Source organism: Noviherbaspirillum phoenicis (assembly GCF_047237965.1).
In the GTDB taxonomy this organism is placed as follows: Bacteria; Pseudomonadota; Gammaproteobacteria; order Burkholderiales; family Burkholderiaceae_D; genus Noviherbaspirillum_A.
The window spans coordinates 346,029-459,660 of sequence record NZ_JBDFLX010000003.1 but is presented as its reverse complement, the minus strand read 5'-3'; the positions used below and the strand labels follow the sequence as shown (position 1 = coordinate 459,660).

The following is a 113,632-nucleotide window of genomic DNA, read 5'->3' as shown; positions in this document are numbered from 1 at the left end:
GGCATTGCCTGCCAGCAGGGTCAGCATGGGCGCGGCCAGGCTCAGGACGATGCGCCGCGATGAGCGGGAAAGCGTAGGGGCGTGGGAGAGTTTCATGGACATTCCTTGGCTTGATGATGATGGAAGATGGTTGAACCCAGCGCCACGCACCATGCCTTTCCCCGTGATGAGGGAAAACATTGCTTCATCGATGTCTCCAGTGCGCTTCGCCTCAGATGCTAAGCATGCATATGATATGTACAAATATCTTTTTGCGAACAATAATAAGCACGCGTTTTATTCATGTCAATGAACTTGCGAGCACCGTTATGAAGAAGTCATCCACCGCGCCATTCGAACTGGCGGAACTGCCTGGCCACTACATCCGCCGCCTTCAGCAGATTGCCGTTGGCCTTTTCATGGAAGAGACGCAGGCATTGAATCTCACGCCGATCCAGTATGCCGCGCTGCATACCGCCTGGCGCGAGCCCGGGCTGGACCAGCGCACGCTCGCGGCGCGCATCGGCTTCGACCCATCCACCATCGGCGGCGTGATCGACCGTCTCGAAGCGCGTGGCCTGGTGGAGCGGCAGGTGTCCACCGTCGACCGGCGCGCGCGGCAGGTGGCAATTACCGCCGCTGGCATCGCCATGCTGGAAGCGGCGCAGCCTTCGGTGCTGTCCACGCAGGCCCGCCTGCTCAAGCCCCTGTCCGCCGCCGAGAAGAAGGAATTCATCCGCATGCTGCAGCTGCTGGTCGAGAAGAACAATGTGCACAGCCGGGCTCCGACCGAGTAGCCAGCCGTGCCTGGGGAAACGGGCCTGGAATCCTTTTCGTGCATCCTTGGCGCCCAGCCAAGGATTTGGGGCATAGTGAAAAGCGCTTCAAAACAGTCGTCTTGACCATTGCAGAAACGCTCAAATTCACCATTTGGTGTATCATAAAAAACCAAATGGAGGTTTTCGTGAAAAGCCAATCTGATCTGTCCGGTACGCGCCGTGGACCTGGCGCGGCTGCCAAAGCTCCCCGCAAGATGGGCACCCGGTCCCATGCCGGCATCGCGGCGCCCAGGCGGTCCGATCCGAAGATGTTCGTCGATATCCTGTTCGGCGCGCCGCTGTCGGGTATCGAGGCCGTGCGGTCGATCCGGGAAGGCTACCCGGCGCGCATCCTGAAATCGGCAAGCAGCTTTTTCGGCGTTCCCGATGCCCGCATCCAGAACATTGCCCATGTGCCCGCTTCGACCGCCAGCCGGCTGGAGAAGAATGAGGCAAAGATCGATGCGGCGGCCACCGAGCGGGTCTACCGGATGGGCACCGTCACGCGCATGGCGATCGAGGTTCTGGAGGATGAAGGCGCCGCCATCCAGTGGATGCGCCAGCCCAACCGGGCCCTGGGCGATATCGCGCCGCTGGAACTGATGGATACCGAGCCTGGCGCGGTGGCCGTGCGCCAGGTGCTCAACGCGATCGCGACAGGCGGCGTGGCTTGAGGCTGTGGCGCATCACTACCCGGAAATGGGCGCTGGACAAGCGCTGCGATGGCGCGCGCCTCTATGGCGGCCGCTGGAATCCGCCCGGCTATCCGGTGATGTATGCCGGCGCCACGATAGAAATCTGCGCGCTGGAAAAATTCGTCCACCTGACCGGTGCAGCGCATCCGCCGCTGGTGCTGGTATCGATCGATGTGCCGGATGACGAAGGTTTATGGCTGCGGCCCGGCCTCGGCGAACTCCCGGCCGACTGGGCGCAGTTGCCCGCACCGGGAAGCGCGCAGGAATTCGGACGCAAGTGGCTGGACGCCGCCGGGCAGCTGCTGCTCTTGCTGCCATCGGCCATCATCCCGGAGTCGACCAATGCCCTGATCAACCCGCGGCATCCGGCTTACGACGATGTAAAGCTGGACATCGTGCGTGACTTCAGCTTCGATGCCCGCATGATGACGTTTTCCGCTGCTGATTGAATGCTCGCATCGGTCGGCACTGGCCGAGCTGCTTCAGCAGATTCGCCCGGATGATCTCGATCCAGTAGCTGTCGCGGTCCTTGAAAAAGGCAAGATTGCGCATGCTGCCCGTTTCGGGCCGCTCCACATCCACGGCCGCGTCGGCGGACGCATCCCCGTCGAGGTCCTCGGCCAGCAGCGCGTAGCCGACGGCGGGCAGGCGGCATCAGCACATCATCCAGCAGCCGTCAGGCCGCTGACAGGTCTTTCGCGATGGCTAGAGGAGCCGCCCGGCCCGCAAGCTGTGCGCGCACTGTCCGCAGCAATGCCACGGTGGCGGTGCCGAGGATGCGAGCAGCGTAGGGTGTCGGACGGGGGAAATACTTCCACAATGCCGCCGGCAGCCAGCTTGCGTCCTGCGGCGCCAGGCACGCGGCAATCAGCAGCAACAGCAGCCATACCACCAGCGCATAGAGGACAAAGGGAAGGGCGTGGCGCACCCGGGGTGAACGGAACATGGCTAGGCCTTGCGCTGCCTGGCTTGCCCGCCGCCATTGCCCAGCTTGAACCGGCGGATGCCGCTCGCGACGCCCCAGACCGCTTCCCAGACACGTGCCCTGTCTTGTTCTGCCGGTGTGCTTGCCAGGATGGCTCTTCGCGCCGCGAGGTGCATGCGGTATGTCGCATAGGCCTTGCGCTGAAAGATGTCGCGTCGGTTCATTGCAGCCTCATTACTGTCGAAAATGGAAGGTGTGTTGCGCCAGGCAATACGAGGCCGTCATAAGGCGCTAGGCCTTGCCGCAAGCTGTTTACTTTCCTGGAACGCTCATGCCTGACAGGGTGTTGCAGAGAGCGTGCCAGCACGGCTGGACCCTGTCATGCCGCGGGGCGAGTGATGAACGTTGGCAGGGCCGGCCGCATGCAAGATGCAGCGCCGCATGCGGTCGGCTACGGTGCCTGCCAGAAGCATGACAGCGTACAGGCGGCCCGAATTGGCCGAATGCTCGCTGCAGCCATGACGACGGAAAGCGGCAAGGGCTTATCGAATGACGGTGCGCTGGCACGGAAGTGTTGCGCCCCAACCGACAGGCTGCAGGCGACTGTTTTTTGGCCGCAGACAGTGAGGACAGCAGGAAGCGCAAAGCAAAAATGACATCGGAAACCGTGTCATGCATGAAATGCAACGGGAGCCCTTACCTTTAACAGGTCGGCGGCGCTTCGACCTCCTGCATTGGCACGATTGGACACGCATGACTACCGGAAGCGAACGGGCGGGCAATCTTCGGCTCATCTTGCGTGAGCAGCCTTGCGCTGCGCTTCGTAACCGGATTTCCGTTTGACAAGCCGCGCCGATGCCATATGACAACCCGGCAGCATCACTCTTTATTTTCATTGCGTTGCTGTTTTGCTATTCAGTCCCGGAGATAAATGACGAAAGACGTAGCCTAAAGGGTCCTTTTGGACACCCTGACCATCAACTACCGGAAAAAAGAGTCATGAATTTTCTATCCAACCTGCGCATCGGCAGCCGCCTGGCGCTCGGCTTCGCGGCGGTGCTGGCGCTCGCCATCGTCATTACTGCCGTTGGCATCACGAACCTGAATGCCGTGGCCGACGCCGCCGAAATGATGATGGACCAGCCGGTGAAGAAAGAACGGCTTGCCAGCGACTGGCGCCGCAACATCGATATCGCCGTCACCCGCACTTCCGCCATCGCCAAGAGCACCGATACCACGCTTGCGCCATTCTTTGCGAAGAACGCCGAGGAGACCACCAAGAGCACTGCTGAAATCGTCAAGCAGCTGGAGCCCGCGCTGACGACGGAGCGCGAGAAGCAGGCCTATGCCAAGGCGATGGAGGTGCGCAAGACCTACCTGAGCAGCCGGGACGTAGTCATCAAGCTGAAAGTGGAGGGCAAGCTGGAGGAGTCCAAGGCTCTGCTTGAAGGCACCTATCTCCCAGCTGCTGAAACTTACCAGGCCACCGTCGCGGAGTTTCTCGCCATGCAGCGCTCGCTCCTCGATGAGCTCAGGAGCGAGATCAAGGACCTGCGTGAAAGGAGCCGCAACCGCGTCGCGCTGCTGGCGCTGCTGTGCGTTGCGCTGGGCGTCGTCATCGCCGCCTGGCTGACCCGTAGCATCACCCGCCCCATCCATGACGCTGTGGCGGCTGCCCGCCGTGTGGCCGATGGCGACCTGACCGGGCAGATCGACGTCAAGTCCACTGACGAGATCGGCCAACTGCAGCAGGCGCTGCGCGAGATGAACGCCAATCTGCTGCGCATCGTCGGCGAGATACGCACCGGTACCGAAGCGATCGCCACATCCTCTTCCGAAATCGCGACCGGCAACCAGGACCTGTCGGCGCGTACCGAGCAGCAGGCCTCGTCGCTGGAAGAGACCGCATCGTCGATGGAAGAACTGACGTCGACCGTAAGGCAAAACGCGGACAATGCACGCCAGGCCAACCAGCTGGCCATGACGGCAGTAGACGTGGCAGCCAAGGGCGGCGACATGGTGTCCCAGGTTGTTGACACCATGAGCGCCATCGACGCGTCGTCGAAAAAGATCGTCGACATCATTGCGGTGATCGACGGCATCGCTTTCCAGACCAATATCCTCGCATTGAACGCCGCCGTGGAAGCGGCCCGCGCCGGCGAGCAGGGACGCGGCTTCGCGGTCGTGGCCACGGAGGTGCGCAGCCTGGCGCAGCGTTCGGCCGCCGCCGCAAAGGAAATCAAGGACCTGATCGGCGACTCGGTCGCCAAGGTGGAAACCGGAAGCGCATTGGTCGACCAGGCTGGCCGGACGATGGAAGACGTCGTCTCCAGCATCCGGCGCGTGACCGACATCGTTGCCGAAATCAGCGCTGCCAGCAGCGAGCAGACCGCCGGCATCGAGCAGGTGAATCAGGCGATCACGCAGATGGACCAGGTCACGCAGCAGAATGCCGCGCTGGTGGAGGAGGCAGCGGCGGCGTCGCAGTCCATGCACGACCAGTCACGCCATTTGTCGCGCGCAGTCAGCGAGTTCCGCGTGACGAGCGCCGCTGCGCCGGCCAAGGCCCAGCCAGTGCTGCCGGCCAGGGCGGTGCAGGCCATACGCGGCGGAACGCCTGCGGGCAAAGACGTCGCGGCCCCGGCGGCACGCTCGGGCCAGAAGACGACGCCGGCAGCGTCGGGCGGGGACTGGGAAGAGTTCTGATGCCCACCAGCGGGCAGGCTGTCCGAGCTGCCTGGTGACCACCTGCGGCAGCGGCGCCGGCGGCCCTGCCGCGTTATGGTTTGGCGTGCATGTCCGGACCCTGCTGCGCCAGGGGCGGATACTTCTTCGCATTGGACACCAGCTTGTCGCGCACCGCCGCGTCCAGGTCGATGCCCAGCACGCTTGCCAGCCTGACCAGGTACATCATCACATCGGCCATTTCCTCTCCGATATGCCGGGCAGTATCCGGCTGCTGCATCGCCTCGGCGGCCTGCGCATCGGTCAGCCATTGGAAGATCTCCGCCAGTTCGCCGACCTCGCCCACCAGCGCCATCAGCAGGTTGCGTGGCGCGTGGTACTGCTCCCAGTCGCGGTCACGGGCGAACTGCAGTAGCGCCTCTTCCAGGCGCTGCGTCTCAAGTAATTTCATCATTTCCGCACTCGGTAATCCGCCGCCTGCGCCGGCCCAACCGGCGGGCAGCTGCCTCAGCGGCAGAACGTCTGCTCGAACCAGTTGCCCAGCATCAGGCGCTCGTAAGGAAGCGGCATGCTATCAGACCGGAGATAGGCGCTGTGCGGGCGGGCGCGGCCTCTGCTCAAGTCGCCGCAAATTGGGGCGAGTTCTGCGGCACCTGCGCCAGATGACCCTCCTTGACCCACAAGCGCGCGCCCGCTGCGCCGGTGCGTGCGTGGAGCGGCGCTCCGGCAGGAAGGCGCAGCCATGACCAGCGGCGGAAATGTTCGCCGCTCTCGCTGAACGCGCCATCGAGCACGAACAGCTCCATGCCACCTGCGGGTGCATGCACGATCTCCTGATTCGCCGCCCAGGTTTCGATCCGGACCGATTCCCGCGCGTCGCGGTGCAGCGTCTGCACCAGCACATGCGGTCTTGCCGGATCGGCAACCGGCGTCACCGAGCCTGCCGCCAGGCGCACCTGATGCGTATCGGACGGCGCGAACTGCCACAGCTTCACCAGGATGATGCAGCCGGCATTGCTGCCCGGGGTGTGCGAGGTATGCGGCGGGTTGCGCACGTACCATCCTTCCGGATAGTCGCCGTGCTCGTCCTGGAATACGCCTTCCAGCACCAGGAACTCTTCCCCGCCGCCATGGGTATGGGCCGAGAAATGGCTGCCCGGCGCATAACGCACGACGCTGGTTGCCCGCGCAACCTCGTCGCCGATACGGTCGAGCATCTTGCGCGCAACGCCCGGCATCGGGGACGCTACCCAGTCGGTGGCATCGGTATGCACTGCAGCGCGCTGGCTGAAATCGGCATGAAGTTCCATGGCATGAACGTTCAAATAATGGCGAGTCGGCCAGCATACACCTCTCCTATCCGGCCCGTGTCTGCGCCGCCATCGGGCGCAGGCATGCTGCGCCATAGCTTTGCCGATTCGGCACGGCAGCTGTCTAAACAATATGCTGGTGGCATGGCGGCGCCGCGCCTATATTAGAGCCTGTTATGAACCTCAGGACGGTGCCTGGAAGCCGCCATAACTGGTCATCTGCGGCGTTGCGGCTCCTCGCCGTAACTCGTTACTGCCTCGTCGCCGCGTCTTGCATCTGGCCAGTTCTGACAGCTCCCAGACACCTTCCGAGATCCATAACAGGCTCTAGGCACATCCGATCGCCGAGCGACCAGGCCCGCGCATCGTGCGGCTGCGTTGCAGAGCCGCAGGCACCCGGAGCCAGGGCTACGGATGCATCCAACCTTTCCAGGGAGTGTCATGACGCAACGCAGTTTGATCAGCAAGAGCGCAACCGAGCTTCGGCGGCTCATAGGCAGCAAACAGATATCGCCCGTCGAACTGCTCGACGCCTGCATTGCCCGGATCGAGGAAGTCAATCCGCATGTCAATGCCGTCACCGCCACCTGCTTCGAGCGGGCCAGGAAGGAAGCGGCCAACGCGGAGAAGGCGGTGCTGGCAGGACAAGCGCTCGGACTGCTGCATGGCCTGCCCATCGGCATCAAGGACCTCGAGGAGACCGAGGGGCTGCTGACGACTTACGGCTCGGCGATCTACCGCAGCAATATCCCGGCCCGGGACAACGCGCTGGTTGCCAGGCTGCGCGCCGCGGGCGCCATCGTGGTCGGCAAGACCAACGTGCCCGAGATGGGCGCCGGCGCGAACACCCGCAACACCGTCTGGGGCGCGACCGGCAATCCATTCGATGCCAGGCTCAATGCCGGCGGCTCGTCCGGCGGATCGGCCGCGGCGCTGGCCGTGGACATGCTCCCGCTGTGCAGCGGCTCCGACACCGGCGGCTCGCTGCGCATTCCCGCGGCCAAGTGCGGCGTCTATGGCTTCAGGCCGTCGCCGGGCCTGGTGCCCAGCCAGCGCAAGCTGCTCGGCTGGACCCCGATCTCGGTGGTCGGCCCGATGGGAAGGTCGATGGACGATGTGATCCTGCAGCTCAGGGCCACGGTCGGCCTCGATACCTCGGACCCGCTGAGCTATCCGGTATCGGCGGCGGACTTTGGCGCGCTTGCCGAGGCCGACCTGTCGACGCTGCGCGTGGCCTACACCGAGGACTTCGGCGTGTGCGAGGTCGATAACGACATTCGCAAGGTGTTCCGGGAAAAGATCGCCGCCATGCGGCCCTTTTTCAGGGAATGCGACGAACTCCGCTTCGACGCCGGCGACGCGCATCGCTGCTTCGACGTGATCCGGGCCGAGAGCTTCGTCGCCGGTTTCGAAGCAGCCTACCGGCGCGATCCGCAATCGCTGGGTCCCAACACACGGGCCAACTATGAACTGGGCGCCGCGATGGGCCTGGCCGATACCGCCTGGGCCCATGCGGAACAGACCCGCTTCTTCCGCCGCTTCCAGAGCCTGTATGAACAATACGACCTGATCCTGTCGCCCACCACGCCGGTCTCGCCGTTTGCCTGGAGCGAGCTGTACCTGAAGGAAGTCAATGGCGTGGCGCTGGAGAATTATTACCGCTGGCTGGCGTTGACCTATGTCGTCACGCTGGCCACCAATCCGGCCCTGGCAGTCCCCTGCGGCACCGACCACAAGGGCATGCCGTTCGGCTTGCAGGTCGTCGGCAGCTTCCGCGGCGACGCCCGCCTGCTGGCCTGCGCCCGTTCGCTCGAAAGCGCCTTTGCGTCGCGGCCGGAACTGGCCAGGCCCTTGCCTGATATCGAGAAACTGATGGCAAGCCGCGTCGACCTGACGTCGATCGCCGTCGATGCGCCCGGGGCGAACGGCTTTTCTGCTGCGTCGTTGTCCGCTGCCGGCAGCGCCCCGGCCGTATAAGCAGGGCTGCGGCACAGCGGCCGCAGCGGTGTGACCGTATTTCAAACTTGCCTGATGGAGCATCGTGATGAAGATTCGATCTGCCCGCCTCACCCGTATCGCCCGCGTCTCGTTTCTCTGCATCGCCGCCGCCGTTTGTGCAAGCGCCATCGCGCAGGACTATCCGACCAAGCCGATCACCCTGGTGGTGCCGTTCCCGCCGGGAGGCGCCACCGACACCATCGGCCGGCAGATCGGCAAGACCCTGGGCGACCGCCTGGGACAAACCGTGATCATCGAGAACAAGCCCGGCGCCGGCACCATGGTCGGCGCCGGTGCGGTGGCCCGGTCCGCGCCGGACGGCTATGCCCTGCTCATCAGTTCCGGCACCACCTTCACGGTGAATCCGGCCATCTACCCCAAGGTGCCGTATGACACCGTCAAGAGCTTCGAGCCGATCGGCCTGATCGGCCGCAGCCCAATGGTGATACTGGCCAATGCGGATGTGCCGATCAACAACTTCAAGGAACTGGTCGCCGCCGCCAAGGCAGCTCCCGACAAGTATGCCTATGGCTCCTACGGCAACGGCACGACCGCGCACTTCGCCGGCGAGATGGTGCAGCAGGCTGCCGGCATCAAGCTGCGCCACCTGCCTTACAAGGGCAGCGCGCCGGCAATGAACGACCTGATGGGCGGCCATATCCCGTTCACGGTCGATACCCTGACGGCAGCCTTGCCGCAATTGAAGTCCGGCAAGGTGAAGGCGATTGCGGTGACCACGGCGCAGCGCTCGCCGATGGCGCCGGATATTCCCAGCGTCGCGGAAAGCGGCTACACCGGCGTCAATGCCGACACCTGGATCGCCATCGTCGCGCCACGCGGCCTGCCGCCGGCGGTCAAGACCAAGCTGGTGAAAGCCCTGGCCGATTCCGTGGCCAGCGAGGAAACCCGCAGCAAGCTGTCGGCGATCGGCACCGAACCGGCCTATGGCACGCCGGATGAGCTTGCCAAACTGATTGCAACCGAAATGCCGGTGATGAAGGACATCGCGCAACGCGCCTCGATCAAGCTCGACTAGCGCTGGCCGATGCCAGGCGCATCGGCAACCCTTCATTCATCATGCACCCATTGCTCAGGAGACTACAGTGGAATTCGACTTCGTCATCGTTGGCGCCGGCATTGCCGGGGCGTCGCTTGCCTATGAGCTTGCCCCGCATGCACGCGTGGCCGTTCTGGAACAGGAATCCCAGCCCGGCTATCACTCCACCGGACGCTCCGCCGCGCTGTTTTCCGAGACCTACGGCACCCCGACCATCCGCGGCCTGACCTGCGCCAGCCGCACCTTTCTGACCAGCCCGCCGCCCGGCTTTGCCGAGCACCCGATACTGAGCGAGCGCGGCGTGATGCATGTGGCCATGCGCGGCCAGGAGCATGACTTGGCGGCCAGCATGGCGCTTGCCCGGCAAACCGCGGTCGGCGCGATCGAACTGGATGCCGCGCAAACGATCGCGCGCTGCCCCGTCCTGCGCGCGGACGCGGTGCTCGGCGCGGTCTATGAGCATGATGCGATGGATATCGACGTCCATGCGCTGCATAACGGCTATCTGAAAGGCATGCGCGCCCGCGGCGGGCAGCTTTTCAATGACGCCCGGCTGGCCTCCGCCAGCTTCGCCGACGGCGTGTGGACCATCAAGCTAGATGACGGCCGTACCGTGGCCGGCCGCATGCTGGTCAATGCCGCCGGCGCCTGGGCCGATGTGGTGGCAGCGCGCTGCGGCGTGCCGCCGGTCGGGCTGCAGCCCAAGCGGCGCACGGCCTTCACCTTCGATCCGCCCGCCGGCGTCAGCATTGCAGGCTGGCCCACGGTGATCGGCATCGACGAGTCCTACTACTTCAAGCCCGACGCCGGCCAGCTGCTCGGCTCGCCGGCCAATGCCGACCCGGTCGACCCGCACGATGTGCAGGCAGAGGAAATCGATGTGGCGACCGGCATCTTCCATATCGAGGAAGTGTCGACCATGCGGATCCGCCGGCCCACCCATGTATGGGCCGGACTGCGCTCCTTTGTCGGCGACGGCGACCTGGTGGTTGGCCATGATGAACTTGCGCCCGGCTTCTTCTGGGTAGCGGCGCAGGGCGGCTATGGCATCCAGAGCGCGCCGGCCGTGGCGCGGCTGGCGGCGTCTGCGCTGCTGGGTCAAGCGTTTCCGGAAGACCTGGCCCGGTTCGGCGTGCGCGCCGACGCCCTTGCGCCGGCACGGCTGCAACGCATGGCGCACCCAGCACCGGCCACCGATTTCGCCTGAGCGCAATTCAGCCAGGCACCAGTCAGCCCTGTACGCCATCGAACGGCGCGCAGGGCTCGTTCATCGTGATCACCGTGCCGCTGTAGGCGCGCCATGGTTTCAATTCATTCAAGCAAAGGATCGTCATGTCCAGCATCAAGCGCCATGCCAGCACGCTGCCCTTTCCATTCTCCCGCGCCGTTCAGGCGGGCAATCTGCTGTTCCTGTCCGGCCAGATACCGATGGATGCCGACGGCAAGATCGTGACCGGGGAGATTGGCGTCCAGGCGCAGGCAGTGATGGACCGAATCGGCGAAACGCTGCAGCTTGCAGGCGCCGAATTCAGCGACGTGGTGAAGGTGACCGTCTGGCTGGCGGACATGGGCAACCTGGAGCAATTCAATGCGGTTTACCGCCGCTATTTCAGCGACGGCTTTCCGGCACGCTCCGCGGTGCAGGCACGGCTGGCATTCGACGTCGGCGTCGAGGTGGAAATGCAGGCCTGGATCGGCGGCTAAACCGGTTCCAGGCTGACGCCGCGTTCAAGGAACTTGCGGTACTCGGCTTCTGGCACGAACAGGCCGCCCGTGGTCCATGCGATATGAGTGGCTGCCTGCATTACCGGCAACAGGCCGTGCCGCTTGAGATAAGCCTTTCCTTCGGCAGTCTCGCGCAGCATCGCAGGCCCGGAAAAGCCGGCGGCAGCCGATGGCTCGACCTGCAATCCGGCATGCTGACGGGCAAGGTACAGGTGACGGAACAGCGTGTCGTCCGCCACCGTGTAGACGCCGGACAGTTCGTCGCCGATCACATCGGCCGCCAGGTCGGAGGCACGCGGCACCGCCAGGCCGTCGGCTTCGGTGCGGTTGCTCAAACCAATGTCGTACACCGAGGGCGCCGTGTCGCGCCGGTCCAGCATGCGCAGCAGGAAGCAGGGCGACTGCACAGGCTCGGCAAAGAAGCAGTGGACATGCGGGCCGTACAGTTGCTTGAGGCCGAACGTGATGCCGCCCGGCGCGCCGCCGACGCCGCAGGGGAGGTAGACAAACAGCGGATGCTGCGCGTCGACCGTGATGCCCAGCGCTTCGATCTGCCGGCCCAGGTTGGGCGCGGCGGCGCTGTATCCAAGAAACAGCGACAGCGAGCGTTCGTCGTCGATGAAATGGATGAACTGGTCTTGCGCCGCCTGCCGGCGGCCGGCGGCCACCGCCTGCTCATAGTCGCCGGCATGCTCGACCACGCGCACGCCCCGCGCGCGCAGCCTGTCCTTCTTCCATGCCTTGGCGTCGGCCGACATGTGCACCGTGGCGCGAAAGCCCAGTGCCGAGGCCATCACGCCGATCGACAGGCCAAGGTTGCCGGTGGAACCGACCGCCACTTCATAACGGCTGAACAGGGCTTTGACGGCAGGGCTGGCAAGAACACGGTAATCGGCATCGAGCTGCAGCAGGCCATGCTCCAGCGCGAGGCGCTCGGCAAGCTCGAGCACTTCGTGAATGCCGCCGCGCGCCTTGATCGAGCCGGCGACAGGCAGGCCGTGATCGGCCTTGACCAGGAGTTTTCCGAAGTCGGCCGGCATGCCAAGCGCGGCCTGCAGCGCCGGCGCCGGCAGCAGTTCGGATTCGATACGGCCGCCCGCCGGCTGCAGTTCAGGGAAGAGCTCCGCCAGCAGCGGCGCGAAGCGGCCAAAGCGCGCCTCTGCCGCCAGCATGTGGGCCGGCCCGACGGCGGGCGTTTCACCGGTGCCGTGCGCCAGCGTCGTGTCCGTCAGCGCCGGATTGGTCCATAGGGTGGGCTGGCCGGAAGCGAGTTGCTGCAGGCGCTGCGTCTGGTCATTGCTGGGCTGCGCGAGGGTCATGAACATCCTTATGCTGCAAAAGTGAAAGGGGAAGCTGCCAGTCGGAAGATGGTAAAGCGGGCAGTGCCGTCTCACCAGCATATTGTTTCGACGGTTCATTTGCCGAATCGGCATGGCTTGGGCAAAATGCCTGCCATGGCCAACACACGAGTACTCCAGGAAACAGCCGTACGATACTTTCTCGAAGTGGTGCGCAGCGGCTCGATCAGCAAGGCCGCCGACAAGCTCAACGTGGCGTCCTCGGCGGTGAGCCGCCAGATCGCCAGGCTGGAGGAAGAGCTCGGCACGCCCCTGTTCGACCGCCATGCGCGCGGCACGGTGCCGAATGCCGCCGGCGAGCTGCTGGCCTCGTATGCCTTGCGCATGCAGCTCGAAACCGAGCGTATCGGCAACGAGCTGCTGGCCCTGAAGGGCCTGCGCCGGGGCGAGGTGAAAATCGCCTGCAACAGCGGCTTCGCCGTCAACTTCGTGCCGACGCTGGTCGAGTCATTCAGGCGGCAGCACGGCGGCATCCATTTCGGCCTGTCGGTCGGGCCGAGTTCCGAGGTGGCCAGTCGGCTGCTCGGCGGCGAAGCCGATATCGGCCTGCTGTTTACCCTCAGCGCCACCCGCGGGGTCAAGGTGCATCTTGCGCAGAGGGCCCCGATCTATGCGGTGATGAAGCCGTCCCATCCGCTGGCCGCATCGGAGCATGTCACGCTGGCCGATGTGGCTGCCTATCCGCTGGCGATGTCATCCAAGAAAATAGCAATGCGCCAGCTCATCGATGCCTGCTGCGCCCGCAAGCAGCTGGTGATCGATCCGGTTTTCTCCAGTGATTCGCTGGAAGCGACGATCAGCTTCGTGCTGGCCGAAGGCGGCATCGCCTTCTCGGCCGAGCTGCCGGTGCGCCACCTGCTGAAGGAGGGCCGGCTCAAGGCCATTCCGGTGCGCGAGCGCGACCTCGGTTCCTTCCAGCTGGAAGTGCAGACCCTGGCCGGGCGCATCCTGCCGCGGGCGGTGCAATCCTTCCTGGACAGCCTGGTTGCGGCCATACCCGGGCAGCCGCCGGGTCCATAGAACCAGGCGGGCTTTTCAGCCGAACCGTACCGAGGCCTTGCCCAGGCTGCCGAAGTCCACGGTGACATGGTCGCCATGCGCGATCGCGAAAGGCGGTATGCAGGCGCCCGTCGTCACGGTCTCTCCCTTGACTAGCGTCACGCCCAGTTGCGACAGTTCATTGACCAGCCAGGTCAGCGCGATGCGCGGGTCGCCAAGCACGTTGGCGCCGGAACCTTCCATCTCGGGCCTGCCGTCCACTCTGGCGACGACACGATGCGTCGCGAGGTCGATCGACCGCCAGTCCGCGCCGGCCGCTTCAGCCGCCACGAAGTAATGGGTGCAGGCGTTGTCGGCGATCAGCTGCGCCGCGCCGACGCGGGTGAAATCCTGATAGCGGGAATCCGGAATCTCGATCGCCGGATGCAGCGTGGCTACCGCGTCCAGCACTTCGGCCACCGTGTAGGCGGCGGCGCGCGGCGGAAGGTCACGCCCCATCCGGAACGCAAATTCCGCCTCGGCCACGCGCATGTGGTTCGGGCCGGACGGCACCATGCCCGCATTCGCAATCACCCGCTCGGCCAGCAGCCTTCCGGCGATCGGCCCATCGACATTGATGTGGGCCTGGCCGGCGCCGCTGGTTGCGGCAATCTTCCATCCATAGAGCGCGCTGCCGGAGCGGGCTTGCAGCCGTTCCTGGATGGCATAGCCTTCGGCGCGGGTGGCCGGCCGGATTTCAGGTGGCAGTTCCTCGATCAGGCTGCCCTGCATCCAGTGCTGGTAGAGAAGGTCCGATGCTGCTTGTGCGCGGTGTTGATCCATGTTGACGGTGTCGATTGGGAGTGGGTAAAGGCCGTTACAGGCAGGTTCGCTGTTTAAAAAGTGTCTATGCAGTGAGCCGGCGCATCATATAACAGGGAAACCGCCATTCGCTGTCTGCTTATCCGCCAATTTGCAGCATGCTCTTCGCTGGATCGGCGTCACTGCTCGCGCTGCCCGGTCCGGTAAGGATCGAGCGTGCCATTGACGACGGAGATGGAATATTGGTCGAGCTCCCCGGCCTTGCCCGACCACTGCCGCATGTCGAAGCGGCCGGCCCCGTCGAGCCGCTGGATCCGGATGTCGCGATGGGTCAGCGGAAGATGGGGCTGCAATACTTCCGGCGCCGTCGTGGTTTCCAGAAAATACACCGAGCCTTCGCCGACACGCTCCGCCCAGCCATTCTCGATCAGCAGCGCCGTGCCGTTGCTCACGCCGATGCCGCGCACGCTTTTCGTGCGGCCTTCGCTGACCAGCCGGGACATGAAGGTGATCAGGCGTCCCATCCGGTCGCGCGTGTCGAAATGGCTGTCGGTGATGATATTGCGCAGCGCCGGCAAGGCCAGGAAGTCATGGCTCAGGGTGATCGCCTGGTCAAACGGGTCTGCCATCGCGGCAGCGGAGCGGATCGGCCCGCGTTCCGCGGTGAAGGCATACTCGCCCAGTATCGCAAGGCCGGCACTGAAGCCGGCGATGGGAACGTTGCCGGCAGCCAGTTCATGAATGGCGCGTTCGAGCTGCGTGTTCTTCCAGTAGCGCACATAGTCATTCTGGTTGCCGCCGGCAATGAACAGCGCATCGGCCTGGCGCACCCGGGCAAGCACGAACGGATCGTTCGCCGCCTCCCGGCTCGGGATGACCAGGGTCTCCACCGAGGATGCGCCGCCGAGTCCATACAGGTAATCGTTATAGACATCGGTGCCGGCGGCGCGGATGACGACGAAGTTGCCGCCGCCGCTGCGCTCCATCATCCAGCGGAATGCGTCCGGCACCGACCTGCCGCCTCCCATCAGCACCAGCGACGGCACAGGCTGGCGGACAGGCTTCGCATCGGCCGGATCGCCGACGAGGAAATGCTGGAACGGCGCCGCCTGCGCATCCGTCGACTGCGCCACCGCCTGGCTGCCGGCGGCGAGGAGGATGGCGGCAAGCAGGCAGCGACAGGCGCTGCCCGTTATCCAGTTTGCAATGGTGCGTGGCGCCTTGCCTGCAAGGCCCGTCAACTCTTTCCATGCCATGTCTGTCCTTTCAAAACGGCTTCGCGCAAGCGGACCGCGCTGTCCGACGGGATGCCGCCATGGTGCCGTTCATTACAAAGCGGGATGCAGCCGCCAGTCAAGAGATGATCGGCCGGCGGCTTGTTCAAAGCCATGCGCCATCGCAAATTTTTCCTGGCTGCGCTAAGCCAGCACGTCCCGGCAGACCCTGAACCAGGCAGCGGCGGCATGCGACTGATGGCGTCCGTTCCACACCTGGGCCACTTCCCACGACAGTTCCGGCTCCACGACCCGCAGCAGTTCCAACGGCTCGCCCGCGATGCGCCTGATGAACGGTTCCGGCAAGAGCGCCACGCCCATGCCGGCGGACGCCATGGCAACCAGCCAGTCCCAGTGGCCGCTCTGCGCCGCGATTTTCGGCATGAAGCCGGCCTCGTCGAAGCTGGCAAGCAGGGCGCGGGTCAGCGCGAAGTCGTCCTTCAGCAGCACCAGCGGCACGTCGCGCAGGGACTTCAGCTTCAGCGTTGCCTGCCTGCTGCGAAACGTGCCCGGCATGGCCAGCGCCCAGATCGGGTAGCTGGCCACCGGCACCGTCGCCAGGTCCAGGCCGGGATCAGCGGGCAGCACCGTCATGCCGACTTCGAGTTCGCCCGACGCCACCTGCCGCTCGATCGCCTGGCCGGTATCCTCGATCAGGGCCAGCGTGATTTGCGGATGCCGCTTCCGGAACGCCTTCAGCACCGGCGTAAACAGCAGATTGATCATCGGCGGAATGCCTATCGTCAGCCGGCCCTGGCGCAGGGCCTGGGTATCCTGCACTTCCTGCTGCAGGCGGCGCATGGTGGTGAGCATTTCCTGTCCGCGCTCGAACACCACCCGGCCCGTGTCGGTGAGCGTCAGCCGGCGGCCCTCCCGCAGCAGCAGGGGCGTGCCGATTTCATCCTCCAGCTGGCGCACCATCTTGCTGATCGTGGACTGGGTGACATGCATTTTTTCGGCTGCCTGGGTGAAGCTGCTGATCCTGGCAGTCTCGATGAAGTAGCGGAGGGAACGGATATCCAAGACGATTTTCCAATGTATGCATAAAACGACTGAAGCCGGAGACTTTAATTCATGCGGGCCATGATTGCCAAATCCTAAAATGCCTGCAGTCAACCGCCCCGGAAACTCTGGAGAACCGCCGTGCATCAGGACCGTATCCGCCATCCCGCATTCATGAAAAAAGTGACGACGGCCGCGGAAGCCGCCCGGCTGTTCCGCAACGGCATGACCGTTGGCATGAGCGGCTTCACCCGCGCCGGCGACGCCAAGGCGATACCCATCGCGCTGGCGGAACGGGCCCGGCAGGAACCGCTGCGGCTGACCCTGCTCACCGGCGCTTCCCTGGGCAATGGCAGCGACGGGCTAATGGCCGATGCCGGTCTGCTGGCGCGGCGCATGCCGTTCCAGTCAGACGCCACGCTACGGCGCAGGATCAACGCGGGCGAGGTGATGTACATCGACCAGCACCTGTCCGAGACCGCCGAGCAGTTGCGGTCGCACAGCCTGGCGCCGGTCGACATCGCTGTCATCGAGGCGGTAGCCATTACCGAGGACGGCGCCATCGTCCCAACCATGGCGGTGGGGAATTCGGCCAGCTTCGTGCAGCAGGCGCGGTGCGTGATCATCGAGATCAACCTCAGCGCGCCACTGGCGCTGGAAGGGCTGCACGACATCTATCTGCCGCAAGGCCAGCCGGACCGGCTGCCGATTCCGCTGATCCGCCCGGAACAGCGCATCGGCACGGCCGCGATTGCCGTCGATCCGGCGCGGGTCGCCGCGATCGTGATTACCGACAGCCCCGACAGTCCTTCCACCGTGGAGCCGCCCGATGAAGAGACCGCCGCCATCGCCGGCCATATCGTCGGCTTCTTCGGGCAGGAAGTCGCCGCGGGCCGCATGGGCATGGACCTGATGCCGCTGCAGGCCGGCATCGGCAGCATTGCCAATGCGGTATTGCACGGGCTGATCGGTTCGCCCTTCCGCGACATGACGATGTATTCGGAAGTGCTGCAGGACAGCGCGATTGCCCTGCTCGACTCGGGTCAGCTGCGTTTTGCGTCGGCTTCCTCCATCACCCTGTCGGCCCCGGTGCATGAGCATTTCCTGCGCCATATCCGGGATTACCGGTCGCGCCTGGTGCTGCGGCCGCAGGAGATCAGCAACCATCCGGAGATCGTGCGGCGCCTTGGCCTGATCGCGCTCAACACCGCACTCGAATTCGACATCTACGGCAACGTCAACTCGACCCATGTCGCCGGCACCCGGATGATGAATGGCATCGGCGGCTCGGGCGACTTTGCACGCAACAGCCATCTGTCGCTGTTCGTCAGCAAATCGGTGGCCAAGGCGGGCGCCATTTCCAGCGTCGTGCCCATGGTCAGCCATGTGGACCATACCGAGCACGATGTCGATGTGCTGGTCACCGAATGGGGCCTGGCGGACCTGCGCGGCCTGGCGCCGCGAGAACGCGCACCGCTGATCATCGAGCGCTGCGCCCACCCGGACTACCGTGCGCCGCTGCGCGCCTACTTCGACGAAGCCGTTCGCCGCGGTGGCCATACGCCGCATCTGCTGGAACAGGCCTTTTCCTGGCATGCACGGTATGAGGCCAGCGGCGCCATGCTGCCCTCCTGAGCCGCTGCAAGACTGTTTTTTGCGCTGCCGCCGCGCGGCCGTGGCGCTCAAGCACACGCCTGCGCCGTCTGCTTGAGCGCCACGGCATCCGATCGTTTTCCCAAGAGGTATCGTGTACTACCGTTGCATTCGCCTTGTCTACAGCATCAGAAAGAACCCGGTCCATGATCGTTCGTGACAGGCCTTCCGGGCTCAGGCTGTTCGTGACCATGCGCGGCTCGGTGCTGTCGCAGATATGGAAGAGCCTCCTGGTCACCATGGTGCTGGCGGTGGCCGTCACTTTCACCCATGGCGCGCTGCTGCACCACAAGATCATCCTGACCACGATTCCATTTACGCTGATGGGGCTGCCGCTGGCGATCTTCCTCGGCTTTCGCAACAGTTCCGCTTACGACCGCTATTGGGAAGGGCGCAAGCTGTGGGGCGACCTGGTGCTGAGGAGCCGTAACTTTGCCCGGCAGTGCAACAGCCTCATTGGCCCCGGCACGCCCGGACCGGACGAGGCGGCCGACGCGCGCAGGCGCATGATCTACCGGGCCATCGCCTTCGCCCATGCATTGCGCCACCATCTGCGCGGCAGCGACGGCGCCGCCGACCTGGAGAGGCTGCTGGCAAGGGCCGAATGGACAGGCGCCGTGAAGGCCTCCAACCCGCCCAACTTCCTGATGGAGCGCATGGGTGAAGACCTGCGCCGTTGCCTGGAACAGGGCCGCATCGACAGCGTACTGATGGCCTCGCTCGATGGCACCCTGTGCGCGATGGTGGCTGCGGCCGCCGCCTGCGAGCGCATCAGGAATACGCCTATTCCGTTTTCCTACACGCTGCTGCTGCACCGGACCGCCTACCTCTATTGCTTCCTGCTGCCCTTTGGCCTGGTGGATGCCATCGGCTATATGACCCCGGTAGTGGTGACCATCGTTGCCTACACCTTCTTCGGCCTGGATGCGCTCGGCGACGAGATCGAGGAGCCGTTCGGCACCTCGGCCAATGACCTGCCGCTGGAAGCCATATGCCGCGGCATCGAAATCAGCCTGCGCGAATCGCTGGCGGAAGAGGAACTGCCGCCGCCATGCCGGCCCGTCAATTACCAGCTGAGTTGAGCTGATCGGGTGCGTCAAGGCATCAATGCATCAATGCACCATGTTCCTGTCGCGCAGCAGCTGGATGAACTGGTCCGCCGCGGGCGACAGCGCCGCGCCCTTTCTGGTGACGATGCCGAAGGTCTGGTAAGTCGAGGTCAGATCGATCGGCAGGATGCGAAGCATCTTGTGGCGGGCAAAGAAGTCGGCCACGTCGGTCGGCAGCAGCGCAACGATGTCGTTGCTGCGCTGGAGGATCGCAATGCTGACGAAGGTCGAGGCGGTGGATATCTGGTTGCCCGGCATGGTCATGCCGGCGGCGTCCATTTCCCGTTCCAGCAGCGTGTGCATCGGCATGTTGGAGGGATACACCAGCCAGCGATGATGGGCCAGGTGCTGCAGGCCCAGGTTGGCCTCGTCCATCTGCGGATGGTGATAGCCGACCACCACCGACACCGGCTCGTCGCGCAGCGGCTGGTACAGGTATTTGCCGACCTCGGCCGCCACGCTGGCGCGGCCGATCACCAGGTCGAGGCGGCCGTCGTCCAGCAGGCTCAGCATGCGGATGCTGGTGTCTTCCACCACTTCGATAGCCAGGTTGGGCTGGCGGGTATGCAGCCAGTTCAGGATTGGCACGACCACGTCCGGCACCGCGCCCATGATGGTGCCGATCGCCAGCCGTCCTCCCTTGCCGGTGCGGATGTCCGCGATGTCCTGGCACAGCGCGCCCAGGTCGGTAACCAGCAGCCGCGCATGGCGGATCACGCTGTGGCCGAACTGGTTAGGGATCATGCCGGTCTTGGAGCGCTCGAACAGCGGCGTGTCGAACATGTCTTCCAGCTCATGCAGCACCTTGCTGGCGGCTGACTGCGTGATGGACAGCGCACCGGCCGCCTTGTGCATGGATTTGTGCTCATCCAGGGCAATGAGCAACTGCAGCTGCTTCATGCGCAAGCGGGCCAGCAAGGTGTCTATCGTTTGCTTCATGATTCCTGAAAGTGATCACGTTATGGAAACTATTCAATATACAGGGGCAGAATGATCCAATAAAGTGGCGCCACAAAACAAGAGGGCGGCGCCAAGCCAGCCCTCAGGAGACAAGCCATGAGACTCATACAGTTCATCGACGCCCAGGGTGCGCGCCGCGTCGGCCTGCTTGCCGGCGACAGCGGCAGCGACGCCGGCAGGGTCGACATCGTGCGCAACGCCGCGTCGACCAGGCAGATCGCACTGGCTGCGATTGCCGCCGGCCATGGCCTGGAAGAGCAGGTGATGGTGCTGGGGCTACAAGGCAGCGCTTCCTATGAGGCCATCCTGGCCGAGTCCCGCATCCTGGTACCGCTCGATCACGAGGAAGACCCGGCCCATTGCCTGGTGAGCGGCACCGGCCTCACCCACCTCGGCAGCGCATCGCTGCGGGATGCGATGCACCAGGACCAGGTGCCGATGGAGTCGATGACGGACTCGATGCGGGTGTTCCGCTGGGGTCTCGAAGGCGGGCGCCCGGTGCCGGGCAAGGTCGGCGTGCAGTCGGAATGGTTCTACAAGGGCGATGGCAGCATCCTGGTGCATCCGGGGCGGGATATCCCGGTGCCGGCCTTTGCCGAGGATGCCGGCGAGGAGCCGGAGCTGACCGGTTTGTATGTGATCGGCCCGGACCGCAAGCCCTACCGGTTGGGCTATGCCATCGGCAACGAGTTCTCCGACCACATCATGGAGCGCCGCAGCTATCTCTACCTTGCCCATTCCAAGCTGCGCTATTGCGCCTTCGGCCCGGAACTGCGCGTCGGCGCGCTGCCCTCCGCGCTCTCGGGCTTTTCCCGCATCCTGCGCGATGGCGAGGTGTTCTGGGAAAAGCGCTTCCGCACCGGCCCGGACAACATGAGCTACACCATCGAGAACCTGGAATACCACCACTTCAAGTATGCCCAGTTCCTGCGGCCGGGCGACGTGCATGTCCACTTCTTCGGCTCGGCCACCGCATCGTTTTCGGATGGCGTGGCAACCCGCGAAGGCGACATCTTCGAGATCAGCCTGCCCGGCTTCGGCGCGCCGCTGCGCAACGGCATCGCGCGGGTGGATGCCAGCTACCTCCCTGGCGACACCCGGCAACTCTGATACCTGAAAACAAAGCGGCGCAGCCGCATGGAGACTAGCAATGGATTACCAGTTCGACTTCAGTTTTCTCGCCACCAGCTGGGGCGACATCCTGGCCGGCGTCTGGCTGACGATACGGATGTCGGTGCTGAGCATCGCGCTGGGCTTCGCCGCCGGCGCCGCATTCGCCGTTACCCGCGTCTATGGCCGGCCCTGGGCGCGCAGGACGGTTGCCTGGTATGTCGACCTGATACGCAATACGCCGCTGGTGATCCAGGCCTTCTGGCTGTTCTTCGGCCTTGCGGCCCTGCATATCCGGGTGCCGGCGCTGACCGCGGCCGTGTTCGCGCTAGTCATCAATGTGGCCGCCTATACGACGGAGATCATCCGCGCCGGCATCGAGTCCATCCCCAAGGGACAGCTGGAAGCGGCCGAATGCCTGGGCCTGAAGCGCTGGCGCGTTATCTGGCACGTGATCCTGCCGCAAGCTGTGGAAAAGATGTATCCGTCCCTGATCAGCCAGTTCGTGCTGATGATGCTGGCCACGTCCATCATGTCGCAGATCTCGGCCGAGGAACTGACCGCGATTGGCTACCGCATCCAGTCCGAGACCTTCCGCGGCTTTGAAATCTATATCGTCATCGCCGTGGTCTACCTGGTGCTGTCATGGCTGCTGCGGCTGATCATGGAGCAGGGCGCACGCCTCGCGTTTCCGCGCCGCCGCCGTCTTTCCGGTCAAGAATAAGGAGCCCACGCCATGCAAGGCATCACCATCGATCATCTGCTGTTCATCTTCAAGGGCGCGGGCTGGACCATCGTGCTCTCCGCGCTGGGTTTCATCGGCGGCGCGCTGCTGGGCCTGCCGGTGGCGCTGGCGCGCAGCAGCCGCAATCCATGGCTTGCCCGCGGCACCGGCTTCTTCGTGCAGCTGGTGCAGGGCATACCGCTGCCGGTGATCATGTTCGTGGTCTATTTCGGCATCAGCATCGCCGGCTTCGACCTGCCGGCGCTGGTGGCCGCGGGCCTGGCGCTGACTGCCTATGCCGGCGCCTACCTCGGCGAGATTTGGAAGGGCTGCATCCAGGCCGTGCCGCGCACGCAGTGGGAAGCGGCGCAATGCCTGGCGCTGACGCCGGCGCAGACCGCGTTCCACGTGATCCTGCCGCAGGCCGGCCGCATCGCGATTCCGCCCACCGTGGGCTTTCTGGTGCAGATCGTGAAGAACTCCTCGTACGCGGTGGTGATCGGCTTCTTCGACCTGACCTATTCCTCCCGGGTGGTCAACAACTCCACCTTCGAGCCCTTCATCGTGTTCACCATCGCCGCACTGATCTATTTCGCGATGTGCTATCCGCTCTCGCGCCTGGCGGCGCGGTTGGAAAGCAAGTACCAGAAGCGCTGAGCACGGCCTACAACAAGTATCAAGCAACAGGCAACAGGAGACTTAATTGAACAGCATCGTCAGATTCGACAAGGTTCGCAAATCCTTCGGCAGCAACGAGATCCTGAAGGGCGTGAGCTTCGAGGTGGGCAGCGGACAGGTGGTGGCCCTGATCGGGCGCAGCGGCTCGGGCAAGAGCACGGCACTGCGCTGCATCAATGGCCTGGAAACCATCAACGGCGGCGAGCTGCACGTCTGCGGCAGGCCCATGCACCAGCCGGGCCTGGACCTGCAGTCGCTCCGGAAGGACGTCGGCATCGTCTTCCAGAGCTACAACCTGTTTCCGCACCTGACGGTGGAACAGAACGTCACCCTTGCGCCGCGCAAGGTAAACGGCATCGGCGCGTCCGAAGCCCAGGCTATCGCCGCCGACGTGCTGAGCAAGGTCGGGCTGCAGGACAAGATGCATGCCTATCCGGACCAGCTGTCCGGCGGCCAGCAGCAGCGCGTGGCGATTGCCCGCTCCCTGGCGATGAAGCCCAAGCTGATGCTGTTCGACGAAGTGACTTCGGCGCTGGACCCGGAACTGACCGGCGAGGTGCTGAAGGTGATCGAGAACCTGGCGGCTGACGGCATGACCATGGTGCTGGTCACCCATGAAATGGCATTCGCCCGCAACGTGGCCGACCAGATCCTGTTCATGCATCACGGCATCGTATGGGAAAGCGGCAACGGCGAGATGCTGAAGCAACCGGCCACGGCCGAGCTGAACCAGTTCGTCTGCAGCGGTCTCTGACGAAAAATGAAAACATTGCAACGGTCGAGAGGCCAATAACGAGGAGTGAGAACATGAAGAACCGCCGTTTCGTACTGGGCAGCCTGCTGGCTGTCACCCTGCTGGGCAGCGCATCGATGAGCTTTGCCGACACCCTTGACACCATCAAGCAGCGCAAGAAGATCCTGGTTGCCGTCGATATCGGCGCGCCGCCGTTCGGCATGCTCGATGCCCAGGCCAGGCAGAGCGGCTCCGATATCGAGTCCGCGCAACTGCTGGCCAAGGACCTGGGCGTGGAGCTGGAAGTGGTGCCGGTGTCAGGCCCGAACCGCGTGCCTTTCCTGCTGACCAAGAAGGCCGACGTGGTGATGGCCTCGTTCTCGATTACCGACGAGCGCAAGAAGGTGATCGACTTCTCGGCCCCGTATGCGGTGCTGCAGGTGGTCGTGGGCGGTCCGTCCAAGCAGAAGCTGGCCAGCTTCGCCGACCTGTCCGGCAAGACCATCGCGGTTACCCGCGGCACCACCAGCGACCAGGAGCTGACGCGCGGCGTGAAGGACGTCGCGAACGTCAACATCGTGCGCTATGAAGATGACGCCACCACCAACACGGCGGTGGCCACCGGCCAGCAGGACTACATCGCCGCGGCGATGAGCGTGATCCCGCAGGTGAAGAAGGCCAACCCCTCGCGCGATGTCGAGGCAAAATTCTCGATGAAGGGCTTCCCGCTCGGCATCGGCCTGCGCAAGAACGAGCCCGAGCTGAAGGCCTACCTGGACGGCTGGGTGCGCACCAATGTGCAGAACGGCAAGCTCAACGATATCTACAAGAAGTACTTTGGCGTGTCCCTGCCGGGCGACATGCTGAACTGAACCAGACCACCAAGGAATACCCGACATGCCAGTCACAGATGAAACCATGACACCCGCCGCCAGTGCGCCGGCGCAGGCAATCCGCCTGCACAGGGACGATGACGTCGTCATCGCCCGCAACCAGTTGGTAGGAGGCGCCATGCTGGCGGGCGAGGGCGTGCGGGTATCCGGCCTGATCCCCGCCGGCCACAAGGTCGCGGTGCGCGCGATCGAGGCAGGCCAGCCGGTCAGGCGCTACGGCCAGATCATCGGCTTTGCCAGCCGCGCCATCCAGGCCGGCGAGCATGTGCATACCCATAATCTTGCGATGGGCGACTTCAGCCGCGACTACGCCTTCGCCGCGGATGCGAAACCCACCGAGGCCGCGGCCAGCCCGGCCACCTTCGATGGCATCGTGCGTGCCGACGGCCGGGTGGCTACCCGCAACTACATCGGCATCCTGACCTCGGTCAACTGCTCGGCAACCGTGGCGCGCGCCATTGCCGACCGCTTCCGCCGCGATATCTTCCCCGAAGCGCTGGCCGACTATCCCAATGTCGACGGGGTGGTGGCGCTGACCCATGGCGTGGGATGCGCTGTCGACCCGGAAGGCGAAGGCCTAGCGCTGCTGCAGCGCACCCTGGGCGGCTACGCGGCCCATCCCAACTTCGCCGGCGTGCTGGTGATCGGCCTGGGCTGCGAGACCAACCAGATCTCGCGGCTGATGGAGACGCAGGGGCTGGTGGAAGCCGATTTCCTGCGCACCTTCAACATCCAGGAAACCGGCGGCACCGCGAAGACGATCGCCCATGGCGTCGAACTGGTGCATGCGATGCTGGCCGAGGCCAACAAGGTGCAGCGCCAGCCGGTGCCGGCCAGCCATCTCGTCGTCGGACTGCAGTGCGGCGGATCGGACGGCTACTCCGGCATCTCGGCCAACCCGGCGCTGGGCGCGGCGGTGGACCTGCTGGTGGCGCATGGCGGCACGGCCATCCTGTCGGAGACGCCGGAGATCTATGGCGCCGAGCATCTGCTGACGCGGCGCGCAGTGAGCCCCGAGGTTGGACAGAAGCTGGTCGACCGCATCCGCTGGTGGGAGAGCTATTGCGAGCGCAACAACGCGGCAATGAACAACAATCCATCGGCCGGCAACAAGGCCGGCGGCCTCACCACCGTGCTGGAAAAGTCGCTGGGCGGCATTGCCAAGGCCGGCAATACCAACCTGGTGGATGTCTATGAATATGCGCAGCATGTGTCGGCCAGAGGGCTGGTCTTCATGGATACGCCAGGCTACGACCCGATCTCGGCCACCGGCCAGGTGGCAGGCGGCGCCAACCTGATCTGCTTCACCACCGGCCGCGGCTCCGCCTATGGCTGCGCGCCGGCGCCGTCGCTGAAGATCGCCACCAACAATGTGTTGTGGGACCGGCAGCAGGAAGACATGGACCTGAACTGCGGCACCATCCTCACCGGCGAGGCAAGCATTGCCGAGAAGGGGGAGGAGCTGTTCCGGCTGATGCTCGACACCGCGTCCGGCAAGCGCAGCTGCAGCGAGCTGCATGGTTATGGCCAGAACGAGTTCGTGCCCTGGCAGATCGGCGCGATTACCTGAGCACTGACCCGACTTTGCAACATCGACAAGGAAAGCACAGCATGAGCAATGCAACTGAACGGAACGTCTATCGCGGCGTATTCCCGGTGGCTCCCACCATCTTCAATGCGGACGGCAGCCTGGACCTGGACGGCCAGCGCCGTTGCCTGGACTTCATGATCGACGCCGGCTCCAACGGCATCTGCATCCTGGCCAACTTCTCGGAACAGTTCGTGCTGAGCGACGAGGAGCGCATGGTGCTGATGCATGTGGCGCTGGAGCATGTGGCCGGACGCGTGCCCGTCATCGTCACCACCAGCCACTTCAGTTCCCGCATCTGCGCCGAACGCAGCCGCGCCGCGCAGGATGCGGGCGCGGCGATGGTGATGGTGATGCCGCCCTACCACGGCGCCACCTTCCGCGTGGCCGAGCGCGGCATCCATGAATTCTTCCAGGTCGTGTCGGATGCCATCGATATCCCGGTCATGATCCAGGATGCGCCGGTGAGCGGCACCGTGCTGTCCGCGCCTTTCCTGGCGCGCATGGCGAAGGAAATCGGGAACGTATCCTACTTCAAGATCGAAGTGCCGCAGGCGGCCGCCAAGCTGCGCGAACTGATTTCGCTGGGCGGCGACACTATCGTCGGTCCGTGGGATGGCGAGGAAGCCATCACCCTGATGGCCGACCTCGACGCCGGCGCCACCGGCGCGATGACAGGCGGCGGCTTCCCGGATGGCATACGGCAGATCATGGATGCCTACGCCGCCGGCGACACGGAACTGTCTGCACAGAATTACGAGCGCTGGCTGCCATTGATTAACTATGAAAACCGGCAGGGCGGCCTGGCGTCGGCCAAGGTGCTGATGAAGGAGGGCGGCGTGATCAGCTCCGACGCTGTGCGGCATCCGCTGCCACAGATGCATCCGGCGACGAGGGAAGGGCTGCTCAGAGTCGCGCGCCGCCTGGACCCGCTGGTATTGCGCTGGGGACGCTAGACGGCTTCGGGCAGTCCCTCCCGCTCGAACGGGCGGGGCGGTGCAGTCCTGATTGCAGCGGAAGGCCATCCCCGCATGCGCCTCTCCAACGCGATTCTGATGTTGATCAGCACCGATCAAGTCGCCAGCGCATTCAGGTCGGGTCAGATCGGTTACGATAGCGGCCTGCCTCGTAACCAAGATTGCCAAAGTGACCCATTTCCCCGCTGAAAACGTCAACGTTGTTTCGTTTGACAACATGCCAACGCCCGACGCGCTGCATGCCACGCTGCCGCTGACCGACAAGGCCGGCGCCTCGGTGATGCGCGGCAGGCAGAATGTCCGCAATATCCTCGACCGGAAGGATCCGCGCCTTTTCGCGGTGGTCGGTCCCTGTTCCATCCATGACCCGAAAGCCGGCATGGAATACGCGCTGCGCCTCAAGGCGCTGCAGGAAAAGGTGTCGGACACGATGCTGCTGATCATGCGCGTCTACTTCGAAAAACCCCGCACGACCACGGGCTGGAAGGGCTACATCAACGACCCCGATATGGACGACTCCTTCCATATCGCCCGTGGCATGGAGAATGCGCGGCGTTTCCTGCTCGATGTCTGCGAACTCGGCCTGCCCACCGCCACCGAAGCGCTGGACCCGATCTCGCCGCAATATCTGGGCGACCTCATCACCTGGACGGCGGTTGGCGCGAGGACCACGGAATCGCAGACCCACAGGGAAATGTCGTCCGGCCTTTCCACGCCGGTCGGCTTCAAGAATGGCACCGACGGCGACATCGGCATTGCGATCAACGCGATCCTGTCGGCCTCGCATCCGCATTCCTTCCTGGGCATCAACGGCCAGGGCACCGTGGCCATCGTCCGCACCAGCGGCAATGCCTACGGCCATGTGGTGCTGCGCGGCGGCGACGGCCGACCGAACTACGACACGGTATCGGTAACGCTTGCCGAGCAGGCCCTGAAGAAGGCCGGTCTGCCCGCCAACATCGTCGTCGACTGCTCGCATGCGAACAGCTTCAAGAACGCGGAGCTGCAGCCGCTGGTGATGACCGACATCGTTCACCAGATCAGGCTGGGCAACCAGTCCATCGTCGGCGTGATGATCGAGTCCAACCTGGTCGGCGGCAAGCAGTCCATCCCGGCCGATCTCTCCAAGCTGGTCTATGGCTGCTCCGTCACCGACGCCTGCGTGGGCTGGGAGACGACGGAGAAGATGATACTGGAAGGCCACGAACTGCTGCGCGGCGTGCTCGAAACCCGCCGTCAGGCGCAGTCCTGAACCGGCAAGCGCAGCGGCATGAGCGCGCAGCGGAGACGCTGCATGTCTCCGCCGCGGAATGCCGGTCGCGGTATCGCGTTTCCTACTCCTTCACCGCACCCGTCATGCCCGACACGTAGTACTCGACGAAGAAGGAATACACCACTGCCACCGGCAGCGAGCCGAGCAGCGCGCCGGCCATCAGCGCGCCCCAGTGGTAGACATCGCCCTCGATCAGCTCGGTGACGACGCCGACCGGCACGGTCTTGATTTCCGACGAGGAAACGAAGGTCAGCGCATAGATGAACTCGTTCCATGACAGCGTAAATGCAAAGATGCCGGCGGAGATCAGCCCGGGCACGGCCAGCGGCAGGATGATCTTCACAAGGATCTGCCAGCGGGTAGCGCCATCGATCAGTGCGCACTCTTCCAGCTCATACGGAATCGAGCGGAAATAGCCCATCAGCAGCCAGGTGCAGAACGGGATCAGGAAGGTCGGATAAGTCAGGATCAGCGCCCAGCGGGTATCGAACAGGCCCAGCTTGAACACGATGGCGGCCAGCGGAATGAAGAGGATGGAAGGCGGTATCAGGTAGGCCAGGAAAATGCCAAGGCCGACTTGTTTGGCGCCCTGGAAGCGCAGCCGCTCGATCGCATAGGCGGCGAACACGCTCGCCGCCAGCGAGGTGAACGTGGCGACGGTCGATACCAACACAGTGTTCCACATCCATTCCGGATAGGGCGTGTTGAAGATCAGCTTCTTGAAATGCGCTAACGTGGGCGCCACGATCCAGAACGGATTACCGGACTGCGACAGCAGCTCCGCGTCCGGCTTGAAGGCAGTGATTGCCATCCAGTAGAACGGAAACAGCAGCACGAACACGAACAGCAGCAGGGGAATGTAGACGGTCACCCAGCGCCGCGGCAGCGACTGCAGATAATCCATGCCTTGCGTCTCTGCCTTGTTCGACCGGGCCGCCTTGCCCGTTTGGGTCACGGTGCTTGCAGTATGCGCGGTGCTCATTTATCACCTCCCTGTTGCCAGCCCCGGCGTTGCAGGCCGAAATACGAAAACATGATCGCCGCCAGCAGGAACGGAATCATCATGGTGGCCAGCGCCGCGCCTTCGCCGAGCGAGCCGCCCGGAATCGCGCGCTGGAATGACAGCGTGGCCATCAGGTGCGTGGCATTCAGCGGTCCGCCGCGGGTCAGCACGTAGATCAGCTGGAAATCGGTGAAGGTGAACAGCACCGAGAAGGTCATTACCACCGCGATGATCGGCGTCAGCAGCGGCAGGGTGATGAAGCGAAACTGCTGCCAGGGCGTGGCGCCGTCGATCGCCGCGGCTTCATACAGCGAGGGCGAAATGGTTTGCAGTCCGGCCAGCAGGGAAATCGCCACGAAGGGCACGCCGCGCCAGACATTGGCGGCAACGGTGGAAAGCCGCGCATTCCACGGGTCGCCAAGAAAGTCGATGTAGCGATGTATCAGCCCCATCTTGGTCAGAACCCAGCTGATCACCGAGAATTGCGCATCGTACAGCCACCAGAAAGCCAATGCCGACAGCGCGGTCGGCACGATCCACGGCAGCAGCACCACGGCGCGGAAGAAGGACTTGAACGGCAGGTTCTTGTTCAGCAGCAGCGCCAGCCACAGTCCGAGCGCGAACTTCAGCACGCTGGCCAGCACGGTGTAGAACACGGTGTTGAACAGCGACAGCTGTGCCAGCGAGTCGCCGATCAAATAAGCGTAATTGGCCAGCCCGATGAACTTGCCGCTGCCGCCGATCTTGGTATCGGTAAAACCCAGCCACACGCCCAGGCCCAGCGGATAGGTCAGGAAAACCAGCAGCAGCACGGCGGTCGGCAGCATGAACAGCAGGCCGAGCGAATTGCGGTTGTTGAAGAAGCGAGAAAGCATGATGTCGTCCCGTAGCGAAGCCGCGCGCGCTGCGCGGTGAAGCGCCCCCGGCGAGGCCGGGAGCGCGATGGTGACGTGGCTTACACCTTGTAGTAGCGCTCCGCGCGGGTCTGCGCGCGGGCGGCGGCTTCCTTGGGCGACTTCGAGCCGCTGGCCGCTTCCGCCACCATGTCCAGCACGATGTAGTCGGCCATGGCGGCGGCCGACGCCAGGCCCAGCGGGCCCGAGTAGCCGTTGTCGAGCATGATGCTGCCGCCGTCGCGATACACGGTGTGCTTCGGGTCCTCGGTCCAGATCGGGTTGGCCTCGTACGCCTTCAGCGGCTGGCTGACATAGCCGATGGCGGCTTTCATCCAGGGGTTGTACTGGTCTGCCTCCATCATGAACTGCATGTAGGCCTTGGCCGCATTCGGATACTTCGAATACTTGAACTGCATCATCTGGGTGATCTGCATCAGCTCGGTCGGCTTGCCCACCGGCCCGATCGGGAAGCGGGCATGCTGGATATCCTTGGACATTTCCTGCAGCTTCGGGTCCGGCGAATTCTTGGCCGCGTAATACACCGATATGCCGTTTGCGGTGAGACTGACCTGGCCGTCGAGGAACGCCTTGTTGTTGGACGGGTCCTGCCATGACAGCGTGCCCGGCACGAAGGTTTCATACAGTTGCTTGGCGTATTCCAGTGACGCAATCGTTTCAGGCGAATTGATCACCACATTGCCCTTGTCGTCCACCATCTTGCCGCCGTGCGACCACATCAGCCAGTGCGCCCAGTTGTTGCCGTCGCCGACCGCCTTGCCCAGCGCAAAGCCGCATGGCGTGTTCTTGGCCTTCAGCGCCTGGCACAGCTTCAGGAAGCCGGCGGTGTCCTTCGGGATCGCATCGAAGCCGGCTGCCTTCACGTGGCTTTCCCGGTACACCAGCGCATTGCCGACGATGCCCAGCGGCATGCCTATCCATTTGCCGTCGCGCATGCCGTAGCGCTTGCAGACGTCGTACCAGCCGCCGTACTTGCCGCCGAGGTAGTCGGCGAGGTCGGTCAGGTCGTTGAGCTTGTCCGGGTACTGGTGCGGGTCGTCGAACCAGCCGATGATGATGTCCGGCCCGCTGCCCACATTGGCCGCCACCGCCGCCTTCGGGCGCACGTCTTCCCAGCCTTCATTGTCGACCCGTACCTCGATGCCGGTCAGCTGCGTGAATTTCTTGGTGTTGGCAAGCCACATGTCCTCGTCGCCCTGCACGAAGCGCTTCCAGCGCAGCACCCGCAGCTTGGCGCCGCTTTCAGGCTTGTAGCGCAGGCCGGCCGGGGCCTGGGCCTGGGCGAAAGCCTGTGGCGCAATCGCTGAAGCCGCGGCCAGCGCTGCGCCGGTTGCCAGAAAATCCCGTCTTGTAAATCGTTTCATGTCTCCTGCTCCTCTTGGTTAGCGGATTGATCCGATACAAATACAGATATGCTTGCCGCGGTGCGCCGCGGTTCTTTCTTATTGCAGGGGGCGGGCCAGGGTGCTGCCGGTTTCCGCGTCGAACAGATGGGTATGCGCATGGTCCGGCATCAGGCGTATCGCTTCGCCGGGGCGGAAATCATGGCGCTCGCGGAAGATCGCGTTGATCTCGGTATCGCAGAAACGCGAATAGACCTCGGTATTGGCCCCGGTCGGCTCCACCACGGCAACGCTGCAGGCCAGCGCGCCGCCATTGCCCAGCGACAGATGTTCCGGCCGCACGCCATAAATGACCCTTTGCCCCTCCGTGCCGCCGGCGCGGGCCGGCGCCGGCATGCGCGAGCCGTCGGCGAATTCGACCAGCAGGTCGTCGCCCTGGCGCCGCAGCGTGCCGGGAATGAAGTTCATCGCCGGCGAGCCGATGAAGCCGGCCACGAACAGGTTGGCGGGGTGGTCGTACAGTTCGAGCGGGCGGCCGCGCTGCTCGACCCGGCCGTCGCGCATGACGACGATCTGGTCCGCCATGGTCATGGCCTCGATCTGGTCGTGGGTCACGTACACCGACGTGGTCTTCAGGCGCTGATGCAGCTCCTTGATCTCGGCGCGCATCTGCACCCGCAGCTTGGCGTCGAGATTGGACAGCGGCTCATCGAACAGGAATACCTGGGGGTTGCGCACGATCGCGCGGCCCATCGCGACCCGCTGGCGCTGGCCGCCGGAAAGCTGGCGCGGGTAGCGGTCGAGCAGATCGCGCAGCCCGAGAATATCCGCGGCCCGGGTCACACGCTCCGAAATCTCCTGCTTGCCGACCTTGGCCAGCATCAGCGAGAACGCCATATTGTCCCGCACTGTCATGTGCGGATAGAGCGCGTAGTTCTGGAACACCATCGCAATGTCCCGCTCCTTGGGCTGGACATTGTTGACCACGCGGCCGTCGATGGCGATCTCGCCATCGGTGATCTCCTCCAGGCCGGCCAGCATGCGCAGCAGCGTGGACTTGCCGCAGCCGCTGGGCCCGACCAGTACCGCGAACTGGCCATCCTCGATCTCGATGTCCACGCCGCGTATCACCTGCGTGCTGCCGAATGCCTTCTGTATTCCCCGTATCTGTACCGATGCCATGCCTGTCTCCTGCCTGGTTATGACGCGCTTAGTTTGTGTTGCTGCCGGCCCGGCCTTCCACCACCACGTAGGCTGGCCGTCCGCGCTGCATCCAGTCGACCAGGTTCTGCGCGGCCTTGCGCCGTAATTCCTTTTCCGCCACGGTGGAATAGAAGGCGGCATGCGGCGTGAGCAGCACACGCGGATGCTGCACGATGGCGGCGTCGTATTCGGGCGGCTCGACCGGCAGCACATCCAGCGCCGCGCCATCGAGCGTGCCGGCATCGAGCGCGGCGGTGAGATCGTCGAGCCGGATCAGCCCGCCGCGCGCGGTATTGACCAGCACGCTGCCGGGCTTCATCCGGCCCAGCAGGGAGGCGTCCACCATGTTGCGGGTTTCGTCGTTCAGCGGCACATGCAGCGACAGCGCATTGGACTGTTCGAACAGCTCTTCCCGGCTGACCCGCTCAACGTAGGCCGGGAAGTCGCCGTCGATGATGTAGGGGTCGCAGGCGATCACCCGCCTGAAGCTGTTGCGGCCGATATGGGCCATGCGCTTGCCGATACGGCCCAGGCCCAGTATGCCCAGCGTCATGTCGGAGACCCGCTCCATGCGGCCGGCGCTGCCGAAGTTCCATGTGGCGTTGCGGATGTCGCGGTCATACCAGGGCAGGTGTCGCAGCAATGCCAGCGTCATGGCCAGCGCATGGGTGGCCACTTCGCCAACGCCATAGTCCGGCGAGTTCGCTACCCAGACGCCATGCTCCCTGGCATCGGCGGTGTTGATGGTGTCGAAGCCGGCGCCGTAGCGGCTGACGATGCGGATCTGTGGGCAGGCCGCGAACACCTTGGCCGCGACCGGCGCGTATTGCACCAGCAGGCCGTCGCAGCCCTGCGCGGCATCGATCACATCGTCCTGCGTGCGGCATTGCGCGGTGACCACCTCGATGCCGGCGGCCTGGTACAGCGCCTGTTCCAGCGCGACGTCGGGAAAGTCGTAGTCGGTGATGAGTACCTTCATGTCGGCCCTTGTCTTCAGTGATTGTCCTTGGGGATGCCGGCGCCGCTCTTGCCGACCAGGAAGTCCATGTCGGCGCCGAGGTTGGCCTGCTGCACATGCTCGACATACAGCTTGGTCCAGCCGCGTGTGGCCGGCGCCGGTGGCGGCTGCCAGTCGGCGCGGCGGCGCGCCAGTTCCTCGTCCGACACATGCAGGTGCAGGCGACGCGCCTCCACGTCGAGTTCCACCATGTCGCCGTCGCGCACCAGCGCCAGCGGCCCGCCGGCCGCGGCCTCGGGCGCGACATGCAGCACCACGGTGCCGTAGGCGGTGCCGCTCATGCGCGCGTCCGATACCCTGACCATGTCGGTGATGCCCTTGCGCAGCACCTTGGGCGGCAGCGGCATGTTGCCGGCCTCGGCCATGCCGGGATAGCCGCGCGGCCCGCAGTTCTTCAGCACCAGCACGCAGTTCTCGTCCACGTCGAGGCTCTCGTCGTCGAGCCGCTTGTGCATGTGCTCGCTGTCCTCGAACACCACCGCGCGGCCGGTATGCTTGAGCAGCGCCGGCGTGGCTGCGGACGGCTTGATCACCGCGCCGTCCGGGCAGAGATTGCCGCGCAGGACGGCAATACCGGCCGCTTCCTTGAATGGCGCGTCGAACGAGCGGATCACTTCCCGGTTCCAGTTGGGCGCATCCTTGCTGTTGTCCCACAGCGTCCTGCCATTGGCGGTGAGCGTGTTGCGGTCGATCACGGATTCGAGTTCGCGGATCACTGCCGGCAGGCCGCCGGCGTAATAGAAATCTTCCATCAAATGGCGGCCAGACGGCTGCAGGTCGAGCAGGCAGGGAAGGCGGTGGCCCAGCTCATCCCAGTCAGCCAGCTTCAGCTCAATGCCGATGCGCCCGGCGATGGCCAGCAGATGGATCACCGCATTGGTGGAGCCGCCTATGGCCGCGTTGACCCGGATCGCATTCTCGAAGGCCTGGCGGGTCAGGATCTTCGACATCACCAGGTCTTCCTTGACCATGTCGACGATGCGCCGGCCCGACTGGCGCGCCAGCACATTGCGGCGCGCATCCACCGCCGGGATCGCCGCATTGCCCGGCAGGCTCATGCCCAGGGCCTCGACCATGCTGGCCATGGTGGAAGCCGTGCCCATGGTCATGCAGTGGCCGTGGGAGCGGTGCATGCAGCTCTCGGCATCGAAGAATTCTTCCTGCGTCATGCGCCCAGCGCGCACTTCCTCCGACATCTGCCACACGCCGGTGCCCGAGCCCAGTTCGCCGCCGCGGTAGCGGCCATTGAGCATCGGGCCGCCCGATACGCCGATGGTGGGCAGGTCGCACGAGGCCGCGCCCATCAGCAGCGCCGGCGTGGTCTTGTCGCAGCCCATCAGCAGCACGACGCCATCGAGCGGATTGCCGCGTATCGATTCCTCGACATCCATGCTGGCCAGATTGCGAAACAGCATGGCGGTCGGGCGCATCAGGGTTTCGCCGGTGGACATCACCGGAAACTCCAGCGGGAAGCCGCCCGCTTCCCAGACGCCGATCTTGACCTGCTCTGCCAGGGTGCGGAAATGGGAATTGCACGGCGTCAGCTCGGAATAGGTATTGCAGATGCCGATCACTGGCCGGCCGTCGAACTGGTCATGCGGAATGCCGCGGTTCTTCAGCCATGAACGGTAGATGAACCCGTCCCGGTCCTGCCTGCCGAACCAGGCCTGGCTGCGTCGCAGCGGCTTGTTTGCATCGCTCATCCTGTCTCCTGTTGTGCTTTTAGTGCGTTGGAGCGCGGCGCCATCCAGTGGCATCGGCCGCGCCGGCTGCGGGGTGCCCGCCTGCCTACATCGTCGGCCCGAGGATCCACGGCGCGAATTCATCTTCGCCGAAGCCGTGCTCCTCGCTCATCGTGCGGCTGCCCGAAGCCACCTCGATGATGCGGCGAAAGATTTGTGCGCCGGCTTCCTGCACCGACAGCGTGCCGTCGAGTATCGCGCCGCAGTTGATGTCCATGTCCTCGCTCATGCGGCGGTACATCATGCTGTTGGTGGCCAGCTTCAGCGATGGCGCCGGCTTGCAGCCGTAGACGGAGCCGCGCCCGGTGGTGAAGCAGATCACATTGGCGCCGCCGGCCACCTGGCCGGTGGCCGATACCGGGTCATAGCCCGGCGTGTCCATGAAGACCAGGCCATGGGCCGTGACAGGCTGCGCATATTCGACGACGTCGGCCAGGTTGCTGGCGCCGGCCTTGGCAACGGCACCCAAGGATTTTTCCAGGATGGTGGTGAGGCCGCCGGCCTTGTTGCCGGGCGACGGATTGTTGTTCATCTCGCCGCCCAGGCGCTGCGTATAGTCTTCCCACCAGCGAATGCGTGCCAGCAGCTTCTCACCTACCTCGGGCGACACGGCGCGCCGCGTCAACAGGTGTTCCGCGCCATAGATCTCGGGCGTCTCCGACAGGATGGCCGTGCCGCCATGCGCCACCAGCAGGTCCATCGCCGCGCCCAGCGCCGGGTTGGCGGTGATGCCGGAATAGCCGTCCGATCCGCCGCATTGCAGGCCCACCCGGATATGGCTTACAGGCACCGCCTCGCGGCGCACCGCGTTAGCCTTCGGCAGCAGCTCGCGCACCAGCGCAATGCCGCGTTCGATCGTGCTGCGTGTGCCGCCCAGTTCCTGGATCGTCATTGCACGCAGCCGGTCGGACTCGGCCAGGTTCTCCGCGCCCAGCAAGGCGCTGACCTGGTTCGATTCACAGCCCAGTCCGATGAACAGCACAGCGGCGAAGTTGGGATGGCGCAGATAGCCGGCCGTCACCCTGCGCAGCAAGTCCACTGCCTCGCCCTGCGAGGCCATGCCGCAGCCCGATTTGTGCGTGATGGCGACCACGCCATCCACATTGGGATAATCGCGCAGGGCATCGCCGCGAAAGGCCTCCGCGATCTGGCGGCACACGGTGGCTGAACAGTTGACGCTGCTGATGACGCCGATGTAGTTGCGGGTGGCGACCTGGCCATCGGCCCGCACGATGCCATTGAAGGTCAGCGTCTCGCTGGCCGGCTGCTGCGGCTTGGCGTCGGCGCAGAAGGCATGGTCTCGTTCGAACTCGCGCATGGCAAGGTTGTGCAGATGCACATGTTCGCCGGCCCGGATGTCGCGGGTGGCAAAGCCGATGATCTGGTTATAGCGCCGCACGGGCGAGCCCGCGGCGATATCGCGCGCCGCTGCCTTGTGCCCGGCCGGTATGCTGGCGCTGGCCGCGCCCGCCGCGCCGGGCAGTGCGGTGCCCGCGGCAATATCGCGGGTGGCAATCAGCACATCGTCGTCGGGGCCAAGCCGCAGAAACGCCGGCAGGGCATCCTGCCTGGTGATGTCGTCAGGCGAAATGTAAGTCTCTTGTGCCACGGTGTCTCCTGTTTCTATTTTCGAATCAGACCGTTTGCAGCGCGGGCGGCTCGTTCGGCCACCTCTGGATTGACGTGAAGTCTATTGCAGAAAACGTAATGGGTAAAGTGGTATTACCAATGTTTTTGGCCGGGCTGGGTGCAGCATTTGCCTTGACAAGCAGCGCGGCTGCGTGAAATTATTGGTCATCTGGTAAGACCAGATTGGATGCCAATAACGTCACTACACCAGTTCCGCCATGGCCTCTCGCGCCTGACGGGCTGCATAAAAATTCCATCAAGAATGGAGGAGACCCATGAAACGTAGAACCCTGGTGAAGTCGGTGCTCGCGCTGGCTGCCGCAATGAGCGTGGGCGCGGCCCATGCCGCCTGGCCTGAACGGCCGATCACCCTGCTGGTGCCATGGGCGGCCGGCGGCGGCACCGATGCAACAGCGCGCATCGTCGGCGCGCTGATGGAAAAGGAGCTTGGCCAGCCGGTCAACGTGGTGAACCGCGCGGGCGGCAATGGCGTGGTCGGCCATCATGCGATATCGAGCGCGCCCCCGGACGGCTATACGCTGGGCATGATCACGGTCGAGATCTCGATGATGCATCATCAGGGACTGACCCAGCTGACGCCGCGCAACTTCACGCCTCTGGCCTTGATGAACGTGGACCCGGCCGCCATCACCGTCAGTGCGACATCTCCCTACAAGACCATGGATGACCTGGTCAAGGCAATCAAGGCCAATCCGGGCAAGCTCAAGGCATCCGGCACCGGGCAGGGCGGCATCTGGCATCTGGCGCTGGCCGGCATGCTCAAGGACATGAAGATGGATCCAACGGCCGTGCCTTTCGTGCCATCCAACGGCGCCGCACCGGCGATGCTGGACCTGGCGGCGGGCGGCATCGATATCGCGCCGGTGGCGCTGCCGGAAGCCCGCTCGCTGATCGATGCCGGCAAGGCGCGGCCGCTGGCCATCATGGCCAACGCGCCGGCCGCCCTGTATCCGCAGGTGCCCACGCTGAAAAGCGCCACCGGCAGTGACTGGACCATGGGCGTATGGCGTGGCATTGCGGGACCCAAGGGCCTGCCGGCGGAAGTGCAGACGCGCATGGAAACGGTGCTGAAGAAGATCAATGACAGCAAGGAGTTTCGCGATTTCATGGCCAATCGCGGCTTCGGCGTGGCTTACGCGGACGGTCCCGCTTTCGGCAAGTTCATGGACAAGGGCGACGCCGACATGGGCCAGACCCTGCAGGCGCTGGGCATGGCGAAATAGCCGCGTCGCCAGCCGACGCGTCATCGGGCGTCATGCCGGCGGCATTGCAGGCCGGCGTGGCGCCGCGTTTCCCTCACCAAGCGGAGCCCGCATCCATGAAGATCAACGACGTGTTGTCAGGCGCGCTGCTGGGCGCCTTCGGTATCGCGGTCCTGGCAGGCGCGCAGGGTTTTCCCGACATTCCCGGTCAGAAGATCGGCCCCAGGGTATTTCCCGAGCTGGTTGCCGCCGGCCTGCTCATCTGCGCCGTCCTTCTGGTCAGGCGCGGCCTGGGCACGCTGGCCAGCGAGGGATGGGTGCGCCTGCCCGACTGGCTGGGCCATCGCCGCGCCACGCTGGGATTCCTGCTGATCCCGGTTTCGCTCGCTTTCTATGTCGCGATGTCGGAGCAGCTGGGCTTCATTCCGACCGCCATGGCCATCTTGCTGGCGATGTTCCTGGCCTTTGGCGTGAAGTGGCGCAGCGCGCTGCTGGTGGCTCTGCCAGGCACGCTCATCATCCATTTTCTGTTCTACAAGTTGCTGAAGGTGCCGCTGCCCTGGGGCCTGCTCAGCCCTTATGCCTGGTAAGGAAAGGAAAGCGCGATGCTCGCGAATCTGTATGCGGCCCTGGGCCAGGTAGCCGATCCCTATGTGCTGGGGGTAATCATGCTGGCTGCAATGTATGGCCTGTTCGTCGGCGCGGTGCCCGGTCTGAGCGCCACCATGGCGGTGGCGCTGCTGGTGCCGGTGACCTTCTTCATGCCACCGGTGCCGGCCATTGCCGCGATGGTCACCGCCACCGCGATGGCCATTTTCTCGGGCGACATTCCGGGCTGCCTGCTGCGCATACCGGGCACGCCGGCGTCGGCTGCCTATACCGATGAGTCGTTCGCCATGACCAGGAACGGGCAGGCCGAAGTGGCGCTCGGCGCCGGGCTGGTGTTCTCGGTGATCGGCGGCCTGTTTGGCACGCTGGTGCTGATCGTGGCCGCCCCTTCGCTGGCCGAGATGGCATTGAAGTTCTCTTCCTTCGAATACTTCTGGCTGGTGCTGCTTGGGCTCACCTGCGCGATCTTCATCGCCTCCGGCGACCCGGTAAAGGGCTTCGTCTCGCTGTTCCTCGGCCTGTTCATTGCCTGCGTCGGCATGGGCAATCCTTCCGGGCAGGCCCGCTATACCTTTGGCAACAGCAACCTGCTGGGCGGCTTGTCGCTGGTGCCGGTGATGGTAGGCATGTTCGCCGTGTCCGAAGTGCTGCGCTATGCGATCGCCTCGCACCAGCGCATGGAACTGGTGCAAAGCGCCATAGGCAACGTGTTCAAGGGCATGTGGAAGCTCACCGTCAGGTATCCGGCCTGCATCCTGCGCGGCAGCATACTGGGCACCGTCGTCGGCGCCTTGCCGGGCGCTGGCGCCGATATCGCCGCCTACATGTCCTATGCGATGAGCAAGAAGTTTTCCAGGGAACCCGAAAAGTTCGGCACGGGCCATGTCGAAGGCATCGTCGAGTCGGGCGCGGCCAACAATTCGTCGCTGGCCGGCGCCTGGATCCCGGCGCTGGTATTCGGCATACCGGGCGACTCGATTACCGCGATCGTGATCGGCGTGCTGTACATGAAGAACCTGAACCCCGGCCCGATGATCTTCATCAACAACCCGGTGTCGATGTACGCGATCTTCATCGTCTTCATTCTGGCCAACCTGCTGATGCTGCCGCTGGGCTGGCTCACCATCAAGGCCGCCAAGCGCATCCTGCTGGTGCCGCGCAACATCCTGATGCCGCTGATCCTGCTGTTCTGCATCGTCGGCGCCTACTCCATCAACAACAGCGCATTCGACGTTGGCGTCATGCTGGGCTTCGGCCTGCTGGCCTACCTGATGGAGGAAAACGGCTTCCCGATCGCGCCGACCATCCTCGGCGTGGTGCTGGGCGGGATGCTGGAAGAAAATCTCGTCAGCTCGATGATCAAGGCCGACGGCAATTTGCTGGCCTTCGTCAGCCGGCCCATTGCCGGCGCGCTGGCGCTGCTGACGCTGGCACTGTGGCTCTTTCCCATTGTCGTGCGACTGCTGCGCCGCTCGCGCGCGCAAGAGCGCTACGTCGAATCGCCGCACGCCTGATTGCCATTCCCGCTACAAGGCACACAACTCACGGAGACCACGATGGAACATGCCAACTACTATCATTTTGCCGGCCGCCACGCGGTCATCACCGGCGGCGCCGCCGGCATCGGGCTGGCCATTGCCAAACGCCTGGCCGCGGGAGGCGCTTCGCTGTCGCTGTGGGACCGCGATGCCGGGCAGCTCGAGGCGGCTCGCACCGGCCTCGGCGATGCGCGGGTGCAATGCGTGCTGGTCGATGTGAGCAGCGAAGCGGCAGTCAACCAGGCGCGCGATGCCACGCTGGCTGAGAGCGGCAAGGTGGACATCCTGGTCAACAGCGCCGGCATCACCGGCCCCAACGTGACGGTGTGCGACTATCCGGTCGCCGAGTGGGACCAGGTGATGCAGATCAACCTGCGCGGCCCTTTCCTGACCTGCCGGGCGCTGGCCCCCGTGATGCGGGCCAACGATTATGGCCGCATCGTCAATATCGCTTCCATCGCCGGCAAGGAAGGCAATCCGAATGCATCCGCCTACAGCGCGTCGAAGGCGGGCGTGATCGCCCTGACCAAGTCGCTCGGCAAGGAACTGGCGCAGACCGGCGTGCGGGTCAACTGCATCACGCCGGCGGCGGTGCGCACGGCCATGTTTGCCCAGATGACGCAGCAGCATATCGACTACATGCTGTCGAAGATACCGATGGCCCGCTTCGGCATGCCGGAGGAAATCGCCGCAATGGTGGCGTGGCTGGCGTCGGAGGACTGCTCCTTTTCGACCGGCGCCGTATTCGACATCTCCGGCGGCAGGGGGACCTACTGATGAGCGCCGTTCAACGTTACAGCGCCGACGCATTGCGCGGCTTCGCCACCGCGCTGCTCGAAAAGGCCGGCCTGGAAGGCACGCCCGCGGCCACTGTGGCTGCCACGCTGGTCGAAGGCGACCTGCTCGGCCACGACACCCACGGCCTGGCCTTGCTGGCGCCCTATGTGAAGTCGCTCGAAAGTGGCGGCATGGCCAAGACCGGCCTGCCCGAGGTGCTGTCCGACCGCGGCGCCGCGCTTGCCTGGGACGGCCGGCGGCTGCCCGGCCCGTGGCTGGTGCATAGCGGCATCGATGCCCTGATGCCGCGCGCGCGCCAGTATGGCAGCGCCACGCTGGTGATCCGCCGCAGCCATCACATCGCCTGCCTGGCGGCCTACCTGCTGCGCGCCGCCGAGGCCGGGTTCCTGATGGTGCTGGCCAGCTCCGATCCGGCGGTGCAGAGCGTGGCGCCCCACGGCGGCACGCGTGCCGTGTTCACCCCCAATCCGCTGGCCATCGGCATACCGACCTCGGACACGCCGTACCTCGTCGATATTTCCGCCTCGGTCACCACCAACGGCATGAGCGCCCGCATGCACAAGGCCGGCCGCCAGTTCGAGCATGCGTGGATGCTGGATGCGGCAGGCAACCCCAGCCATGATCCGGCGGTGCTGGCAGCGGATCCGCCGGGAACCATCCTGCCGCTGGGTGGCCTGGAAGCTGGGCACAAAGGCTTCGGCCTGGCCTTGATGGTGGAAGCCCTCACCGGCGGCTTGTCCGGCCACGGCCGCGCCGATCCGCCGGATGGCTGGGGCGCCACCGTGTTCATGTCGCTGTATGACCCGTCTGCGTTCGGCGGCAGCTCGGATTTTCTGCGCCAGATGGACTGGCTGGGCACGACCTGCCGCGACAATCCGCCGCGTCCCGGCGTCGATGCGGTACGCATGCCGGGCGACCGGGGCATGGCGCGACGGGCCGACCAGCTGGCGACCGGCGTGGCGCTGCATCCGACGATCGCGCCCATGCTCACCGATTGCGCCGCTGGCTACGGCATGGAATTTCCGGCGCCGCTGGCGGAGAGGTGAGGCGGATCGCCCGGCGTTTACTGCAGCGTATAATCCCGGCTTCGGCGCGCGGGTGTGCACCCGGCCGCAAGCCCATGCCGCAAGCCGTCAGAACGGAACCACCATGCCCATCCAAGCCATCGAACCACAACGCCTGTACCGCCAGATCAGCAACCAGTTGAGAGAACTCATTGTCGGTGGTGAATTTCCGCTCGGCTCGCGCCTGCCGTCCGAGCGCGACCTGGCGGTGCAGCTGGGCGTCTCCAGGCCTTCCCTGCGGGAAGCCCTGATTGCGCTGGAAGTGGAAGGGTATATCGAGGTTCGCATGGGTTCGGGCATCTATGTCTGCGAGCCGCCGGAGCAGCCAGCCGGGGGCTTCGACCTGTCAGGCGAGGAAGGCCCGCTGGAACTGATCCAGGCCCGTGCGCTGCTGGAAGGCGAGGTGGCCGCCACCGCAGCCAGGCTCGGCAAGAAGCGCCATTTCGATGCGATCGAGGAAGCCATCGACCAGATGGAAGTCGACGCGCAGGCCGGCATCAAGCCGATCGATGCCGACCGCCAGTTTCACATACGGATTGCCGAAGCGACCGGCAACAGCGTGCTGGTCGGCGTGGTGCGGCGCATGTTCGACTTGCGTCTCGGAGCGCTGTTCGACCAGCTGCACAGTCATTTCGAAACGCCCGACGTCTGGGCGCAAGCCATTGCCGAGCACCGGGAAGTGCTGGCGGCCCTGCGTGCCAAGGACGCGGAACGTGCGCGCGCGTCAATGCGGCACCACATGGATGTCGCCTACCGGCGCCTCAGTTCCAGCCTGACCCGTTCACCGAAGAAATCGGCGCAGAAGCCGGCAGACAAGCCGGCACAGAAGCGGGCCGCCGCTTCACAGTCCCCGGCGAGCCTGAAGCCAGCTCGCAGGGTAGGCTGACAGGCTGTCTCCGGGCTCCCGGCTTTCCGCTCACGCCTGATCCTGGCAGGGCACGGCACGCGCATGCCATCAACCGTAGCGACGCGCGGTCTCCCGCCCGGCCCGCTTGCCATCCAGGGCTGGCAAGCTTGACAACGCCGGGTGGAGGTGAAATTATTTGGTATAGTGGTAAGACCAGATTTCGCTGCCGCGAGTTTGCATCATCGCTTGTGGCATACGAACGGCACGCATCACGGCAACAAATGGCGTAACGACCATCGTGCTGCGGCAGATACCTAAAAACACAAGGAGACGACAATGATGCACTGGAAGAAGCTGCTGCTTGCAGCGGCAGTACTGGGGCTGGCTGGCAGCGCGCAGGCACAGACCAAACTGAAATGGGCCCATGTCTACGAGACGTCCGAGCCGTTTCACAAGTGGTCGGTCTGGGCCGCCAATGAGTTTGGCAAGCGCACCAACGGCAAGTACCAGATCGATGTCTATCCCGCTTCCCAGCTGGGCAAGGAGAGCGACATCAACCAGGGCCTGACGCTGGGCACGGTGGACATCATCATTTCCGGTTCCAGCTTCGCCAGCCGGGCCTACCAGCCGATCGGCGTCACCTACTACCCCTACACCTTCCGCGATGCCGACCACCTGGTTAAATACACCAAGAGCGATGTCTACAAGAGCCTGACAGGCGCCTACGCCGAAAAGACCGGCAACCAGATCGTCGCCACCACCTACTACGGCACACGGCATACCACCTCCAACAAGCCTATCAACAGCTGCGCCGACATGAAGGGCCTGAAGATACGCGTGCCTGACGTCGCCGCTTACCTGGCGATGCCGCGCGCCTGCGGCGCCAACACCGCGCCGATCGCATTCGCCGAGGTGTACCTGGCGCTGCAGAACGGCACCGTCGAGGCGCAGGAAAACCCGCTCACCACGATCGAAGCCAAGAAGTTCTACGAGGTGCAGAAGTACATCGTGCTGACCGGCCATATCGTCGACCATCTCAACACCGTGGTGTCGGGCAAGCAGTGGAAGGCGTTCACGGCGGACGAGCGGAAAATCTTCTCCGACCTGGCGCAGGAAGCCGCGCAGAAGGCCGGCGCCGACATCGTCGCGCGCGAAGCTGAACTGGTCGATATCTTCAAGAAGAAGGGCTTGACCGTCACCGACGTCAATCGTGACGACTTCCGCTCCACCGTTCTCAAGACAGTCAAGTTCGAAGACTTCGGCTATCGCAAGGCCGACTGGGACCGCATCCAGGAAATCAAATAGGTCGGACGACCTTAGACCGGGGCCCTGCGGTCCCGGCCCTGACATTCCCAAGCAGAGGCTGCCATGAATCAACTTGCCGCCGGCGGCGCCGACGAGGCCGCTCGCACTGAAGCATCACAAACCCATCCCCACGCCGTCAGCGCCGAAGAACTGGCGCGCAGCTTTGAAGAAGCCGACGTGCACCAGGTCGACCTGAGCGACACTGCTCCCGAGGACTGGTTCGCGCTGATCATGTTCTGGCTGATGGGCGGTCTGGTGTTCCTGCAATTCTTTACCCGGTATGCGCTCAACGACTCCTATGCATGGACCGAGGAGCTGGCAACGAACTGCCTGATCGCCGTGGTCTTCATCGGTGCGGCGATGTGCGTTCGCAAGAACCGGCATATCCAGGTCGACATCCTGTACCGCTTCCTGCCGGCAGGGCCGGCAAGGGTGCTGGCGACGCTGGTCGACATCACCCGCGTCGTGCTGCTGGGCGTCATCGTCTGGCTCGGCTGGCAATACATCGGCATGGTGGGCGACGAGCCCATGACCACGATCAACTGGCCCAAGAGCCTGGTCTACTGGCTTGCGCTGATCGGCTTCGCCATCATGCTGCTGCGCGCGGTGATGGTGGCCTATACAAACTGGCGCCAGGGCTATTCTGTGCTGGAGCGGCCGGAAGCGTACGACGGAACGGACGGTGCATGATGGGTATCCTGATCGGTTCCTTCCTGCTGCTGATGCTCCTGGGACTGCCGGTTGCGCTGGCCATGATCGCCGCGTCGCTGCTCTATATCCTGGTGACCGGCTCGGTGCCCAACGTGATCGTGGCGCAGCGCATGATTGCCGGCGTGGAAAGCTTCCCGCTGCTGGCCGTGCCGTTTTTCATCCTGGCCGGCAACCTGATGAACATTGCCGGCATCACCGGACGCATCTACAACTTCGCCGTCGCCCTAGTGGGCTGGATGAAGGGCGGGCTGGGCCAGGTCAACATCATCGGCTCGGTGATCTTCTCCGGGATGTCCGGCACCGCGATTGCCGATGCGGCCGGCCTCGGCACCATCGAGATCAAGGCCATGCGCGACCATGGCTACAGCGCCGAGTTCTCGGTAGGCGTGACGGCGGCCTCGGCCACGCTGGGCCCCATCATCCCGCCGTCGCTGCCCTTCGTGATCTACGGCATGATGGCCAACGTGTCGATCGGCTCGCTGTTCCTGGCCGGCGTGATTCCCGGCGTTGTCATGACGCTGATGATGATGTTCACCGTCGCCTTCATTGCCCGTCGCAACAACTGGGGCGGCGATGCACTGTTTTCGTGGACGAAGCTGGGCAGCGCCAGTGTCGAGATCATCATCGTGATGGCCTTCCCGCTGGTAACCTGGCTGCTGACCCGGGCCGGCGTGTCGGTCAATGTGGCGGTGGGCATCACGCTGGCTGCCTTGCTGCTGGCCGACTGGTACTTCGACTTCTCCGCGGTGATGGCGCTGATGGCGCCGGTCATCCTGATCGGCGGCATGACGCTGGGCTGGTTCACGCCGACGGAAGCGGCGATGGCGGCCGTGATCTGGGCGCTGTTCCTGGGGCTGGTGCGCTACCGCTCGATGACGCTGCGCAGCCTGGCGCGGGCAACGCTGGATACCATCGAAACGACGGCCAGCGTGCTGTTCATCGTGACTGCCGCGTCCATCTTCGCCTGGCTGTTGACGGTGAGCCAGGCGGCGCAATTGATGACGGACGCGATACTCAGCTTCACGCAGAACAAATGGGTATTCCTGCTGCTGGCCAATGTGCTGATCCTGATCGTGGGCTGCTTCATCGATACCATCGCCGCGATCACGATCCTCGTGCCCATCCTGCTGCCCATCGTGCTGAAGCTGGGCATCGATCCGCTGCATTTTGGCCTGATCATGACGCTGAACCTGATGATCGGGCTGCTGCATCCGCCGCTGGGCATGGTGCTGTTCGTGCTGGCGCGGGTTGCCAAACTCTCGGTGGAGCGCACCACGGTGGCCATCCTGCCGTGGCTGGTGCCGCTGTTTGCGGCGCTGATCGCCATCACCTATGTGCCCGAGATTACCTTGTGGCTGCCGCGCGTGATGGCGGCGGGAAAATAGCTTTTCGACTCCGACTGAAAGGGACTGGACATGACGCAACGACTGAGCAGCAAGACAGCCCTGGTGACCGCGGCCGGCCAGGGCATAGGCCGCGCCACCGCGCTGGCGTTTGCCCGGGAAGGCGCGCGGGTGATCGCCACCGACATCAACCCGGAACTGCTGGTCGACCTGGAAGGCTGCACGACCCGGCGGCTGGATGTGACGGACCCGGACGCCATCAACGCCCTTGCTGCCGAGCTGGGCAGCATCGATGTGCTGTTCAACTGCGCCGGCTATGTCGACAGCGGCACCATCCTCGACTGCGACGACCGTGCCTGGGATTTTTCCTTCGACCTGAATGTGCGCGCGATGTACCGCATGATGCGCGCCTTCCTGCCGGGCATGCTGGAGCGCGGCGGCGGCTCCATCATCAACATGGCGTCGGTCGCCAGCAGCATCAAGGGCGCGCCGAACCGGTTCGTGTACGGCGCCAGCAAGGCCGCCGTGATCGGCATGACCAAATCGGTCGCCGCCGATTTCGTGACCCGCAACCTGCGCTGCAATGCGATCTGCCCGGGAACGATAGAATCGCCTTCGCTGCGCGGCCGCATTGCGGCGCAGGCGCAGAGCAGCGGCCAGAGCGCCTCCGCGGTCGAGGCGGCTTTCGTGGCCCGGCAGCCGGTGGGGCGGCTGGGCCGGGCGGAGGAGGTGGCCGCGCTGGCGCTGTACCTGGCCTCGGACGAATCCGCATTCACCACTGGCGCCGTGCATGTCATCGACGGCGGCTGGTCCAACTGACATTGACAGGACATTCACAAGAAAAGGAGCAACAACATGAAACTGATGCGTTATGGCGCCAAGGGCAGCGAGAAGCCGGGCCTGCTGGATGATGAAGGTCAGGTGCGCGATCTGTCGCGCCTGACGCCGGACATCACCGCCGCGATGCTCACGCCCGATGGCTTGCGCAAGCTGGCCGAGGTGGACGTGAAGGCGCTGCCGGTGGTGGCCAATCCCGGGCGGATTGCGCCGCCGTATTCGGGCATGGGCAAGTTCATCTGCGTTGGCCTCAACTATGCCGACCATGCGGCCGAATCCGGCATGCCGGTGCCGGCCGAGCCGGTGCTGTTCACCAAGGCCATCAGCGCCCTGATGGGCTGCAACGATCCGGTGGTGCTGCCGCAAGGCTCGGTCAAGTCCGACTGGGAAGTGGAGCTGGGCATCGTGATCGGCGCGACGGCGCGCTATGTGTCGGAAGGCGATGCGATGAAGCATGTGGCGGGCTATTGCGTGGTCAACGATATCTCCGAGCGGGAATACCAGCTGGAACGCGGCGGCACCTGGGACAAGGGCAAGGGTTGCGACACCTTCGGCCCGGTCGGCCCGTGGCTCGTCACCGCCGACGAGGTGCCCGATCCGCAAAACCTCGACATGTGGCTGGAAGTCAATGGCCGGCGCTTCCAGAATGGCAGCACCCGCACCATGATCTTCGGCGTGGCGCAGCTGGTGAGCTATATCAGCCGCTTCATGACGCTGTATCCCGGCGACCTGATCAGCACCGGCACCCCGCCAGGCGTGGGCATGGGCTGCAAGCCTTCGCCGGTGTACCTGAAGCCGGGCGATACGATGCGCCTGTCCATCAGCGGCCTGGGCGAGCAGAGCCAGACGGTGCATGCCTGGAATCCGGAACTGATCGACAACTGATCGGCAGCCGATCGGCAGCCGATCGGCAGTTAAGCCTGAGCCTTGCGTGGCTCAGCCTGTTTGGCCGCCGGCTGCGCCCTGAGCAGCTGGCCGCGGCCTGATGGCGGTGTCATGCCTGGCCTGGCATGACACCGCTTTTTTTTGCCTGCATCAGGCGCGTCGACATCGGCGTCCTTCCACTTCACCGCAACGACGTCGCCGCGTCGTCGCTGCGTAACAGGCTTTCAAGCAAGCGGCCATGCGCCGATTTCGCCGGCCAAAGCATGCCCAGCGTGCGGCAGGGAGAGTTGCCCGGGACGGCAAGCGCGACCACGGTTTCGGGCAGCGGCGCGGCACGCGCCCAGTCTGGCACCAGCGACACGCCCAGGCCCAGGCCAACCAGCAGCACGATGCCGTCGAGCGCATCGAGTTCGAAGCGTTCACGCGGCTGTATCGCGTTCTGCTGGAGATACTGGTCTGCCAGCGAGCCGCCCCAGTTACGCCGGTCGTAGCGGATCAATGGCATGTCGCCGAGCAGCGCCAGCGGGTCGGCACTGGCCAGCGCCCGCGGCGCGAGCACGATCAGCCGCTCCTGCCGCAGCGCGCGCCAGGTAAACGACTTCGGCACGGCAAACGGCGGCGCCACGATCAGCGCAGCATCCAGCTTGTCCTGCAGCACCTGGTGGTACAGATCGCGCGATACGCCGGCCTCGATGTAGATGTCGATGCGGGGGTGCCGCTGCACCAGGCTGGCCAGCATCGCAGGCAGCAACCCCGTGACTGCCGTGGCGATCGCGCCCAGCCGCAGCCCGCCCACGAAATCCTCGCCCAGCGTGGCGGCCTGCAGTTCGCGCACTTCGTTCTGGAACCGCTTTGCCCGGCCCAGCAGCCGTATGCCGCCTTCGGTCAGGCGCACCGTGCGTCCCGAACGGACGATCAGCCGGGTGCCGAAATCACGCTCAAGCACGTGGATGCGCTGCGCCAATGCGGTGGGTGTGACGTTGAGCCTGCGGGCTGCTTCGGCCATCGATCCGCTTTCGGCAACCGCGACAAAGCTGTCGATGTAACTCGTTTCTATCTGCGTCTCCGGGAATGAATTATTTGTGTGGTTTGAAAGCACAAAAATGAAATTGTGCTTGGTTTTGGCGGACGCCACAATAGCCGGCACACAAAGCATCGCGGCAGCGCCGCTGCATCGACGGGCGCGGCTTCACGAACCAAATGAAGGGGAACGATGGATCTGGGACTGAAAGGCAGAACGGCGCTGGTGCTTGGCGCCGGCGGCGGATTGGGTGGAGCGATTGCACGGACCCTGGCAGGCGAGGGCGCTCGGGTGGCCATCGCCGATATCGATCCGCAGGCGTTGGCGGCGGTGGCCGCCGGGATCGCGGCAGCAGGAGGGCAGGCACTGGCTGTGCAGTGGGACCTGGCCGACCTGTCCGCGATCGACGCCCATATCGCCCGTATCGAATCCGAACTGGGCCCAGTCGATATTCTGGTCAACAATACCGGCGGCCCGCCGCCGACGCCGGCCTCAGGCCAGCCAGCCGAGCAGTGGAGCAGGCACTTCCAGAGCATGGTGCTGTCTGTCATCGCCATTACCGATCGGGTCCTGCCTGGCATGCGATCCAGAAAATTCGGCCGCATCATCACCAGCACTTCGTCCGGCGTGGTTGCGCCGATTCCCAACCTGGGCATGTCCAATGCCTTGCGCCTGTCGCTGGTGGGCTGGTCCAAGACCCTGGCGCGCGAGGTCGGGCAGGATGGCGTCACCGCCAACATCGTGCTGCCCGGACGCATTGCCACCGACCGTATCCGCTTCCTCGATGAACAGAAGGCCACGCGCGAGGGCCGGCCGGTGGAGGACGTCGCCGCCGAGAGCAGCGCCAGCATTCCGCTTGGCCGCTATGGCGAGCCGCAGGAATATGCCGATGTTGTGGCTTTCCTTGCCAGCGCTCGCGCTTCTTACCTCACCGGTTCGGTGATCCGTGTCGATGGCGGGCTGATTGCCAGCATCTGAACGCGGGCGCCGTACCCACTATTTCACCTATTTAACTTCAGGACTACTGATATGAGCATTGATGCGCTTCCCCTGGACGCCGAGATCGTCCGCGCCCTGTCCGGCGTGACCACGGCCACGCTGACAACCATCCTGCTGAAGAAAGGCCTGCGCAATGTCTGGCTGCGCGGCGCGATGCCGCTGGTACCCGGCCAGCCGCGGCTGGTGGGCCGCGCCTTCACGCTGCGCTTCGTGCCGGCGCGCGAAGACCTGGCCACGCCGGCCTCGTGGGGCGCGCCGATCTCCACCCGCGCCGCGATCGAGGCCATGCCGGAAGGCTGCATTGCCGTCGTCGGCGCAATGGGCGTGACCGACGCCGGCATCTTCGGCGATATCCTGTGCGCGCGCATGCAAAAGCGCGGCGTGACCGCGCTGGTGACCGATGGCGTGGTGCGCGACGTGGCCGGCGTGCTGGGCACCGACCTGCCGATCTGGTGCCAGGGCGCGGCCGCGCCTCCTTCGGTGGCGGGCCTGACCTTCGTCGGCTGGCAGGAGCCCATCGGCTGCGGCGGCGTTGCGGTATTCCCCAACGATGTGATAGTGGCAGACGCCGACGGCGCGGTGCTGATCCCGGCAGCTCTGGTCGATGAAGTCGTTGCCCTCGCTGTGGAGCAGGAACGCTTTGAAGGCTGGATCATGGACCAGGTTAACGCAGGCCAGCAGTTGCCCGGCCTTTATCCGCCGAATGAAGAGAACAAGGCGCGTTACGAAGCCTGGGCAAAAGACAAGCGCTGAAGCGCTTGCGCGCCGTGCCGGGCCAGCGTGCCGCCCGGCGGCTTGCCACTTATAACAAGATTGGAGACCTGGTAATGAAGAAATCCCGCTGCACCAAGCGCAGGAGCGTTCTTGTCACATTGGCCATTGCCGGCCTGGGCTGCCTGGGCCCGGTTGCATCGGCGAGCGACGCCTATCCATCCAGGCCGGTACGCTTGCTGGTGGGCTTTTCGGCTGGCGGCGCCGTCGACAACGTCGCCCGGCAGCTCGGGCAGGGCTTGTCGCAAAAGCTCGGCCAGTCCATCGTCATCGAAAACAAGCCCGGCGCCACCGGCACGATTGCCGCGGATGCGGCAGCCAAAGCGGCGCCCGATGGCTACACGCTCTTGCTTGGCACCCAGTCGACCATGCTGGTTGCGCCCAGCGTGTATCCCAACCTGACCTTCAAGCCGCTGCAGGACTTCGTGCCCATATCGCTGGTGGCGTCGGTGCCGCTGGTGCTGGTTGCCCATCCTTCTGTGCCGGTAAAGAACATCAAGGAATTCATCGACCTGGCGAGGTCCAAGAATGGCGGGCTGATGTATGCCTCGTCCGGCCAGGGCGGGCCGCAGCACGTCGCCAGCGAACTGCTTGCCCAGATGGCCGGGGTCAAGCTCGGCCATGTGCCCTACAAGGGCGAGGCGCTGGCCCTGAACGACGTGCTGGGCAACCAGGTGCCTGTGATGTTCGGCAATCTGCCCACGATGCTGCCGCATATCCGCAGCGGCAAGGTGCGGGCGATTGCGGTCAGCAGCCTTCAGCGCAGCGAGGCCGCGCCTGACATCCCGACCATTGCCGAATCCGGCCTGGCCGGATTCGAAGCGCTGACCTGGTTTGGCGTATTCGCGCCTGCTGCCACGCCCGTACCGGTCGTTGGCCGGCTGGAGGAAACCATCAAGCAGACCCTGGCCGATCCTGCCACCAGGACCAAGCTGCAGGCGCAGGGCCTCACCGTGGTTGGAAGCAGCCCCGATCAGTTCCGTGCCTACATGAAGACCGAGACCGTGAAATGGGCGAAGCTGGTGGAAAGCGCCCAGATCAAGCCGGAATGATGCGGCAGCCGCAAGCAGGGCGTCCCACGAACGGCGACGGCCTGCCGGGCCGTAAGCGGGCAACGGCAGGCAACACCGCCACGATGCCAGCCCCGGTGCCACGGCGCCTGCGTCGCCTGCTGTGCCTTGACGACTTCGAACGGGCGGCGTCCAGGCATTTGCCGCGGCCGGTGTTTGGCTACATGGTGGGTGCGGCCGAGACCGGCCAATCGCTGCGAGGCAACCGCGGGGCGTTCGCCAGGCATGCGTTTTTGCCGCGGGTGCTGGTCGATGTCTCGCAACGCAGCCAGGAAGTCACGCTGTTCGGTCGCAGCTACGCTTCCCCTTTCGGCCTGGCGCCGCTGGGGCTGAGCGCACTGTCGGCCTATCGCGGCGACCTCGTGATGGCGCTTGCCGCGGCGCAGGCCAATGTGCCGATGATCATGAGCGGCTCGTCATTGATCCCGCTCGAGCAGGTGGCGGCGCAGTGCCCGGATGCCTGGTTCCAGGCTTACCTGCCGGGCGATGAAGCCAACATCGTGGCCTTGATCGAGCGCGTGGAAAAGGCCGGCTTCTCAACCCTCGTGGTCACGGTCGATACGCAGGTGCCGCCCAACAATGAAAACTTCGTCCGCATGGGCTTTTCCGCGCCGCTGCGGCCGAGCCTGCGCCTGGTGTGGGACGGCCTGGTGCGGCCACGATGGCTGTTCGGCACCTTCCTGCGCACGCTGGCCCAGCACGGCATGCCGCATTTCGAGAACAACTATGCCAAGCGCGGCGCGCCCATCCTGTCGTCCTCCGTGCTCAGGGACTTCTCTGACCGCGGGCACCTGAACTGGCGGCATTTCGCATTGATCCGGCAGCTGTGGAAGGGAAGGCTCGTGATCAAGGGCATACTCAATGTGGATGACGCGCGCCTGGCCCGCGATGCCGGCGCGGACGGCATCATCGTATCGAACCATGGCGGCCGCCAGCTCGACGGCGCCGTGGCGCCCTTGCAGGTCCTGCCCGGCATAGCCGCAGCGTGCAGCGACCTGCCGGTAATGCTCGATGGCGGCGTGCGGCGCGGCACGGATGTGCTGAAAGCGCTGGCGCTCGGCGCCAGGATGGTCTTCGTCGGACGGCCATTCGGCTATGCCGCCGCCGTGGGCGGCCAGGCAGGCGTCCGGCATGCCATCGAACTGCTGTCCAAGGAAGTGTCGCGGGACATGGCAATGCTTGGCATCGTGCGGCTTGACGAACTCTCCGCGGACCAGCTGGTTGCATCGGTATGAATGTCGATGGAAACGGGCAGGCCGGCACCAGGCGGGGACCGGCCGCCGTTGCCGTTCGTATCGCTAGCGCTGCCGCTGGAGCGCCGTCTGGCGGCTGGCAAAGATGCCGCCAAGCGCCAGCAGGATAGCCAGCGCCCAGAATACCGGAAGGGTGCCGGTGACTGCGCCCAGCGCGCCGAACAGCAGAGGCAAGACGGTCTGGCTGGCATTGATCAGGGTCGAGCGCACGCCCACGGCCTCGCCGGTCCTTCCCTCGGGCGCCACGACATAAATGAGGCTCATGACCATGGGCATGGCGCACCCCAGGCCAAGTCCGAGCAGGAAGGCGAGCGCAAGCAGCGCCGGCACGGCGCTGAACAAGGGAAACAGCAGGTACACCAGTGAAGTGACTGCAAGCGCCGCTGCAAGGATGTGCCACGCCGACAGCATGCGGGCCACCCTGGGGATGGCCAGGCGGACCACGAAGGTGCCCGCGCCGAACGAACCCATGATGAGGCCGATGGTGCTTGCCGAAAGCCCGATGCGCGCGCCCTGGATTGGCACCATGAAGGTGAACAGGTCCCAGCCCATCGAGAGCAAGCCGCTGGTCACGAACACGGCGCGCAGCGGCACATGCCGCAGCAGGTCGATCACATGCCGCTTGGCAGCCGGCGTGCCGGCAGGGGCCGTCACCGGCCTGGCCTGATGAAAGCCAAGCAGCAGCGCCACCGGGACAACGGAAAATGCCGCCAGCAGCAGGAAGCAGGCGGTGAAGCCCTGGTAGTCGATCATGAAGCCGGCAATCATCGGGCCGGCCAGGGTCGACGTGGAAAAGCCGAGCGCCAGGAGCGAGAACGCGCTGGTGCGCGTTTCCGGCGTGCTGGCATGGCCGATCGCATTGTTGATCGATACATGGGCAAGCATGAAACCCGACCCCAGCAGGATGCTGGCCGCATACAGCGCGCCCAGCGCATCGCGGAGAGCCGGCAATGCCGCGCCCGTGATCATCAAGCCAAGGGCAATGCACATCGGCGGAAACACCCCGACCCGGTCGGTCCACCGACCGGCATGCACCGACAGCAGCATGGGCATGATGGCCAGCAGGCTCATCAGGAAGCCCACCTGCAAGGGCGTGGCATGGGATTGGATGGCGCAGAGCGCAAGCGCAACACGGTTACCGGTGAAGGTCACGTGCGTCAACACCATCATGATGACCAGGACGGGTGGATTCAAGGCAGAGGTACCGATGAAGAGGACCCGGTGAAGTATAGGAGATGGGAAGGCATAAGCTCAACGCCGCGTGCAGCCTGGTCGCGTCGGCGCAAGGCCGGGACAGGAAGCAGCGGCAAGCCATGCGTCGGCCCGCCGTTGATCCATATGCTTCGATAACGGGAAATTTGCCGGGCGTGGCTTTCGGATGGGGCGCGTCCGCTTGCCAGCGGGCTCATGCTGCCTGGTCGGCCTCGCGCACGCAGCCCGCAATGCCTTGCTAGGCCCATGCGGCCAGCCCCCGATCATCAGGGATGGCAAGCTGGTCTGTCCGGCCGCATGCCGCGCACCGCGGCAACCATAAGCCTTGCGCCGTCCCATGCATTCGCATAGTATCAACACGATTATCAATAATAATATCGAGAAAAATGGTCGCTCATGACCCGAGACGGATCTGTCGGGCGATCGACGCAATCACCACAAACGAGGAGACAACATGCAGTGTGATTTCAGGCGCAGGGCCTTCAACGGCGCTCTGGCGGCGCTGGCCATGACCACGACGTTCGGCATGGCATTGCCCGGCACCGCCGCGGCCGCGGGCTACCCCGACAAGCCCATCAAGCTGGTGGTGCCCTATCCGCCGGGCGGCGCGACCGACATCATCGGCCGGGTCATCGCGCAACGGATGAGCACGGCGCTGGGGCAGCAGGTCATTGTCGACAACCGCGGCGGCGCCGGCGGCAACATCGGCGCCGCCATGGTGGCCAAGGCTGCGCCGGACGGCTACACCCTGCTGATGGGCGCATTGACCTCGCATTCGATCATGCAGACGCTGGAGAGCAAGACGCTCAACTACAACCTGGAAAAGGACTTTGCGCCGATCAGCATGGTGGGCGCGGTGCCGCTGGTGTTCGTGGTCAATCCATCGGTCCCGGTCAACAACCTCGCTGAACTGATCGCCTATGCCAAGGCGAAGCCCGGCCAGCTGACCTATGCGTCGTCCGGCGCCGGTGCGCCGCAGCGCATGGCGGCCGAATTGTTCAAGCGTGCCGCCGGCGTGGACATGTTGCATGTGCCGTACAAGGGCAGCGGCCCGGCCATGAGCGACCTTGTCGGCGGCCAGGTGCTGACCATGGTGGAGACGGTGCCTGCCGCGCAGGGCTTCATCAAGGCGGGCAAGCTGCGCGCGCTGGCGGTGACGACGCCCGAGCGCATTTCCATGCTGCCCGAGGTGCCTACCGCCAGCGAAGCCGGCCTGCCCAACTTCGCGGTCAGCTCGATGTTTGGCGTGCTGGCGCCGGCAGGCACGCCCAAGGACATCGTCGAGCGGCTCAATGGCGAGATGATGAAGATCCTGCAGGTGCCTGAAGTCAAGGAGCAGTTGCTGCAGCAGGGCGCTTACGCGCTGTCCACCACGCCGCAGCAGACGACGGAACGCATCCGCAAGGAAATCGGCATGTGGGCTGCGGTGATCCAGGACGCGAAGATCACCGGAGACTGACGGGCATTGCCACTGCGCCGGCGTCGATGGCGCAGTGGCAGGGTGCAGCCTAGTCGGCGCCGTTCTGGCCAGGCTTGCGCGGGATGCTTTCCTTCGTCTCCTCGGCGCGCAGGAAGTCGAAGTCCACGCCCTTGTCGGCCTGGGTTACCGTCTTCAGGAACAACTGCTTGTAGCCGCGCCCGGCGGTGGGCGGGGCTACCGGCGCTGCCTGCATGCGTGCCGCCAGTTCTTCCTCCGATACCAGCAGGCTGATTTCGCGGTTCGCCACCGACAGGCGGATGCGGTCGCCATTCCTGACATGGGCCAGCGGCCCGCCGATCGCCGACTCCGGCGTCACATGCAGCACGATGGTGCCGGCCGCGGTGCCGCTCATGCGGCCGTCCGACACGCGCACCATGTCCTTGACGCCGGCGCGCGCCAGCTTTTTCGGTATCGGAAGATAGCCGGCCTCCGGCATCGCCGCGCCGGTGGGACCGATATGCTTCAGCACCAGCACGTCGTCCGCCGCCACGTCGAGCTCTTCGTCGTCGATGCGGTTTGCCAGGTCTTCCAGGTTCTCGAACACCACGGCCCGGCCTTCATGCTCCATCAGGGCCGGATTGGCGGCCGACTGCTTGATGATGGCGCCGCCCGGCGCGAGGTTGCCGCGCAATACCGCGATGCCGCCCTGCGGGTAGATCGGATCATTGAATGGCCGCACCACGCTTTGCGCAAACGCGGCGGGAGCGCGCTCCATTTCCTCGCCCAGGGTGCGGCCGGTGACGGTCAATGCATCCAGGTGCAGCAGGGGCTTCAATTCACGCAGCAGCGCATGCACGCCGCCAGCCTTGTGCAGGTCTTCCATGTAGTACTGGCCCGAAGGCTTGAGGTCGATCAGCACAGGCGTTTCGCGGCCGATCGCGTCGAGCTGCTCAAGGTCGATATCGATGCCCAGCCGGCCCGCCGCCGCGGTCAGGTGGATGATGCCGTTGGTCGAGCCGCCGATGGCCAGCAGCACCCGCAACGCGTTCTCGAAAGCCTTGCCGGTCATGATCTTGTCCGGCGTCAGGCCAGCCCGGGCCATGGCCACCGCGGTGGCGCCGGTCTCCTCGGCAATGCGGATGCGGTCAGCGGTGACGGCCGGCGGCGACGCGCCGCCCGGCACCATCATGCCCAGCGCCTCGGTGACGCAGGCCATGGTGCTGGCGGTGCCCATCACCGAGCAGGTGCCGACGCTGGCCACCAGCACATTGTTGACTTCCGAGATTTCCTGGTCATCGATTTCCTCGGCACGGTACTTGCCCCAATAGCGCCGGCAGTCGGTGCAGGCGCCCACCCGTTCGCCGCGGTGGGCGCCGGTCAGCATCGCGCCCGTGACGAGCTGGATGGCCGGCACGCCGGCCGAGGCCGCGCCCATCAGCTGCGCCGGCACGGTCTTGTCGCAGCCGCCGATCAGCACCACGGCGTCCATCGGCTGGGCCCGGATCATTTCCTCGGTATCCATCGACATCAGATTGCGCAGGTACATCGAGGTCGGCGCGGAAAAGCTTTCGTGGATGGAGATGGTCGGAAAGTCCATCGGCAGGCCGCCGGCCAGCATGATGCCGCGCTTGACCGCTTCGATCAGTTGCGGCGCATTGCCGTGGCAGGGGTTGTAGGCGCTGCCGGTGTTGGCGATGCCGATCACGGGGCGGTCGAGCGCATTGTCGGTATAGCCAGCGCCCTTGATGAAGGCCTTGCGCAAGAACAGCGAGAAGCCACTGTCGCCGTAGCTGGTAAGGCCCTTCCTGATTCCGGCGGCCTGTTCGTCCTTCTTCTCGCTTGACATGCTGATTTCCCCTTCAATAAGATTATCAATAATCGTCGGGCATAATAAGGCTGATGGGATAGGGCTGCAAGGCTTATCTCGGCCCCGCCGAAGCGGGCCAGTTCCGGCAAGGCGCCGTTTCTGAGAAGATAGGCGCCGTTTAGACACAGCGTCGGTTCGCCGACAAGGACAATTCCATGAGCGCCAGATCCTCCAAAATCCCGGCAGTCAAGGCCGTCGCCAAGGATGACGGCGAGGTGCGCAATGCAGACCTTGCAATGCGGCATATGAGCAGCGTGCTGGAAGAGGAAATCGTGCTGGGCGTGCTGCATCCGCGAGAACGTCTGGTGGAAGACGAGCTGATGGCGCGTTTCGGCTACAAGCGCCATGTAGTGCGGCAGGCACTGGCCCATATGGAAAAGCAGGGGCTGGTCCAGCGCAAGAAGAACAGCGGCGCGCAGGTGCGCGCGCTCACGCCCAAGGAAGTGACCGAGATCTATGCGCTGCGCGAGATTCTCGAAACAAGTTCGGCCAGGCTGATCACGCTGCCGGTGCCGCGGGCAAGACTGGCGCCGCTGGTAGCCATCCAGCGCATGCACGACGCCGCCGTCAGGGCAGGCGACCCGCGTGAGGTGTTCCGCGCCAACCTGGCATTCCATGCCGCACTGCATTCGCTGTCCGGCAACGACACCCTGATCGAGGCCATTGCGGAATACGCGCGTCGGACCTATCCGGTCAGGCTGTCGACGCTGGTGGCGCCCGAGTTTCTGGAGCAGGCGCGGCAGGACCATGTCGCCATCATCGAAGCCCTTCGCGTCGGCGACCAGGAGCGACTGCTGGCGCTGTGCGCGAGCCATCTGCGGCCATCGCGGGACACTTATCTGGCCAACCTGAAGCGGCTCGGACGACTAGCCGAGGATGCTGCCTGAAGCCCGCGGCATCGTTTAGCTTGGCCCGAGCAAAGCCGAGGTGAAGACACGGACATGGCGCATCGACTAATAGAACGTCGACTCAAGGCATGCGAAGCGGGATGAGAACGCCGTTGCGGCAAGCCTACTGCCCAGACAATGCTTCACGCAGCAGTTCGGCCTGCTCCTTGACACTCATCCTTTCCCAGGTGTCGCCAGGTATATCCATCGTCGAGCAGGTGCGCTCGCCGGCATCGCGCCATGCATCCGCGATTGCCTCGGCTTCAGTGGGGTGATTGTCTATGGAGCTGGCATTGGGCGCGACCCAGTTCCAGCCGGATTTCTTGGTGATGCTGTCAAACGCATAGCCCAGCGATTCCAACACTTCTTTCTTTTCGCTTGCGCCGGATGAAACCTTGCCGCTCTTGAAGGTAGAGCCGCCCTTGGAGTTCTTGAACATGGCGAAAAAGTGCCCTTTCGATGATTCCGTTTGAATGCAGTAGATGCGAGCGTTCCGGGAATAATCAACTCCGTCGGGAAGCGGGCAGCGTCTGACCGGCTTATGCATGCGTTCTTGCTCGCCGCTGCGCTTGTAAATGCACCGTGTGCCGGCGGAGAATGCCGGCATACCAAGCCAACGTTGCAAAAATGAATCCTTATCGCCTCGACCTGGTGTCCCTGTCCTTGTTTGCGTTGATCGCTCGAACCGGAAGCATTACCAGGGGCGCCGCGCTTTCGCATCTTGCAGTGGGCGCCGCCAGCAAGCGCATATCCGATCTGGAAGCCGCGATAGGCACCGCTCTTTTTGAACGACATTCGCGCGGAGTCACGTTAACCGTAGCCGGTCACGCACTGCATTCCCATGCGCAGCGCATCCTGAGCGAGGTCGACCTGCTGACGGCCGATCTCTCCGACTACGCATCCGGCCTTGTGGGCGTGGTCCGTCTCTGGGCCAATACCTCCGCCGTGACGCAGTTCCTGCCGCAGGATCTTGCCGCTTTCAGCGCCGCGAACCCCGGCATTCGCATCGAACTGGCGGAAGGAGACAGCAGGGAAATCGTCATGGCGGTGCTGGACGGCCGCGCGGATCTGGGCATCTTCGCCGACCGCACCCCGGCGCTGGGCTTGCATCAGGTGGAGTACCGAAAAGACCGCTTGAGCCTGATCGTCCCCGGAGGCCACGCGCTGTCCGGCAGGCGCTCGGTCTTTTTCGAGGAGGTGCTTGACTATGACTTCGTCAGCCTGCCAAAGGGCACGTCACTGGCAGACCGCTTGCAGGCTGAAACCGATGCGTTAGGCCGCAACCTCAAGCTGCGCATCCGCGTGCGCAGCTTCGATGCCATGTGCAAGATGGTCAGCGCCGGAATGGGCATCGCGGTGCTGCCTTCCGATGCCGTGCATGAACTGGTCAGTTCGCTCCACCTGCGCCAGATCAGGCTCAAGGATGCCTGGGCTCAGCGCCGGCTTCTGATCGGCCTTCGCGACACCAAGGCCGTCTCGCGCCATGCCCGCCTGCTGCTCGAGCATCTGGCGAGCGCGCCGGCCAGTTGACCGGTCGCCCCCGTATGCCCGGGTAAGCCAGCTTTCGCGGACCGTGAAAGCTGGCTTCTTTGCTTTGCGCTTCTGTCATCACCAGTCGAGCGCCAAAATAGGGCTATGCGCCAATAAGGGCGTGCCTGTTCGCCTTGGCGGCTGCTGGGTCTGATGCATTGTAGGCCGTCCTGCCCGCCGAGGCCGGGCATGTTCCGGCATTGAATTCGAACCATGGTTTCGCCAGAGCGGAAGGCCCCGGCGAAACAGCCCACAAGAGAAGCATGAAAACAATCCATAAGGAGACACCATGAAATCCCTTTCCTTCCGGCTGACGCGCGCCGGCGGACTTGTCCTGCTCGGAACGGCTTTCGCCAACGCCAGCGTGCATGCGCAGGATGGCACGTTCCCAAGCCAGACAGTCACGCTCATCGTATCGGCGGCAGCAGGCGGCACCACCGACATCGCAGCGCGGATGATTTCCGATCCCTTGTCGAAAGCCCTGGGAAAATCGGTGATTGTCGACAATCGTCCGGGCGGCTCAGGCGCCATCGCGGCCGCGGCGGTGAAGCGCGCCAAGCCGGACGGGCATACGCTGCTGGTCCAATATTCCGGTTACCAGGTCATTACGCCGCACCTGATGAAGGGTTCCTTTGACCCGATCAAGGATTTTGCGCCAGTGGCCAACCTGATCGTCGCGCCGCAGGTCGTCGTCGTCCGCCCGGACCTGCCGGTCAAGACCCTGGCCGAACTGAGCAGCTATGCCAAGGCGAATCCCGGAAAGCTCAATTACGCATCGTCCGGAAACGGTTCCCTCCAGCACGTCACAGGCGAGATGATCAAGCAACTTGCCGGCATCGACATTGCGCACGTTCCCTACAAGGGGACGGGTCCGGCCCTCACGGACCTGTTGGGCGGCAATGTCGACATGACCTTTACCACGGCGCCGCCGCTGCTTGGCCACATCAAGGCCGGAAAGCTCCGGGCGCTTGCGGTCACGGGCAGTACGGCACTGCCTAGCCTGCCCGACGTGCCGCCCACTTCGAAGGTCAAGGGATTCGAGAAACTGGATGCCAGTTCCTGGTTTGCCGTGTATGCGCCGGCGGGCACGCCCAAGCCCGTGATAGACAAGCTGTCTTCCGAGATCAGTAAAATCATGCAGACCGCCGAATTCAAGAGCAAGGCGGAAGCGCAGGGCGCTTATGCCGTGTACATGAATCCGCAGGAATTGGCCGACTACACCAGCAGGGAATTCCAGACCTGGGGCAAGTTTGTAGCCGACGCCAAAATCAGCGCCGAGTAAGGGCAGGAAAGCAGGAGAGTGCATGTGAGGTGACACAAGCGTACCCGCACGCCGGGACGCTCCGTCGAAGAAACAATCGCGGGCGTCACCTTTTCTCCTTGCCTGCTTATAAAAGGGACTTGCCTTGCGCGAGGATCTGGTCGCACACCTGCCTCGTCACCTTGGCCTTCAGGCCGCCGCCGCTCAGGTCCAGCTTCTTGCCGTCGCTGCTGCTCAGGATGCCCTTTTCACCGTCGTTGTAGCCTTTGTCGGAAGAAGGCTTCCCTGACAGCTTGCCCATCAGTCTGTCCTTGACCGACGAAGCGGCATTGCCATCCAGATAGTTGTTCTTGATGCAGAACTGCAGCACGCCCGCGACATTGCCGGTGCTGCCGGACATCATGGATTTGCCGGACAGCGCGCCGCCCAGGTCTGCCAGGCCGCCGCCGGACGATCCGGCAGACTGGCCCTGCTTGAGCAGGTCGCCAAGCTGCGCATGGGCTAAGGTGGCGGGCAGGATCGTCGCGGCCAGGACGGCGGCTGCCGCAGCGAGGTAATGACGTGCATTCATGTCGGCTCCTTCGGGGTAGATAGACTCCACCACTATATGCCTATCGACCGGCAGGTGAAGGACGCCGCTTGCGCAGCCAATGTATGGGTACCACACCCCGGCGATTGACATTTTGCATGCAGATCGCCGGCAATATGCATCGAGGAATCCCGGCTTGGTGCCGAGGCTTTGCTGAGCTATCGGCAAAATTGTTCATGCGCCGAGCAATGAGGATAACAACCGGGCATTTTTCGTGGCGTAGCCCTCGTAGTCATTGTTGAAGTAGGCCCAGACCCGTTTGGCACCGCTCTCCTGGATGCGGTTCGACCATACGCGCAATTCCGCCTCCGAGTAATCGTGCCGATACCATTGCTTGGGCCCGTGGAAGCGCAGGTAGATATCGTCGGCGGTCTTTACCAGTTGATCCGGCAAGCGGGGACCGCTGCAGGAACAGAAAATTGTGCCAGTCTCGCGGAACGGAGCATAGACCTCGTCGTTCCACCAGCTGGCATGGCGAAACTCCACTACGTTGCGCCTTGCATGATCGAGCTGACTCAGGATTTTTTTCAGGCCGGCGGCAGTGTAGCGAATGCTGGGCGGAAGCTGGAAAAGAAAGCATCCCATCCGGGGCCCCAGCAGATCGGCGATCAGCCCAAAGTCCTTCACCAGGGTCTTTGTTCCCTCGAAGCGCTTTATGTGGGTGATCAGTTCACACACTTTGACCGTGTAGACAAACTGCTTTCCCTCAGCCTGCCTGATCCAGGTTTTTACAGTCGCTTCGGTCGGCCACGAATAGAAGGATGCATTGATCTCCACTGTCTCGAAGTGGGAAGCGTAATGGGGAAACCATTCGCTGGTCGGTAATCCGTCCGGATAGAAGTCGCCACGCCAGCGCCAGTAAAACCATCCCGAGCAGCCAATGTGATATGCGGTTGCGTCGACTTCTTCGGCGGAAAGGTCCTGCATGATTTGCGGCCCGCCGGCTTTCTCCCTTTCAATGCGGAGCTTGTGCATTTTCTCGGCTCGGCCGACGTTCGCTGTGCGCTGCTTCGCACGCCGCTCTTCGCGCTTGCGCCGCCGTTCCTCTTTTGCGGCCGCAAGCGCCTCCGGGGTTGCCTTATCAGTGCTGGCTCGACGCATAAGTCCTCATGCTGATGATTGCAGGCGTCAGGATCCTGCCGTGTTCAGAAGTACTGCTGCCAGCTGGCTGACACATCCCATGGCGGTGGCAGCAGCCAGCGCCGCAGCAGGAATGTTCAGCCGGCTGTCATGGGAAAGCAGTACAGATACGCTCCATCTTTCGCTAACGCCGCAGTTCCGACATGATCTTTTCGGCAAGGAAGTCACATGGCGGCCGCTTCGACTTGGCGCTCCGCGCAAGAATCACTTCCAGCGCGGCGATCTCCGGCAGTCCCTGCGCCTGGCCAAGCAGGCTGAAGTGGGGAGGGACCGCACACCGTGCCAGCGGCGCCACCGCGAGGCCCGCTTCCACCATGCTAAGCAGTCCCATCAGGCTGGGGCTTTCGAAGGAGGTGCGGTAAGGGATGCCGGCCCGCTCCAGGCTGCGGATCGCATTCTCCCTCGCCACGCTGCCCGGCAGAAAAACGGCGATCGGCAACGGCCTTTCCCGCCAGATCTCGGGCGCGCTCGGCGCTGCCGCCCACACCATGGGCTCGAACCGGATGAATTCTCCCGACAGGCCCTTCACCCGCGTCGCGCAGACCAGGTCCACCGACCCATCCTTGACCATGGGCGCGAGCGCCACGCTAGGCAACCCTACAACCTGAATCTCGACCCTGGGATAGGTCGCGGAAAATTTCTTCAGGATCGAGGGCAGCAGGGAGGAGGCGTAGTCATCCGGCACGCCGATCACCACGCGGCCGGTAACGTCCGGGCGCACGACTGCCGCCCAGGCTTCATCGCGCAGCGCGAGCATGCGCCGCGCGAAGGACAGCAGCACCTCGCCATCCTGCGTGAGGCTCACGCCACGCGGCCTGCGCACGAAAAGCGGCTTGCCGAGCGCGGCTTCCAGCGTCCTGATCTGCATGCTCACTGCGGACTGCGAGCGATGGACAACTTCCGCGGCGCGGCTGATGTTGCCCGTATCCGCGACGGCCACGATCATCGTCATCACATCCAGATCGAGAGTTTTCATAGGTATCAGAAAAATTGATGGATGCGATCAATATTACGCGATTTTCTTGGAGGTCTGCATCATGCATAGTGCTGGAAAGGAGCTTATCCATGAATGCCAGAACCGACCCGTCAGTCCTTGCCGCAACCCAGCCGTTCTTCGCCAGGCTGCCGTCCGGCGCCGGCATGCCCTATGCAATCTGCGGCGCAGGGGAGCCGCTGGTTTTCGTTCATGGCTCGCTTTGCGATTACCGCTACTGGAACAGCCAGACCAGTGTCCTGTCCCGCACTTTCCTGTGTGTGTCCGTCAGCCTCAGCCATTACTGGCCGGGCAACGATGCCACCATCAACAGCGAGTTCGGATGGCAATCCCACGTGTCGGAGCTTGCCGAGTTCATCGATGCGATGGGTATCGGGCCAGTCCACCTGGCGGGGCACTCACGTGGCGGCTGCGTTGCTTTCCAGCTGGCGCGCGCTTATCCGCATCTCGTCAAAACCCTGACGCTGGCTGATCCGGGCGGGCCGCTGCAGGTCGAAGGAACGTCGCAAGCCACACTGCCGCCTGCAACCCAGGCATTGCGCGCCAGGGTTGCCGCGCTGATCGACGCCGGCGATATCGACGCCGGGCTCGAGATGTTCGTCGACTCGGTCAGCATGCCAGGCTACTGGCGCAAAAGCCCTTCCAGTTTCCGTACGATGGCCATCGATAATGCCCTCACCCTGCCCAAGCAGTTTCGCGATGCGCTGCCGGCCTATTCCCGCGCCGGCGCAGCCGAGGTGCAATGCCGCACACTGCTGGTCCAAGGCGAAAAGAGTCCGCGCATGTATCGCAACAATGTGGACAGCCTGGCCAACTGGATTGAGCATGCGGACAAGCAGACCGTAGCCGGTGCTTCGCATGGCATGACTGTGACGCATCCCGCGGCGTTCAACCGGCTGGTGCATGCCTTCCTCCTGGAAGGGTCTGACTGACCAACCCGCAGGGCAGGCTGGCATGGCCTTCCAGGTCATCGTGCCCGGTGCCGATCCAACGGAAACATAGGCAGTTAACCACCATGACGTCTCACGCGCCGCTTTCTCTCCCTGCCCGTTGCGCAATTGCGGCTCTCGCCGTGCTCGGCATGTCGGGGGGCTGGCTGATCCTGCTATCGGGAGGATTTCAGCACCAGGTGCATCGGTACGGCCGCGCAACCACATCGGTGACCGGCACGCCGGCATGGCTCATGGCGGGCATCCTGTTTACCCTCGGCGTGCTCGGCGCACTTTCGCTACTGAGGGCACTTGGTGTTTCCCTGGTCTGGCAAATCCTGGCCTGCGCTGCCATCGTTGTGCCGCCGGTGCTGTTCTTCCTCTCCATGTAGTCTGGTCCTGTGCATGTTGCAGCAGGTCGTTGCCCAGGTCATCTCAAGTGGATTGACTGTGGTCCCGACAAGATCGTGCTGTGCCTGAAACACGCGCCCAAGGCCCAGGCCTGGCGAAGCATAAATGCAACTGCCAACGCCATGGATGCGAAACCCACAATCTGATACAGCCAGCGGTACAAAAACATTCACCCGCTCTGCCCGGTGGCTATTGGAACGGACTACGTCGATTAATGCTGTCAAGATCGAGGAATGTAAGGTCAGTCTCATTCCCGAAGCCAAATTCTTGAAAGAATTTGGCCGAACATATATTCTGACGGCAGCAGAACTGCGGGGTTCGTGATCATGAGCAAAGCCCAATCTACAAGCAACAGCGACGTCAAGGCGAAAGAAGGTGCCTTCCACGCAGACGTCATTCCGGGGTTTCTTTTTGTCACAGGGATTGAAAACAGCGATCCTACGATCCAGAACGGTCGGGTACGGGTCGATGAGATGGAGAAATGCGGACACTATCGCTCATGGCAAATTGACTTCGAACTGGTTCGGGATATGGGCATCCAGTTTCTGCGATACGGTGTGCCGCTCCACCGCGCCTGGCTGGGCCCGGATCGCTACGACTGGGGCTTTGCCGACGCCGCGTTCGCGCGGCTGAAGGAAGAGGGCATCGTGCCCATCGTCGATTTATGCCATTTTGGCATGCCAGACTGGCTGGGCAATTTCCAGAATCCTGACTTTCCCGAACAGTTTGGCCGCTATGCTTCGGCATTCGCGCTGCGTTATCCCTGGCTGCAACTGTATACCCCGGTCAATGAAATCTATATCTGTGCCCGCTTCTCGGCGCTGTACGGCTGGTGGAACGAGCAATTGCATTCGGACGCAGCCTTTGTCACGGCATTGAAGCATCTGGTGAAAGCCAACATCCTGGCAATGCGCGCGATCCTGCAGCACCGTCCGGACGCGATCTTTATCCAGAGCGAGTCTTCAGAATACTTCCATGCAGAACAGCCCGCGGCAATTGGCCACGCCGAAAAACTGAATGCGCGCCGCTTCCTGTCGCTCGACCTGAACTACGGCCGACGTGTCGATTCCGAGATGTATGAATATCTGCTCGACAATGGCATGACGCGCGACGAATACCACTTCTTCCTGGAAAATCACCTGAAGCATCACTGCATCATGGGCACCGACTATTACGTGGCGAATGAGCACAGGGTCACAGCCGGCGGCGATATCTGCGCGTCCGGAGAAATCTTTGGCTATTCCACAATCACAAACATGTACTACGGCCGCTATCAATTACCCGTGATGCATACCGAGACCAATATCGCCGAAGGCCCGCGAGGCGACGAGGCTGTAACCTGGCTTTGGAAGGAATGGGCCAACGTGCTGCGGGTGCGCAATGCCGGCGTGCCGATCCTCGGCTTTACCTGGTATTCGCTGACGGACCAGGTGGATTGGGACAGCGCACTGCGCACGGACCGTGGCAATGTCAATCCACTGGGACTCTACGACCTGGACCGGAATATTCGCGCAGTGGGCCGGGCCTACCGCGAACTGATCGCAAACTGGCGGGAAGTGCTGCCTACACAGAGCGTCTGCCTTCGCATACCCATCGAGATGCCCGCCGGCAGCGGCGATGCCTGGCGAAGCGCGCGCCGCAGCCGCAAGGGCGGCAACGAAGCGACTGCTGCGCCGTCGAACACCTAGCTGATCCGCACAAGCAGGCAGGGCAGATACATCAAGCGGGCTGGGCGCGGTCCGACGGCGGGATGAGATGCCGGGCAAGCACCAGCAACGTGCTTGATGCGCTGTACAAGCATGGCTGCCTGAAGCGCGAGGAGCTTTGCGCAAGCCGCTGGGTCAGGGCATGCGGCCTTGCCATAACCATGGCGAACGGCGGTTGCCGGTTCTCCAGCACCAGCTCACAGGATCACCCGAAAATTCCCGGGCTTCTGCGTGCCCAATGTCGGATAGAGGTGTTCGAACGGGCAAGGTAAATTTAGCCGAACTTCTCATGTAATTCTTACATGATGCTGCTCAGGTTTATCCCGGATCGGGCGCCCACGGTACTGGCGAGGCTGACTGTCTTTCCGGCCGCTTTACCCCGACAAAGCGAACGAAGCCTGGAGTGCCGCGGATGGCGGCGCGACCCTCGTGGCTGTGACTGGCGTGCATCTTGCACGCAAGGCAAAAGCATTTGCGCAAATATACGAAGGGCTCCCAAAAATCGGTGCCGGAAGATTCGGTACCTCATGCGGAATCAGCAGATGAAAATCCAGTTCGCTGTAATTCTTGTCCTGGCGCAGTCCTGCACCCTGGTGCATGCTGCAGCAGATCAGGACAAGCCTCAAACGGAAGACGGGCAATGGATCATGCCCGCCAAGAACCATGCCTCCACCCGGTTCAGCGAACTGGATCAGATCAATGCCGGCAATGTGAACCGGTTGCAGGTCGCATGGACCTTTTCTACCGGCCTGGTGCATGGTCACGAAGGCGCCCCGCTCGTGGTAAACGACACGATGTACATTGTGACGCCTTATCCCAATTATCTTTACGCGCTCGACCTGAAACGGGAAGGTGCGCCGATCAAATGGTTATACAAGCCGCATCCGGACCGGGCTGCGCAAGGCGTCGCCTGCTGCGACCTGGTGAACCGCGGCGCCGTGTTCGTCGATGGAAAAATCATCTTCAACACGCTGGACGTGCATACGGTTGCGGTCGATGCGGAAACCGGCAAGGAAGTATGGAAGACCAGGCTCGGCGACATCAACCTGGGCGAAACCATGACAATGGCGCCGCTGGCTGTCGGAGATAAGGTGTTCGTCGGCAACAGCGGCGGCGAGATGGGCGTGCGCGGCTGGCTCACGGCGCTCGATGTAAAGACCGGCAAGCAGGTATGGCGGGCTTACAGCACCGGGTCCGACAAGGACGTGCTGATCGGACCTGACTTCAAGCCGCCTTATCCGCAGGACCGGGGCAAGGACCTGGGCATGAGCACCTGGCCGTCCGGCCAGTGGAAAATGGGGGGAGGCGCGGTCTGGGGCTGGCTTTCCTACGATCCGGAAACCAGGCTGATTTTCTATGGCACCGCCAATCCGGGCCCATGGAATCCGGCCCAGCGGCCAGGCGACAACAAGTGGACCTCTACCGTATTCGCCCGGGACCCCGACACCGGCGCTGCCAAGTGGGCGGTGCAGTACAACCCCCATGATCTGCACGACTATGACGGCGTGAATGAAAACGTGCTGATCGACCTCGACGTCGGCGGGGAAAAACGCAAGGTCATGCTGCATCCCGACCGCAATGGCTTCATGTACATGATGGACCGGCAGACCGGCCGCATTATTTCCGCACCACAGTTCGCCTACACCACCAGCATCAAGCGCATCAATCTGGAAAACGGCCTGCCCGAAGTGGTGCCGGACAAGGAGCCGCGGCAGGGCCAGCTGGTCAAGGACATCTGCCCCGCCGCGCCGGGCGGCAAGGACTGGCAGCCGTCCGCCTGGTCGCCGCGCACGCACTTGCTGTATGTGCCGCATAACCACCTGTGCATGGACGTGACGGCGTCCGAAGTCAGCTATATCGCCGGCACGCCTTATGTCGGTATGGAAGTAAAGATGAAGAAGGGGCCGGGCGACTACGGCGGCGTCTTCAGCGCCTGGGATCCGGTGGCCGGCAGGGAAGCCTGGTCGATCAAGGAGCATTACCCGGTATGGAGCGGGGCGCTGGCGACGGCTGGCGACGTGGTCTTCTACGGCACCATGGACCGCTGGTTCAAGGCAGTCGATGCAAAGACCGGCAAGGAACTCTGGCGTTTCCGTACCGGCTCGGGAATTATCGGCCAGCCCATCACCTATCGCGGACCCGACGGCAAGCAGTATGTGGCCGTGCTGTCCGGCGTGGGCGGCTGGTCCGGCGCGGTCGTCGCTGGCGGCCTCGATACCAAGGTGCCCTATGGCGCGCTCGGGTTTGTCAACGCCATGAAAGACCTGCCGAACGACACTGCCACCGGCGGCATGCTGTATGTGTTTGCGATACCGGATGCGAAATGATGAAGCGCTGGCAAAAGCTTACCGCGGTCATCCTGCTGTCCTGGCTTGCAGCCTGCGCGCCTGCAGTGCCCGCGCCGCAAGCCGCGCTGCGGGTGTGCGCCGACCCCAATAATCTTCCGTTCAGCAACCAGGCCCGGGAGGGATTCGAAAACCGGCTTGCCGCAATGCTCGCCGACGCGATGGGAGAAAAGCTGGAATTCACCTGGTGGGCGCAGCGCCGCGGCTTCATCCGCAATACGCTGGCGGCTGGCCGCTGCGATGTCGTCATCGGGGTTCCTGCCGGCTACGGCCTTGCGCTGACAACTCGCCCCTATTACCGCTCCTCCTATGTCTTCGTGTACCGGAAGGACCGCCGCTACCAGTTGCATGCGCTCGACGATCCGCGCCTGGCATCCCTGAAGATCGGCGTCCATGTGCTGGGCAATGACAACCCGCCGCCAGCCATGCTGCTGGCACGGCGCGGCATCGTGGACAACGTGACCGGGTACAGCATCTACGGCGACTACCGCTATCCCGACCCGCCGGCTGCGCTGGTGGACGCAGTGGCACGCGGCGACATCGATGTCGCCATCGCCTGGGGACCACTGGCAGGGTATGTCGCGCAGCGCGCCGCGCCGCCGCCGTTGGAGGTCGTGCCGGTCGACGAGCCGGCCGACGCGACCTGGCCGATGCGGTTTTCCATTGCAATGGGCGTGCGCAAGAATGACCGTGAACTCAAGCAGAGGCTGGACGCCATCCTGCAGGAGCGGCGGCCACAGATCGAAGCGCTGCTGCGGCAGTACGGCGTGCCGATGGTTACCGCTGCAAGCCTGTCCAGGACGGTCGGCGCACTGCCGTGAAAGGACCCAACATGCGCATCGCTACTGTTTACCTGACATGGCTGGCCGGCCTGGCCTGCCTTCCGGACTACGCCTCAGCGCAGCACAACGAGGTTGGCCCTGGCCAGTTGCCGCGCGCCGGGCAACTGATTGCCGTACCGGTGGGCGGCACCCACGTCCCGATACAGAATCCGGTGCAGCAGGTGGCAAGCCCTTACAACGATGCAGACCCGGCGGCCATCGCACAGGGCCGGGCACTGTTCCACTCGATGAACTGCGTCGGCTGCCATGCGCCGGAAGGCGGGGGGGGCATGGGGCCGCCGCTGTCCGACCCTGTGTGGATCTATGGCGGCGAGCCGGCGCAGATTTTCATGACCATCATGCAGGGTCGGCCGAATGGCATGCCGTCCTTTGCCAATGCGCTTCCGGAAGAATCGATCTGGAAGCTCGCGGCTTATGTACGGTCCCTGAGCCGTTCCTCCGGCGAGCCGGCCAATGAGCCGCCCGTGGCCAGGCAATCGGGCAAGCCATGAAGCGCCGGTTCGCCGTCCTCACGCTTTGGCTGCCTGCCGCCGCTGCGATGGCCGGTGCAGACTGGCCGATGGGCTACCTGGTCACGCATGGTCCGGCGGCCGATCCGGCCACCCGGCTCAACTGGGGGCTGATGGCGATCTCGGTGCTGGTCACGATCATCATTGCCGCGCTGGTGCTCTATGCGTCGCTGCGCCGGCGCCCGCCAGTGCCGGCGGCGGACAACGGGTGGCCGCCGCCGCAGCCGGATACGGGCGGCGCGTCCTGGATCTACATTGGCACTGCGATCACCGCGGCGGTGCTGCTGGGCACCACCATCTGGACCATCCTCACGCTGTCGGCCGTGGCGGCGCCCCACCGCAAGCCGTCGCTGCTTCTGGAAGTGACTGGGCACCAGTGGTGGTGGGAGATACGTTATCGCGGCGCAGACAAGCCGGACGTGATGGTCACTGCCAACGAGATTCACATACCGGTGGGAGAACCGGTGCACATCCGACTGGAGAGCGGCGATGTGATCCACTCGTTCTGGGTGCCCAAGCTCGGCGGCAAGACTGATCTCATACCCGGCCAGACCAACTTCACCTGGCTGCAGGCCGACCAGCCTGGCACGTACCGCGGCCAGTGCGCCGAATTCTGCGGCTCCCAGCATGCCCACATGGCGCTGTACGTGGTGGCACAGGAGCGGCCGGCATTCGACGACTGGCTTACGCGCCAGAAGGCCGATGCCGGAGAGCCGCAGTCGCCGCAGGCCGTCAGCGGGCGCCAGGTATTCGAGGCGCGCTGCAGCACCTGCCATACCGTGCGCGGCGACAGCGCCGTTGCGGGGGCCGCCGGCCGCCTGGGGCCTGACCTGACCCACCTGATGAGCCGCGCCACCATCGCCGCCGGCCGTCTGCCCAACAACACCGGCAGCCTCAATGGCTGGGTCGCCAACGCGCAGGAGATCAAGCCCGGAACCCGCATGCCGCGGATGGACCTGAGCCCGGAAGACCTGCATGCGGTGGTGTCCTATCTCGAGACCCTGAAATGAGCGGAGATAACCTTGACCACCACTGAACTCATCCGCCAGCCCGAGGTCGTCGCCGCCGGCTACGATTCGCCCACCGCCCGGCGGCTGGAGAAGATCTGGAAAACCACCCCCGGCCTGCTCGGCTGGCTGACCTCGGTCGACCACAAGGAGATCGGCAAGCGCTACCTGGTGACGGCCTTTGCCTTCCTGGTGATCGGCGGCATCGAGGCCCTGATCATGCGCCTGCAGCTGGCAAGGCCAGAGCAGCATCTGCTGTCCGCTGACCAGTACAACCACCTGTTCACGATGCATGGCCTGACCATGATCTTCCTGTATGCGCTGCCGGTCCTGTCCGGCTTCAGCAACTTCCTGTTCCCCCTGCTGCTGGGTTCGCGCGACATGGCCTTTCCGCGGCTCAATGCGTTTTCGTACTGGGTCTACCTGGCAGCCGGCATCTTCCTCTACCTCGCGCTGATGCACGACCGCACGCCGGACGCGGGCTGGTTCAACTACACGCCTTACACGCTGCGCAAATATGATCCGGGGCAGGGCATGGACATCTATGCGCTGGGCATGGTGCTGCTGGGAGTATCGACCACCGTCGGGTCCGTCAATTTCGTCGTTACGCTGCTGCAGATGAAGGCGCCAGGCATGTCGATCAACCGCATCCCGGTGATCATCTGGGGCACCCTGACCGCATCGGTCGGCAACCTGTTCGCGGTGCCGGCCGTCAGCCTTGCCTTCTTCATGCTCTGGACCGACCGCAACTTCGACACGCACTTCTTCGACGCCGCCCATGGCGGCCATCCGCTGCTGTGGCAGCACCTGTTCTGGATGTTCGGCCACCCATGGGTCTATGCCATCGTGTTACCGGCGATGGGCATCGTCTCGGACGGCCTGCCGATCTTTTGCCGCCGCCCGCTGGTCGGCTACACGCTGGTCTCGATGTCGACGGTGCTCACCATGTTCATCGGCTTCGGCGTCTGGGTGCATCACATGTTCGCAACCGGCTTGCCGCCGCAGTCGCTGTCCTTTTTCGGCGCGGCCAGCATCGTGATCGTGATCCCGAGCGCCGTCGCCGTATTCGCCTGGATCGCCACGATCTTTACCGGCAGGCCGGTCTACACCACCGCCTTCCTGTTCCTTGCAGGCTTCATCTTCCTGTTCACGCTCGGCGGCGTGTCGGGCTTCATGACTGCCGCAGTGCCGGTGGACTGGCAGCTTACCGACACCTACTTCGTGGTGGCCCACCTTCACTATGTCCTGCTGGGCATCAATTTCTTCCCGGTTATCGCCGGAATCTACATCTGGTTTCCGAAGTTCACCGGGAAAATGATGAACGAACGGCTCGGCAAGTGGAATTTCTGGGTGATGTTCATCGGCTTCAATCTCGGCTTTTTCCCCATGCACTGGCTGGGGCTGATCGGCATGCCGCGCCGGGTCTACACCTACCCAGCAGGCATGGGCTGGGACCTGCCCAACATGATCACCAGCATCGGCTCCTTCCTGTTTGCGTTCGGCATCCTGCTGTTCTTCATCAATGTGTTCGTCAGCGCCAGGCGCGGCGCCAGGGCCGGGCGCAATCCGTGGGACGGCTCCTCGCTTGAATGGTCGACGCCGTCGCCGCCGCCCTCGTTCAATTTCGTCGTGATCCCCAGCATCGCCACCCGTCACCCGCTGTGGGAAGAACGGATCGGGGAGGGCGAGGCAGGCTCGAAGCTGGAAGAGGGCCTGCTGCTGGACCGGGGCAAGCAGACCGTCTCGACGACGGCGCTGAACGGCGAGCCCCAGGCGATCCTCAAGATGCCGGAAGATTCATGGTCGCCACTGCTGATGACGCTTGCGCTTTCGGCACTGTTCGTCGGCATGCTGTACCACTGGTGGTGGTTCACGCTTGCTGCCGTTCTGGCAAGCGTCGCCGTCACCATCGCCTGGCTGTGGCCGCGCGCCTCGCTGGGGCAAACCGCGGGAGAACATCATGGCTGAACTCGTCGGCGAGCCGGGGCCGCTGCCCGTGGGCAGCAAGGGGCATAAGGCATCGGGATGGTGGGGCATGTGGATGATGATACTTACCGAGGCCTCGCTGTTTGCCTACCTGCTGTTTTCCTACGCCTACCTGGGCATGCAGTCCCACGGCGGCTGGGTGCCGGAATTGCCCAAGCTGCAGATAGCGCTGCCCAACACGGTGCTGCTGGTCGCCAGCAGCCTGGTGCTGTACTGGGGCGAGAGCGGCATCAAGAAAGGGAAGACGGGAAGGCTGGTCGCCGCGCTGGCCCTGACCCTGCTGATGGGCGCGGTGTTCGCCGGGCTGCAGGGCCTGGAGTGGCACAACAAGAAGTACGGGCCGGACGCCGATGCCTATGCCTCGTCCTATTTCATGACGACGGGGTTTCACATGGCGCATGTGATCGGCGGCCTGCTGATGATCGCAGCGCTGCTGCTGTGGGCGGCGATGGGCAAATTCAATGCGCAGCGCCATGCCGCGGTGTCCATAGGCGCGCTGTACTGGCACTTCGTCGACGTCGTCTGGCTGGCGGTGTTTGCGACCTTCTACATCAGCCCTTACCTGGTGTCGCGCCATGGCTAGCCCGCATGCCTCAGATGCGCATGCCGAGGGCAAGGCCAGCGCCCCGGTCAGCCTGAGAGCTCTCTGGTTCGGGTTGCTGGCCGCTCCGCTGGCATGGTCGGCGCAGGAACTGGTCTGCTATTACCTCGCCAGCCGCCTGTGCCGGCTGCGCGCAGCGGGCTATGGCGCCGAGCTTGCGCTGCGGCTGTCGCCATCTTTCCTGATCGTCACCGTCATTACCTTCCTGATTGCGCTGGCCGGCGCCTGGACCGCCTGGTCGAACTGGCGCAAGGTGCGTGACGTGCGGCGCGAATCCAACCTGCATCCGCGCGAGATCCATGCCGAGCGGTCGCGCTTCATGGCCCGCTGCGCGCTGATCTTCAATGTCGGCTTCCTTGGCGCCTTTGTCTTCATGACATCGGAATTCATCGTGGCGCCGCTATGCGGCACCTGAACAAGGAGAATCGCATGCGTCACATCGCTAACCTGGGGAACTGCCGATGCTGAAGAGACTATGGACGACGTTGGCCTGCCTGATGGTCTGCACAGCGGCGCCTGCGGCGGCAGCCGACGCGGATGCCGGGCGCGGCATGGCGGCGATAGCGCGCCATGGTTGCGTCGCTTGCCATGTGATCCCTGGCGTCGCCAGTCCGGGCAGCAATGTCGGACCGCCGCTGGAAAAGGTTGCCACGCGCGGCTACATCGCGGGCGTACTGGCCAATACCCCCGACAACATGCGGCGCTGGCTGCGCAATCCTCCCGCGGTGGATCCTTTGACTGCGATGCCGGACCTGCACCTGAGCGAGCAGGATGCCGCGGATATTGCGGCCTACCTGTACACGTTGAAGTAAGACCGGGAAGGCGCTGCTTTTTCGCCTTCCATCGCGCTCGACCGGTGACCGGCAGCGGCAGAGTCAGCCTTGTGAGGGACGGCGACACCTGTTGCCTGGACGCGTCGGCATACCTGGTGGATTCATGCGAAGCGCAGGCAGGCAAGTCGTTTCGATGAGGGGCACCCCGGCACTGGATGCCGGTCCCTGAACCAAACCTGGCATCCATTGCCAAACGCAGATTGCCAACTGCGCCAACGACCTGGAGTTATTTGTCATGACTCACCAATTCCTTTCCAGTATCGACGCTTGCCGCAGCTGCGCGGCCGCCTGCGATGCATTGTTGGCTGGCGCAAGGACAGACATGCCTGCCGGTCTGCATTCCTTACTGTCCGACTGCGCCGATACCTGCCGCATGACTGCGCAATTCCTGCTGGCGGATAAGGACCCGGCCGAGGTGGCCTGCCGCGCGTGCGCCGACATCTGCGGGAGCACTGCGAGCCGGTGCGAGCAAGTGCAGGAGGCGTCCTTCCAGCTTTGCGCCCATGCGGCGCGCCAGTGTGCCGAAGAATGTGACCGGGTTGCCCCTGGGCCGGAAGAAGGAAGATCCGACAGGTGGCCCTTACGCTGGATGAACGGGCATGTTTCGGCCCGGGTTCTCCCGCTTCTGTATCGACCGGTAAGACAGGCTGCATACGCATCGCATCGTCGCTGTCGGAAAGCTTCAGGATGCAGATCCGCGGCTTACTCCGCCTGCGCGGACATCTCATCCCGCACCTGGTCGTCAGGAAGGCTGTACACCGGCGCAAACCCGCCTTCGGGCGTTCGGAAATTCGTTGTCTGCCCCTGGTAAAGGCGGGCTGCGGTCGACTGGATCGTGCCCTGGTAGGCATAACAGCGTATGTCGAACTTGAGGTTGTCGGGCGCTGCACGACTGCCAGCGACCCTTTCCCCAGGCGCCATCACCGCCTGGGCGACATAGTCCGCCTGCAGGATTTCCTGAAACACCCGCCTGGTGAGCTTGTCGCCGCGGTAGGTGGCCTTGCTGCCATAGCCCGCGCTCGGCTTGAAGTACAGCTGCCGGCGGCGGCTCCACAGATCTTCCTCCTGGGCTGCATCCACGACTTCGGTATGCAGCACATGCGCGGCAAGCACATCGATCACCGCTTGCGGCACGCCAAATTCCTCCAGTCGCTGCCTGTCGGAAAGCAGCGCCAGGTTGCGCTTGTCCGCATACAGCGCATGCGCTTGCGGATGCGGCGTCAGTACGACCGCATTGGCAAGAAAGGCCGCCCGCAAGGGCGCGCTGGCGCCGTCCTCCAGCATGAAATCCGTCAGCCGGTTGTACACCAGGTCAATCGCGGTATCGCCAGCCCACAACACGCCGTCCCGGAATGCCAGTTCGCCGGGATCTGCAATGATGGCTGTCAGGCCATGCCGTTCGAACAGGCTCTGGAACAGCAGGAATTCGGGATACAGGTATTGCTCCTGCGGCGACGTATCGACGATGGCGATGGTCCGCAGCGGCTGCGTGCGCCTGGACAGGCGCCACTCCTCCATGAACATGGCGACGATGCGCTGGTCCAGCGTGGCCGCGGACGCTGTTGCCGCGGCGAGGCGCTGGTCATCCAGGCAGCAGGCATGCTGGGCTTGCGCCATTACCGAGTTGAGCATCGCGCCGCCTGCATTGGTATTGATCTCGATGAGGCCGATGCGATCGCCAGCCACATGGAAGTCATAGCCGAAGAATACGCCGCGGGCGCCGCCGGGGTCATGGCGCGCAATCGCAGGCGCCCGGGACAGGACGAAGTCCCGGTACGCCGGCAAGGCGACCACGGCTTCGACTGCTTTGACGAGCCCGGACATCTCCCCGGCCCGGCTGTCGGAAATGAATACGGGTCTTGCTGAAAAAACGGTGGGACACCGCTCCTTCAGCAAGACCACGGAGGCCGCGGAGCCGAGTTCCGCGGCGAGCTTTGTATCAAGCGCTTTCTTGTCCAAAGTGACGCAGAAGCAATTGCTGTTAAGCCGTTCACTGATCAATTACTTGCCCTTTCCGGTTGCAGGCGCATTGCCTGGAAGTTTGCCTGGTCGTCGCCTTCATGTCTTCTTACCTCGCAGACGCAGCGCATTGGTAATGACCGAGACAGAGCTGAGGCTCATCGCCAGGGCCGCGATCATCGGCGACAGCAGGTGTCCGGTCCAGGGATAAAGCAGGCCGGCCGCGATCGGGATGCCCAGCGCGTTGTACAGGAAGGCGAAACCCAAGTTCTGGTACATATTGCGCACGGTCTCATTCGAAAGCACACGGGCGCGGGCAATCGAGCGCAGGTCGCCCTTCACCAAGGTGACATGGGCGCTGTGGATGGCGACGTCGGTGCCCGTTCCCATCGCGATGCCGACGTCGGCTTTGGCCAGGGCCGGCGCGTCGTTGATGCCGTCTCCCGCCATCGAGACCTTTCTGCCCTGCGCCTGGAAGCGTTCCACCAGCTTCAGCTTGTCCTGCGGCTTTACTTCGCCATGGAATTCGTCGATGCCGAGCTGGCGGGCGACCGCTTCGGCTGTCGTCACGCCGTCGCCGGTCGCCATCACGACATGCAGGCCGCTTTCCTCCAGCGTCCGGAGCGCTTCCGGCGTCGTCTCCTTGACCGGGTCGGCCACGGCGACGAGGCCTGCCAGGCGCCCATCCTGCGCCAGGTACATGACGCTGGCTCCCTCGCGACGAAGGGTTTCCGCCTGATCGGCGAGTGCATGCCACGCTACCTTTTCCGCATCCATCAGCGCGGTATTGCCAAGGGCGATGCGCTTGCCCGCAACGACGCCGCGCACGCCGATCCCGGTAGACGATTCGAAGGATTCCGGCTTGTCGAGCTTCATGCCGCGACGGTTCGCCTCCTTGACGATCGCCTGCGCCAGTGGATGTTCGCTACCCTGGTCAATGCTGGCGGCGAGCCTCAACACCTCTTCATCCGAATAGCCGGCAGCGGCGGCGGCCCGGTCGAAGCCCGGCTTGCCCTCGGTGAGGGTGCCGGTCTTGTCGACGATCAGCGTGTCGATGGTGCGCATCGCTTCGATGGCGGCCGCATCGCGGAACAGGATGCCCTGGGTTGCCGCGCGGCCCGTCGCCGCCATGATGGACATCGGCGTCGCCAGCCCGAGCGCGCAGGGACAGGCAATGATCAGGACCGCGACTGCATTGACGAAGCCGAAGACCCAGCTTGGCTCGGGGCCGAAGAAGCCCCAGCCCAGCAGCGTCAGCACAGCGATGCCGACCACGGTCGCAACGAAATAGCCGGCCACGACATCTGCGAGCCGTTGCAGCGGCGCCCTGGACCGCTGTGCTTGCGCCACCATCTGCACGATCTGCGACAGCATGGTCTGGCCGCCGACTTTTTCCGACCGCATGATCAGGCTGCCGTTCGTATTGAGCGTCGCGCCGATCAGCTTGTCGCCTGGAGCCTTGGTCACCGGCACCGGTTCGCCGGTCAGCATGGACTCGTCGACCGCGCTTTCGCCTTCGACGACCACGCCGTCGACCGGCACCTTTTCACCGGGCCGCACCCGCAGGGAGTCGCCTATGTGGACATGGGTCAGCGGGACATCCTCCTCGGTCCCGTCGTCGCGTATGCGCCGGGCCGTTTTCGGCGCCATCCCGAGCAGCGACTTGATGGCTTCCGAAGTCTGGGAGCGCGCCTTCAGTTCCAGTATCTGCCCCAGCAGGGTCAGCGAAATGATGGCGGCCGCGGCCTCGAAATACACGCTGACCCGGCCGTGGCTGGCAAAGCTGCTCGGGAAGATCTGCGGCGCGACGACGGCAACGACGCTGTAGACGTAGGCCGCCGCCACGCCGGTGCCAATCAGCGTCCACATATTCGGGCTGCGGTTCGCAATCGACTGTGCCCAGCGCACGAAGAATGGCCAGCCCGCCCAGAGCACGACCGGCGTGCTCAGGGCCAGCTCGATCCAGTTTTGTCCCCGCAATCCCTGCGGAAACAGCAGGTGGCCGAACATGGCCAGCACGAATACCGCAACGGACAGCGGCAGGGTCCACCAGAAGCGATGACGGAAGTCGATTAGTTCCGGGTTTTCCTCGTCTTCCAGTGTCGGCACCTCCGGTTCGAGCGCCATGCCGCACTTCGGGCAGGTGCCTGGCGCCGGCTGCCGGATTTCAGGATGCATCGGGCAGGTGTAGATCGTCCCTTCCGGCATCGTGGCCGCGGTGCCGTCGTCAGGGCTTCCGGGGCCGGTATAAGCCGCCGGGTCGGCACGGAATTTGTCCATGCAGCGTGTGCTGCAGAAGTGGTAGATCTGGCCGCCGTGTTCGATTTCCTTTTCCGGATTCGCCCCGACTTTCATGCCGCACACCGGGTCGGTATAGGGCTTGTCTACGGCTTGCGCAGCGCTGCCGCTGCCAGCCTCGACGATGGAAGCATCATGGGCGTGATGTCCATGATGATGGGAGTGTGCATTGGTTTTCATGTACTGCCTCCAGTAGCCGGGCAGATTGCCTGTCCAGACATTGAACGCCGCACCTCGGCGGGCCAGGTGCAGTCACAGGAATGAGAATTGTGAGCCGGGCACTCCGTCGCAAGTCGTCCATTCGTCGCAATGGCTTCAGGAGCGGTTTCTGCACACGCTCCTGCGGCTTCGATGCCTTCGATTTCTCCGTTGCCGGTGTGATACGCCGAATCCGCCTCACCGCGCTGATCGAAGGAGCATGCATTCCTTCCGGGCCGAAAAGCGACACGCGGCTGGGGAAATTACATTTGAATGAACGTACCTGTTTTTTGGCACTGGATAAGTGGCTTGGTTCGACATCTGCCGAGCTTGCTTGAGGATTATTGAGGCGGCGCAAGGCCGCTCCCGGCCCTATGGGCAATACAGGCGGTCGCCTACCGCGGTCCTTGCGGCGGCGCTTGTTCCTGAACTCAAAGCAGCGGCGGATGTCTCTTCATCCATGGCCCTGAAAGGGTTTCAGATTCCACTTATCACGCAACGTTTGCGGCACGGGCGCCGGACCGTCGCAGGCTGTGCCGGTTCATTTGAACCGGCTCCACGGTCCCCTGGCTGACAACCATGAAAGGAAGTTTTCCATGTCCATTGGCGACAAACCGACCTTTGATGATGGACGCACCATCGTCCCTTCCCACCATCCGATGCCCGGAGTCGACGACGAGGTGATCGACGTTGGCCGCAAGACCGGCGCACAACTGCCGCCGGCAAAAGATGCGGAGGAAGAAAAGCATATCGACTGGGATGACCGGGAATCCGCCGCGTCGGACGCGCCCGACGCGGCGGATGTGATCAAGCCGTTCGAGCCTGGCCGCAAATAGCGGCAAGCATATTGCCGCCCCAGCCGCCACCGCGAAGCAGCGACTGGTGGCCCCGTAGCGCCGCTTCAGACCGCCTTTTCAAGTGCGCACAAATTGTCCACTTCGACTTTGGCCAGTTCGATGCCTGCCATGCAGGCCGCCTCGGCGGTGCGATGGAAATTGAGGGTGCGCCGGCGCAGAACCACGTCCTTGCCGTCCGCCTGCTGTCCTGCTCTCAGGATGCAGTAGCGGTATTCCCACAGTCCCTCATGATCCATGACTGGCGTGACCAGCAGCTGGAAGCCGCGATAGGCTAGTGTCGTTGTCTGCATAATGCCTCCTTGAAAAGTATCGATGAATCCGGCGCTGTCGATGGCGTCCGAAGACGCCGGCAGGAAGCGCTCGGAAGGGTTTAATCCTGCTTGTCGTGCCCGGCGCGGTTTTTCCGGACCGCCATCGCCGACTCGATCCGGTACAGGCCCGACAGCACGAACAGGGTGATGATGGCGCTGAGCGTTGCCGTCATTTCGCGGCCGAGTCCTGCGGCTATGCCTATGGCGGCAGTCATCCAGATGCTGGCTGCCGTGGTCAGCCCATGGATTTCTTCGTCGCGCTGCAGCTTCAGGATGGCGCCGGCGCCGAGGAAGCCGATGCCGGCGATGATGCCCTGCAGTACGCGGCTCAGGTCCTCCAGCGCCATGCCCGCCTGCAGCGGCGTCAGCACGAAGATGGCGGCCCCGAGCGTAACCAGCATGTGCGTGCGCAGCCCGGCCGACTTGTTTCTGGACTCCCTGTCGTAGCCTATCAGCGCGCCGAGCAGCGCCGCCACCAGCAGCCGCAGCGTGACGCGAGTCCATTCCTTCAGGTCGGCCAGGTCTGAAAATTCTTCCATCACCGTCGTCCAGATCGCTTGCCACCATTGGTCCATATACCTCCTCCGAAAGCATGGGCCTGCTCAGCGCGGGCTGATGTCACGGATCAGCGCGGCCAACGCCTTTCGCAATGCCTCGATACGCGGCCAATGCACGCCGCCCAGCGGGTATTCAAGGCTGGCCATGACGCTGGCGGACTGGTTCAGCCGCGGCAGCAGGTCGGTCGGGCCGGCCGGCTCATCGGCTCGCCGCGCGGCGATCACGGCGTTGCGTACCTGCGCGAGCATGCGTGCCGGGTCCGCCAGCGACTTCAGCGGTTTGGACGTGCTTTCCGGCGTCATTGATTCCAGTGCATCCAGCACGTGCTGAAGCTCGGTACGCACCGCGTTGGCTGTGATCGCATCCATGCTAGCGTCCTCCTCCGCCGCCGGCCTGTGTCAGGCCGAGGTATTCGCTCGGCTCGCGCGCCGACTGGTTGCCGGCGCGGAAGACGGCCGCGCGCATCAGCAGGCCGCCGGCCAGCACGCCCAGCGCCGCCGCCCTGGAAAGGGCTTGCCGCCGCGCTGGCAGCAATGCGCCCAGGCAGTAACACGCCAGCGGCAGCGTATGGCCGAGGTGTCGCGCCAGCGCGTCTTCGCTGGCGGTGGCGGCATCCATGCCGGACGCCTGCGTCAGCCCCTTGCGCGCTTCGTTGGCATGCGCCGCGGCCGACAGAACGGAACCGGCAGCGGTGGACAGCGCGGCCAGCCGGTCGAGCGAACGGGTCCTGCCCCTGGCTTCGGCCAGGGACAGGGCCGCGGCGGCGGTGGCCATCGCCGAGCTGGCGAAGCGTGCGCTGAGCAGGCGCGGGCCGGCAGCCCAGAGCGGCGTGCTGGTGGCCGCCAGCAGCGCGCCGGTGTAGAAGGTCATGCCGGCGCCAGTCAGCGCCGCCGGCACTTCCGACACCCGCGCCAGGCGCCGCGACCAGCGCCGGCCGGGCCGGCTGAAGAACTGGGCCAGCGCCGTCAGGCCGCTGAAGCCGGCAAATCCACTCAGGATCACGGTGCCGATCGACATCGGCGATGTCGGCCGGAATATGCGCAGCATGTTGTACCAGCGTTTCGGCGTATGCAGGTCCGCAATCAGCAGCGTGGCGCCCGTTGCGGCGCCGGCGACCGCGATGTAGCGGCCGTTGCGTATCATGCCGGCATAAGCGCTGCGCCCGCCCAGGTCTGCGACCGATGCAATGATCTGGGCCGCGCCGCTGAGGCCGGCGATAAAGGTATAACCCCATACCAGCGCGCCGTAGCTACTGGGCTTGACCGCGGGCTGGCCATAGTAAGAGGGGCCGACGTAGTGTGAGACCGTTGTAGCCGATCCGCGCGCGCTGGCAGGCGCCTGGATAATTCCGACATCCTCTGCTTTCATGGTCACCTCAGTTCCTTTCCGTGTCCGACGCCAGCAGGCCGGCCGCGGCCAGCGCCAGGCCGGCAATCGTGGCGAGCCCGGCCAGCAGCGCCGGCCTGACCCGCGTCGACGGCAGTGTCGGCGCCTCGGGCAGGTTGTAGACGCCGGGCCGGTCGGTCAGCAGGAAGAAGGCGTTGAGTTCGCCGATGCCGCCGCTTGCGCCCGGCGTGCCGGGCGTGCCGTACAGGTAGGCCGATCGCACGCCCATGTCGTGCAGCTGGTGCTCGCGGCTGGCGGCGCGGCGGTGCAGCTCATTGAGCTCGCCAAACTGTATCGACTCGGTCGGGCAGGCCTTGGCGCAGGCCGGTTCCAGCCCGCCCTTGAGCCGGTCGTAGCACAGCGTGCACTTGTGCGCCTTGCCGTCGATCTGGCTCAGCTCCACCACGCCGAACGGGCATGCGGGCACGCAGTAGCCGCAGCCGTTGCAGATGTCCTGCTGCACCACCACGGTGTCGAACTCGGTGCGGAACAGCGCGCCGGTCGGGCAGGCTTCCAGGCAGGCGGCGTTGCCGCAGTGCTTGCAGACGTCGCTCATCATCAGCCAGTGGCTCTGGTAGGGCGGCATTGCCGTCGGCCGCTCGCCGTTGCTGCCCATCTGCTCGATGAAGCGCACGTGGCGCCAGGTGTCGGCCGACAGCGCGCGGGTGTTGTCATAGCTCATGCCTGACAGGCCGAGGTCGTCGGCCGGCAGCGCATTCCACTCCTTGCAGGCGACCTCGCACGCCTTGCAGCCTATGCAACGGGTGGTGTCGGTGAAGAAGCCGTAACGCCGGCCGGGCACGATCCTGACGCCCGCAGTCAGCTCGGACTCGTTGGCGATCATGCCGCGCATGACCGACTCGTTGTGCTCAGCTTTCGTCGTGCCTGGATCCATCGTGTTCTCCGTTCCCGGGCCTTCCGAGGCGGCCCTTGCGCAGGTTGCAGGTAAACGCCTTGCCCTCATGGATGGACGTGTTCGGATCGCCGACCACGCTGCTGAGGACGTTGGCGATGTCGCCGGTCGCATAGCCTTCCCAGCCGAAATGGAAGGGCATGCCGATCTGAAAGACCCGCTTTCCGCCGATCTCGAAAGGCCGCAGGCGCGCCGTCACCATCGCCCGGGTCTCGATCTCGCCGCGCGCGGTCGACAGCACCACCCAGTCGAGGTTGGCGATGCCCAGTTGCGCCGCCAGTTCGTCCGGTATCTCCGCAAAGCCTTCCGGCTGCAGTTCGGCGGTGGTGGCCACCGAGCGGGTCGGGGTGCCGCCGGAGTGGTGCTCGGTCAGCCGGTAGGTCGTGAACGCATACGGATAGCGCGGGTCGCCCGGCGCATGGTAGAGATTGAAATCGCGCTCCCATTTCTTGGCGACCGGGCTGTCCTGCTGCGCATACAGCGCATTCTTCACCGGCGACTCGACCGGCTCGTAATGGGTCGGCAGCGGTGCATCCTTCAGGCCGGAAGGCACGAACAGCGAGCAGCGCCCATCGGCGATCATGATGAAAGGATCGCCGCCGCCGAGCGCATCCATGCCGGTGGGATGTTGACGCCAGTCGGGCGTATAGTCCGGGCGCTTGTCTTTCTCGAAATCGACTTCGTCCGGGCTCTGCCAGCTGCCTTTCGCCTCGTCCCACCACACCAGCCGCTTGCGCTCCGACCAGGGCCGGCCCTGCGGGTCTGCCGATGCCCGGTTGTACATGGTGCGCCTGTTGGCCGGCCAGGCAAAACCCCAGCCGAGGTGGGTTCCCGGACCATCGGGGCCATCAGCCTGCCTGGACCGCGCCTGGTTATGGCCCTCGCGCGGGAAGACGCCGCTGTAGATCCAGGCGCCGCAGGCAGTGCTGCCGTCATCCTTGAGTTCCTTGAAGCTGCCGACCTGCCGGCGTTCCGGCCAGGTATAGCCGTTCATTTCCCTCAGGATGGCTTCCGCCGACGGCTCGATGCGCTCGCCCTTGGTCGGGTAGTCCCAGGTCAGGTTCTTGATCGCATCGTCGCGCGGATCGTCGCTGTCGGCATACAGTGCCTTGAGGCGGCGCCCGAGGTGGAAGATGAACCACAGGTCGGAGCGGTTGTCGCCGGGCGCGTCCACCATCTTGTCATGCCACTGCAACAGCCTGTGGGTGTTGGTGAAGGTGCCTTCCTTCTCGCCGCTGGCCAGCGAGCTGGGCAGCAGGAAGACCTCGGTCGCGATATCTCCCGTCGCCAGGTCGCCGGCCTTCACCGGCTGCCCGGCGTACCAGAAGGACGCCGTTTCGGTCTCGGTGAAGTCTCGCACCACCAGCCAGTCCAGCCCGGCCATGCCGTGCTGCACGACCCGGGCCGAATTGCTGCCGCCCACCACCGGGTTCTGGCCGATGACGAACATGCCGCGGATCAGGCCGTCGCGTATGGCCAGCGTCATTGGCAGCTGGGAATGGTCGCCGACGTTTTTAGGCAGCCACCGGTAGCCCCATTCATTGCCGGCGCTTGCATTGTCGCCATACCATGCGCGCAGCAGGCTCACCGCATACTTCGGGAAGTTGTGCCACCAGCCGGTCGGCGTCTGCTCCGCCTCCAGGTATCGCTGCAGCGTGCCGTGCGGCTTGTAGGCGTTCGGTTGCGGCAGGTAGCCGGGCAGCATGTTGTAGAGCGTCGGAATATCGGTGCTGCCCTGTATGCTGCAATGGCCGCGCAGCGCCAGGATGCCGGCGCCGGGGCGGCCGACATTGCCGAGCAGCGCCTGGATGATGGCTGCGGCGCGGATGATCTGCACGCCCGTCGTATGGTGGGTCCAGCCGACCGCATAGCAGATGCTGCCGGTGCGCTCCCGGCCCGCATTGCGGGCGAGCGCATCCGCCACGCTGATGAAGGTGTCGCGCGGACAGCCGGTGACTTCCTCCACTTTTTCCGGCGTATAGCTTGCGTAGTGCCGCTTCAGTATCTGGTACACGCAGTGCGGATGCTGCAGCGTCTCGTCGCGGTGTGGCGGCCCCTCGCTCATGCGCCGTGTGCTCTCGCTGAACGATTCGGTGGTATTGACGTAATGCTCGGCCAGCGACGACGGCACGGTCATGCCTTCATACTGCCAGCTGTCGTAGCTGTACTTGCGGCCCTTGTCGTCCCAGCCCGAAAACAGCCCGTCGAGTTCAGCCGCGTCCTGGAAGCGCGGGTCGATGATGGTCGACAGGTTGGTATAGGCCATCGCATATTCCCTGAACCATAAATCGTTTTCCAGCAGGTAATGGATGATCCCGCCGAGGAAGGCAATGTCGCTGCCGGCGCGCAACGGCGCATAAATGTCCGCCAGCGCCGAGGTCCGGGTGAAGCGCGGGTCGGCATGGATGATGGTCGCGCCCTTGTCCTTTGCCTGCAGCACGAAGCGGAAGGCGATCGGATGGTTTTCGGCCATGTTGGAACCCATCACCAGCACCACGTCGGCGTTGGCGAGTTCCCATTGCGGCATGGTGGCGGCGCCGCGTCCGTAGGAGGCACCCAAACTGGGCACCGAGGAGCTATGTCATATTCGCGCCTGGTTTTCAATCCACACCATGCCGAGGCCGCCGCTGAAGAGCTTCTTGATCAGGTAGTTTTCCTCGTTGTCCAGCGTGGCGCCCCCGAGCGAGCCTATGCCCAGCGTATGGTTGACGGTCTCGCCGCCGGGCAGGGTCTCCACGAAGGTTTCATCGCGGGTCTTTTTCACCAGCGCCGCGATGCGGTCCATCGCCCAGTCCAGCGGCTTCTGTTCCCAGCGCAGCGAATGCGGCGCACGGTAGAGCACGTGGTTGATGCGCTGCTGGCTGCTCATCCAGCCGAACGTTGCGGCGCCCTTAGGGCACAGGGTGCCCTGATTGATCGGGCTGCGGGGATCGCCTTCGATATGGATGACCTTGTCCTTCTTCACGTAGATCAGCTGAGCGCAGCCGACCGCGCAGTACGGGCAGATGCCGGTGCCGACCCGGTCGGCCTGCTCCAGACGCGGCCGCAACTGCTGCGACATGTCGCTTCGGGCAGCATCCGACTTGACCGGCTCGCCGCGCAGCTGCCGTGGCACTGACCAGTTCTTCAGAAATCCGGCCAGTCGCCGGGAGGGTGAATTCCGGTTTTGCTTCATGGCTATCCTCATTCCTGTTCAGGTTGTTTGGCGATGCGGTCATGTCCGACGACGTCATGGGCGATGGCGGCAATTTTTCCGGGCGCCGGCGCATGACTGACGCGCACTTCCCTGCCCGCCAGTTGCAGGCGTTCCAGATCCTGCCATTCAAGCGGAGCATCATGCGCGAGCACGAAGAGCGCATGAGCGCCTTGCTCATCAACGAGCCGGAAGCGGTGTTCCTGCACCAGGGTAATGACGCCGTAACTTGTCTGCATCGTGTCCGCCGGGTCTGCAACATAGGCGAGAAGGGCATGCAAGACTTATGCCGCCGACCGGCGCAGAAATTGCTCGGCCATTGCCGGCGTGCCGCCGCTATCGACGTCGGCATCGATCATGGGAGACTTCCTGAAATGCACTTGGTCAACGGAGACAGCGCCGGTCCTGGGCAGCCAGGCAGCATGCCCGCACAGGCATCGCCACGGCAGTCGCATCTGGCGCTTGGGGTGATCGGCCATGTCGATCACGGCAAGACCAGCCTTGTCAGGGCCATCAGCGGAATCGAAACCGACCGGCTGGAGGAGGAGCGGCGGCGCGGCATGTCCATCGTTCTCGGCTTCGCCTGGATGGCCTTCGAAGAGGGCATCGTCGACATCATCGACGTACCGGGCCACGAACAGTTCGTGCGGACCATGGTGGCCGGCGCCACCGGCATCGGCGCCGTGCTGCTGGTCGTGGACGCCCGCGAGGGCATCATGCCGCAGACTGTGGAGCATGTCGCCATTACCAGTCTGCTCGGCGTCAGGCAGGGACTGATCGCCGTCACCAAAAGCGATCTCGTCGCCGTTGGCGAGCGCAGGGCGCTGCTGGAACGGTTGCGCGCCTTCCTCAAGGGCAGCCACCTCGAAGGCGCACCCGTGGTCTTCACGTCGGCGCGGACCGGCGAAGGCATGCAGGAAACCGGCGCCGCCCTGCGCCGCCTACTGCAAGCGCAAACCGAGCCGGTGTCTTCAGGAGCGCGCTGCTATCTGCCGGTTGACCGCGTATTCAGCCTGCGGGGCAGCGGCACCGTCGTCACCGGCACGCTGCGCGCCGGCCGGCTCATGGTCGGCGATGAACTGGAACTGCTGCCCTCGGGGCGGCGCACCACCGTGCGCCAGCTGCAGTGCCATAACCAGTCCGTGAGTACGGCGTCCCCGGGGCAGCGGGTTGGCGTCAACCTGCGGCATCTGGACACCAGCGACATCCACCGTGGCGACGTGCTGGCGCCGGTCGGAATGCTGCGTCCCAGCTGTCTGCTGGATGTCGATATCAGAATGGCGCCTGGCGCTCCCCGCAGCCTGTCGGACGGCCAGGCGGTGCGCCTGTTGATCGGCGCCAGCGACGTGGCGGCGACAGTGCGCCTGCTGGCGCAGAACAAGCCCGGTTCAGACCAGTGTGTCGTCGCTCAGCTACGCACGCACCGGCCAGTGGTCGCAGCCGTGAACGAGCCTTTCATCCTGCGCAGCGATACCCCGCCAGCGACGCTCGCCGGGGGCAGGGTGCTGGAACCTGCTGCGACCTGGCTGCGGCGCTCGGACCGGCAGGGCCTCGCGCGGCTGCACGTCATTGCGCGCGGCGATGGCATCGACATCCTGCTTGAACGGCTCAAGACGGCCGGGCACCGGGGGATGCCCCTGTCGGAGATCGCCGATGCCCTGGCCGGCATTGGCCTTGACGCCAGGGATATTCCTGACGTCAGGCCAGTGGATGACAGGCTTGCGGTCTACCAGCCTCTGCTCGCCGAACTCGCAGGACAGCTGGATACTGCGCTGGAACGCTACCATGCACAAGCGCCCTGGCAGGCCGGAGCACCCCTGTCATGGTGCCGTGCGCAATTGCCGGCTGACATGGCGCCGCCTGTCTTCAGGGCCATGCTGCATGACATGACGGCTGCGGGCCGCATCGCCATCGCTGACGGCCTGGCGCGCCTGCCCGGGCACGACCCGCTGGGGGCTTTGCCACCCGTCGACCGCCAGCTGGCGCTGGATATCGAGGCGCGCCTGCGCGACGGCGGCATGTCGCCGCCAGATCCTGCCGCGCTGGCAGATGGCCGCAGGCCGGCCGCACTGCTGCGCATGCTGACCGACCTGCGCCGCTGCGTGCTGCTTGAAGGCCAGCTCCCGGGCCAGCGCATTGCCTTTCACCGTGACGCCATGCAATGGGCGCACGAGCGCCTCCTCGAAGCGTATCCATCGCCGACGCAGTTCACTGTTTCGGATGCGCGTCAGGCATGGCGCACCAGCCGCAAGTTTGCCGTTCCCATGCTCGCGCATTTCGACAGGCTCGGCTACACGCGGCGCAGCGGTGACCTGCGCATCGTGGTGCCCATCAAGCCGTCCGTAGGCATTGTCCCGACGAAAGTAAAACATGAAAAACTTACATGAGGCTGTAATTATATTTACACGAATGTATTTCCTGAGCGCCGTTCTTTCGGATTGAGAGGTGGAGTGCCCGCCTGTGCTCAAGGGCATTAAATGGCATTGGCGAAAGCCAATGGCATGGAGGTTGCAGGCCCGATCCACTGGCACATGGATAGACAGTAACAGCCATGTACCGAGCAGCGGGCTGCGCAGCTTCGCAGCGCTGCGCCGGCCATTCGTCCTTTCTTCAACGACCTGATGAAAAAAGCCATCCTGATCATCCAAACGGTATTCGTCACGGTCGGCATGCTGCTGGTGGCCGGTGCGCTGGGCGCGGCGGCTTTCGTCTACGCCGGCGTGTATGACGTTGCCGCCACAAAGCATCACACGGGGCTGACCTATCATCTGCTGCATTACGCGATGCTGCGCTCGGTTAAGACGCGGGCCGACGACATCAAGCCGCCGCCGCTCAATGCGCCGGATCGATTTCGCAGCGGCCTGGCGCTCTATGCCGGACACTGCGTGCAATGCCATGGCGCGCCCGGCGTGTCGCCTGAGCCATTCGCTTTCGGCCTGCGACCAGCGCCTGTCAACTTGGTGGAGCCGGGGAGGAACTGGACGCCCTCGCAGATTTACTGGATCGTCAAGCATGGCGTGAAGATGACCGCCATGCCCGGCTGGCAATACCGGCTGACCGAGGAAGAATTGTGGGACCTGGTTGCTTTCGTCAAGCGTCTGCCAGCCTTGTCGCCGGTTGAATACAAGACGTTGGAGGCGGCTGCGGCGCAACCCCACCGAAAGGCGGCGGCACGGATAGGCGGCCAGCCCGACGGCGATCCGAAAGCGGGCCTGCACGCGGTCTATCAGTATCTTTGCGTGACCTGCCATGCCATCCCCGGTACCGTTGAAGGCAGCCCCAACGTCGGCCCGCCTCTGGGAAGCGTGGCCACGCGCCGTTACCTTGGCGGCGTGCTGCTCAATACGCCCGACAACATGGTGCGCTGGCTGATGAATCCACAGGCGATCGATCCGCGCTCGGCGATGCCCGACCTGCATGTCAGGGAGCAGGATGCGCGCGACATCGCGGCGTACCTGTATTCGCTGGATAAATCGCGGTGACAGGCGGGCCGGGCAGACTGGGCCGCGGTTATTCCTTGCAGTTCAGCTTGAGCGCATCGATCGACTGTATGAAGCCCAGGTCTTTACGCAGCTGTTTCACCTCGAAGCCGGGCGGAAACGTGCGCTCCAGGCCGCGAAACCCTTCCACTTCGTAGACGGTCAGGCTGGCCTTGGGTCCGACGATCAGGCTTTCCGCCTTGTGGTGCCAGTCGAGGCCCACCGGCGTATGCAGGGAACGTATATCGGCGGGGCCGGCGACCGCAATGCTGTCCTTTCCGTTGTAATTCTTGTCCGGAAACATCCAGACCCAGCATCCTCTCGCCAGCGTGGGCTTGCTGCGCAGCTCGGTCGGGTCCAGCATCACCAGGGGAGCGACTGCAGGCGCCACCTGGACGGCACTACCGGAAGCGGGGGCAGGAGCAGGCGCAGCAGCTTGCTGCTTTTCCTGCGGGGAAGCTGCGATCGGCAGCAGCATTGCAGCCGCCAGCGTTGATATCCTGAAAATTCCGTTCGATGTCATTGCTGCTCTCCAGCAGGGCCGACGATGATGCTGCTCAAACAGTCGGCAGTATTAAATTGGGGCAAATATAAATTCACTATAAGCTAAACGCGTCGGGTGTCAACTGCCGCCGGCGACATGCGTCGCCAAGGGGGTTCGCGTCAGGCAAGCGGATGGCATGGGCATGTCTGTCGATTTCGCGCAAAGGCCTTGCGGATATCCACAATTGGCGAGCACGCAGATGAAGACCACATTTCACCAATAACAAGCGAATTCATTTCTATGCGAACGGAGACCGTTATGAGACCCCGCTTTCTTTTTGCCGTTGTCACCGCGTGCATGCTGACATCCGCTTCCGCTTATGCGGAGGACCCGATCATCATCAAGTTCAGTCACGTTGTAACCAAGGAAACCCCCAAGGGAAAAGGCGCAGAGCGTTTCAAGGAGCTGGCCGAGAAAGCCACCAATGGCCGGGTCAAGGTCGAGGTTTATCCGAACAGCGTGCTGTACAAGGACAAGGAGGAACTGGATGCGCTGCAACTGGGGGCGGTCCAGATGCTGGCGCCGTCGCTGGCCAAGTTCGGCCCGCTGGGCGTGAAGGAATTCGAAGCCTTCGACATTCCCTATATCTTTCCCACCCGGGATGTTCTGCACCGCGTGACCGAAGGGCCGGTCGGCAAGAGCTTGATGAAGAAGCTTGAGCCGAAGGGCATCGTCGGACTGGCCTACTGGGACAACGGTTTCAAGGACATGACCGGCAACAAGCCACTGCTGCATCCGAAGGACTTCAGGGGCATGAAGATGCGCATCCAGTCGTCCAAAGTGCTTGACGCGCAGATGCGCGCCCTGGGCGCCAATCCGCAGGTGATGGCTTTTTCCGAGGTGTACCAGGCGCTCCAGACCGGCGTGGTGGACGGCACCGAGAACACGCCGTCCAATATCTACACGCAGAAAATGCACGAGGTGCAAAGCGACCTGACCGTGTCCGAGCATGGCTATATCGGTTATGCGGTCATCGTTAACAAGAAGTTCTGGGACGGCCTTCCGGCCGACATACGCACCCAGCTTGAAGGTGCGATGAAGGATGCGACCAAATACACCAATGCCATTTCCGAGCAGGAAAACGCACAGGCGCTGGATGAGATACGGAAGTCGGGCAAGACCAATGTCCATGTGCTCACCGACGCCGAGAAGGCGGAATGGCGCAAGGCGCTGCTGCCGGTGCGCAAGGAGGTCGAGGGCCGTGTCGGAAAGGCTGTGCTGGCAGCGGTCGACAAGGAGTCGGCGGCTCTTGGGGCGCAGTGATTCAATGCGGTTAAGTAGAGCAGATACGGGCGCGGCGCGCGGCGCGATGCCGAATGGCGGAGGATCGGTGCTTCTGTTCCTGGGTCTTGCTCTGGCGCCGCTGGCAGGCGCGAGCGGCGCCACGCCCATTGCCGACGTCGACACGCTGGACACGCGCGCCGGCCGGGAAGCTGGCGCGGCGGACCGGATCGACCTTACGGTTCATCCAGGCAGCAGCGCCCAGGCCAGGAATTATCTGCTGCCGGCGCTGCAGATCGGCGCGTTCCAGTTCCTGCTCAACCGCTTCGACGATCGCTTTGTCGGCGACGACTTCGCCGTCAGCCGCCACTCCATCCGGCGCAACCTGCGCAACAGCTGGACCACCGACAATGACTCTTTCGTCGTGAACCAGATAGGGCATCCCTACCAGGGGTCGGTTTATTACGGACTGGCGCGCAGCAATGGCCTGCCGTTCTGGCATTCCTTCGGCTATGCTTTCGCGGGCAGCGCGGTCTGGGAAGTCGCCGGTGAAACGACGCCTCCCTCGAAAAACGATCAGATCACGACCAGCATCGGCGGCAGTTTCCTGGGCGAGTCCCTGTTCCGGATGTCGCATCTGCTGCTTGAACGTGGCGGCGGGCTGACTCCGGCCTGGCGCGAACTGGGCGCGGCGGCCATATCGCCGCCGCTGGGCCTGAATCGCTATCTGGGCGTTGCCGGCGCAAAAACCTTTGAAAGCGGGCAGCCGGCGACGTTCGCCCGTTATCAGCTTGGCGCAAGTACGACAAGAAGCAGCAATCTCGGTCCGTCGCTGGCACGCGGCGACAATGAAGCCGCAGCCGAATTCAACCTCGACTACGGCCTTCCCGGCAAGAGCGGATACCAGTACCGGCGGCCATTCGATTATTTCAGTTTCCAGGCCAGGGCCAGCAACCGCGGTGTCGAAAGCCTGACCACGCGTGGCCTGCTGGTCGGTTCAGCCTATTCCGCCGGCGACCGGTACCGGGGCATCTGGGGCCTGTATGGCAGCTTCGACTACCTGGCGCCGCAGGTATTTCGCCTGTCGAGCAGCGCCGTTTCGCTGGGCAGCACCGGCCAGTGGCGCGTGTCGCCTTCGGTGGCGCTGCAGGGGCACGCGTCTGCAGGCATCGGTTACACCGCAATGGGGACGATCCAGAGCTCGGCGCCGCGTGACGACCGCTATGGGCTGGCGCCGCAAATGCTGCTGGCCATGCGCATAGTGCTGGGCAACGAGGCGTCGCTGGACCTCGTTGCCCGCAGATACCTGGCCGGCAGCCTGATCCGTTCCGACAGCGATGCGACGGACCGCGTATTCCGCGGCGAAGCATCGCTCACGGTGCGGTTGCAGCGCAACCATCTGGTATCGCTCAAGTACATCACGTCGCGCCGCGATTCCACGCTGTTTGGCCCCGGCGCGCCAACCCAGCGGCGCGACACGATAGGGGTGTATTACACGTATCAGCCATCCGACGGCTTTGGCGTGGTTGCCTGGTAAGGGCGGGGCGCTGGCTCCGAACTGATCCGTGCGGCCCTGGTCTAATCGGCGGCAGGCCGGCGCAGGGGGTTTCCGCGCCGCGTCGGCATGGCGACGCTGTATGGACGCAGTTCAATCAGAAAGGAACGGGTATGCGAGATTCTGAGAAGGAAGGCGCGCAGCTCCCGGCACCGGGCCAGCCTGAACACGCCGGCCGGCGCCAGTTCATGCTGCGCGGGACGGCGGCGGCCGGCGTGCTTGCGCTCGACGGATTGCGCGGCGCGGCAGCCGCCGACACCGCGGGGAAAGCCGGCGCCGCGGCGTGGACCCATGAGCAGGGCAGGCCCATCGTCAGCCCGCCATACGGCATGCCCTCGTCATACGAGTCTGACGTGGTGCGCCGTGCGACCGACCTTACCCCCACGCCACTGTCCTCGTGGAGCTTCACGCCGCTGCAGGATCTGCATGGCATCATCACGCCGAACGGCCTCTTCTTCGAGCGGCATCATGCGGGCGTCCCGGCGATCGATCCCGAGCAGCATCGCCTGGTCGTCCACGGCATGGTGGACCGGCCGCTGGTCCTGACCATGGACGACATCATGCGGCTGCCGTCAGTGTCCCGCATCCACTTTCTCGAATGTTCCGGCAACACCCTGACCGAATGGAAGGGTCCGAAGGAAAAGACGGTGCAGGGCACGCATGGGCTGCTCAGTTGCGCCGAATGGACCGGAGTGCCGCTGTCGGTGATTGCCGAGCAGGTTGGCCTGAAGGCCGGTGTCCGGTGGATGCTGGCCGAAGGCGCCGACGCGGCCGTGATGGACCGTTCGATTCCAATCGCGAAGGTGCTGGACGACGCGCTGCTGGTCTATGCGCAAAACGGCGAGCGGCTGCGTCCCGAGCAAGGCTATCCGCTGCGGCTGCTGCTGCCGGGCTATGAAGGCAACATGAACATCAAGTGGCTGCGGCGCCTGAAATTCAGCGAGCAGCCGTTCTACACCCGCGAGGAAACCTCCAAGTATTCCGACCTGATGCCTGACGGGAAGGCGCGCCTGTTCACCTTCGACATGGAGGCGAAGTCGGTCATCACCTCGCCTTCGGGCGGCATGCGGCTGGGCCAGCCTGGCTATCGCGAAATCAGCGGCCTGGCATGGTCGGGCCGCGGCCGCATCAGGCGGGTCGATGTGTCGGTCGACGGCGGCAAGAGCTGGCAAGAGGCGCGGCTGCAGGCGCCGGTGCTGTCGAAATGCCTGACCCGCTTCCGGATGATGTGGAACTGGCAGGGCGGCCCTGCAATCCTGCAGAGCCGCTGCATCGACGAGACAGGCTACGTGCAGCCTACGCTTGCCGAACTCGTCGCGGTGCGCGGCCTCAATTCGGTTTATCACCTGAACGCCATACAAAGCTGGGGCGTGGCGCAGAACGGCGAGGTGAGCAATGTTCACGCTTGAAAAGATCAGCCGCATCGCGGCACTCGGAGCAGCGGTGTGGGTTTCGGGCTGCGGCGGCATCGCTGCGCGCAGTGCCCAGCAAGGCCACGACGATGCGGGAGCGCAGGCGGCTGCCATTGCCGACATGCCCGCGGCCGGCGTGCAATACAGCATCGGCGCCACGCCTGGCCCGGCGCAGGTGGCGGCCTGGAACATCGACGTCCAACCGGACGGCAGGAACCTGCCTGCCGGGTCGGGCAGCGTGGCGCAGGGCCGGACACTCTATGCGCAGGCTTGCGCAAGTTGCCACGGGCAGAAGGGCGAGGGCAAGCCCATGGACAGGCTGGTGGGCGGGAAAGGCACGCTCAATACCGCCGCGCCGGTGAAGACAGTAGGCAGCTACTGGCCCTATGCGACCAGCGTCTATGACTATATCCACCGCGCGATGCCGTTCAATGCGCCCGGCACGCTGAGCCCGAGCGAGGCCTATGCGGCGACCGCCTACCTGCTCTACATGAACGGCATCATTCCGGAAAACGCCGTGATGGATGCGCGAACGCTGCCCCAGGTGCGGATGCCAAACCGCGATGGCTTCGTTGGACCGGACCCGAGGCCGGATGTTCGAAACACCGCCTGCATGGAAGGCTGCGCCCGCTAGCGCTCACCTTTGGATCCCCTGTTGCACCGGTGGCGCGACAGGACGAACGGATAGCATCATGCGCGCGCTGTCGAGACATTGCAATTTTGTATTGCTGGGCTGGCCGCGCGCTGCTTCACGCCTCGCGGCCCCTGCAATGCTTCGTGCCGGGACCGAAGCGCCTAGGTGAAAGCAGCGCGATGCCTTGTCAAAACGATGCTGAAAAATTCGGTCCCTGGAACACTGCCCGTGCCGCCGTTCAGCGCTATTTTCGTCATAACATGCCGGTCTATGCCGCTGCGCTGGTGTTTCATTTGCTGCTCTCCATCTTCCCGTTCCTCCTCCTGCTGATGGCACTGGCGAGCTTCCTGAACCTCGGGGAGCTGTACGCATGGAACAGATTGGCGGCGCCCTCACTCTTTCCGCCACGCCTGGTGGCGCTTCTGGTCAGGGCAACCCATGAGCTGCGGCCCTTGCATGGCGGAATTCTGTCGTTCAGTGCGGCTGCCTCATTGTGGCTCGCATCGCGCGCCACCCGGGCCGTGATACAGGCGATGAACGTCGCTTATGAAGTCGCCATACCGCGCCCCGCATGGAAGCGCTACCTAGTTTCACTCGTCCATACCGTGGGCCTCCTCGCCCTGCTAACCGCCGCCGCGGTGCTGATGGCGTCCGGTCCTACGGTACTGGAATGGCTTTCACGGCTCTTCGGGCTTGAAGACAGCTTTGTCCGGGTGTGGACATGGCTGCGATGGCCAGCCGCAGTGGTGCTGCTCGCATGCGTGGTTGCCATTATTTATTACGTCGCGCCGAACGTTTGTCACGAGTTCCGCTTTGTCACCGTGGGTTCTGTCTTGTGCGTTTCGGTCTGGGGCGTGGCTTCCTTTGGGCTGCGTCTCTATGTGACCCATGTTGCGCTCTATCACAAGAGCTACGGCGGCGTCGGCGCGATCATTCTGCTCCTTGTCTATTTGTACCTGGCTATGGTCTCGCTTCTGTTCGGTGCAGAGGTCAATGCCGTGCTCGAAGCACGGCGGCGCCGCCAAGGTAAAGAACCAGGCATTCATCGGAAGATCTCTTGCGAGCATTGAATATTCAGGATGCGCCAAGGCAGCTGCATTATGTTCGGTCAAATGCCGGACACGGGAAATGCACCGTTCTCGGGCTGCTTACGTTCGGACAAATCTATCTATCTGCAGAGACGTTTAAATCCCGAAAATATATGCCTTTTTTATACTCATTGTTGCCGTGCTTTTTTAAGCACAACGTTCACAGGAGGAAACGATGCGGATCCTGGTTGCCGAAGACGATGCGATGATCAGTGCGAGTATCTGTACCTCGTTGCAGAGCGATGGCTTCGTGGTCGATCTCGTTAATAACGGACGTGCAGTCAATGACATGGTTTCATCCGAGCATTTCGACCTGTTGCTGCTTGACCTGGGTTTGCCTGAACGAAATGGCCTCGAGATTCTCCGCGAAATCCGCGATGGCAAGCGCGCTATTCCAGTCATCATTATCACCGCACGGGATAGCGTCGATGACAAGGTGCATGGGCTGGACCTCGGCGCCGACGATTACCTGGTGAAGCCGTTTAGTGCCAAAGAGCTGTCGGCGCGAATACGGTGCACATTGCGCCGCAGTTGCGGCCGCGCGGAACCCGAGATTGAAATACAGGACGTGAAATTCAATCCGAATACGCGACAGGTTATGAAAAATGGTGAACCGGTGGCGTTGTCGGCCAAGGAGTGTGCAGTCGTCGAAGCGCTTATCCAACGGCCTGGCGTGATGCTTTCCCGTGCTCAGCTGGAAGAACGCATCTATGGGTGGGGCGAAGAGGTCGACAGCAATGCCGTGCTGGTGCATATTCACGCGATTCGTCAGAAACTCGGCCATGACTTCATACAGACGCTGCGCGGGGTCGGGTATTGCATTCCGAAGAAAAACCGCAGGCAATGAATTCGCTGCGTGCAAGACTGATCGCCTTGCTGATGCTATCAATGCTCGCCGTGGCAGCCTTAATTGGGTCTGTCACGTTTCAGAAGACATTGAAGGAAAACGAGAAGCTGTTTGACCGTCAGTTGCGGCAAACCGCGCTGGCGCTGCGTGACCAGGGTTTCGCCGAGGGCGAGGAACTGGACATCTATGCCGAGGAAGTGCTTGATACTTTCGTGCGGGTCTGGCGTCTGGATGGAAGCATCCTGTACCAGTCCCACCCCAGGACGGAGCTCCCGTCTCCATCGACCCTGGGCTTTAACACTGCGGCTTCCGGAGGAACGGTTTGGCGCGTCTATACCATGCCGACCTTGAAACGAGTGATCCAGGTTGCCCAGCCGCTGGAAGCGCGGAGGAAGCTGGCGGGGGTAGCGGCCCTGCGCAGTCTGAGCCCGTTGCTTGCCTTCGCTCCACTGATGGGGGGGCTGATATGGTGGCTGATAGGGCGCGAGTTTCAGTCGGTCCGGCGCCTTGAGAAGGAAGTGAAACGGCGTCATGCACAGTCGCTCGATGCTGTGTCGGAAGCCGGCTTGCCCAGTGAGATCGCGCCAGTCGTACGGGCGCTTAATTCGCTGCTGGAAAGGCTGCGCCGCGCCTTTCAGGCACAAAGCGCATTCATCAGCGATGCCGCCCATGAATTGCGTTCTCCCGTCACCGCCCTGACGCTTCAGGTTGACGTTCTCGATCATGCGAGAACAGAGCCTGAAAGAGTCGCTGCCATATCCCAGTTACGTGCCGGTGTGGCGCGTGCCAACAGGTTGATAGAGCAATTGCTTTCGGCCGCACGAACCGAATCGGACGAGACCATTACTAGTTTTGCTTCTGTCAATCTAGCCGAAATCTCGCGGCGGGCTATTGGTGAATGTTATGCCGACGCCGAAGATCGTCATCTTGCCTTCGAATTCAATGCTGACGGCGACGAGACGACGTACGGCGATGCAACCCAGTTACAGGCGCTGGTGCGCAATCTTGTTGAGAATGCAATCCGCTACACGAACGAGGAAGGCCGAGTTGCGGTTACGATCAGGACGGACGCCGGGGGAAGACTTTCTTTCAGAATAGACGACTCCGGGCCGGGCATTCCCGAAAGCGAGTACAGACACGTGTTCCGGCGCTTCTATCGGTGCAATGCCGACGGTAAACCGGGGAGCGGTCTGGGCCTGGCGATTGTAGGCAACGTTGCGAGGCAGCATGGCGCTTCGGTGCAACTGCGCAGGTCGTCGTTCGGTGGGCTGTGCGTCGAAGTTATTTTTCGGCAGCCCACGGCGGCACCTGCGCGGCGCGCGGACGACATTGGGGAAAGTGCTGCCTGAATGCCGCGGTGCCATTCATTCGGCGCCCGTGCACATGTCGATCCGGTCCAGACAGACCGGTCCGCCGGCGCCAAGTGGCGCTGACACGCAACTTAAGATTGACTTAACACTGCTTGCCTATGCTTCAAAAACCAAGCGGCCCGAACGTTCGGAACATCGGCGGGATTTGTCCGAAACTGCCCTCCGTCTTCGCCGCAACCTCGTGCCGTTCAATAGATCAATGACGTTTCATTGAAGGAGAAAAGTCCATGAATATCGCAGCCACGATGCCAGGAAAGAAGATTCTCCTGACTGCAGTCTCACTCGCATTTGTTCCACTCATGGCATTCAGCCAGGACAAGGCTGGCGCAACTTCGCCGACCGCCAGCGCCGCACCGGGTCAGTCCGCCAATTCCGCGACAGGTACCGTGGGACCGAATGACACGACAGCTGCCAAGGCGAATGCCAATGCCAATGCCCACGGCAAGCAGAATGCCAGTGGCAAGCCTGCAGCCGTCCTGCTGCTCATTCCGATCAACGCGCCGGAACAGAACCAGTGGAAGAAGAAGGGATGCTGGGCCAAGTTTTACGATGACCAGAACTATCGTGGTGACAACCTTACCTTGTTAGGGCCGGTAGATATGGCTGACATGACGGGTCCATTCGGTATCGACTGGAAAGGGAAAATCAGCAGTGTCGAAACCGGCCCGAAGGCGCGCGTCCTGGTTTACGACAATGAGAACTTTAAGGATCTTGTCGCCACCTTCAAGCCTGGCCAGAAGTCACCGGACGTGAGCAAGAAAATGGGGTTCTTCGACGAATTCGGGTCGATCAAGATTGCGTGCGACAACGTCAAGGCAAAGGGCCCGAGCACGGGCGAAGCCAGTGGCGCGGGCAAGTCATAAGCGGCCTGGCGCACGACGGCAAACCACCTTGCTACGACCGTGCACTCTTAATCAATTCGAGGAGCAATCCAAATGAACATCACCATCTCTCCCCAATCAAAAATATTGCTTGCCGCCTCAGTGCTGGTATTGGCAGGCCTTGCTGGTCCAGCCAATGTGCAAGCCGCAGGGACGGCGGCTACCAACGACAAGGCACCCGCAAACCAGCCGTATCTGGCGTCGGATACCGTGCAGCAGGTGAACGAAGCCAAGGCCGTCGTCGAAAGGATGACGTCGGATCCGGCAATAAAAAGTCTTCTGCAGAAGGCAAAAGGCGTCTTTATCGTACCTACCTATGGAAGAGGCGCCTGGGGGCTGGGCGTGCGCGGCGGGGAAGGGGTCATGCTCACCCATTCCGGTAACAAGTGGAGCAATCCGGTGTTCTACAACATGGGCGGCGTCAGCATCGGGCTGCAGGGCGGAATCGAGGCGGGATCGCTTGCCATGCTGCTGATGAGTGATAAGGCGGTCAACCAGTTCATGACCGACAATAACTTTTCCCTCACCGCGGATGCCGGACTGACGATCGTCAACTATACCGCCAAGGCCCAGGCCGACCTCGGGAAAGGCGACGTGATCGTATGGGCCGATACTAAGGGCGCCTTCGCCAACGCGAGTATCGGCATCAGCGATATCCATCGCGATGAAAGCGATACAAAAGCCTTCTACAAGCGTACCGCGACTGCAAAGGAAATAGTCGGTGGTTCTGTGACAAGCAGCCAGGCCGAAGGATTGAAGCAAGCCCTTCCAACCGGTAAATGAGGTGTGGCCAGCGCAAGCCGGCCATACGCCGCCATGTCGAAAGGCCTCAGACGGACAGGAATCGCGCTCACCCTTGTCGCCGTCCTCGTCGCGGCAACACTCCTGTTTGCAAGGCAGCTGGTGGAGTTTGCTGCCAGCACTGCCATCGGACGCGAGGTGCAAATAGCGGGCGCGTTTGCTATCGATTATTCTCCTGCCTTGGAAATGCAGGCGTCAAAGGTGACGGTGTCGAATCCTGAATGGAGCGAGCGGCCCAACATGCTGAGCGTTGAATCGCTCACTGTGCGGGTTGACCTGCGCGCACTCCTGCATGGTCGGCTCGTGTTGCCGCAGTTGCGCCTGGCATCACCGATGCTGATCCTTGAGAAAACCGCTCAGGGGCCGGCCAACTGGCAGTTCGGCAGCGGTGCCCATGGGCAAAAGTCCAAGGATGACCGGTCGTCGTGGCTGCCGTCAGTTGAACACCTCCATGTCAATAACGGCCAGATACATTATTACCGCTCCGGGAAGGACCTGAAGCTCACGGCGACTATCGATACGCTTGAAGCCAGGGCAGCGCATGGCCAGCCCGTATCCGTGTCTGCAAGTGGAAGAATTGCGGGCATGGCGTACAGGCTTGCAGCAACCGGCGCGCCGACAGGCAGCCTGATGCGCCACGCCACGGCCCCATATCCGTTCTCGCTCCATATTTCAACCGCGCCCATGGAAATCCACGCGAGCGGAAAGCTGGGCGCGCCGCTTACGCAGAAGGATTCAGACATTCAATGCAGTATCCAGGGCAGCAGCCTCGCAAGACTGCTCCCGGGGGAAAGTCCAGCCTTTCTGAACCGCGGATACAAGGCAAAAGGCCGGCTTCAGGGAGGCGGTGAGAAATGGACGCTATCCAGGTTCCACGCACAGTCCGGGAAAACAGAGCTGCAGGGCACAGCCAGCCTTGACACGACCGGAAACAAGCCACGGCTTCACGCCATGCTTGAAGCACCGGCCGTGGACCTCGATATGCTCGAGGCGCTGGCCAGCGCCTGGCAAGAACCGGGCGGCCAGGCGAGCGAGTCGGTGTCGCTGGCGTCTGCAGGAAACTGGCTCGATTCGGTGAATGCACGGCTACACTTGTCAGTTGACCGGATGATCGGCAACAGCCTGCCGCTGAGAGACCTCGTGATGGACGCCACTTTGACCGACGGCGAGCTGAGCGTGAACCCGCTGCGCGTCGCAGTCGGCGATGGCGCGTTTTCAGCGACGCTTGAGCTGAACGCGGCGGGGCCATCGCATGCCGGAAAGATCGCAATGCGGTTCGACCAGCTACCGGTAGGTCCCTTGCTTGCATTACTTCCCTACGACGTGAAACAGGATGGCCGCCTCAACGGACGGCTGACCATTGCTTTCGCCGCCGGCAAGACAGGCGCAGCAGACGGCCATGTCCGATATGAGGCGGCATCCGGCGACACCCGCCTCAAGCTCGTTCTGGATCGCGTGGAGCACCCCGGCCAGGAAAGACTGGTTCATCTCGCGGCTAGTGGCCGCTTGCGTGGCATGCCTGCGAAAGGCCGGTTTGTCGGCCAGCCCATTGCCCTTCTGGAAGACGCCGGGAAGGTGCCTGTCAGCCTCGACGTCGCTCTCGGCAATTACCGCTTGCAGCTCGAAGGAAGTGCAGCCGATCGCGGATCAACCTTTGATCTGAAGCTGGCAATGTCCGGCCCCGGCACAGGAAAATTATCCCGTATCACGGGTGTGGCGCTTCCGGAACTGCCGGGCTACGAGGTCAAGGCGCATCTGTCCCGGAATCGCGGCCTGGTCACGGTCGATAGCCTGCAGGCCAGAGTTGGGCAAAGCAGGCTTTCTGGCTCCCTGGCCATGCACGGCCTGCGCAGTCCCGAAATGGTGCGTGCAGACCTGGCGGCGCAGACGCTCGCTTATGCGGACTTCGATCAGCTGATGAAAGGGGACGGAGATTTTCCCGACTTGACGAAGTGGCTGGCGCGCACCGATGCCACGATCAGGTTTGCGGCAAGCCACATCATCGGGCCGAAGAATGCGGTTTTCTCACGCGTGCTGCTCGATGCATCGCTGCGTGACGGCCGCCTGCACGTCGCGGCGCTGCGCTTTGCCGCAGGCGGGGGCAAGGTCAACGCAAGCGCCACGGTAAATAGCGCAGCGAGCGGGCAGCCGACCGGGTCGCTGCATGCCCGCGTGGAGCACGTCAGGCTTTCCGAAGCACTCAAGCCCTTTGACCTTGGACGACGCTTTCCGGGCGTGCTGGACGCCGACATCGATTTCAGCACGGAACCAGGCAAGGAAAAGAATGGCGACAGCACGATCCGTTATCGTGATGCTGCCGCGGGAACCGACCTCAGGCTGACCGTCTCAAGCAGCCCGGAGCAGACAGCGGTCAAGGCCCGCGGACGCTTTCAGCATGAGCCGTTCCGGGCAGATGGCGCCGCCGGGCCCGCGACTGATCTGGTCAGTCCGAAGCCTTATCCGTTCGAAGTCGATTTCAAGGCGCTCGACACCAGCGGGCATCTGGCCGGTACCTTCGACCAGCCGCTCAGGCTCAACCAGCTGAAATCGACGCTCGTCATCAGCGGGCCCAATCCGCGGCGGGCCGAGTCCGTGGTTGGCTTTCGCATGCCGGAGCTACCGCCCTACCGTCTGGCCGGGACGCTGACGATGCGCAATCAGGTGTGGCGGTTTTCGCATATCAAAGGAGAAGTAGGCAATTCGGATCTGTCGGGCTGGATCCGCGTCGATAATTCCCACAGCAAGCCGCATGTCGAATCCGTACTTCGTTCAGAGATGCTGGACTTCGACGATTTGGGAGGACTCATAGGCGCTGCCCCGGGTGATGGCCCGGGAGAGATCACTTCCCCGCAGCAGAAAGAAAAGGCAAGGCGAAATAGGGAGCGAAGCACGGTCCTGCCCGATGAGGAATTCGAGTTTCCAAGCTTTCTTGGCTTCAATGCCAATGTGCGCTATACCGCTGCCAGGGTGCAGTCCGACAAGCTGCCGATCGAATCGATGAAGATGACCTTCCGGGTCCGGGACGGCCGCCTGCATCTGGCGCCCATGCTGTTGGGCGCAGGTGGCGGCACGGTGAGGATGGATCTGCATCTCGTTGACAGGCCCGGAGAAAGACCGGTTCGTGGGCGCCTGAGTGTCGACATCAGCCGGGTCAGCGCCGGAAGATTGCTGAACCGTTTCGCTATTGCCGAGAATAGCGCCGGGCTGATCAGCGGCCATGGACAATTCCGGACCAGCGGGGAATCGGTTGCCGCGATGATGGGATCGCTGAACGGCGAGGCTTCCCTGGCGATGCCGGATGGCCAGCTCAATGCCAGGCTGGTCGAGATGGCCGGACTTGATGCCGGCGAGGCGCTTTTGCTAAGCCTGAAGCAGGGTCAGACCGTCGATGTGAACTGCGCCTACCTCAACGCCAAGGCAACGGATGGCGTGCTGGCGATCGACATCGGGCTGATCGACACGACGGACACGACGTTCGCACTAGACGGGACCGTTCACTTTGGCAATGAACGCATCGATATGCGACTGCTGGCACATCCCAAGGATGTCAGCCTGTTCTCGGTGCGCGCGCCGCTGATCCTGGAAGGGACGTTCAGGAATCCGGACTTCCACCCGGCCTGGACCGGGCTGCTGGCGCGCGGCGCCGCTGCCCTGGCGCTAGGCGCGGTCGCGCCGCCGGCTGCCCTGTTGGCCTTCGTTGAGCCGGGTATGGGAGAGGGTGGAATGCCATGCCAGAAGAACTCGCCGTACTGATCAGTATGTGCCGGAACAGCGCATGTCATCGGAGAAGTCCTTTCCAGCATAAGGAGCGCTGCGTTTCGTCGTGCAGGCCCGAAGCTTAAGCTTCGCTTAATGCCTGCGGCCTAAACTTCAGACATCAAACCACCGTTCCAGACGTATTGGCGCCAACGTGGCGCGGATCAAGGGCAGGCTTGGGGCGCAATGCCAAGGCTCCCAAGCCGGAGGACTGCCATCCGGACGGTATCTTCTTGTTAACCGACGATATGGAGGCACTATGTGGAGATCAATGAAAACCGCCGTCTGTGGCATTCTGGTCGCGGGCATGGGGATTGGCTGTTCAGTGGCGGTGGCCCAGACAGCATCCGCACAGTCGGGGGAAAATCCGGCCGCAGTCCGGCCCGGCGCACCAGCCCCCAGTGGACCTGCCACGGCTGCGAGCCAGCGCGGCATGCAGCCGCAGGGCGGCGCCCGTACAGCCGTTCCCGTGGTCGTGCTTGTGCCGGCCACCGATGCAAGCCGGACGGCTCAAAATCCGCACGCGGGATGCTGGGTTCGCCTGATGGACAACGTTGACAAGGTCAAGGGCAATGAGTACATGACGATCTTGGGGAGCAAATACATGCCGGACCTGAAAACGGCGGCAGGGGAGGACTGGGCGCGGAAAATGGACGGCATTGATACTGGTCCCGAAGCATTGGTAACCGTTTTTGACGAGCCGGGCTACGGTGGCCATGCGGTCATTCTGCGACCGAATCAAGTCGTCCAGGATTTTCACAAGGACCTGGGCTTTGCCAACGCCATCGAGTCCATGAAGGTCGATTGCCGGGCCTGAGCGAGCGTTATCAACGCCAGCCATGGCGGGCTTTGCGCGCCCATTTCTTGCGGACGCGTAAAGTCCGCGCCGGCTGAAGGAACCGTGTCCTGCATTGCTCATCAGAGCAGATGCATGCAGTTGAATTTCTTCAGACATCTATCAGCAAGGGAGGACGATGGCCGAATCGCGCGTGGTTGTTTATGGCGCCATGGCGGGCAACACAGCCATCGCCATTACGAAATTCATCGTGGCCGGTATCACAGGCAGTTCTTCCATGCTGTCCGAAGCGATCCACTCGACAGTTGATACGGGCAATAGCGTGCTGCTGCTGGTGGGCATGAAGCGCAGCAAGCGCAAGGGCGACGCCGAGCATCCCTTCGGCTATGGCAGGGAAATCTACTTCTGGAGCCTGATCGTGGCCATCCTGATCTTCGGGCTGGGCGGCGGAATGTCGATCTACGAGGGCATACAGCACATCCGCCATCCCGAACCGCTCACCGATCCGAAATGGAATTACATCGTGCTTGCAGCCGCTGCGGTCTTCGAGGGCATCAGCTTTGGGATTGCCATTCACGCGGTGTTCAAGGCCAAAGGCAAGGAGCCGTTCTTCAAGGCCCTGCATGACAGCAAGGACCCGAGCACGTTTACCGTGGTTGCTGAAGACAGCGCAGCGCTGGCGGGGTTGGCCATCGCTGCCATCGGCGTCTTTGCCAGCCACTATTTCGAGATGCCGGTGCTGGATGGCGCTGCGTCGGTCGCCATTGGGCTCCTGCTGGCGGCAGTGGCTGTCGTGCTGATCTGGGAAAGCCGGGGACTGCTCGTTGGCGAGGGCATGGACAAGAATACGGCCCGCGCCGTGCGCGACATGGTGGAAGAGGATCCCATGGTGATGAAATCCGGATTCCCGCTGACGATGTATCTCGGCCCCGAGGAAGTGCTGATGACGCTGGACGTCGAGTTCAAGAACGACATGCCTGCGGAGCAGGTATTTGAATCGGTACGTCGCATCGAATCGGCCATTCGTGCTCGGTTCAAGCGTGTCAAGCGCATTTACATCGAAGCGAATCCGCAGGCAGTGCGGGCTCAGGCAGAACGTCTCGGCGGATCGCGCTGACGGCGTACCGCGTGAGCAACAGAACTAGCGGGTTTGCAAAGACTAAGCGCCCGCTGACGAGGCTGCTTGGCTGCATTAAACCGCATTGCGGTGCCGTCAAGTCGCTCACGGTGTTTGCTGGCGATCGCCTTGTCTGCGTTGATCGATTCGTATATTGGCCTATAAACGCTGAACCTCGACGGAAACGCCTGCTCTGATCTACGAGGTCGATGGAAAGCACGCACCGGATTGGTTGCGCTGCGAATGTAGTATCCCTTTAAGCCAAGAGTCATCGACAACGGCATTTACCTCGCCACTGGCTTTCATTGTTACCACTATCAGGAGAATCTTATGGCCGTCAAACAGAACTACCTCAGGATCATGAGCGCCGCCGTTATGGCAGCGGCAACCTTTGGCGCCGGAAGCGTCTACGCAGAGTCGAGCAATATGGCTGATGCACACGGCAAGAATATGGGAAAGGCCGGCGGTGACACCATGAACGCGGCCGGCAAGACGGAGGCGAATCGCGAAGGCCGCATGAGCCCCAGGGGGCAGAACGCCACCAGTAGCATCGATGCGACCGGCAAGAACAACGCTTCGAAGACCTCGGGAGCAAGCAACTCGGGCAAGACGATGGGCGAATCCGGTGGTGACACCATGAATGCTGCGGGCAAGACGGAGGCGAATCGCGAAGGCCGCATGAGCCCCAGGGGGCAGAACGCCACCAGCAGCATCGATGCGACCGGCAAGAACAACGCTTCGAAGACCTCGGGAGCAAGCAGCTCGGGCAAGACGATGGGCGAAGCCGGTAGCGACACCATGAACGCTGCGGGCAAGACGCAGGCAAATCGCGAAGGCCGCATGAGCCCCACTGGGCAAAATGCCACCAGCAGCGTCGCGCCCCCGACGGGTACGCCGGGAGGTAAATAAGGGCGGCAGGCAGTTCGTTGCCTGATGTGCTTCAGACGAACGCCGCCATGCAATCGATGGTGGTGTTCAACGAAAACGCAGCATGCTTATTCCGACGGGTTGTCTCTTTATCGTTGTCAGTCGTTTCGTGGAAGATACGCGGAGCATTGCACTGCCGCTGCGCTTTCTGTAACCAGAAACGAGCACAGATTACCGACACCCGATGCATGTGCTTATGTTTGCACCGGAAAACGTGGCTAGCTCGAGATTGGCGCCGCGCAGATCCGCATCGGTCAGGTTCGCGTTCGTGAAATCAGCTCCACGCAAATTGGCGCCCCTTAATACCGTGCCGGTCAGGTTGGCTCCCCGGAAGCTGGCGCGTTGCAATCTGGCATCGGTGAAGTCGGCCTGACTCAGATTGGCGCCAAACAGGTCGGTGCCGCGCAACCCGGCATCCTGAGCACGCACGCGGTGCATGAGGGCATTGCGCAGGTTGGCCCCATTCATTTCGGCGTCGGCCAGATTCGCGCCTGCCAGCGTGCTGCCAGCCATGTCGGCATCATCAAGTACTGCCTCGCCGAGGTCGGCACCGGTCAGCCTTGCCTCCTGCAGGTTTGCTTCGCTAAGGTCAGCGCCATGGAGGTTGACTGCCACCATGCTGGATCTTGTGAACTGCGAGTTGGCCAGGCTGGCATCGCGCATGTTCATGCCGTTCAGGTTAAGGTCGGCGCATAGCGTTCCCGGCCTGATCCGGCATTCACCGGCGCCTTTTGGGGCTTGGGCCAAGACGTGTGAGGCGCACAGCAGCAATATCAGGGGTCCGCAGATTTTCCTGGTTTTCATTGGTAACCTCAAAAGACAGATTGATGAAGCTGGCTGGAAACAGTGCATGCTCTGTCGGCGCATTGTTGCAGCGGGAATTGTTGGCGCAGGGCCTGCATACCAGTTAGAGCGCACCCCGGGCAATAGTTCACCGTACCAGATGCAGCTGGTATGAAGCGGTGGATCGCCATTCCTGTTGAAACCGCTGCTTCGCTACCTCCCGACAAGGATTCCGAAAAACGGCCCGTCGGGTGAGGGAACTGCTGCCCTCGACCGTGTTCAGATGGTCAGAACGCTTGATGGGTCGGGCGGCGGCATATGTACTGAGGAGACCAGCATGACTCTCACTGTAAAGAACACGAATCATGAAGACCCGGTGGTGACGCTGTTTGGCCAGCTCGACGACGGTACTTACGTGGCGAAGAAGATGCACGAAGACGAAGTGCCCTATGCGAAATACTGGAAAAACGCGCTTGGCCAGGTGATGGTTTATATCGTCCCCGATGCTGCACAGCTGGACGCAATCGTGCAGGCGTTGAATGAAGGAAGACTCGACTACAACACCTTGCAGGACTACGGCAGCGCCGGCGGTGGGAACTCCATTCTTCCCGTATAGCCCTTGGATGGGTCTGCGCAGCGCAGGCAAGATCTCGTGAGATCCCACGCCAAAAAGATCGCCGGCCTTTTAGCTGCCGCTTGCGGCGGAGTGCTGCTGGCGCTTCTGGTCGCCAACCTCGGCATAGGCGATAAACAGGTAGACACCGGTATCAACCCTCTGCACCAGACGAGCGACCCGCAGTTCGTGCGGACCATGGGCGTCCTGCTCGGACCGGATCTCATCAGTGGAAACGCAGTGCAGGAATTGATCAACGGTGACCAGATCTTTTCCTCCATGCTGTTGGCCATGCGGTCTGCCCGCCGCAGTATCACGCTCGAAACCTATATCTTTTTCTCGGGAAGCATTGCGCGGGAGTTTGTCGATGTCCTGAGTGAACGCGCACGGTCCGGGGTCAAGGTACTGGTGTTGCTGGATTGGATAGGCGGGCAGCTGGATGACGGCCAAATCGAACGCATGCGAAGAAGTGGCGTTGAGGTACGGCGCTACCGTGCTCCGCGCTGGAATAACCTGCACATGCTGAACAACAGGACGCACCGCAAGCTGCTGGTAGTCGATGGTGCCATCGGCTTCACCGGCGGCGTGGGTATCGCCGACAAGTGGCGCGGCAATGCTCTTGGGCCGTCGCAGTGGCGCGATACGCATTTTCGCGTGACTGGCCCGGTCGTGGGCCAGATGCAGGCCACATTTGCCGACAACTGGCTGGAGGCCACCGGCGAGGTGCTGCACGGACCTGACTACCTCCCGGCCCTGCCTGCGGCAAACGGCGTGCTTGCGCAAATGTACAGCGCCTCGCCGGGCGGCGGCGCGCGCAGCATGCAGCTGCTGTACCTGCTGTCCATTGCTGCGGCCAGAAAAACCATCGATATCAGCGCGTCCTATTTCGTGCCCGACGAGGCAGCCATCGCGGAACTGGTCGCAGCCAGGAAGCGCGGCGTCCGGGTGCGCATTATCCTGCCTGGCGAGCATATCGACTGGGACTTCGTGCGGCGCGCCTCGCGCGCGCACTGGGGGCCACTGCTGAATGCAGGCGTGCAGATCAGCGAGTACCAGCCAACCATGTATCACGTGAAGATGATGATCGTCGACGAAGTCTGGGTCACGGTAGGTTCAACCAATTTCGATGCGCGCTCTTTCGCCATCAACGATGAAGCGAATCTTGATGTCTACGATGCGGCATTTGCGCGCCGGCAGACAACGATCTTTGAGCAGGACCTGCAGCAGTCGAGGCGTATCACGCTGGCCGACTGGCAGGAAAGGCCATGGCATGACAAGGCGCTGGATTTCGCTGCATCCTTGATCGGATCGCAGTTGTGAGACGACGTCTGACGTCAATGCAACAGCACTGTCCAAAGAGGCTCCCTGTGCTCCTGTCTTGTCGGGAACAGACAGCCAGAGAGAAGCAGAGTGTAAGGCGGACGCTTCGCGCGGTCAGGGTGTTTGCAAGGTGCCGAACCCGCTATGGTGTCCGAATTACTTCACCAGCCACATCCTGTCCCGGAAGGTCAGGCTGAGCCTGGGTCCTGCGCCATGCGGCTTAGCGTCGATCAGAAAATCGATCACCTCGCCGCGCACGAAGTCATAGGTGCCCATATAGGAGATATAACCGTTGGCATCGACTTCCTTCATCGGTACATCGCGTTTTTGCCCTGTGAGGTCACGGGCGGTCGCATGGACATCGGCGCGCACGTTCGTTTCACCGGATTTATCCCTGCGCATGATGGTCACATTGAGCACGCCGCGCCTCGGATCGCGCTCGATGCCATGCGCCTTTGCCGTGACCTCCGGCAGCGTCTCACTGCTTACCGTGCTGGCGCGCAAACTGAAAGCGCCTGCCTTGCTGACATGCGCTTGCGACCAGGCCGGCCCGCTCGCCGCAACCAGCAGCGCCAGCAGCGTTGAGCGCACTCTGGTAGCGGATGACGCTTTCCAATTGAAGGCGTTGTGCTGATCGTGTGTTCCGGACGGGTGAGCAGCCATGTCTTTTCCTTTCTGCCAGATGTACACAAAAACGGTTGATGATGATCGTGGGCGAGGACTTCGCGGTTGTCTCGTGGACCGCGAACGGCGCGCCGGCGAGGATAGGTTCGAATCGCCTGGCGGAGCCAGTCCACATCTTCCTCCACCCCCCTCTATATTGCCGGCTGCGCGGTCACCACGCCCCGGTCGATGCTGCAAAGGTCGCGTATCCCGACCAGCGCCATGCAGTCCTTCATCTCCTGCTCGAAAATGTTCAATGCGCATAACACGCCTTCTTTGCCTTCCGCCGCCAGGCCGTACAGGCATGCGCGGCCGGAAAGGCAGGCATGCGCGCCGCGGCCCAGCGCCTTCACGATGTCCGAGCCGGTGCGGATGCCGCCGTCGAACAGGACCTCGATGCGGTCCTGCACCGCGTCGGCAATCGCAGGCAGCACCGAGATCGACGAGGGTGCGCCGTCGAGCTGCCGGCCGCCGTGATTGGACACGATGATCGCGTCCGCGCCGACATCCACCGCGAGCCGCGCGTCGTCCGGATGCATGATGCCTTTCAGGATCAGCTTGCGGTCCCACAGGCGCCGCACCCATTTGACGGTATCGAGGTCGAAGGAGGGATCGAACTGCGACTCTACCCACTCCGACAGCGCGGTCACGCTGGGCGCCTGCTGCACCTCCTGCTCCAGGTTGCCGAAGGTCCGGCGCCTGCTCCTGGCCATGCTGAGCAGCCAGCCAGGATGGGTGCCGATATCAAGCATGTTGTGCAGCGTCAGCTTGGGCGGCACCGACAAGCCGTTCTTTGCATCGGCCCAGCGCTTGCCCTGCACATGCAGGTCCAGCGTCAATACCAGCGCCGGGCATTGCGCGTCGCGCGCGCGGCGGATCAGGTGTTCATTCACTTCCCGCTTCTTCATTAGGTAAAGCTGAAACCAGAATGGCTTCTCGCATGCCTGTGCCACGTCCTCGATCGAGCAGATGGACATCGTCGACAGGCAATAGGGAACGCCGAATTCCGCCGCGGCGCGCGCTTCCTCGCACTCGCCGTTCGGCCAGGTCAGCCCGGCAAGCCCGGTTGGCCCGATTGCCAGCGGTATGCGCGCCGGCTCGCCGGCCATGGTCGTGCTCAGCCTCGGATCGGACACGTCGCGCATGTCGTGCTGGCGCAATGCGAGCGCCTGCAGGTCGCGCACATTGCGCTGCAGCGTGATCTGCTGCTCCGCGCCGCCGTGCACGTAATCGAAGATGACTTCGGGCAGGCGTTTTTTCGCCAGGCTCTCGAGGTCGAAGATGCTGCTGATCGTGGTGCTCATCCTGTGCCTCCGTTGACTGTCATAGCTCGCCGCACGATGCAAGCGTCCCGATGCGGCTGGCCATGCGCAGCGCCAGCGCCTGTATAGTCAGCGAAGGGTTGACGCCGCCGCAGGTCGGGAACAGCGAACCGTCGCAAATCCAGAGATTGGGTATGTCCCAGCTGCGGCCGTCGGCGTTGACCACGCTGGTCTGGGCATCGTTACCCATGCGGCAGGTGCCGAGGATGTGGCTGGTATCGTCGCTGACCCACAAGTCCCGGCCACCCGCGGCAAGCAGCACCTGGCGCATGAAGTCCACCGCGTGCCGCTGCAGCCGCTTGTCGTTCTCCGAATAGGAAAAGGTCACGCGCGGTATGCGCAGCCCGTACTGGTCGGTTTCTTCCATCAGGTCGACCCGGTTTTCCAGCCGCGGCTCGGTCTCGGCCACCGGCACCAGGCCGGCCATGTGGTTGTACTTCATCATTTCCCGGCGCAGCGGCTCGCCCCACAGATAGCGCGCGGTCGCCACGTTCTGCGCCCAGGCACGCGGCAGAGGTCCCTGGCTCATGAACGCATAGCCGCCATGAAAATCCTTGCCTGTATCGGCATAATTCCAGTGCTCGCAGACGGCCATGTTCGGCGGCCCCTTGTACCACCGGATCTCTTCATCGAAGCAGCCCCAGACACCCGGGCCGGCATGCGTGGTCAGGTGGGTCCCGACCAGTCCCGAGCTATTGGCCAGGCCTTGCGGAAACTGCGGGCAGGCGGAGTTGAGCAGCAGGCGCGGCGTCTCGATCGCGTAGCCGGCGACCACAACGTTCTTCGCTTTCTGGAAGCGCCAGCGGCCCTCCCTGTAATAATGCAGGCCGGCCACCCGCGCATGTGCGTCTAGGTCGATGCGCCCAACCATAGCCATGTCCCTGATTTCAGCGCCGGCCCGGATCGCCCGCGGTATCCATGCCACGAGCGCGCTCTGCTTGGCGTTCGTCGTGCAGCCGAAATTGCAGAAGCCGCGGTAGACGCAGGGAGGCGACCTGCCGGCCGGCGCCGAGACGGTAGCCAGGGGAGTCGATGCCCATGCCACTCCCAGTTTTTCCGCGCCGCGTGCAAGCACCAGCCCTGAAGCGTTCATCTCGTGCTCGCGGTACGGATAGCGCCTGCGCTTCGGCCCCCAGGGATAACTGACCGGCCCGGAAATGTGCAGGGCCTGTTCCGCCTGCTCGTAGAACGGCGCCATGTCTTCATAGCTGACCGGCCAGTCATAGCCATAGCCCAGCCTGGTCCTGCATTGGAACCATTCGGGGCGGAAGCGCAGTGAAATCATGCTGAAGTGCACGGTCGAGCCGCCGA

General features: G+C 63.6%; 109 protein-coding genes (2 of these 109 only partly in view). 70 read left to right on the top strand and 39 right to left on the bottom strand.

What is annotated here, in order from left to right:
- Positions 1-96, bottom strand: the start of a protein-coding gene (locus ABC383_RS24345) for a Bug family tripartite tricarboxylate transporter substrate binding protein (protein WP_413018040.1). Its footprint begins 915 nt before the window's first position; only the first 96 of its 1,011 coding nucleotides appear in the window; it begins with the start codon at positions 94-96; the stop codon falls past the left edge of the window.
- On the opposite strand from ABC383_RS24345, the gene ABC383_RS24340 reads away from it, so the two are divergent.
- The 4 genes from ABC383_RS24340 (at position 95) to ABC383_RS24325 (ending at position 1,941) form a co-directional block, all read left to right on the top strand.
- On the top strand, positions 95-292 hold the full coding sequence (locus tag ABC383_RS24340; RefSeq protein WP_413018039.1) for a hypothetical protein: 198 nt from the start codon (positions 95-97) through the stop codon (positions 290-292). The genes ABC383_RS24345 and ABC383_RS24340 overlap by 2 nt on opposite strands.
- Positions 293-308: 16 nt before the next feature.
- On the top strand, positions 309-776 hold the full coding sequence (locus ABC383_RS24335) for a MarR family winged helix-turn-helix transcriptional regulator (RefSeq protein ID WP_413018037.1): 468 nt from the start codon (positions 309-311) through the stop codon (positions 774-776).
- Positions 777-943: 167 nt separating this feature from the next.
- A complete protein-coding gene (gene parS / locus ABC383_RS24330; protein WP_413018036.1) occupies positions 944-1,471 on the top strand; it encodes a type II RES/Xre toxin-antitoxin system antitoxin in 528 nt (175 codons plus the stop codon).
- Positions 1,468-1,941: an RES family NAD+ phosphorylase gene (locus ABC383_RS24325; RefSeq protein WP_413018035.1), complete on the top strand. Its 474-nt coding sequence runs from the start codon at positions 1,468-1,470 to the stop codon at positions 1,939-1,941. Before parS ends, ABC383_RS24325 begins: the two co-directional genes overlap by 4 nt.
- Positions 1,942-2,168: 227 nt before the next feature.
- Here ABC383_RS24325 and ABC383_RS24320 read toward each other — a convergent pair whose 3' ends face one another.
- Together ABC383_RS24320 and ABC383_RS24315 are read right to left on the bottom strand one after the other, a co-directional pair.
- Entirely contained in the window at positions 2,169-2,438 is a 270-nt protein-coding gene (locus tag ABC383_RS24320) for a hypothetical protein (protein ID WP_413018033.1), read from the bottom strand.
- Positions 2,439-2,440: 2 nt separating this feature from the next.
- Positions 2,441-2,641, bottom strand: coding sequence for a hypothetical protein (locus tag ABC383_RS24315; protein WP_413018031.1), 201 nt, complete (start codon positions 2,639-2,641; stop codon positions 2,441-2,443).
- A 775-nt stretch (positions 2,642-3,416) separates the two neighbouring features.
- Here ABC383_RS24315 and ABC383_RS24310 point away from each other — a divergent pair.
- Entirely contained in the window at positions 3,417-5,123 is a 1,707-nt protein-coding gene (locus tag ABC383_RS24310; RefSeq protein WP_413018030.1) for a methyl-accepting chemotaxis protein, read from the top strand.
- Positions 5,124-5,196: 73 nt separating this feature from the next.
- Here the strand turns inward: ABC383_RS24310 and ABC383_RS24305 are convergent, their stop codons facing one another.
- Positions 5,197-5,556, bottom strand: a complete 360-nt coding sequence (locus ABC383_RS24305) for a nucleotide pyrophosphohydrolase (RefSeq protein WP_413018028.1) — start codon at positions 5,554-5,556, stop codon at positions 5,197-5,199.
- 163 nt (positions 5,557-5,719) lie between these two features.
- Entirely contained in the window at positions 5,720-6,412 is a 693-nt protein-coding gene (locus tag ABC383_RS24300) for a cupin domain-containing protein (RefSeq protein ID WP_413018026.1), read from the bottom strand.
- Between the two features lie 441 nt (positions 6,413-6,853).
- Between ABC383_RS24300 and ABC383_RS24295 the strand changes: the two genes are divergently transcribed.
- The 4 genes from ABC383_RS24295 to ABC383_RS24280 all read left to right on the top strand — a co-directional run bounded on the left by ABC383_RS24295 (position 6,854) and on the right by ABC383_RS24280 (position 11,171).
- Entirely contained in the window at positions 6,854-8,389 is a 1,536-nt protein-coding gene (locus ABC383_RS24295; protein ID WP_413018025.1) for an amidase, read from the top strand.
- Positions 8,390-8,456: 67 nt separating this feature from the next.
- On the top strand, positions 8,457-9,446 hold the full coding sequence (locus tag ABC383_RS24290; RefSeq protein ID WP_413018023.1) for a Bug family tripartite tricarboxylate transporter substrate binding protein: 990 nt from the start codon (positions 8,457-8,459) through the stop codon (positions 9,444-9,446).
- A gap of 67 nt (positions 9,447-9,513) precedes the next feature.
- Complete coding sequence (locus ABC383_RS24285; RefSeq protein ID WP_413018021.1) at positions 9,514-10,674, top strand: NAD(P)/FAD-dependent oxidoreductase; 1,161 nt, start codon at positions 9,514-9,516, stop codon at positions 10,672-10,674.
- Positions 10,675-10,799: 125 nt separating this feature from the next.
- The gene (locus ABC383_RS24280; RefSeq protein ID WP_413018019.1) at positions 10,800-11,171 is read left to right on the top strand and encodes a RidA family protein; all 372 of its coding nucleotides are present in this window, start codon (positions 10,800-10,802) and stop codon (positions 11,169-11,171) included.
- Here the strand turns inward: ABC383_RS24280 and dsdA are convergent.
- The gene (gene dsdA / locus ABC383_RS24275; protein ID WP_413018017.1) at positions 11,168-12,511 is read right to left on the bottom strand and encodes a D-serine ammonia-lyase; all 1,344 of its coding nucleotides are present in this window, start codon (positions 12,509-12,511) and stop codon (positions 11,168-11,170) included. The two genes, ABC383_RS24280 and dsdA, sit on opposite strands and share 4 nt — an antisense overlap.
- A 135-nt stretch (positions 12,512-12,646) precedes the next feature.
- Here dsdA and ABC383_RS24270 point away from each other — a divergent pair, with 135 nt between their 5' ends.
- Positions 12,647-13,570: a LysR family transcriptional regulator gene (locus ABC383_RS24270; protein ID WP_413018015.1), complete on the top strand. Its 924-nt coding sequence runs from the start codon at positions 12,647-12,649 to the stop codon at positions 13,568-13,570.
- Between the two features lie 15 nt (positions 13,571-13,585).
- Here the strand turns inward: ABC383_RS24270 and ABC383_RS24265 are convergent, their stop codons facing one another.
- From ABC383_RS24265 to ABC383_RS24255, 3 genes are all read right to left on the bottom strand, one after another.
- Positions 13,586-14,371 (bottom strand): 2-keto-4-pentenoate hydratase, encoded by a 786-nt coding sequence (locus ABC383_RS24265; protein WP_413018013.1) that lies wholly within the window; start codon positions 14,369-14,371, stop codon positions 13,586-13,588.
- Between the two features lie 158 nt (positions 14,372-14,529).
- Complete coding sequence (locus tag ABC383_RS24260; RefSeq protein ID WP_413018012.1) at positions 14,530-15,606, bottom strand: cyanophycinase; 1,077 nt, start codon at positions 15,604-15,606, stop codon at positions 14,530-14,532.
- Positions 15,607-15,768: 162 nt separating this feature from the next.
- Positions 15,769-16,647, bottom strand: a complete 879-nt coding sequence (locus ABC383_RS24255; RefSeq protein ID WP_413018010.1) for a LysR family transcriptional regulator — start codon at positions 16,645-16,647, stop codon at positions 15,769-15,771.
- A gap of 120 nt (positions 16,648-16,767) precedes the next feature.
- Between ABC383_RS24255 and scpC the strand changes: the two genes are divergently transcribed.
- Both scpC and ABC383_RS24245 read left to right on the top strand, forming a co-directional pair.
- Complete coding sequence (gene scpC, locus ABC383_RS24250; protein WP_413018009.1) at positions 16,768-18,261, top strand: succinyl-CoA:acetate CoA-transferase ScpC; 1,494 nt, start codon at positions 16,768-16,770, stop codon at positions 18,259-18,261.
- Between the two features lie 164 nt (positions 18,262-18,425).
- The gene (locus ABC383_RS24245; protein WP_413018007.1) at positions 18,426-19,361 is read left to right on the top strand and encodes a bestrophin family protein; all 936 of its coding nucleotides are present in this window, start codon (positions 18,426-18,428) and stop codon (positions 19,359-19,361) included.
- Positions 19,362-19,391: 30 nt separating this feature from the next.
- On the opposite strand, the gene ABC383_RS24240 is transcribed toward ABC383_RS24245, so the two are convergent.
- Entirely contained in the window at positions 19,392-20,327 is a 936-nt protein-coding gene (locus ABC383_RS24240; RefSeq protein ID WP_413018006.1) for a LysR family transcriptional regulator, read from the bottom strand.
- Positions 20,328-20,444: 117 nt separating this feature from the next.
- On the opposite strand from ABC383_RS24240, the gene araD1 reads away from it, so the two are divergent.
- From araD1 to ABC383_RS24200, 8 genes are all read left to right on the top strand, one after another.
- Positions 20,445-21,458: an AraD1 family protein gene (araD1, locus tag ABC383_RS24235; RefSeq protein ID WP_413018004.1), complete on the top strand. Its 1,014-nt coding sequence runs from the start codon at positions 20,445-20,447 to the stop codon at positions 21,456-21,458.
- 40 nt (positions 21,459-21,498) lie between these two features.
- Entirely contained in the window at positions 21,499-22,182 is a 684-nt protein-coding gene (locus ABC383_RS24230) for an amino acid ABC transporter permease (protein WP_413018003.1), read from the top strand.
- Positions 22,183-22,194: 12 nt separating this feature from the next.
- Positions 22,195-22,839: an amino acid ABC transporter permease gene (locus ABC383_RS24225; RefSeq protein WP_413018001.1), complete on the top strand. Its 645-nt coding sequence runs from the start codon at positions 22,195-22,197 to the stop codon at positions 22,837-22,839.
- 46 nt (positions 22,840-22,885) lie between these two features.
- Positions 22,886-23,614: an amino acid ABC transporter ATP-binding protein gene (locus ABC383_RS24220; protein WP_413017999.1), complete on the top strand. Its 729-nt coding sequence runs from the start codon at positions 22,886-22,888 to the stop codon at positions 23,612-23,614.
- Between the two features lie 53 nt (positions 23,615-23,667).
- A complete protein-coding gene (locus ABC383_RS24215) occupies positions 23,668-24,465 on the top strand; it encodes a transporter substrate-binding domain-containing protein (protein ID WP_413017998.1) in 798 nt (265 codons plus the stop codon).
- A gap of 25 nt (positions 24,466-24,490) precedes the next feature.
- Positions 24,491-26,056 carry a UxaA family hydrolase gene (locus ABC383_RS24210; protein ID WP_413017996.1) on the top strand — a complete coding sequence of 522 codons (1,566 nt, stop codon included), beginning with the start codon at positions 24,491-24,493 and terminating at the stop codon, positions 26,054-26,056.
- A gap of 41 nt (positions 26,057-26,097) precedes the next feature.
- Positions 26,098-27,030 (top strand): dihydrodipicolinate synthase family protein, encoded by a 933-nt coding sequence (locus ABC383_RS24205; RefSeq protein WP_413017994.1) that lies wholly within the window; start codon positions 26,098-26,100, stop codon positions 27,028-27,030.
- Between the two features lie 190 nt (positions 27,031-27,220).
- The gene (locus ABC383_RS24200; RefSeq protein WP_413017992.1) at positions 27,221-28,303 is read left to right on the top strand and encodes a 3-deoxy-7-phosphoheptulonate synthase; all 1,083 of its coding nucleotides are present in this window, start codon (positions 27,221-27,223) and stop codon (positions 28,301-28,303) included.
- Positions 28,304-28,385: 82 nt separating this feature from the next.
- Here ABC383_RS24200 and ABC383_RS24195 read toward each other — a convergent pair whose 3' ends face one another.
- From ABC383_RS24195 to ABC383_RS24165, 7 genes are all read right to left on the bottom strand, one after another.
- Positions 28,386-29,228: a carbohydrate ABC transporter permease gene (locus ABC383_RS24195; RefSeq protein WP_413018486.1), complete on the bottom strand. Its 843-nt coding sequence runs from the start codon at positions 29,226-29,228 to the stop codon at positions 28,386-28,388.
- A gap of 74 nt (positions 29,229-29,302) precedes the next feature.
- On the bottom strand, positions 29,303-30,202 hold the full coding sequence (locus tag ABC383_RS24190) for a carbohydrate ABC transporter permease (protein ID WP_413017990.1): 900 nt from the start codon (positions 30,200-30,202) through the stop codon (positions 29,303-29,305).
- 80 nt (positions 30,203-30,282) lie between these two features.
- The gene (locus ABC383_RS24185; protein WP_413017988.1) at positions 30,283-31,605 is read right to left on the bottom strand and encodes an ABC transporter substrate-binding protein; all 1,323 of its coding nucleotides are present in this window, start codon (positions 31,603-31,605) and stop codon (positions 30,283-30,285) included.
- Positions 31,606-31,683: 78 nt separating this feature from the next.
- On the bottom strand, positions 31,684-32,766 hold the full coding sequence (locus tag ABC383_RS24180; protein ID WP_413017987.1) for an ABC transporter ATP-binding protein: 1,083 nt from the start codon (positions 32,764-32,766) through the stop codon (positions 31,684-31,686).
- Positions 32,767-32,794: 28 nt separating this feature from the next.
- Positions 32,795-33,766: a C-terminal binding protein gene (locus ABC383_RS24175; RefSeq protein ID WP_413017985.1), complete on the bottom strand. Its 972-nt coding sequence runs from the start codon at positions 33,764-33,766 to the stop codon at positions 32,795-32,797.
- A 14-nt stretch (positions 33,767-33,780) separates the two neighbouring features.
- Positions 33,781-35,508, bottom strand: coding sequence for an IlvD/Edd family dehydratase (locus ABC383_RS24170; RefSeq protein WP_413017983.1), 1,728 nt, complete (start codon positions 35,506-35,508; stop codon positions 33,781-33,783).
- Positions 35,509-35,593: 85 nt separating this feature from the next.
- Positions 35,594-37,105, bottom strand: coding sequence for a UxaA family hydrolase (locus ABC383_RS24165; protein ID WP_413018484.1), 1,512 nt, complete (start codon positions 37,103-37,105; stop codon positions 35,594-35,596).
- A gap of 346 nt (positions 37,106-37,451) precedes the next feature.
- Between ABC383_RS24165 and ABC383_RS24160 the strand changes: the two genes are divergently transcribed.
- The 11 genes from ABC383_RS24160 to ABC383_RS24110 all read left to right on the top strand — a co-directional run bounded on the left by ABC383_RS24160 (position 37,452) and on the right by ABC383_RS24110 (position 48,336).
- Positions 37,452-38,420, top strand: coding sequence for a Bug family tripartite tricarboxylate transporter substrate binding protein (locus ABC383_RS24160; RefSeq protein WP_413017981.1), 969 nt, complete (start codon positions 37,452-37,454; stop codon positions 38,418-38,420).
- Positions 38,421-38,515: 95 nt separating this feature from the next.
- A complete protein-coding gene (locus tag ABC383_RS24155) occupies positions 38,516-38,989 on the top strand; it encodes a tripartite tricarboxylate transporter TctB family protein (protein ID WP_413017980.1) in 474 nt (157 codons plus the stop codon).
- Positions 38,990-39,004: 15 nt separating this feature from the next.
- A complete protein-coding gene (locus ABC383_RS24150; protein WP_413017978.1) occupies positions 39,005-40,522 on the top strand; it encodes a tripartite tricarboxylate transporter permease in 1,518 nt (505 codons plus the stop codon).
- 42 nt (positions 40,523-40,564) lie between these two features.
- Positions 40,565-41,323 (top strand): SDR family NAD(P)-dependent oxidoreductase, encoded by a 759-nt coding sequence (locus tag ABC383_RS24145; RefSeq protein WP_413017976.1) that lies wholly within the window; start codon positions 40,565-40,567, stop codon positions 41,321-41,323.
- The gene (locus ABC383_RS24140; RefSeq protein ID WP_413017975.1) at positions 41,323-42,390 is read left to right on the top strand and encodes an Ldh family oxidoreductase; all 1,068 of its coding nucleotides are present in this window, start codon (positions 41,323-41,325) and stop codon (positions 42,388-42,390) included. Before ABC383_RS24145 ends, ABC383_RS24140 begins: the two co-directional genes overlap by 1 nt.
- 103 nt (positions 42,391-42,493) lie before the next feature.
- On the top strand, positions 42,494-43,294 hold the full coding sequence (locus tag ABC383_RS24135) for a FadR/GntR family transcriptional regulator (RefSeq protein WP_413017973.1): 801 nt from the start codon (positions 42,494-42,496) through the stop codon (positions 43,292-43,294).
- Positions 43,295-43,591: 297 nt separating this feature from the next.
- Positions 43,592-44,560, top strand: coding sequence for a sialic acid TRAP transporter substrate-binding protein SiaP (locus ABC383_RS24130; RefSeq protein ID WP_413017971.1), 969 nt, complete (start codon positions 43,592-43,594; stop codon positions 44,558-44,560).
- 63 nt (positions 44,561-44,623) lie between these two features.
- Positions 44,624-45,250 carry a TRAP transporter small permease gene (locus ABC383_RS24125; protein ID WP_413017970.1) on the top strand — a complete coding sequence of 209 codons (627 nt, stop codon included), beginning with the start codon at positions 44,624-44,626 and terminating at the stop codon, positions 45,248-45,250.
- Positions 45,250-46,656: a TRAP transporter large permease gene (locus ABC383_RS24120; protein ID WP_413018482.1), complete on the top strand. Its 1,407-nt coding sequence runs from the start codon at positions 45,250-45,252 to the stop codon at positions 46,654-46,656. Before ABC383_RS24125 ends, ABC383_RS24120 begins: the two co-directional genes overlap by 1 nt.
- Before the next feature lie 30 nt (positions 46,657-46,686).
- Positions 46,687-47,433, top strand: a complete 747-nt coding sequence (locus ABC383_RS24115; RefSeq protein ID WP_413017969.1) for an SDR family oxidoreductase — start codon at positions 46,687-46,689, stop codon at positions 47,431-47,433.
- Positions 47,434-47,469: 36 nt separating this feature from the next.
- On the top strand, positions 47,470-48,336 hold the full coding sequence (locus tag ABC383_RS24110) for a fumarylacetoacetate hydrolase family protein (RefSeq protein WP_413017967.1): 867 nt from the start codon (positions 47,470-47,472) through the stop codon (positions 48,334-48,336).
- Positions 48,337-48,517: 181 nt separating this feature from the next.
- Here ABC383_RS24110 and ABC383_RS24105 read toward each other — a convergent pair whose 3' ends face one another.
- Positions 48,518-49,435, bottom strand: coding sequence for a LysR substrate-binding domain-containing protein (locus ABC383_RS24105; RefSeq protein ID WP_413017965.1), 918 nt, complete (start codon positions 49,433-49,435; stop codon positions 48,518-48,520).
- Positions 49,436-49,549: 114 nt separating this feature from the next.
- Between ABC383_RS24105 and ABC383_RS24100 the strand changes: the two genes are divergently transcribed.
- The 4 genes from ABC383_RS24100 to ABC383_RS24085 all read left to right on the top strand — a co-directional run bounded on the left by ABC383_RS24100 (position 49,550) and on the right by ABC383_RS24085 (position 53,432).
- Entirely contained in the window at positions 49,550-50,335 is a 786-nt protein-coding gene (locus tag ABC383_RS24100) for an SDR family oxidoreductase (RefSeq protein ID WP_413017963.1), read from the top strand.
- Between the two features lie 51 nt (positions 50,336-50,386).
- A complete protein-coding gene (locus tag ABC383_RS24095) occupies positions 50,387-51,109 on the top strand; it encodes a ribonuclease activity regulator RraA (RefSeq protein ID WP_413017961.1) in 723 nt (240 codons plus the stop codon).
- Positions 51,110-51,183: 74 nt separating this feature from the next.
- Positions 51,184-52,179, top strand: a complete 996-nt coding sequence (locus tag ABC383_RS24090) for a Bug family tripartite tricarboxylate transporter substrate binding protein (RefSeq protein WP_413017960.1) — start codon at positions 51,184-51,186, stop codon at positions 52,177-52,179.
- An 83-nt stretch (positions 52,180-52,262) separates the two neighbouring features.
- The gene (locus tag ABC383_RS24085; protein ID WP_413018480.1) at positions 52,263-53,432 is read left to right on the top strand and encodes an alpha-hydroxy acid oxidase; all 1,170 of its coding nucleotides are present in this window, start codon (positions 52,263-52,265) and stop codon (positions 53,430-53,432) included.
- 63 nt (positions 53,433-53,495) lie between these two features.
- Here the strand turns inward: ABC383_RS24085 and ABC383_RS24080 are convergent, their stop codons facing one another.
- Positions 53,496-54,644 (bottom strand): MFS transporter, encoded by a 1,149-nt coding sequence (locus ABC383_RS24080; protein ID WP_413017958.1) that lies wholly within the window; start codon positions 54,642-54,644, stop codon positions 53,496-53,498.
- 472 nt (positions 54,645-55,116) lie between these two features.
- Between ABC383_RS24080 and ABC383_RS24075 the strand changes: the two genes are divergently transcribed.
- Complete coding sequence (locus ABC383_RS24075) at positions 55,117-56,121, top strand: Bug family tripartite tricarboxylate transporter substrate binding protein (RefSeq protein WP_413017956.1); 1,005 nt, start codon at positions 55,117-55,119, stop codon at positions 56,119-56,121.
- A 49-nt stretch (positions 56,122-56,170) separates the two neighbouring features.
- On the opposite strand, the gene ABC383_RS24070 is transcribed toward ABC383_RS24075, so the two are convergent.
- Positions 56,171-57,928 (bottom strand): IlvD/Edd family dehydratase, encoded by a 1,758-nt coding sequence (locus ABC383_RS24070; protein WP_413017954.1) that lies wholly within the window; start codon positions 57,926-57,928, stop codon positions 56,171-56,173.
- Between the two features lie 176 nt (positions 57,929-58,104).
- Between ABC383_RS24070 and ABC383_RS24065 the strand changes: the two genes are divergently transcribed.
- On the top strand, positions 58,105-58,836 hold the full coding sequence (locus ABC383_RS24065) for a GntR family transcriptional regulator (protein ID WP_459564718.1): 732 nt from the start codon (positions 58,105-58,107) through the stop codon (positions 58,834-58,836).
- Between the two features lie 124 nt (positions 58,837-58,960).
- Here ABC383_RS24065 and ABC383_RS24060 read toward each other — a convergent pair whose 3' ends face one another.
- Positions 58,961-59,383 (bottom strand): hypothetical protein, encoded by a 423-nt coding sequence (locus ABC383_RS24060; protein ID WP_413017952.1) that lies wholly within the window; start codon positions 59,381-59,383, stop codon positions 58,961-58,963.
- Positions 59,384-59,463: 80 nt separating this feature from the next.
- On the opposite strand from ABC383_RS24060, the gene ABC383_RS24055 reads away from it, so the two are divergent.
- Both ABC383_RS24055 and ABC383_RS24050 read left to right on the top strand, forming a co-directional pair.
- A complete protein-coding gene (locus ABC383_RS24055; RefSeq protein ID WP_413017950.1) occupies positions 59,464-60,366 on the top strand; it encodes a LysR substrate-binding domain-containing protein in 903 nt (300 codons plus the stop codon).
- Positions 60,367-60,655: 289 nt separating this feature from the next.
- Positions 60,656-61,648, top strand: a complete 993-nt coding sequence (locus ABC383_RS24050; protein WP_413017948.1) for a Bug family tripartite tricarboxylate transporter substrate binding protein — start codon at positions 60,656-60,658, stop codon at positions 61,646-61,648.
- 106 nt (positions 61,649-61,754) lie between these two features.
- On the opposite strand, the gene ABC383_RS24045 is transcribed toward ABC383_RS24050, so the two are convergent.
- The 3 genes from ABC383_RS24045 to ABC383_RS24035 all read right to left on the bottom strand — a co-directional run bounded on the left by ABC383_RS24045 (position 61,755) and on the right by ABC383_RS24035 (position 64,332).
- Positions 61,755-62,198: a YjjA family protein gene (locus ABC383_RS24045; RefSeq protein ID WP_413017946.1), complete on the bottom strand. Its 444-nt coding sequence runs from the start codon at positions 62,196-62,198 to the stop codon at positions 61,755-61,757.
- A gap of 192 nt (positions 62,199-62,390) precedes the next feature.
- Positions 62,391-63,317, bottom strand: a complete 927-nt coding sequence (locus ABC383_RS24040) for a DUF72 domain-containing protein (RefSeq protein WP_413017944.1) — start codon at positions 63,315-63,317, stop codon at positions 62,391-62,393.
- Positions 63,318-63,480: 163 nt separating this feature from the next.
- The gene (locus tag ABC383_RS24035) at positions 63,481-64,332 is read right to left on the bottom strand and encodes a LysR substrate-binding domain-containing protein (RefSeq protein WP_413017942.1); all 852 of its coding nucleotides are present in this window, start codon (positions 64,330-64,332) and stop codon (positions 63,481-63,483) included.
- An 89-nt stretch (positions 64,333-64,421) separates the two neighbouring features.
- Here ABC383_RS24035 and ABC383_RS24030 point away from each other — a divergent pair, with 89 nt between their 5' ends.
- The 12 genes from ABC383_RS24030 (at position 64,422) to ABC383_RS28240 (ending at position 76,330) form a co-directional block, all read left to right on the top strand.
- Entirely contained in the window at positions 64,422-65,282 is an 861-nt protein-coding gene (locus ABC383_RS24030) for an alpha/beta fold hydrolase (protein ID WP_413017940.1), read from the top strand.
- 83 nt (positions 65,283-65,365) lie between these two features.
- Complete coding sequence (locus ABC383_RS24025) at positions 65,366-65,671, top strand: hypothetical protein (protein ID WP_413017939.1); 306 nt, start codon at positions 65,366-65,368, stop codon at positions 65,669-65,671.
- Positions 65,672-66,016: 345 nt separating this feature from the next.
- On the top strand, positions 66,017-67,378 hold the full coding sequence (locus ABC383_RS24020) for a family 1 glycosylhydrolase (RefSeq protein ID WP_413018476.1): 1,362 nt from the start codon (positions 66,017-66,019) through the stop codon (positions 67,376-67,378).
- Between the two features lie 560 nt (positions 67,379-67,938).
- A complete protein-coding gene (locus tag ABC383_RS24015; protein ID WP_413017937.1) occupies positions 67,939-69,723 on the top strand; it encodes a methanol/ethanol family PQQ-dependent dehydrogenase in 1,785 nt (594 codons plus the stop codon).
- On the top strand, positions 69,723-70,562 hold the full coding sequence (locus tag ABC383_RS24010; RefSeq protein WP_413017935.1) for a substrate-binding domain-containing protein: 840 nt from the start codon (positions 69,723-69,725) through the stop codon (positions 70,560-70,562). Before ABC383_RS24015 ends, ABC383_RS24010 begins: the two co-directional genes overlap by 1 nt.
- An 11-nt stretch (positions 70,563-70,573) precedes the next feature.
- On the top strand, positions 70,574-71,074 hold the full coding sequence (locus ABC383_RS24005) for a c-type cytochrome (RefSeq protein ID WP_413017933.1): 501 nt from the start codon (positions 70,574-70,576) through the stop codon (positions 71,072-71,074).
- A complete protein-coding gene (gene coxB / locus ABC383_RS24000; RefSeq protein ID WP_413017931.1) occupies positions 71,071-72,102 on the top strand; it encodes a cytochrome c oxidase subunit II in 1,032 nt (343 codons plus the stop codon). Before ABC383_RS24005 ends, coxB begins: the two co-directional genes overlap by 4 nt.
- A 12-nt stretch (positions 72,103-72,114) precedes the next feature.
- Positions 72,115-74,067 carry a cytochrome c oxidase subunit I gene (ctaD, locus tag ABC383_RS23995; protein ID WP_413017929.1) on the top strand — a complete coding sequence of 651 codons (1,953 nt, stop codon included), beginning with the start codon at positions 72,115-72,117 and terminating at the stop codon, positions 74,065-74,067.
- Positions 74,060-74,668, top strand: a complete 609-nt coding sequence (locus ABC383_RS23990; RefSeq protein WP_413017927.1) for a cytochrome c oxidase subunit 3 — start codon at positions 74,060-74,062, stop codon at positions 74,666-74,668. Before ctaD ends, ABC383_RS23990 begins: the two co-directional genes overlap by 8 nt.
- Positions 74,661-75,101 (top strand): hypothetical protein, encoded by a 441-nt coding sequence (locus ABC383_RS23985; protein WP_413017926.1) that lies wholly within the window; start codon positions 74,661-74,663, stop codon positions 75,099-75,101. The genes ABC383_RS23990 and ABC383_RS23985 overlap by 8 nt, the downstream gene beginning before the upstream one ends.
- 46 nt (positions 75,102-75,147) lie before the next feature.
- Entirely contained in the window at positions 75,148-75,498 is a 351-nt protein-coding gene (locus tag ABC383_RS23980) for a c-type cytochrome (RefSeq protein ID WP_413017924.1), read from the top strand.
- A 256-nt stretch (positions 75,499-75,754) separates the two neighbouring features.
- The gene (locus ABC383_RS28240; protein ID WP_487247474.1) at positions 75,755-76,330 is read left to right on the top strand and encodes a four-helix bundle copper-binding protein; all 576 of its coding nucleotides are present in this window, start codon (positions 75,755-75,757) and stop codon (positions 76,328-76,330) included.
- Here ABC383_RS28240 and ABC383_RS23975 read toward each other — a convergent pair.
- Together ABC383_RS23975 and ABC383_RS23970 are read right to left on the bottom strand one after the other, a co-directional pair.
- Complete coding sequence (locus ABC383_RS23975) at positions 76,222-77,343, bottom strand: hypothetical protein (RefSeq protein WP_413017922.1); 1,122 nt, start codon at positions 77,341-77,343, stop codon at positions 76,222-76,224. The genes ABC383_RS28240 and ABC383_RS23975 overlap by 109 nt on opposite strands.
- A 234-nt stretch (positions 77,344-77,577) precedes the next feature.
- A complete protein-coding gene (locus tag ABC383_RS23970) occupies positions 77,578-79,956 on the bottom strand; it encodes a heavy metal translocating P-type ATPase (protein ID WP_413017920.1) in 2,379 nt (792 codons plus the stop codon).
- Positions 79,957-80,045: 89 nt separating this feature from the next.
- Between ABC383_RS23970 and ABC383_RS23965 the strand changes: the two genes are divergently transcribed.
- Positions 80,046-80,312: a hypothetical protein gene (locus ABC383_RS23965; protein WP_413017919.1), complete on the top strand. Its 267-nt coding sequence runs from the start codon at positions 80,046-80,048 to the stop codon at positions 80,310-80,312.
- A gap of 258 nt (positions 80,313-80,570) precedes the next feature.
- Positions 80,571-80,810: a hypothetical protein gene (locus ABC383_RS23960; RefSeq protein WP_413017917.1), complete on the top strand. Its 240-nt coding sequence runs from the start codon at positions 80,571-80,573 to the stop codon at positions 80,808-80,810.
- A gap of 65 nt (positions 80,811-80,875) precedes the next feature.
- Here the strand turns inward: ABC383_RS23960 and ABC383_RS23955 are convergent, their stop codons facing one another.
- From ABC383_RS23955 to ABC383_RS23925, 8 genes are all read right to left on the bottom strand, one after another.
- Positions 80,876-81,121: a hypothetical protein gene (locus ABC383_RS23955; RefSeq protein WP_413017915.1), complete on the bottom strand. Its 246-nt coding sequence runs from the start codon at positions 81,119-81,121 to the stop codon at positions 80,876-80,878.
- A gap of 80 nt (positions 81,122-81,201) precedes the next feature.
- The gene (locus tag ABC383_RS23950) at positions 81,202-81,717 is read right to left on the bottom strand and encodes an MgtC/SapB family protein (RefSeq protein WP_413017913.1); all 516 of its coding nucleotides are present in this window, start codon (positions 81,715-81,717) and stop codon (positions 81,202-81,204) included.
- 27 nt (positions 81,718-81,744) lie between these two features.
- A complete protein-coding gene (locus ABC383_RS23945; protein ID WP_413017912.1) occupies positions 81,745-82,068 on the bottom strand; it encodes a hypothetical protein in 324 nt (107 codons plus the stop codon).
- 1 nt (position 82,069) lies between these two features.
- The gene (gene nrfD, locus ABC383_RS23940; protein WP_413018474.1) at positions 82,070-83,068 is read right to left on the bottom strand and encodes an NrfD/PsrC family molybdoenzyme membrane anchor subunit; all 999 of its coding nucleotides are present in this window, start codon (positions 83,066-83,068) and stop codon (positions 82,070-82,072) included.
- Between the two features lie 7 nt (positions 83,069-83,075).
- The gene (locus ABC383_RS23935; protein ID WP_413017910.1) at positions 83,076-83,981 is read right to left on the bottom strand and encodes a 4Fe-4S dicluster domain-containing protein; all 906 of its coding nucleotides are present in this window, start codon (positions 83,979-83,981) and stop codon (positions 83,076-83,078) included.
- A complete protein-coding gene (locus ABC383_RS23930) occupies positions 83,956-86,559 on the bottom strand; it encodes a molybdopterin-dependent oxidoreductase (RefSeq protein ID WP_487247473.1) in 2,604 nt (867 codons plus the stop codon). The genes ABC383_RS23935 and ABC383_RS23930 overlap by 26 nt, the downstream gene beginning before the upstream one ends.
- Before the next feature lie 21 nt (positions 86,560-86,580).
- Positions 86,581-87,174, bottom strand: coding sequence for a hypothetical protein (locus ABC383_RS28235; protein WP_487247472.1), 594 nt, complete (start codon positions 87,172-87,174; stop codon positions 86,581-86,583).
- An 8-nt stretch (positions 87,175-87,182) separates the two neighbouring features.
- Positions 87,183-87,473 carry a hypothetical protein gene (locus ABC383_RS23925; RefSeq protein ID WP_413017906.1) on the bottom strand — a complete coding sequence of 97 codons (291 nt, stop codon included), beginning with the start codon at positions 87,471-87,473 and terminating at the stop codon, positions 87,183-87,185.
- 141 nt (positions 87,474-87,614) lie between these two features.
- Between ABC383_RS23925 and selB the strand changes: the two genes are divergently transcribed.
- Both selB and ABC383_RS23915 read left to right on the top strand, forming a co-directional pair.
- Entirely contained in the window at positions 87,615-89,579 is a 1,965-nt protein-coding gene (gene selB / locus ABC383_RS23920) for a selenocysteine-specific translation elongation factor (protein ID WP_413017904.1), read from the top strand.
- A gap of 234 nt (positions 89,580-89,813) precedes the next feature.
- Positions 89,814-90,674 carry a c-type cytochrome gene (locus tag ABC383_RS23915; RefSeq protein WP_413017902.1) on the top strand — a complete coding sequence of 287 codons (861 nt, stop codon included), beginning with the start codon at positions 89,814-89,816 and terminating at the stop codon, positions 90,672-90,674.
- 28 nt (positions 90,675-90,702) lie between these two features.
- Here the strand turns inward: ABC383_RS23915 and ABC383_RS23910 are convergent, their stop codons facing one another.
- The gene (locus tag ABC383_RS23910) at positions 90,703-91,194 is read right to left on the bottom strand and encodes a beta/gamma crystallin domain-containing protein (protein WP_413017900.1); all 492 of its coding nucleotides are present in this window, start codon (positions 91,192-91,194) and stop codon (positions 90,703-90,705) included.
- A 279-nt stretch (positions 91,195-91,473) separates the two neighbouring features.
- Here ABC383_RS23910 and ABC383_RS23905 point away from each other — a divergent pair, with 279 nt between their 5' ends.
- The 13 genes from ABC383_RS23905 (at position 91,474) to ABC383_RS23845 (ending at position 107,602) form a co-directional block, all read left to right on the top strand.
- Complete coding sequence (locus ABC383_RS23905; protein WP_413017898.1) at positions 91,474-92,478, top strand: TRAP transporter substrate-binding protein; 1,005 nt, start codon at positions 91,474-91,476, stop codon at positions 92,476-92,478.
- A 4-nt stretch (positions 92,479-92,482) separates the two neighbouring features.
- Complete coding sequence (locus ABC383_RS23900; protein ID WP_413017896.1) at positions 92,483-93,973, top strand: DUF3943 domain-containing protein; 1,491 nt, start codon at positions 92,483-92,485, stop codon at positions 93,971-93,973.
- Between the two features lie 131 nt (positions 93,974-94,104).
- A complete protein-coding gene (gene soxC, locus ABC383_RS23895; protein WP_413017894.1) occupies positions 94,105-95,400 on the top strand; it encodes a sulfite dehydrogenase in 1,296 nt (431 codons plus the stop codon).
- A complete protein-coding gene (locus ABC383_RS23890) occupies positions 95,387-96,037 on the top strand; it encodes a c-type cytochrome (RefSeq protein ID WP_413017892.1) in 651 nt (216 codons plus the stop codon). Before soxC ends, ABC383_RS23890 begins: the two co-directional genes overlap by 14 nt.
- A gap of 143 nt (positions 96,038-96,180) precedes the next feature.
- Positions 96,181-97,107, top strand: a complete 927-nt coding sequence (locus tag ABC383_RS23885; RefSeq protein ID WP_413017890.1) for a YihY/virulence factor BrkB family protein — start codon at positions 96,181-96,183, stop codon at positions 97,105-97,107.
- 193 nt (positions 97,108-97,300) lie between these two features.
- Positions 97,301-97,972 carry a response regulator gene (locus ABC383_RS23880; protein ID WP_413017888.1) on the top strand — a complete coding sequence of 224 codons (672 nt, stop codon included), beginning with the start codon at positions 97,301-97,303 and terminating at the stop codon, positions 97,970-97,972.
- Complete coding sequence (locus ABC383_RS23875; protein ID WP_413017886.1) at positions 97,942-99,321, top strand: ATP-binding protein; 1,380 nt, start codon at positions 97,942-97,944, stop codon at positions 99,319-99,321. The genes ABC383_RS23880 and ABC383_RS23875 overlap by 31 nt, the downstream gene beginning before the upstream one ends.
- A gap of 248 nt (positions 99,322-99,569) precedes the next feature.
- Complete coding sequence (locus tag ABC383_RS23870; RefSeq protein WP_413017884.1) at positions 99,570-100,205, top strand: beta/gamma crystallin domain-containing protein; 636 nt, start codon at positions 99,570-99,572, stop codon at positions 100,203-100,205.
- Between the two features lie 72 nt (positions 100,206-100,277).
- Positions 100,278-101,006, top strand: coding sequence for a lipid-binding SYLF domain-containing protein (locus ABC383_RS23865; protein WP_413017882.1), 729 nt, complete (start codon positions 100,278-100,280; stop codon positions 101,004-101,006).
- Positions 101,007-101,039: 33 nt separating this feature from the next.
- Complete coding sequence (locus tag ABC383_RS23860; protein ID WP_413017880.1) at positions 101,040-104,777, top strand: AsmA family protein; 3,738 nt, start codon at positions 101,040-101,042, stop codon at positions 104,775-104,777.
- 274 nt (positions 104,778-105,051) lie between these two features.
- Positions 105,052-105,597, top strand: coding sequence for a hypothetical protein (locus ABC383_RS23855; protein ID WP_413017878.1), 546 nt, complete (start codon positions 105,052-105,054; stop codon positions 105,595-105,597).
- A gap of 157 nt (positions 105,598-105,754) precedes the next feature.
- On the top strand, positions 105,755-106,693 hold the full coding sequence (locus tag ABC383_RS23850; protein ID WP_413017876.1) for a cation diffusion facilitator family transporter: 939 nt from the start codon (positions 105,755-105,757) through the stop codon (positions 106,691-106,693).
- 330 nt (positions 106,694-107,023) lie between these two features.
- Positions 107,024-107,602: a hypothetical protein gene (locus tag ABC383_RS23845; protein WP_413017874.1), complete on the top strand. Its 579-nt coding sequence runs from the start codon at positions 107,024-107,026 to the stop codon at positions 107,600-107,602.
- A gap of 189 nt (positions 107,603-107,791) precedes the next feature.
- Here the strand turns inward: ABC383_RS23845 and ABC383_RS23840 are convergent, their stop codons facing one another.
- Complete coding sequence (locus ABC383_RS23840; protein WP_413017872.1) at positions 107,792-108,424, bottom strand: pentapeptide repeat-containing protein; 633 nt, start codon at positions 108,422-108,424, stop codon at positions 107,792-107,794.
- Between the two features lie 316 nt (positions 108,425-108,740).
- Between ABC383_RS23840 and ABC383_RS23835 the strand changes: the two genes are divergently transcribed.
- Both ABC383_RS23835 and ABC383_RS23830 read left to right on the top strand, forming a co-directional pair.
- Positions 108,741-109,019: a hypothetical protein gene (locus ABC383_RS23835; protein ID WP_413017870.1), complete on the top strand. Its 279-nt coding sequence runs from the start codon at positions 108,741-108,743 to the stop codon at positions 109,017-109,019.
- Between the two features lie 36 nt (positions 109,020-109,055).
- Positions 109,056-110,336, top strand: a complete 1,281-nt coding sequence (locus ABC383_RS23830; protein WP_413017868.1) for a phospholipase D-like domain-containing protein — start codon at positions 109,056-109,058, stop codon at positions 110,334-110,336.
- 156 nt (positions 110,337-110,492) lie between these two features.
- Here ABC383_RS23830 and ABC383_RS23825 read toward each other — a convergent pair whose 3' ends face one another.
- From ABC383_RS23825 to ABC383_RS23815, 3 genes are all read right to left on the bottom strand, one after another.
- Positions 110,493-110,999, bottom strand: coding sequence for a DUF4426 domain-containing protein (locus ABC383_RS23825; RefSeq protein WP_413017866.1), 507 nt, complete (start codon positions 110,997-110,999; stop codon positions 110,493-110,495).
- Positions 111,000-111,151: 152 nt separating this feature from the next.
- Positions 111,152-112,303, bottom strand: coding sequence for an alpha-hydroxy acid oxidase (locus ABC383_RS23820; RefSeq protein WP_413017864.1), 1,152 nt, complete (start codon positions 112,301-112,303; stop codon positions 111,152-111,154).
- Between the two features lie 19 nt (positions 112,304-112,322).
- Positions 112,323-113,632, bottom strand: the 3' portion of a protein-coding gene (locus ABC383_RS23815; RefSeq protein ID WP_413017863.1) for a GMC family oxidoreductase. Its footprint extends 325 nt past the window's final position; 1,310 of the gene's 1,635 nt are visible here — the last part of the coding sequence; its start codon lies off the right edge, out of view — the gene reads right to left on this strand; the stop codon is at positions 112,323-112,325.

Excerpts from the sequence above, each read along its gene's own strand:
- ABC383_RS24340 (WP_413018039.1), top strand. The coding sequence starts at position 95 with ATGGACATTCCTTGGCTTGATGATGATGGAAGATGGTTGAACCCAGCG.
- ABC383_RS24335 (WP_413018037.1), top strand. The coding sequence starts at position 309 with ATGAAGAAGTCATCCACCGCGCCATTCGAACTGGCGGAACTGCCTGGC.
- ABC383_RS24320 (WP_413018033.1), bottom strand. The coding sequence starts at position 2,438 with ATGTTCCGTTCACCCCGGGTGCGCCACGCCCTTCCCTTTGTCCTCTAT.
- ABC383_RS24315 (WP_413018031.1), bottom strand. The coding sequence starts at position 2,641 with ATGAACCGACGCGACATCTTTCAGCGCAAGGCCTATGCGACATACCGC.
- ABC383_RS24310 (WP_413018030.1), top strand. The coding sequence starts at position 3,417 with ATGAATTTTCTATCCAACCTGCGCATCGGCAGCCGCCTGGCGCTCGGC.
- ABC383_RS24305 (WP_413018028.1), bottom strand. The coding sequence starts at position 5,556 with ATGATGAAATTACTTGAGACGCAGCGCCTGGAAGAGGCGCTACTGCAG.
- ABC383_RS24300 (WP_413018026.1), bottom strand. The coding sequence starts at position 6,412 with ATGGAACTTCATGCCGATTTCAGCCAGCGCGCTGCAGTGCATACCGAT.
- ABC383_RS24295 (WP_413018025.1), top strand. The coding sequence starts at position 6,854 with ATGACGCAACGCAGTTTGATCAGCAAGAGCGCAACCGAGCTTCGGCGG.
- ABC383_RS24290 (WP_413018023.1), top strand. The coding sequence starts at position 8,457 with ATGAAGATTCGATCTGCCCGCCTCACCCGTATCGCCCGCGTCTCGTTT.
- ABC383_RS24280 (WP_413018019.1), top strand. The coding sequence starts at position 10,800 with ATGTCCAGCATCAAGCGCCATGCCAGCACGCTGCCCTTTCCATTCTCC.
- dsdA (WP_413018017.1), bottom strand. The coding sequence starts at position 12,511 with ATGACCCTCGCGCAGCCCAGCAATGACCAGACGCAGCGCCTGCAGCAA.
- ABC383_RS24270 (WP_413018015.1), top strand. The coding sequence starts at position 12,647 with ATGGCCAACACACGAGTACTCCAGGAAACAGCCGTACGATACTTTCTC.
- ABC383_RS24265 (WP_413018013.1), bottom strand. The coding sequence starts at position 14,371 with ATGGATCAACACCGCGCACAAGCAGCATCGGACCTTCTCTACCAGCAC.
- ABC383_RS24260 (WP_413018012.1), bottom strand. The coding sequence starts at position 15,606 with ATGGCATGGAAAGAGTTGACGGGCCTTGCAGGCAAGGCGCCACGCACC.
- ABC383_RS24245 (WP_413018007.1), top strand. The coding sequence starts at position 18,426 with ATGATCGTTCGTGACAGGCCTTCCGGGCTCAGGCTGTTCGTGACCATG.
- ABC383_RS24240 (WP_413018006.1), bottom strand. The coding sequence starts at position 20,327 with ATGAAGCAAACGATAGACACCTTGCTGGCCCGCTTGCGCATGAAGCAG.
- araD1 (WP_413018004.1), top strand. The coding sequence starts at position 20,445 with ATGAGACTCATACAGTTCATCGACGCCCAGGGTGCGCGCCGCGTCGGC.
- ABC383_RS24230 (WP_413018003.1), top strand. The coding sequence starts at position 21,499 with ATGGATTACCAGTTCGACTTCAGTTTTCTCGCCACCAGCTGGGGCGAC.
- ABC383_RS24225 (WP_413018001.1), top strand. The coding sequence starts at position 22,195 with ATGCAAGGCATCACCATCGATCATCTGCTGTTCATCTTCAAGGGCGCG.
- ABC383_RS24215 (WP_413017998.1), top strand. The coding sequence starts at position 23,668 with ATGAAGAACCGCCGTTTCGTACTGGGCAGCCTGCTGGCTGTCACCCTG.
- ABC383_RS24210 (WP_413017996.1), top strand. The coding sequence starts at position 24,491 with ATGCCAGTCACAGATGAAACCATGACACCCGCCGCCAGTGCGCCGGCG.
- ABC383_RS24205 (WP_413017994.1), top strand. The coding sequence starts at position 26,098 with ATGAGCAATGCAACTGAACGGAACGTCTATCGCGGCGTATTCCCGGTG.
- ABC383_RS24195 (WP_413018486.1), bottom strand. The coding sequence starts at position 29,228 with ATGGATTATCTGCAGTCGCTGCCGCGGCGCTGGGTGACCGTCTACATT.
- ABC383_RS24190 (WP_413017990.1), bottom strand. The coding sequence starts at position 30,202 with ATGCTTTCTCGCTTCTTCAACAACCGCAATTCGCTCGGCCTGCTGTTC.
- ABC383_RS24185 (WP_413017988.1), bottom strand. The coding sequence starts at position 31,605 with ATGAAACGATTTACAAGACGGGATTTTCTGGCAACCGGCGCAGCGCTG.
- ABC383_RS24180 (WP_413017987.1), bottom strand. The coding sequence starts at position 32,766 with ATGGCATCGGTACAGATACGGGGAATACAGAAGGCATTCGGCAGCACG.
- ABC383_RS24175 (WP_413017985.1), bottom strand. The coding sequence starts at position 33,766 with ATGAAGGTACTCATCACCGACTACGACTTTCCCGACGTCGCGCTGGAA.
- ABC383_RS24170 (WP_413017983.1), bottom strand. The coding sequence starts at position 35,508 with ATGAGCGATGCAAACAAGCCGCTGCGACGCAGCCAGGCCTGGTTCGGC.
- ABC383_RS24160 (WP_413017981.1), top strand. The coding sequence starts at position 37,452 with ATGAAACGTAGAACCCTGGTGAAGTCGGTGCTCGCGCTGGCTGCCGCA.
- ABC383_RS24155 (WP_413017980.1), top strand. The coding sequence starts at position 38,516 with ATGAAGATCAACGACGTGTTGTCAGGCGCGCTGCTGGGCGCCTTCGGT.
- ABC383_RS24150 (WP_413017978.1), top strand. The coding sequence starts at position 39,005 with ATGCTCGCGAATCTGTATGCGGCCCTGGGCCAGGTAGCCGATCCCTAT.
- ABC383_RS24145 (WP_413017976.1), top strand. The coding sequence starts at position 40,565 with ATGGAACATGCCAACTACTATCATTTTGCCGGCCGCCACGCGGTCATC.
- ABC383_RS24140 (WP_413017975.1), top strand. The coding sequence starts at position 41,323 with ATGAGCGCCGTTCAACGTTACAGCGCCGACGCATTGCGCGGCTTCGCC.
- ABC383_RS24135 (WP_413017973.1), top strand. The coding sequence starts at position 42,494 with ATGCCCATCCAAGCCATCGAACCACAACGCCTGTACCGCCAGATCAGC.
- ABC383_RS24130 (WP_413017971.1), top strand. The coding sequence starts at position 43,592 with ATGATGCACTGGAAGAAGCTGCTGCTTGCAGCGGCAGTACTGGGGCTG.
- ABC383_RS24125 (WP_413017970.1), top strand. The coding sequence starts at position 44,624 with ATGAATCAACTTGCCGCCGGCGGCGCCGACGAGGCCGCTCGCACTGAA.
- ABC383_RS24120 (WP_413018482.1), top strand. The coding sequence starts at position 45,250 with ATGGGTATCCTGATCGGTTCCTTCCTGCTGCTGATGCTCCTGGGACTG.
- ABC383_RS24115 (WP_413017969.1), top strand. The coding sequence starts at position 46,687 with ATGACGCAACGACTGAGCAGCAAGACAGCCCTGGTGACCGCGGCCGGC.
- ABC383_RS24110 (WP_413017967.1), top strand. The coding sequence starts at position 47,470 with ATGAAACTGATGCGTTATGGCGCCAAGGGCAGCGAGAAGCCGGGCCTG.
- ABC383_RS24100 (WP_413017963.1), top strand. The coding sequence starts at position 49,550 with ATGGATCTGGGACTGAAAGGCAGAACGGCGCTGGTGCTTGGCGCCGGC.
- ABC383_RS24095 (WP_413017961.1), top strand. The coding sequence starts at position 50,387 with ATGAGCATTGATGCGCTTCCCCTGGACGCCGAGATCGTCCGCGCCCTG.
- ABC383_RS24090 (WP_413017960.1), top strand. The coding sequence starts at position 51,184 with ATGAAGAAATCCCGCTGCACCAAGCGCAGGAGCGTTCTTGTCACATTG.
- ABC383_RS24085 (WP_413018480.1), top strand. The coding sequence starts at position 52,263 with ATGCCAGCCCCGGTGCCACGGCGCCTGCGTCGCCTGCTGTGCCTTGAC.
- ABC383_RS24075 (WP_413017956.1), top strand. The coding sequence starts at position 55,117 with ATGCAGTGTGATTTCAGGCGCAGGGCCTTCAACGGCGCTCTGGCGGCG.
- ABC383_RS24070 (WP_413017954.1), bottom strand. The coding sequence starts at position 57,928 with ATGTCAAGCGAGAAGAAGGACGAACAGGCCGCCGGAATCAGGAAGGGC.
- ABC383_RS24065 (WP_459564718.1), top strand. The coding sequence starts at position 58,105 with ATGAGCGCCAGATCCTCCAAAATCCCGGCAGTCAAGGCCGTCGCCAAG.
- ABC383_RS24060 (WP_413017952.1), bottom strand. The coding sequence starts at position 59,383 with ATGCATAAGCCGGTCAGACGCTGCCCGCTTCCCGACGGAGTTGATTAT.
- ABC383_RS24055 (WP_413017950.1), top strand. The coding sequence starts at position 59,464 with ATGAATCCTTATCGCCTCGACCTGGTGTCCCTGTCCTTGTTTGCGTTG.
- ABC383_RS24050 (WP_413017948.1), top strand. The coding sequence starts at position 60,656 with ATGAAATCCCTTTCCTTCCGGCTGACGCGCGCCGGCGGACTTGTCCTG.
- ABC383_RS24045 (WP_413017946.1), bottom strand. The coding sequence starts at position 62,198 with ATGAATGCACGTCATTACCTCGCTGCGGCAGCCGCCGTCCTGGCCGCG.
- ABC383_RS24040 (WP_413017944.1), bottom strand. The coding sequence starts at position 63,317 with ATGCGTCGAGCCAGCACTGATAAGGCAACCCCGGAGGCGCTTGCGGCC.
- ABC383_RS24035 (WP_413017942.1), bottom strand. The coding sequence starts at position 64,332 with ATGAAAACTCTCGATCTGGATGTGATGACGATGATCGTGGCCGTCGCG.
- ABC383_RS24030 (WP_413017940.1), top strand. The coding sequence starts at position 64,422 with ATGAATGCCAGAACCGACCCGTCAGTCCTTGCCGCAACCCAGCCGTTC.
- ABC383_RS24025 (WP_413017939.1), top strand. The coding sequence starts at position 65,366 with ATGACGTCTCACGCGCCGCTTTCTCTCCCTGCCCGTTGCGCAATTGCG.
- ABC383_RS24020 (WP_413018476.1), top strand. The coding sequence starts at position 66,017 with ATGAGCAAAGCCCAATCTACAAGCAACAGCGACGTCAAGGCGAAAGAA.
- ABC383_RS24015 (WP_413017937.1), top strand. The coding sequence starts at position 67,939 with ATGAAAATCCAGTTCGCTGTAATTCTTGTCCTGGCGCAGTCCTGCACC.
- ABC383_RS24010 (WP_413017935.1), top strand. The coding sequence starts at position 69,723 with ATGAAGCGCTGGCAAAAGCTTACCGCGGTCATCCTGCTGTCCTGGCTT.
- ABC383_RS24005 (WP_413017933.1), top strand. The coding sequence starts at position 70,574 with ATGCGCATCGCTACTGTTTACCTGACATGGCTGGCCGGCCTGGCCTGC.
- coxB (WP_413017931.1), top strand. The coding sequence starts at position 71,071 with ATGAAGCGCCGGTTCGCCGTCCTCACGCTTTGGCTGCCTGCCGCCGCT.
- ABC383_RS23990 (WP_413017927.1), top strand. The coding sequence starts at position 74,060 with ATGGCTGAACTCGTCGGCGAGCCGGGGCCGCTGCCCGTGGGCAGCAAG.
- ABC383_RS23985 (WP_413017926.1), top strand. The coding sequence starts at position 74,661 with ATGGCTAGCCCGCATGCCTCAGATGCGCATGCCGAGGGCAAGGCCAGC.
- ABC383_RS23980 (WP_413017924.1), top strand. The coding sequence starts at position 75,148 with ATGCTGAAGAGACTATGGACGACGTTGGCCTGCCTGATGGTCTGCACA.
- ABC383_RS28240 (WP_487247474.1), top strand. The coding sequence starts at position 75,755 with ATGACTCACCAATTCCTTTCCAGTATCGACGCTTGCCGCAGCTGCGCG.
- ABC383_RS23975 (WP_413017922.1), bottom strand. The coding sequence starts at position 77,343 with ATGTCCGGGCTCGTCAAAGCAGTCGAAGCCGTGGTCGCCTTGCCGGCG.
- ABC383_RS23970 (WP_413017920.1), bottom strand. The coding sequence starts at position 79,956 with ATGAAAACCAATGCACACTCCCATCATCATGGACATCACGCCCATGAT.
- ABC383_RS23960 (WP_413017917.1), top strand. The coding sequence starts at position 80,571 with ATGTCCATTGGCGACAAACCGACCTTTGATGATGGACGCACCATCGTC.
- ABC383_RS23955 (WP_413017915.1), bottom strand. The coding sequence starts at position 81,121 with ATGCAGACAACGACACTAGCCTATCGCGGCTTCCAGCTGCTGGTCACG.
- ABC383_RS23950 (WP_413017913.1), bottom strand. The coding sequence starts at position 81,717 with ATGGACCAATGGTGGCAAGCGATCTGGACGACGGTGATGGAAGAATTT.
- ABC383_RS23945 (WP_413017912.1), bottom strand. The coding sequence starts at position 82,068 with ATGGATGCGATCACAGCCAACGCGGTGCGTACCGAGCTTCAGCACGTG.
- nrfD (WP_413018474.1), bottom strand. The coding sequence starts at position 83,068 with ATGAAAGCAGAGGATGTCGGAATTATCCAGGCGCCTGCCAGCGCGCGC.
- ABC383_RS23935 (WP_413017910.1), bottom strand. The coding sequence starts at position 83,981 with ATGGATCCAGGCACGACGAAAGCTGAGCACAACGAGTCGGTCATGCGC.
- ABC383_RS28235 (WP_487247472.1), bottom strand. The coding sequence starts at position 87,174 with ATGAAGCAAAACCGGAATTCACCCTCCCGGCGACTGGCCGGATTTCTG.
- selB (WP_413017904.1), top strand. The coding sequence starts at position 87,615 with ATGCCCGCACAGGCATCGCCACGGCAGTCGCATCTGGCGCTTGGGGTG.
- ABC383_RS23915 (WP_413017902.1), top strand. The coding sequence starts at position 89,814 with ATGAAAAAAGCCATCCTGATCATCCAAACGGTATTCGTCACGGTCGGC.
- ABC383_RS23910 (WP_413017900.1), bottom strand. The coding sequence starts at position 91,194 with ATGACATCGAACGGAATTTTCAGGATATCAACGCTGGCGGCTGCAATG.
- ABC383_RS23905 (WP_413017898.1), top strand. The coding sequence starts at position 91,474 with ATGAGACCCCGCTTTCTTTTTGCCGTTGTCACCGCGTGCATGCTGACA.
- ABC383_RS23900 (WP_413017896.1), top strand. The coding sequence starts at position 92,483 with ATGCGGTTAAGTAGAGCAGATACGGGCGCGGCGCGCGGCGCGATGCCG.
- soxC (WP_413017894.1), top strand. The coding sequence starts at position 94,105 with ATGCGAGATTCTGAGAAGGAAGGCGCGCAGCTCCCGGCACCGGGCCAG.
- ABC383_RS23890 (WP_413017892.1), top strand. The coding sequence starts at position 95,387 with ATGTTCACGCTTGAAAAGATCAGCCGCATCGCGGCACTCGGAGCAGCG.
- ABC383_RS23880 (WP_413017888.1), top strand. The coding sequence starts at position 97,301 with ATGCGGATCCTGGTTGCCGAAGACGATGCGATGATCAGTGCGAGTATC.
- ABC383_RS23870 (WP_413017884.1), top strand. The coding sequence starts at position 99,570 with ATGAATATCGCAGCCACGATGCCAGGAAAGAAGATTCTCCTGACTGCA.
- ABC383_RS23865 (WP_413017882.1), top strand. The coding sequence starts at position 100,278 with ATGAACATCACCATCTCTCCCCAATCAAAAATATTGCTTGCCGCCTCA.
- ABC383_RS23860 (WP_413017880.1), top strand. The coding sequence starts at position 101,040 with ATGTCGAAAGGCCTCAGACGGACAGGAATCGCGCTCACCCTTGTCGCC.
- ABC383_RS23855 (WP_413017878.1), top strand. The coding sequence starts at position 105,052 with ATGAAAACCGCCGTCTGTGGCATTCTGGTCGCGGGCATGGGGATTGGC.
- ABC383_RS23850 (WP_413017876.1), top strand. The coding sequence starts at position 105,755 with ATGGCCGAATCGCGCGTGGTTGTTTATGGCGCCATGGCGGGCAACACA.
- ABC383_RS23845 (WP_413017874.1), top strand. The coding sequence starts at position 107,024 with ATGGCCGTCAAACAGAACTACCTCAGGATCATGAGCGCCGCCGTTATG.
- ABC383_RS23840 (WP_413017872.1), bottom strand. The coding sequence starts at position 108,424 with ATGAAAACCAGGAAAATCTGCGGACCCCTGATATTGCTGCTGTGCGCC.
- ABC383_RS23835 (WP_413017870.1), top strand. The coding sequence starts at position 108,741 with ATGACTCTCACTGTAAAGAACACGAATCATGAAGACCCGGTGGTGACG.
- ABC383_RS23825 (WP_413017866.1), bottom strand. The coding sequence starts at position 110,999 with ATGGCTGCTCACCCGTCCGGAACACACGATCAGCACAACGCCTTCAAT.
- ABC383_RS23820 (WP_413017864.1), bottom strand. The coding sequence starts at position 112,303 with ATGAGCACCACGATCAGCAGCATCTTCGACCTCGAGAGCCTGGCGAAA.